The sequence below is a fragment of the Virgibacillus halotolerans genome (assembly GCF_016908515.1).
GTDB lineage: Bacteria > Bacillota > Bacilli > Bacillales > Amphibacillaceae > Virgibacillus_M > Virgibacillus_M halotolerans.
This window is the reverse complement of record NZ_JAFBEA010000002.1, coordinates 346,029-461,371: the sequence shown is the minus strand read 5'-3', so window position 1 is coordinate 461,371 and position 115,343 is coordinate 346,029. Positions and strand designations below refer to the sequence as shown.

The following is a 115,343-nucleotide window of genomic DNA, read 5'->3' as shown; positions in this document are numbered from 1 at the left end:
CCAACTCCTGCTGTATCTGCTTGTGCAGCGCCTGATACTCCAGCAAACATCATAGATACTAATATATTTGTATGCGCTAATCCGCCGCGTATTGGCCCCACAATTGCCATTGCAAGGTCAATCAATTTCGTGGAAATTTTTCCGGCGTTCATTAGATTCGCAGCAAAAATAAATAATGGCACTGCCAATAATACAAAGGAATCCAGGCCATTCACCATTTTCATCGGAACCGTTGCTTCTGGTGTATAAGGGATGTTAAATATACCTATTAGTGCAACAATACCTATTACAAACGCGATTGGTACACCGATAAGCATTAATACAATAAACACTCCAAGTAATAAAAATCCCATTATTCATTTACCTCCTTTGCGCTAAGTAATTTTATATGTTCCATTAGGTGGGAAATAGAATAAATGATCATACTACCTGCCATGATCGGAATCGAAATCCAAACATAACCCATTTTCATTTCCGGTATTGCTGCCCATGTATAATTCCAAAATTCACTAACTACCTGCAAACCAAGTAAAAATATAAACAGATTAAATATAATCAAAACAAGATCACTAATCAGCTGTATCGATGCTTTTTTCTTATGCCTAAATTTCCTTAAAATAAAATCAAAATTAAAATGCTCCCGCCTTTTTACCATTACAGCTGCCCCCATAAATACGGCCCATATAAAAGAATAATTTGCTACCTCTTCAGTCCAAATTACAGATATACCCATATGCCTTGTAATGATTTGAAAAATAATGACTAGGAAAAAGATAGACAAAAATATTACGCCTGCAATCAACTGTACCTTCTCTAGTGCCCGTACAAAACGATCCATAAGTGTACCTCCTCATTTATCATTTATTTAAATGTTACAAAATAGAATTTTGATCCTTTACTCCATGTCTCTAATCTCCTGCAATAACTTCTCAACACCAATGTCTTTTGCAGCTTGATCCTGGATTGGATTCACTAATTCCATAAATGGTTCTTTATCAATTTCATTCACTTCTGCTCCTTCATCAATTGCTTTTTGCTTATATTCTTCATCCTGCTTATCAACTGCTTCACGCTCAGCTTTCACCGAGGCTTCTGCTGCCTTTAAGATTATCTCTTGATGTTCTTTTGAGTAAGCATCAAACTTATCCCCATTAAACAATAAAAATCTTGTTGTATAATCATGTGCAGTTTCTGTAATATATTTGCCATTTTTCGTCGTATGATGGTTTTCCTGCACGAAATACGGATAAGAGTTTTCTGAAGCGTCTACAACGTCCTGTTGCAACCCCTGATACAATTCACCCCATGATATAGATGAGGGAATCGCTCCTGTTTTCTTCCAGAAGTCTCCTACTACTCCAGAAGTTTGGGTCCGGATCGACACTCCTTTTAAATCATCGATGGTTTCGATTGGCTTTTTTCCATAATAATGTCTAACACCGGCAGACCAATAACCGAGTAATTTAAAAGAATTATTAGATTTTTCATTGATTAACTCACTCATTTTTTCTCCAGGATCTCCATCCACGGTAGATTCCCATTGCTCATAACTCGAAAATAAATAGGGAAATGAAAATAGATCAACTTCTTTTATACCCGTTTGTGTCATAAAACCTGGAGATACGAGTACCATATCAGCTGCACCTAATTGCAGTTTTTCTACCAGTTCAGATTCCTCTGTCCCAATTGTTCCCGCATGTACTTCTACTTCAATCGATCCATTTGATTCTTCTTCTGCAATTTTTTTAAATTCCAGCAAACCTACTTGGTAGGGACTATCTGGCGATGTCTGGTTATGTGCGGAGATAATTTTAATGGTTCCTTCATCCTCATCCCCGCCATTCTCACTACATGCAGTTAAGATAGCAAGCGCTATCATAATTAATATTAATGGAACATTTTTAAGTCCTGTCATGTTTTTAAACTCCCTTCTGCTTGTTTTTTATGATTTGTCTTCTAACTTCGCAACATACTGAACAGCTCGTTTCGTTAGTTGTTGATAATCTTCTGCTGTCTGAAGTTGTTTCGCGTTGACGAGATTACTCCCTATCCCAACGGCAACACTGCCTTTTGACAGAAACTCATTCATATTATCAAGCGTAATGCCACCTGTTACCATTGCTTGAACATGTGGAAGTGGTCCTAGTATATTTTTTACGTAGTTCGGTCCAAATGCATCTGCTGGGAAAATCTTAACCATCTTTGCACCGTGCTCATAGGCCGTTACAATTTCCGTTGGCGATAAAACCCCCGGAATGTTTAATATGCCATATCGGTTCGTAAGTTTTAAAGTATTGATATTTAATGTCGGAGATACGATAAACGCTGCACCCGCCATTATTACCGCTCTCGCTGTTTCAGGATCGAGTACCGTCCCCGCACCAATCGCTACTTTATCACCCAAATTTGTTACAGCCTTTTCAATTATACCTGTAACATTTGGCGTTTCCGCAGTAATTTCCACTGCATTTATGCCCCCTTGGGAAAGTGCCTCAAGTATCGGTACAATGTTTTTCTCCTCTGCTTTACGAATAACAGCTATAATTTTGCTTTTCTTAATCGTTTCTATAATTGTCATGATAAGTATCCTCTTTTCTTATTCTAAATTTGCATGCTTTTGATTCAGTGCTGTATGATTATGTCCTTTCGGATGTTGTTCTAAAAGATAAACAACAACAGAATCTAACAGTAAATGTGCAGTTTGGTCAAACTGGCTGCCAAGTGGTTGGATTGTTTCCGGCTCTGATGCAAGACGCTTCTTCGTTGCCGCAGGGATACAAACCGTACAATCGCTTAATTGTCCAATTGCCGCAGTCTTATTTGTAGTAACTAATGCTACTGTTGCACCAACTTCTTTCGCTTTTATCGCATATTGCTGAAGCGATCCTGTAGAACCTGATCCAGAAATGATAAGCAGCAGATCATCAGATTTAATACTAGGTGTAATCGTCTCTCCGACAACATAAATGGGATAATCACTATGCATCATCCTCATGGCAAATACTTTACCAATTAAACCTGATCGTCCGGTACCAGCAACAAAAATTTTTTTTGCGTGATGTAGTTCCTTTGCTAGTTTCATAGATTCTTCTGGATTTATTTGCCCCAATACTTCAGATACCTCGTTCACGATGCTTTTAGTTATTTCTTTCATATAAATCTATACTCCCCTTCTTTAAGTTAATTGCCTTTTAGCAAGATTCCCTCGACATTAACTGTGGTTCAAATCGGTAAATTTCCGGATCTGTGTACTTATTTTTTATTCTATTTAATAGTAGTGTTGCGGCTTTTCTCCCCATTTCAAAAGCGGGCTGGGCAACGGTTGTTAATGCCGGGCTATAAAAACTAGCGAAAGACACATCATCAATACCTATCAGCGCAAGGTCTTCTGAAATGTTTAGCTGCTGCTTTTTTGCGTATTTCAGCACTTCAAACAGTGTTCGATCATTTAATGCCAAAAGCGCGTTTGGCGGATTAGGAAGTCTTAGCATTGCATCCAGGCTTGCTTGAACTTCCGAAATATCAGTACTTGATAGATAGTCTGGATTAAATGGAATATGCTGGCTCTGCAATGCGTTTTTGTAGCCTTGAATCCGCTCTTTTCTCGGTGTTACACCTTCACTAAGTGGTGGAGTAAGTAGGCCGATTCGCTGGTAACCTTTTTCCACAAACCTATCAACCGCAATTTTGGCAGCCCTTTTATTGTCCAACAGCACAGTATCAATAGATATCCCTGGAACAATCCGATCCATAAAAACAATCGGGTAATTACTATCGGTCAATTGGTTATAAAGTTCCACGTTCTCCCCTGTTGGAAAAGCGATAATACCATCTACCTGTTTAGCACGAAGCATATCAATATATCGTTTTTCCTTCGCAGGGTTATCATCGGCATTGCAGACGATGATGTGGAAATTTGATTCATTACAGAAATCTTCAATTGCACGAATAACCTGGGTTGAAAATACGTGCAGGATATTTGCGACGATCACTCCAATGGTCATCGTCGATTTTTGTTTCAAGCTTCTTGCGATGATATTTGGGCTATAACCTAATTCCTTTATTGCTAGTTCTATGCGTTTCTTTGTTTTTTCCCCCATGTAATCATATCGACCATTTAAAAATTGGGAAACAGTACTTTTAGAAACACCAGCTTGCTTTGCCACATCTGCCATTGTAATTGTTTTCATTTTATATTCTCCTAAGTCATTTACAGGTTACTAAACCGGTTTAGTAAATCGATTTAGTAATAGTATAAGATAATTGTAAACGTTTTACAAGAGAGAATTATTATTATCATGGATTCAAGTGTGAATAATATAAAAGAACCCCATTGAGTTAAGCACTCAATGGGGTTGGGTTAATCTTTTTCTTTTGGGGTTAGCAGCAATTTATTTTCTTGGTCGACATTCAATTTTGTTTCGTGATAGGTTCCATCTACCCAATCTTTCATCTGATCATGATACCATTCACTTCTGAAATGGCCTGACTGGCCAGGTCCAACGATATGGAAACCTGTTTCGGAATCATTCATATCTGCTACAAATCGCCAAGAAGCACCATGATTCACTTCACCCGTTTCGTTGTTATAGCTTGCTGCCATCGGCGTAACGCTACTTCCTCCTACAGGTACCGGCTTTTCATGATTAAAAAAGAATGCTAGTACCGGACTAACTGCTGATAACGGATGATGAAATTGTACTTTATGATAACCTCCCCAATTCCATGCGGATAGATCTTTCCCGTATTCATCCGTTAAGTCCGCTAATGTCTTACTCAAGGATGTATGAAGTACTTTTTCCAAACCACCGTTTTCTTCCATCCATATCGAATCATCACCTTGAGCAGCTTTTCGTAAAAGCATATCAGTTGTTTGCGCCTGTCCGCCAAATAGATGCATCACATTATCCGGTATGTCATCTGCATATAAATTGGTTTCTATTTCATCCATCCAACGGTGAAATATTAATGGTTCGGCCGCTTCAACATCATCATCAAAATCCCATTTTCCCAGTAATGCCAAGGCCTCTTTTTCTACTTCATTAAGCTCAGCGTTTTTCAAATGCGTCGCAAATAGCGGCACAAACTCACGGGCCTGTAAATTCACCGTATCCATTTGTAAGTTTTTCATATCTATAGCTGTAAGCTCATCACTTTTTTCCAGTACTTCGGCAATTCGTTCATAACGATAGGGTTGTGCCCACATATTACTTATATGATAGGGATACGTTTCACCAACAACCTTATTATTTGCCGATGCTATGAATCCCTTTTCAGGATTGACAACGCGTGGTAATTCGTCAAATGGAATATAATCTGTCCACTCATGTTTCTTTTCCCAGCCAGGAAGGGGCAATAATGCATCATCACCATCTTCATAGATAGGTATATTTCCATTCGCTTTGTATGCAATTGTACCGTCCTTTGAAGCGAATACAAAGTTTTGTGCCGGTGCAAGGAACTTTTCGAGGCCCTTTTCAAATTCTTTCCAATTGGTCGCTCGATTGATCTCCAAAATCGACTCGAGCTCTGTCGTTGGGTCGAGCGCGGTCCATCTCAATGAAAAAACGGTATCCTTACCACTATCTTCAGCAAACTCGGAAACAATCGGACCATGCCTTGTCTCCTTGACTTGATAGTCCTCGGTTTTGCCATCCTTTACTTTGATTGGCTCATCAATTACTGTGGCTGTTTCCCATTCGTCTTCGAACAAAAACTCCCCCGGTTTTTCCGGATTTTGTTTTTCCATATAAAGCTGTTGCACATCTGGCCCTGTATTGGTTACGCCCCACGCAATTTGTTCATTTTGTCCTAAAATGATACCCGGCACGCCAGCGAATATAACACCACTAACATTAACATCGTCTGTTTTTAAATGCATCTGATACCAAATCGATGGGGTGGCCAATCCTAAATGCGGATCGTCCGCTAATAGAGGCATTCCGGAGGCTGTTTTCTCTCCACTTACTACCCAGTTATTACTGCCATTAAATGAAGGAGGAACAACGGCATGTTCGAAACTGCTTGCAACATCGATCTCATCTTCCCCAATAATTTCTGGCTTGTTTTTCGGATAGGATGGAAATAACTCATAGGCTTTTTCCTCGTCAAACGCATTCAACAAATAATAATTGAACGCCTGTTGTTCCCAGTGTCCTCCAAGGTCAAAAGCCATATATTTTCCAATCGTTAAAGAATCTATTGGTGTCCATGGTTCCGGCTCTGATCCAACAAGTTTAAATTCAACCGGTAAACGACCTGTTTCCTTGGCTTCTGCAATATATGTATTAATCCCTTCCGCAAACCAATCCAGTACCTGTTTTCCTTCATCTGTGTACAGATCATAGGATTTTTCCGCTGCTCGTCGTAATCCAAGCGTTCGGAAATATTTATCATTATCAATGGCTGAATCACCCACCACTTCACTAAGCGTTCCAGATGCCTGCCTACGTGATAACTCCATCTGAAACATCCGGTCCTGTGCTTGAACATAACCTTGCGCCATGTACAAATCATGGTCATTCTCTGCTTGGATGTGGGGTACACCATCTTCATCTGTCATCACCACCACTTCATGTTCCAACATCGGCAGTTCGATCGTACCCTCCAACTGGGCAAGTGATTTTTTCGTATATCCGCTTACAATAAAATAAGCAGCAAGAAGTAATACTACTATTATTCCAACAATCATTAGTAATATCGTTTTCTTGCTTCTTTTTCTCTTTTTAGATGATCGTGGTGGAAATTCGTGTGCTTCCTCCATCCCCATTCCCCCTATTATCTTTATATAACGATATATAAATTATATCATAATTATTTGAATTTTATCTATGCAAATTGGAGACTAATAGTAAAGATAATGGGTCTAATGGGTTCGGTTAATCAAATTTCTCCTGCAGCTTCTTTAAACGTTTAATATCCGACCTTACCCAGATGGACAGGATAAAGGCAATAACAAATACAATGCCAAAAATAAACATTGTTACATTATAACTGCCGGTAGAATCATAGATAAGAGATAGGAAAACAGGTCCAGCGATACCTGCCATGGCCCAAGCTGTTAAGATATATCCATGGATGGCACCAAGCTGCTTTGTTCCAAATAAGTCACCAATATAAGCGGGGATCGATGCGAATCCACCACCGTAGCAACTAACAATGGCAAAAAGCAGAATTTCAAACAAGATCAGATTACTGGCTGACGGAATCATAAAGAACGCGATAATTTGAATAACAAAAAAAGTCGTGTACACATTTGGTCTGCCAATATAATCGGATAACGTTGCCCAGCCGAGTCTGCCTCCACCATTGAATATCCCCATCACACCGACCATTGTCGCAGCAGCACCAGCAGACATTCCTGTTATCTCTTGCCCCATTGGAGAGGCAACAGAAATAACTGCAATCCCACACGTTACATTTAGGAAAAGCATCAGCCAAAGTATCCAAAAGCGTCGTGTTTTAATTGCTTCATTTGCTGTCAGGTAAGAAAGGTCAGCTTTGATCTTCCCTTTACGATGAGACTCCTGTTGCCGTTCTTTAAATCCTTTAGGTACCCAATCCTTAGGAGGTGGTGCCAAATACTGGGAAGAAATCATCATCACGATAAAATAAATGGATCCCAATATAAAGAAGGTCGCTGAGATGCCAACTTGTCCGATTAGTAATGACGCTGCAGGTCCAGTCAATAATGAGGCAAAACCAAAACCCATAATAGCCATCCCAGTCGCAAGTCCACGGTGATCGGGAAACCATTTTACAAGAGTAGACACTGGTGCAATATAGCCAATACCCAAACCGATTCCACCAATTACACCATAGAATAAATAAAGCATATATAATGATTCCATAGATGTAGCAAGCCCTGATCCCGCTACACCGACACCGAAAAACAAGGCAGAAAGCATCCCAGCTTTCCTTGGTCCGTATTTTTCTACAAATTTACCCAAAAAGGCTGCGGAGAATCCTAAAAAGAAAATAGCGATACTAAATGCAAATGATATTTCTGTTGTTTTCCAACCAAACTGATTTGCCATCGGATTAGTGAAAACACTCCAAGCGTACGCGGATCCTATGGATATATGAATCCCAACACCTGAAGCAGCAATAAGCCAGCGATTCTTAACTTTTTGCATCTTTAACTCCTCCCTCTTATAGTAAGATTACATACAATTATCTTCCATTGCCTATTGTCTTGCATACTCTCCCGATTTGGACTGTTGCTCTCCCAATTTTGGAGTGCGCTGCCCCGATTTAGCCACTGCTCACTTCGTAAAAATATCCAGTTCTCCAATTCGCTTTGCCGCCTCTACCAGCCGCTCTTCTGAATCCAATAAACCTACACGCACATAACCTTCTCCCTTTTCCCCAAATCCGTTTCCAGGTGCAACCACTACATGCGCTTTTTCCAGTAGCATGTCCGCAAATTCTTCTGATGCATACCCATCAGGAACAGGTAACCAAGCAAAAAAGGTCCCCTTCGGAGCAGTAACATCCCAACCTATTTTATGTAGTGTCGTAACAAAAGCATCACGCCTTACTACATAGGTATCTACCAATTGCTGTACTGCAGTTTGTTCACCAGTTAGCGCTGCCGCTGCTGCATGCTGTATCGCACCAAACAAACTTACATAAAGATGGTCCTGAATCAAGTTGATACTTTCGATTACAGATGGGTTTCCAACTGCAAAAGCAACCCGCCACCCGGCCATATTATATGTTTTTGATAACGTATAGATCTCCACACCAATGTCCTTTGCTCCTTCAGACTGCAAGAAACTCTGTGGTTTCTCTCCATCTAATCCTATTGCTCCATATGCAAAATCATGCACCACACAATAATTATATTCTTTGGCGAGCGCAACCGTCTCGTCAAAGAAATCCTTCGTTGCTGTTGCTGCGGTGGGGTTGTTTGGATAATTTAAGAACATTAATTTGGCTTTTTCCAGTACGTTACTGGAAATACTGCTGTAATCAGGTAAAAAGTTATTTTTCTCTAAGAGCGGCATAAATGCTGTCTCGGCATCAGCTAAAGCAATGCCTGACAAATAATCCGGGTATCCTGGATCAGGCAACAATGCCAAATCACCAGGATTGAGCAAACATTGACTTAATTCCACAAGCCCTGCTTTCGCGCCAAATAAAATAGCTATTTCCTTGTCCGGATCAATAGTGACATCATACTCTTTTTTATAAAATTCAGCGACCGCTTCCTTTAGATACGAATGTCCCTGAAATGGCGCATATTTATGGTTGATCGGATCCTCTGATGCATGCTGCAATGCCTCAACAATATGACTTGGCGTTGGCAAATCCGGATTACCTTGTCCCAAATTAATAACGTCATGTCCTTGATCCTTCATGTACTGCGCTTTCTTCACAAGCTTTGCAAAAAATTGCTCGGGTAACCTTTTCAATGTTGTCGATTGCTCAAATGTCCGCATAAAATCTACTCCCTTTATGTAATTTCTCTATGTAATTGATATTTATCGCTGGTTAACGGGAAAGTAAAAGTCTGATTCGTTCAACTAACATTCAGAGGAGGAGGCAAACTAAATTCGCGACACCCTTATCGCAACGCCTGCATTTGCACGTCCTGTGCGTCTAAACCTCTTCTGAATGAAGATTTCACTTTATGATAGCTGTCATCCCTTTATTTGTAAAGACTATTTTTGTTGTTTTCTGTTAATCATGATATGATTTAGAGATTGAGAGATTTAAATTTATATTGTTTACACATATGCAATCGAATACATTTTGAGGCATTATGCGTAAAGCTAGGATAGATTTTGAAGGGGGAGATTTTAAATGATGAAATATGCTATCTATCAAGCGGAAATTGTTCCAGGAAATCCGGAAATCAATCGTCGCAATGTCCATAATTGGCTTTTGGAACAGGTCCAACAGGATAAACCGGATACGATTGTACTCCCGGAAATGTGGAATACTGGTTATGCATTAACGGAACTGGAACGAACTTCGGATCGGGACGCTGAGCCTTCTGCATCTTTTTTAAGTGATTTAGCTAGGACGCATCAGATTAATATTATTGGTGGATCCATCGGTAATAAGAAGGCGGATCAATTTTATAATACGAGTCTTGTATTTAATCGTAATGGAGAGCTTGTATATCAATATGATAAAATCCATCTTGTTCCGATGTTGGACGAACATCTCTATCTAACAGGTGGGCAGGAAAAGGCGCAGATCTTTGAACTGGATCATATTAAAATGGGACTCATTATTTGTTATGACTTGCGCTTCCCAGAATTAGCGCGACAACTAGCATTGCAGGGTGCACAAGTGTTACATATCGTTGCGCAGTGGCCTGCCGTGAGAAAAGACCACTGGAAATATTTGCAAATTGCTCGAGCGATAGAAAATCAGCTATTTGTCGTATCCTGTAATACAGTCGGAGAAGACAAGGATACCAAATTCGCTGGGGCCTCTATGATCATTGATCCATGGGGAACGATCATCGCTACTGGTGATCAGAACATGGGAGCGACAATTACGAGTACAATCGATCTGGAAGCTGTCCCTAAAGTAAGAGAAGATGTACCTGTTTTTTCCAGTAGGGTTCCAGCATTGTATGACAATATATAAAAATATTCCTTGAATAAAGTTGCTTCATCGTATGTATCAAAATATGTTATAATTCTATTATTACATAAAATTAGCATTTTTTAACACATCAAAATATTAAATAGAAAAGGAACGATACTATGATCATTGGATTAACAATTATATTAATTCTAGTATTATTTTTGCCGTTTACAATTGGTTTTGTAGAACGGAATTTGGAAATCTTTTTATTTATTATGGGGGTTGCCGCTGCCATTATTAGTGGTGTACTAGATCTTCCGCTTTTTACAAAAGCATTGGTAGATCCGATCAACATTACCATCGCTGTCCTGCTTGCAGGATTATTATTCCGTTGGTTTGAAGATCCTATCACTAAAGGAATTGACGCAACGAGTAAAGCAATGCCATACCGCTTGTTTATCTTCCTACTTGTCGTTATTATGGGATTAATATCCAGTGTTATCACAGCAATTGTTGCCGCTGTGATCCTGGTCTCCGTTGTTAGTGTTCTAAAACTGGAGCGTCAATCAGAAGTCCGCCTTGTTATATTAGCATGTTTTTCTATTGGGATGGGTGCAGCACTGACACCAATTGGTGAACCACTATCAACCATTGCAATCAGCAAATTGGATGAAGATTTCTTTTACTTATTTCGTTTAATTGGTTCTGACGTTATTCCAGCGTTGATTATCTTCGGTATTCTAGCTGCATTTATAATTAAGAAGGGCAATTCCGACAAGTCCTCCACCGAAATGGCTGCTAGTAAAGAACCTGGAGATGATTCTGGGGCGAAAACCAAAACTAAAGATGATAGTGGTAGCGGCATGGAGACGGAATCTTATGGGGAGATCATTTTCCGCAGTCTCAAAATTTACTTATTTGTTATGGCACTGACATTTCTCGGTGCTGGCTTTGAACCATTTATTGAAAAATATCTACTTGGACTAAGTCCACTTATTTTGTACTGGATTAACATGATTTCAGCAGTACTCGACAACGCCACATTAGCTGCTGCAGAAATTAGTCCTTCCATGGACGGCCCGACAATTAAAGCTATTTTACTTGGTCTGCTTATCAGTGGTGGTATGCTCATACCGGGGAATATCCCGAATATTATCGCTGCCGGAAAGCTAAAAATTAAAAGCCTGGAATGGGCGCGCTTCGGTGTTCCCGTTGGCCTAATCGCTATGGTAGTTTATTTCATCGTTATATTATTGTTTGGTTAAAGTGAAACCTCATATGGAGGGAACTACCTTCTCCGAATGTTAGTTGAACAAATGGGGTTTTACTGCCCGTTATCTGCAATAAATCGATCAGACACTTTCCTTCTGGAGGTGTCTTTTTTTGGATGGAAGGGAAAAGAATTGCAGGATAATTAAAGTTCTATTAACATAGAAGAATCGGGTGTTCACGTCACCCCAACAAGGAGGCATTTATAATGAAAGAAGAATATCAAAAACGGTTAACCAAGCTACAGAATGAATTAATCGATAAGCAGATCGATGTTGCAATGATAACAACACCGGCAAACGTTTTTTACTACACAGGCTTCAATAGTGAACCACATGAACGGTTTATGGCACTGGTTGCAGACAATCGCACGAAAAAATTCATCCTTTTTGTACCAGCATTAGATGCGGAAGCGGCTGCGGAAGCTTCAATTGTCAGCAATATTATTCCAATTTCTGATGAAGAAGATCCGTTTGCGATATTGCAAGAAAAGCTAGGCAAAGATATTTCACATTTTGGCATTGAAATGAAAACGGTAAGTGTATTCCAATATAATCAATTACAAACCATTTTCCCGCAAACTGCTTATAATGATATCCAGCCATTTATTAACTTGCAGCGCTTGAAAAAATCGCCAGCAGAAGTTAAATATGTGAAAAAAGCAATTGAGATCATTGAAAAGGTAATGGCTGAAGGAATCAAAAAGGTAAAAGTCGGTATGACAGAGGCAGATTTTACCGCTGAGTTGGAATTTTTAATGCGTAAATTCGGTGCGGACGGCCCATCTTTCTCAACGATTGCATTAGCTGGGGAAAAGGCGGCATTACCGCACGGCACACCTGGGGATCGCGTTATCCAAAAAGGTGACTTTTTATTAATTGATATGGGTGTAATCAAAGATGGCTATTGTTCTGATATTACAAGAACATTTATCGTTGGTGAAGCTTCCGAAAAACAAAAAGAAATATATGACATTGTGCTTCAATCAACAAATGCAGGTATCGATGCTGTTAAAGCGGGAGTACCTGTGAAGACATTTGACATTGCAGCAAGAAATGTCATCAAAGAAAAAGGCTATGATGAATACTTCAACAACCGTGTCGGGCATGGTCTTGGCATCGAAGTACATGAAGAACCGTCTATTCATGAAAACAATGAACAAATCGCTGAAGCCGGATTAATGTTCACGATTGAACCAGGAATCTATATTCCTGATTGGGGCGGCGTACGAATTGAAGATGATGTTTACATCAATGAACAAGGTGAAGTAGAAGTATTAACGACTTTCCCGAAAGAACTGCAAATTATATAAGATGAAACTTCATTCAGTCGGAGTTTTACTGCCCGCCAAACTGCGATAAAGAAAAGTGCAGCAACTAGGCAAAATAGCGAAAAGACACTCCCTGTGTTTCATAAGGGGAGTGCCTTTTCATTTACAAGGCTTTCGGTAAATGTGTTAAGAAGTTCTTGTAAGCAAAACCACTAACCTGCTCCTCTGAATAAAACTTCAGCAGCTCATTGATCAGATTTTGATAAGTTGAAGCATCTTCTAATTTTTCAACAAAAGTGCTGATCCCATCAAAGTCAGATCCAAATCCAATTTGTTTCTCCCCGCCAAGTGCACATAAATGATCGATATGTTTAATCAAATCGGAAATTGTTGCTGTTTCCCGATCTTCATTAATAAACGGCGGATTAAAGACAACATGAATTAAGCCATCTTTAGCAAACATTGCTTTTACCTGGTCATCATAAAGATTTCTTGGGTGATCACAAATCGCTCTTGCATTGGAATGACTTGCAAATGGATAATCGGATAGCTCCAATATATCCCAAAAACCTTTTACAGTGGAATGCGACACATCTGTAAACACATGATGCTCATTATTCAGTTTTACAACTTCTTTCCCAAGCAAAGTTAATCCTCCACCACGCGGTTCCCCTGCCCCATCTGCACAGAGATTCGCATTATTCCAAGTCATGCCGATCGACAATACACCCAGTCGATACAGATGACGCAATTTAACCAGATCATTACCAAAAGCATCCGCGCCCTCTAATGTGAGCAATGCACCAATTTCTCCGTCCTTTAAATGATTCAGTTCCTCCCACTTTTTAATATGTTTTATTTCTGGGTTTTTACCAAGTACTTCTTCATAAAATAAATCAATTTGCTCTAAAGCATGTTGCCATTTCTCATCAGATGGTACATCTGGTTCAATAAATATCGCGTAAAATTGGGTCATTAATTGTCCTTTTTTTAAGCGATTTAAATTGGTATCAAGCTGTGGGTCATCCTGATAACTCAATGGTTTTCCTCCGTTATTTATTGTTCTTTTTCCGAATTGCAATTTTAATAATGCATCACAATGTGTATCAATAATTTTCATATTTTCTTATCCCCCTTGACAAGATTTAATAAAGCCTTGGAAAATTTCAAGTGATGCTGCGTCATTAACAACGATCATACTTTCCGGATGCCATTGCAAACCTAGCGCAAAGCCATGTGTTTTACTTTCAATCGCTTCAATTACGCCATCACTTGCCGTACCACTAATTTGAAAAGAATCGGAAACAGTCCGATTTGCCTGATGATGGCGGCTATTCACCTTCAATCTAGCTGTACCCGTCAGCTCGTGTAACAAGCTATCTTTTACGACATCGACAAAATGGGATGCATGGCTGGCAGGCGCTTTTTGACTATGTTGCAGCAAATCCCGATCGATTTGTGCGTACATATCCTGGTACATGTCTCCACCTACTGCAATATTTAAAATCTGACAACCGCGACAAACTCCCAGCACCGGTTTATCCATCTTGAGCAACTGCTTCATTAAAGCAATTTCAAATGCATCACGTGCGGGTATGATTGTTCCGAGATTCGGATGGGGTTCTTCACCAAACAGCGTCGGATCAATATCATAGCCCCCCGTCGCATATAACCCATCAAGCTGATCAGCAATTTGCGGCACATCTTCTTTCGACAAATAGGGCAGCATAACAGGAATTCCACCTGCCTTCGTGATCGCCATGACGTTATGACGATTTACCATATAACTTGTTTCATCTGTCTCCATGGATGCGGTAATCCCAATAAGTGGCTTCATTAACTTGCCTCCTGACATTTTGTCGTTACACTTTTTAACAGTTCGCCTGGTAACCTATCATTATCAATTTCATGTTATCATTTTCATCTTTAAATGTGTATTGTTATAAAGAAAAATCCAAAAACTTAATTAGAAAGTTTTATGTTATTGTTTTTGTCTGTTATAATTTAAATGAAATACATCAAATAATTTTTATCGATTGAAAATGCATTTTCTATACAATTTTGTTCTAAATCAGCAAGAGCCACATAAGATAAGCAGGGTAACAAAACAAATATGAGATTATCAAGAAGCAAGGAGGATATAAAATGCCGCGTGGTAAACATCAACTTAAGGTAGATATTCCAATTGAACAAGTATGGTCTTTCGTCAGCGATATGAATAAATGGGCACCATTAGTCCCCGGCTATATGGAACATGACATTTTAAATGATAAACAATCAACTTGGAAGTTCAAGGGAGACCTCGGGTTCGTACAAAAAACGGTTAATCTAAAAATCGACATTACCCAGTGGCAGAAGCCTACAAAGGTAACCTTTAATTTAACTGGGCTCGATGACAACTTTAAAGGTGATGGCTATTTTGAAGCAACATCTGTGCACGAAAAGTTGACCAAAGTAACCGGATTCCTTAACATTACAGCAAAAGGTTTAAAGGGACCAATGATCAATACAGTCCTTAAATCGTTCGTTCCCAAAACAACGCAGCAATTAACCGAAGCAATTGCAGAAAAAATGAACCAAATGGAAACAGTGACGAATTAGACTTGTAGCTTCGGATTAAATCATCCTATAAAAAACAAGCACCTGCATCATCGCAGGTACTTGTTTCATACATCACGCCATCCATTTCGGTGGCATATTTTTATCCCAATAAATTTCGCCAATTTGATAGTGTTCTTCAAATCCATCCTCGCTTAAATGATAATGAAAATTAAACCAATAACCCTCACCAGGTCGATTCTCTCGACGCACATCAAATCTGGCAACATCCTTTCGGGCATGATAATCATGAATATTGAAGATTCGCTCCCCATATCCTTTCGATGGCAACTCAGAAATACCGTAGTAATTAATCTGTTCTTTCCCAGCATCCGCTAATATCATTTGCAGTACTACCTCCATATTTGGAAGTATCGTTGCGGCTAAATCAGGATCGACTTGTTCGGTAATTCTTGGTCCCAGTTTTGCAATCGTATGTGCCTTTGCCTGGTCGGTAATCGCATCAAGTATGTAGGCTTCTGAATCGCGTTCATTAATATCACTTATATCTTCTATATCTTCCGCAACATCCAATGTAGGAACAGAGACTTCCTCGCGCTCACTCGATTTCGCAGAAACAAATTCTTCGTTATCAGTATCAGGATTTAAGTTGATCGGTGGGGTGTAAGCCCCCAGTGTAACTAATGTAATAAGAAATACGGATATCTTTTTCATCCAAAGTTTCATAGGATAGAAATCTCCTTTCTATAACACCTACTTAAACTTTACCATAATATTGGGAGAAGTCTATTATAATCTTAACGGTTTCTCCATTAATTGAGTCGATGGAAAGATAATAGCACAGTATTTCAACAAAAAACTCCTGTCCATGCTGTTATTCACAGTATGGACAGGAGTTTTCTATTACGATTTAATATCTGCAATCATATCATGTACCTTCGAAATCTCTTCTTCCGGTACAATAAAATAATAAACGCCATCAATCATTGATCCTTCACCTTGCATCTGATATTCAACGAAATTCTTTCTCGTATCTTTATACCCGGAAAGCAATTTTTTCATATCATCGAAGTCTAAATTGGTTGCCATATTATTTCCTAAAATATCAATCATGCCATCAATCTTTGTGATAGAACCCACGCTTGCGCCCTTATCAACGATCCCTTGGATCACTTGACGCTGTCGTTTGGTTCGTCCAAAGTCACCCTCTGGATCTTGTTTCCTCATGCGAACAAAATGCATCGTTTTGTCCCCGTCCATTTCGGTTGGACCAAATTCAAAATCGTATTTATCATCTTTCCAGGCGATATCATTGCCTACTGTAATACCACCAATTTGATCTACAAGCTCCTGAAGTCCGGACATATTCATGCGCACATAATAATCCATTTCAACGTCCAGAAATTCTTCTACCGTCGCAATGGTCATATCTGATCCCCCAAATGCATAGGAGTGATTAATCTTGTCTTCTTTGCCTTTTCCAACAATTGTTGTCCTGGTATCACGCGGTATACTAATCAACTGCATCGTATCTTTTTTTGGATCTACCGAAAGGACCATCAGCGCATCTGAACGTCCTTTATCACTTTCCTCTGTATCGATCCCCATTAACAAAATATTTAACGGCTCTGTTCCTTTAATTTTTCCCTTTGCCAGTCCAAGATCAATCGATGACACAGGATCATGCATCTTGTCATTAACCGTTTTCTTAACATTATTGTAAACCATGAAAGCATATGTACCAACACCAAGTAAAACAACGATAATTACAATAATTGGTATCTTCAACCACAATTTCTTTGATTTCTTTTTATTTGATCTACTCACATAAACCACCCCACATTATCTTACAATCTAGTACATTATACACTGTATTTCGATCTATTACAAAACTATCTTTCGACAAAAATCAAGTAATGCCACTCAAGAACTCCGTTTAACATATTCAATCATTTTATCTATATGCTTCATAAGATAGTGTGGTGTTGGTTCCATGAGATATATTATCTGTAAATCAACGTTTTACAGATAGCAGCTGACAACAGTCAAACAGACTACAAATCCATGCTCAAATAACGTTCACCTGTATCGGGCGCAATGCATAACACTTGCTTGCCTTTGCCCAGTCGCTTTGCAACTTCAATGGCAGCATATATCGCTGCAGCACCTGATAATCCGGGGAAAATCCCCTCTTGCTTTGGTATCTTTTTAAACATCGCAACCGCGTCATCATCTTTAATTTGCATAATTTCATCATAAATAGCTGTATTTAAAATAGTTGGGATAAATCCTGGACTTGTGCCCACAAGCTTGTGCTTTCCGGGTTTTCCCCCTGACAAAACTGGAGATCCTGCTGGTTCTGCCACTGCAATATATAACCCCGGTATTTTTTCCTTTAATACTTCTCCGGTGCCCGTTATTGTTCCGCCAGTTCCTGCAGTCGCTACAAATGCATCGAGTTTTCCATCCATTTGTTCAAAAATCTCCAGCGCTGTGGTATGCCGGTGGATATCCGGATTGGCTGCATTTTCAAATTGTTGTGGAATAAAGCTACCAGGAATCGTTTCCTGTAATTCCTTCGCCTTTTTGATTGCCCCCGGCATCTTTTCCGCACTTGGCGTTAATACGACTTTAGCCCCAAACGCCTGCAAAATATTAATACGTTCCTTGGTCATGTTATCAGGCATCACCAATATGGATTGATAGCCTTTACTCGCCGCCGTCATCGCAAGTCCGATACCAGTATTCCCACTAGTCGGCTCGATGATCGTATCCCCGGGAGTGATGTATCCCTTTTCCTCTGCGACTTTAATCATATTATAAGCTGCACGATCTTTCACACTTTTACTCGGATTCAACATTTCCAGTTTCACAAATACATCGGCGGCCCCTTCTGGAACCAATTTATTCAATTTCACAATTGGGGTTTTCCCAATTAATTCAGTTATATTATTAGCAATTTTCATAGATGACAGCTTCCTCTCCATATATTTTCCTAAAACATTTTATTCCGATTAACATACTATACATATTAACAATAATCCAGCCGATCAAGCAATAGCTTTGTCTCCATTTAGATTTTTACTATTGGAAAAAAAGGAATAACATGCTACAATACGTTTAATTCATATAAAGTCAATGGGAATAATTAGTATATGTATGTTCAGGAGGAGAATAGCGTGTATCTATCGATCAGTGACATATCCAAAACGTTTCAGCAGGATAAAAATCCGCCATTATCTGTGTTCCATGATATTAATATAGCTATTCAACAAGGTGAATTTGTTTCTTTACTTGGTCCATCCGGATGTGGTAAGTCCACACTTTTATCGATCATCGCTGGTTTGTCCAGACCTTCAACAGGAAAAATACTGTTGGAAAATAAGGCAATCACAGCACCAGGTCCAGATAAGAGCATGGTTTTTCAGGAATCGGCACTATTTCCATGGATGACAGTTAACGAGAATGTCACCTTTCCATTACGGAAAAAAATGAATAAAAAAGAGCGTGCACAGTCCGCAGCAAGTTATTTAAAAATGGTTCATCTCAGCAAATTTGCGGACCACTATCCGCATGAGCTTTCCGGCGGAATGCAGCAGCGTGTTTCCATTGCCAGGGCACTTGCCATGAACGCGAAATTGCTATTAATGGATGAACCATTTGGAGCACTGGATGAACAAACAAGAATTATACTGCAGGAAGAGTTGGAACGTATTTGGCTTGAAACAGAGAAAACGATCATTTTCGTTACGCATAGTATCAGAGAAGCCATTAAACTTTCTGACCGTGTCATTATTATGGGTGCCCGACCTGGAACCGTTATTTCCGATTTCAAAGTTGATTTGCCCCGCCCACGATTGCAGCAGGATATGGCTGAGTTAGAAGAGGAAGTCCTAAAAATATTGAAGGTAGAAATTGATAAAGTGATGAAAGAGGAGTTGCAATATGCCGGTAGCGATTAAACGAATTCTATTTTTCTTTATATTAATTTTGCTCTGGCAAGGGATTGTCATAGCAGGAATCTGGCCAGAATCAATGATACCTGCGCCCCTATCTGTTGCCAAGGAACTCTATTTAGGATTCAAAGATATGACCCTTGTTTGGGATATTTTAGCGAGTTTCCGACATTTGTTTATTGGGCTAGCCTGTTCACTCGTGATTGGAACCATTTTAGGGGTATTACTGGCAAATAATAAAACCCTTGATGAAACATTGGGATCTATGATTTTAGCATTACAAAGCGTGCCAAGCATTGTCTGGGTGCCACTCGCAATAATTTGGTTCGGTTTTGGCGAAGCATCGATCATCTTTGTCGTAATTATTGGTGGTACTTTCGTGATGACAATGAACATGCGAATTGGCATTAAAAATGTGCCCCCCATCTATCTCAAAGCAGCCCGCACGATGGGATCCAATGGGGTGGATTTGTTTTTCAAAGTGATTGTTCCGGCCGCAATTCCTTATGCAGTCACCGGCGTCAAACTTGCCTGGGCATTCAGCTGGCGAGCGTTGATGGCCGCAGAACTCTTGAGCACTGGTCCAGGACTTGGATACACGCTCTCCTATGCGTCCGATTTCAACAACATGAGTCTTGTTATCGGCATTATCATTATCATTGGTGTAATTGGTTCAGTTGTAGATCAGCTGGTGTTCCAACGCATTGAAAAAAGTGTGTTAAAACGTTGGGGATTAGAAGAGGAAGTAGCTTAACTTAATGAAATATCTGTCTAACTATTAGGGGTCACTTGAGAGTTCAAGGTCGATGACAACTGTGACGTCATCGGCACTAGTACCTCCTATAACGTCGGATGCTCACGGGTCACCCGCGGAAAGCAAAGTGTATTCGTGCAGGGGGCTAAATAACAACAATCTTTTATAAAACAGCTAATAATAAAAAGGGGTTAGTAAAATGCGGAAAATTTATCTTATTTTGTTGATTGGGTTACTGGCGGTACTTGGCGCATGCGGTGAAAATAGCTCTACACAAAAAGACGAAAAGGAGAAGATTGTTATTGGCTATTTTCCTAACTTGAACCATGCTCCGGCAATGATTGCAAAAGAAAAACATTTGTATGAAAAACAGCTTGGTGACAATATAGATGTGGAATACCAAACTTTTTCAGATGGTTCTAATTTCATGACGGCTTTAGCAACTGGTGAAATACAAGGTGGATTGGTAGGTCCAGGACCGGCAATGAACCATTACATTAACGGTTTTGAAGTCACTGCCATCGCAGCCGCTTCAACCGGTGGTACTGTCATCATGTCCCGAAAAGATAGTGGTGTGGAAAGTGTTGAAGACATCAATGACATCACATTCATCTCTCCACGAGTCGGATGCACACACGATGTTCAATTCGAAACGTACATGAAGGAACGTGGTATTACTTCAGATCGTATTGGTGGGTCTATTAAACATGTAACCGGAAAACCAGCACAATACACTACCATGTTTGAAAAAGGAAATGTAGACGTTGCAACAGCTCCTGAACCATGGGCATCTGTTTTGGAGGCAGAAGTAGATGCGAATGTCGTCATCGATGCCGATGAAATTTCCTTCGGGCAAACTTTTCCTGCAGCCATATTTGTAACTTCAACAGAATTAGCAGAAGATAGCCCGGAACTCGTCCAAAAGCTTGCTGATGCACATAAAGAATCGATTGATATCATCAATGAAAATCCGGAAGAATCTATCGATATTATGATCAAATCTATTGACGATATAACCGGACAAAAGCTTGAAAAAGCAGTAATGGAAAAAGCACTAACCAGAACGGATTTCCAATACGACATCGATCCGGCAGCTATTCAAGAATTCGGAAGCTCCTCCTTTGAATTACAATTTCTAAAAGAAGAGCCTGATTTCTCCAAGTTTGTTGATAATAGCTTTGTACAGTAAGCAAGGATAAGCATGTGGATCAATCACATATATAAATGCCAAAACGCCTACAAGATTTTCCGCTTGTAGGCGTTTCATCGTTAAATAGATATAACTCCGAGCAACACTGCAACGAACAATAACACGATACTAAGTCCCCACATCCACAAAAGAGAATAACGAATATGACGTCCCATTTCCAGTCCTGCTAAACCTAACGCAAGCCATAACGCTGGTGAAAACGGGCTGACAAACGTACCGACAATATTACCGATAACCATTGCATATGCAGTTGATAAGGAGCCAATTCCAAAACCACTGGCAATTTGATCAACAACAGGCAATAATGCAAAATAATAGGCATCTGTGCTCAGTAATAAATCAAACGGAACACCGAAAAAACCGATGATCAAATGTAGATATGGCGCTACAAATGCTGGTAGAATTTTTACAACATCTGTTGCAATGGAATCCAGCATACCCGTACCCGTTAAGATACCTAAAAATGAACCAGCAGCAAGAATAATGGTTGCCATCATTAATGCGTTCGGCGCATGAACTCGAATCCGTTCCATTTGATCATTTATTTTTGGATAGTTAATTGGCAATGCAACGCTGACGCCAATCATGAACGCAAATCCTGCGGGAATAATTCCCCAAACTAAAATTCCAATCACACCAACCGCTAAAATAACGTTAATCCACAATAATTTGGGACGGGCCAAAGATTTCTTTTTGGCTGCTGTTTCCGAACTTTCTTCACTTGATTCCTCTTCTTCATCCTCTAACCCAACATCCACAGCTGCAGCTGCTTCAGGTGATCCATACTTTTTACTGATACGGCGTTTCTCCATAAGTCCAAAAAAGATAGCGATACCAATCATCAAAACCATACCAATAGCTTGGATAGGTATAAGTGGTCTCCACAATTCAGTAACATCCATTTTTAAAACGGAGGCAGTTCGCCCTAAAGGACCGGCCCACGGTACCATATTCATTACACTTGCGCTTCCACCAATTAATAAAAGTAATAAATAAGGATTCATTTTCAAGCGTTTATATAACGGAAGCAGCGCTGGTATCGTAATCAAAAATGTCGATGCACCAGACCCATCTAGATGTGCAATCGCTGCGATGACAACACTTCCGACACTAATCGCGATAATATTCCCCCGCGATATTTTTATCAATCCGTTAATTAATGGATCAAACAATCCAACATCTTGCATAATGCCAAAGAAAAGGATCGCGAAAATAAACATGATAACTACATTAATAACATCAACAATTCCTTCATCAAAAAATCCGCCAATTTCTCCGATACCAAATCCGGCAATGAAAGCACCAAGTATCGGGATTAATACCAATGCAATAATGGGCGTAACTCTACCACTTATAAGTAGTAATACGATAATTAATATCGTTGCAAAACCAATTAAACTAAGATCCAACATAATCTCTCCTTTCCGCTTTACAAATACGATAAAGGCGCAACCTTTACTGAAAGCGTTAACAAACAGTTAATTAAAATTAACACGGATCTAATGCAGAATAAACCTTTTATTCATAAATCTATTAATTTCTATTTTGATCATTTTGTTCATAAGTTTCACGGAGTATATATTGGCGTTCTGGCCTCCCTACATTTCCGTATAACAATGTCGTTCGAATCTTCTTTACAGATACTAAATATTCTAAATAACGACGGGCGGTTGAGCGACTTGTGCCGATTTTTTTGCTTAATTCCACTGCTGTTATGCCCTGAACATTTTCATGTGCCAATAAATATGTAATCTCCTCTAACGTAATTGGGTCAATCCCTTTAGGAAGACTATCCGACGCACCTCCAGTAACAGGCAATTTATTCACTCCCATTAGTGAATCGATATCTTTCTGATTCATTACTTCCTTCGACATAAAAAATTCGCGCTGTCGCTTATAGCGGGTTAATGTTGATGCAAAGCGGCTGGCATCCGCAGGTTTTACGAGGTAATCAAAAATACCGCCCCTTTTTGTTGCTTCAATTATTGCTACTTCCATTGCAGCGGTCACAATTACGATATCAACTTCATGATATGCTGTACGTAGTTGCCAAAATAAATCTAGGCCTTTCACATCCGGAATATATATATCCAATAGAACCAAATCTGGCTCGGTTTCAGTCGTCCGAAGAAAATCCAACGCTTCCTCAGCTGTTTTCACACGATCCAAAACGAAAAACCCTTCTACTTTTTCAACAAATTGACGATGAATATCTGCTATCCGAAAATCATCCTCAATAATTAGCACACCAAATTGATCATTCATGTTGTTGTCCTCCATTTTTTGGTATTGTCATCACAAAACAAGCTCCACCCAGTTCCCCTTCTTCCAGCATAAGCGCTCCGCCTATTTTGTGAAGCATATGTTGACACAACGCCAAGCCTGTTCCTCTATTTGGATTTTTCTTCGTAGAAAATCCCTGATCAAAAATATAAACGATATGTTCTGAAGAAATACCAGGTCCAGAATCATCAATTTCAATCACAATATCTTCACCAATATCGGTAAAAAAGATCGCAATTTCTGGGTCAACATCCTCTATTCCTTTTACAGCCTCCATCGCATTCTCAAGCAAATTACCAAGACCAGTTAACAGCGCATCCTGTTTGTCTCCAGTAAAACGATAGGAAAGCTGACTCCCCGGATCAAGTGACATGGTAATACCTAGCTCATTCGCCTGGTTAAATTTACCCTGCAATAGGCCTTGAACCATTGGATCCGCAACATGTTCAAGCAAGAATTGTGACCACTCCAGCTGGATATGCTTTTCCTTTTTTATAAATTCAATTGCTTTCTGTCCTTGATTCAGTTGGAGCAATCCAAGGATTGTGTAAAGCTTATTGGAAAATTCATGTGTTTGCGCGCGTTGGGCATTGGCATATTGTTTAATTTGTGAGAGCTCTTTCGTTACATGTTCAATTTCAGTTTTCTTACGGAAAGTAGATACTGCACCAACAATCGATTTTTCCCGAATAATTGGCATCCGATTTACCAATACAATATGGTCTCCAAGAACCATTTCCCTGTTATACTGATTTTCACCATGTGCGAGCACAGCAAAGATATCCGTATGGGGGATTAATTCCGTGATCGACCTCCCAATATAATGACGCTCAACACTCCCCTTACCAAACAGGATTCGTTTTGCCGCGGCATTCATCATCGTAATTAATCCTTGTTTATTAACCGCGATCATTCCTTCGTGTGTGGATTCTAAAATCGCTTCCTTTTGCAGCAATAAATCCGATATTTCCTCTGGCTCCATATTGGATAGCAATCTTTTGATGTAATAAGAAATGATAATCGCGCCCGTAATCCCCAGTAGAACAATGCAAAATAAAGTGAACCACAATGATTTGCTCTGCTCTTTAATAATGCTTTGTATATCTTCATTCAAAAAACCGACAGATACAAGACCGATGATTTCATCATTTCCATCGTATATTGGTACCTTTCCGCGTATCGATAACCCAAGCGATCCAACTTTTTTTGAAATATAGGACTCACCCTTAGTTAATGCTCGTTCATTATCACCACCGACCATTTTCTTTCCTAGGTGATTTGGTTCCGGATGCGAATAGCGAATCCCTTCCCGATTTCCAACGACAATGTATTCCGCCGCTGTATCCTGCTGAATCGGTTTGACAACCTCCTGAATTACCGACGCAGGGTCGTCCAATAGAAAAGCTTCTTTTATTTCCGGCATATTTGCAACTGTTTGTGCTACACTCAAAGCCCGTTTACCCATTTGATCCTCCGTCGTTGTTGAAATAAATGAGCGGAGAAACAGACCAAAAATAATAAATATCCCAACAATCAATAAGCTAATTAAGAAGATCATTTTCATTTTTAAATTAAATTTAATCTTAGGTTTGCTGATTGATTTAATGTCTTTTCTGTGAGCGTTAATCATCATGTGATAGCTCCTTATCTGGAGTTAATAGATTCAACTAACCTGCTGGATGTTTCACTTTATAGACATTATACATGAAACTGGACGTGTATATTAAAAAAGCGTTGACAAAACATAGATGCATCGTATAAAATATGATCGTAAACTAATAAAAAATAAGGTAAACAATGAAACGAGGTTCGCATTATGTCGGCGTCAAGCATTAAATTAAGAATGATGATTGTAACAGCACTGTTCGCAGCAATTATTGGGGTATTAGCACAAATAACCATTCCACTACCACTTGTACCTATTACTGGACAAACACTCGCACTCGGACTTGCCGCAACCATCCTTGGTTCCAAGTACGGAGCATTATCTGTACTACTCTATATAGCTATCGGATCAGTTGGCGTTCCTGTATTCGCACAATTAACAGCTGGATTAGGTATTTTATTTGGTCCAACTGGCGGATTTATCTTTGGCTTTATTCCTGCTGCATTTCTGATCGGTTACTATTTGGAAAAGACGAGCTTCACAATTAAAAACGCGGTTATCGCCAACGTAATTGGAATGCTTATTGCTTTAACCTTTGGTACAACCTGGTTAAAATTCTTTGCAAGTTTATCCTGGACTGCGGCTTTCGCAAGCGGTTTTGCACCATTTGTAATTGTTGGTCTCATCAAAGCTGCGCTGGCAGCTTGGGTTGGTGTTGCAGTAAGAAACAGACTAACATCCGCAAAACTTTTACATGCCAAAGTTTCCTAATACTTTATATAATACGTGATACGCGTGAAAGGTCCGTGCCAACTGGTATTTTGCAGTTAGCACGGAAATAGTTACTTATTTCAAATCTGAGGAATAAATACCTCCACACCTCATGCACATATGATAAATGAATTACCTCATACCGTTTCATCAGGTTTTGGCATATGTAGCGTACGACTTGAGAGATCCACTACATCACAACCGACAACTACTACTTTTTCCAAACGGATAACCTATTTTATCTGTATTTTAACCTGATATATATTATGATATCAGATGTTACCCCCACCATATCTCTCAAAAAAAGCGAGGGGAACTAGTTAATGTCAATTCAATTCTTTGTCCACTCTATAACAATTATGTTATTATATTGCTTAATATTCAGACAGAAAGGTTGAATCACAAATGTCGTTAGAAAATGTGAAGAACCATTTTAAACAATGGGGTCGTGATAAAGATATCATGGAGTTTGATACATCAAGTGGAACCGTTCAACAAGCAGCAGATACAATTGGTGTTATTCCAGCGCGAATTGCGAAAACACTGTCCTTCAGAGGAAAAGACGACAAAGCCATTCTCGTTGTCACTGCGGGAGATACCAAGATCGATAACAAGAAATTCCGTAACACGTTCCACCACAAAGCTCGCATGCTTTCTGCAGATGAAGTAGTCGCACAAACCGGACATGTTATCGGTGGTGTTTGTCCATTCGGATTAGCAAATGAACTTGAAGTTTATCTAGACGTTTCAATGAAGCGCTTTGATACAGTATTCCCAGCCTGTGGAAGTACAAATTCAGCCATTGAATTGAGCCTGGATGAATTATTTGAATATGCGACGGTGAAAGAATGGGTTGATACTTGTAAAGGTTGGGAAAAAGAACAGTTGCAGGAGGCCGTAGCAACAGGTAAAGATGATAGGTCTACCTAATTATGGTAAATTTTAAATCCAAGTTATTTTTTCATAAAGAAACCGAGTGGTATTTTCACCACTCGGTTTCTTTAATCACTTTAAGCTTTCATTATAGTTCAAGATGTGCTTTTAATGCTTCTTTTACTTCAGCTAACGATGCTTCATCCAGCTGCCAGTAGTAGGTATTGGTAGGCTGATAATCCCGACCTTCCAAGGTAAGATTTTCCATATTCAAGTTCTTTCCTTTAGTCCCGTAAGAAATAAAACTTTTTAATTCACTGAAAGTCATATTTGTGGTCATATTATTTCCAACTGCATGGATCATATTATCATATTTAAATACCGAACCAATCGACAGTGCTTTATTAGCAATGGCATTTAGAATTTCCTGCTGTCTCTTACCGCGTTCAACATCGTTATCGAGCTTCCTTGTTCTCGCCAATGCGAGTGCTTCTTCCCCATTCAATTTTTGTTCCCCCGGCATTAAATGGATACTGTCCTTTTTATCCTTTGAATCCATTTCCTTCAATTCATAAGGGACATTAACTTTAACGCCATCTACAGCATCAACGACATCGATAAATGCTTCAAAGTTAACTTTCATATAATAATCAATTGGAATCTCCAGCAAGTTTTCCACTGTTTCAATCGTCGCCATCGTGCCCCCGAATGCATATGCATGATTAATTTTAGTTTCATACCCAACCTCAGGTATATACACATAAGAATCACGTGGAATGCTTAGTAGCTTCACACTTTTGTCCTTTTTATTAAAGGTTGCAACCATGAGTGAATCGGTTCGTGCACTTTCCGCATTATCTCTTGTATCACTAGCATCAACACCCATAATTAAAATAGAAACATTATCCTTTTTAGGATCTACAGCATGTTCCCTCAGATCTGATTTCTCTCTGCCGTCATCCTCATAAGCATCACTAAAGACTGAACTAGCCGTAAAGTACAAATAAGCAAAATAGCCGATAACAGCAACGATTGCTATCAGCAAAGCCAATACAACAAATGCTCTTTTCTTTAGTTTGCGTTTCTTTTTTCTAACGGTAGATCTATTTCTATGTTTATCATTATAAAAAGTCATTTTATCTTTCTCCTCGTAACAAAGCAACAACGTCTATATTGTAATATAAATTAATAAAATGGTATAGGCTTATTCATTTACAATTTGATAACATTTTATAAGGATATTTCCCTGGAAATGAAATAATCATCTAAGAACCGCATAGCTATAAGTGCTGCGCGGTTCTTATAAAAGGGCTTATTTAATCAAAAATTTTGTTTGGCTATGTCCTTCCTTCGTTTTCTTTACTTCAAGTACTGCCGGAAAAATGGTTTTCAATTCCTGAACATGGGAGATAACGCCAATCATTCTTCCAGATTGTTGTAAATCAATCAACGTATCAATTGACTTATTCAGTGATTCCTCGTCTAAGGAACCAAACCCTTCATCAATAAACATCGTTTCGATCGAGATATTGCCTTGAAAGCTTTGAATCACATCGGACATACCTAATGCCAAACAGAGAGAGGCATTAAATTTTTCTCCGCCAGATAAGGTTTTAACATCACGCGTTTGACCAGTATAAGAATCATACACATCAAGCCCAAGTCCACTCTGACGTCCATGTGATTCCTGACGATCACTTCTGATCAACAAAAATTGGCCATTGGATAGGTCTTTTAGCCGATGGTTGGCCGAATCGATGATTTGCTCCAGATATTCAATTTGTAAATAGCGTTCAAAGGAGACCTTTTGGCTATTCTGTCCCCTGAGCACATCATATAAATCACTAATCGTCCCTAATTGTTTTTCAGCTGTTTTCACTTTATCGTTCGTCTCGGCTATATTGGTGATCAGCTTAGCTGCGTCTTGATGATATTCTTTGGATTGATTTCGTTTATTTAAAGCAGATTCATAAGCATCTTTCAGCTCGGCTAACGCCTGTTGAATAACCGATAAATCAACCTTTTCTTTATCCTTTAACGACGCGCTTAAATCCTTTACCTGCTCCGTTATTGTGGATAAGCTTTGCTTAAATTGCTCAATATCCTTTTTCAATGCTTGCCGTTCACTTTCGACCAGCTTCGCTTGCTGGTAAGCATCTTCAGATACAAATTTTTCATGGGTTAACTGTTCGATAAATTGCTGTTCTGCCTGCTCTTTTTTTGTCCTTGATTCAGCTAGTTGCTGCTTTGCATGTTCCAAATTGGAGATTGCTTTTGTTTGTTCTTCTTTAGCTTGTTGCAGTTTTTTCTGTGCGTTCTCAAAGGCCTGTTCTAGCTTTTCTTTGTGCTTTTTCGTTTCCTGGATTTGCCTTTCTAATGCAGCTAATACTTGCACATCCTCAGGAATACTTTGTAACTTGTCCCGATATACAGCACGTGCTGACTCATATTCGGTTCTTAATTTCTGATATGCCTGATCTTGCTTTTTCTCTATTTCTTCCGATTGTCCGATTGTTTCATTTAATTTTTCAAACGTTTCTTTTAACGTAGCAAGTTGTTTTTGATCTGCTTCTAACTGATCTACTTCTTCTTTTAACTTTTTTCCGTCAGTAGATAGTTTTTCTTTACGTGCAGCTGCCTCTTGCAGTGACACACCGTACCCGGCCACCTCTGCTTCCTTTTCTTTTAGTAGGTTGGCATTCATTTGCATGTTGGCGGCAGCACTACGGTAATTGCTATCGGCTTCATCAAAAGTCTTTCTACCAGCATCGAGTTGTTCTTTCGTGACGCTTCCCATCTCGCCAGTAGCGACACGCGGATGCGCCAGACTTCCGCAAACTGGGCATGCTTCACCATCATGTAAATGCGCAGCCAACACGCTTGCTTGATTGTTCATCCAAGTCTGTTCTAGTTTTGTGTAGGATGCTTTTTGTTTTTCGAAAATTTGCTGCTTTTGTTGATGTTCCTTATCAAATGCGGTTTGATTATCTTTACATTTTAGGTAATCGATTAAAACTTTTACCTGTTCTCTCATCTCTGGTAATCGCTTCTGCTTATACGGTAATTGGCTAATTTTTTGTTCGATGGCTTTAATCTGTTCTCGATACGTCTCTGCTTTTTCCTTTTTTTCCTTTATCTCCGATTGAATCGCTATTAAATATTTTTTTGCATCTTTTCCTTTATTCTCCAATTCCTTTAATTGCTGCTTTTTTTCTTCCGTTTCTTTAACGACTGGTATATACCCTTCTAGTCGGTCCAGACTTTTACGGGCATCTTCTCGCTCCGCTTTTTTGCCTTCTTCTTGTTCAAAGATGAATGTCACCTTTTGCAATGTCGTTTCAGCTGCCTGCTTTGCTTCCCCCGCTGCACGTAATTTGCCGTCTTTTTCTTTTTCCTCACGCCGCCAGTCTGTCACTTGCTTTTCGTAAGGTTCCAGCTTACTTGCGCGTTCTGCAGCACCCAGCAGTTCCTCTTTTGCCGCGAAGTCGATTTTTTGATCCTGTAGTTTTTTAAGCGTGGATTCTTTTTGATCCAGTTCTGCAAACCGCTCATTTAATCCTTTAGCCTGATGAAATTCAGTTTGTTTTTTATTATGTGTGTCGTACGCTTTCTCATAATTTACCTGATCAATTGCAATTTGTTGTTGGTAAAATTGTACCTCTTGTTCCAGCCCTTTCAGTACTTGATTGACATTATAATGCGCCTCGGAAAGTACTTGAAATACAGAGGATTCTTCCCGTTTTGGCAGTGTTGCATGGATGTTTTGGATATAGGTGTCCCGTACCTGCCTTTCCTGTTTAAAGCTGTCTTCCACACGATCTTTCTTCAGACGCAACTGTTCTCCAATTTGTTTATACTGCTCCGTTTTAAAAAGCCTTCGCAAAATATCCTCTTTATTCTCTGTTTTCGATGTTAACAATTTACGGAATTCACCTTGTGGTAGCATAACAATTTGTTTAAATTGATCCTGCGTTAAGCCCATTAAATCTTCCACTTTTTGATCAATCTCTGAAACAATTTGTCGATCTACACACGGTATCTCTTTCCCATTAATAATTTCAAAAAACTCATACCGTTCCCCTGTTTTTGTCCGATTTCCCTGTTTCGTATGACCCAACTGACGAAGGATACGAAAGAACCTGCCACTTAGTTCAAATTCTAGCTCGACAGAAGTATGTGTATCATCATTGGCAAAATCGCTACGCAGCATCGCATTGTTTTCCCGGTCTTGACCACTGGCAGTACCATAAAGGGCAAAGCAAATTCCATCAAAAATCGTTGTTTTCCCAGCACCGGTATTTCCGGAAATAACGAATAGTTTATTATCCCGTAATTCATTAAAGTCAATTACCACTTTATCTTTATACGGACCAAATGCCGTCATTGATAATTTTGTTGGTCTCAATCGTATTCACTCCCTTCTATTTTAATTGCGAACATAGTCACGAGGCACAGCGGTTTTTCCGGTCTCATTTTCATCCTGCAAAAGCTCATCGAGTACTTTTTTAAAAATATTTTCAGTTTCCTCTGAAGCCGCTTCCCCTTTTACTTCCTTATAAAAGGCATTAAATAATTCCAATTGGCTCCGCTCACTTCGATCTTTTATTTCCGCATTATCGTTTCCTGTTGGTGCAAGCAAGTAGTTTTTTCGTTCTACATGCATGGCGTTCGGGTACACCGATCGAATCTTTTCCATTGGAGACAGAATTGGTGTCTCGTCCAACAAGCGAACAAATACATAATCCTCATTGATTGGCTGGGTTAATATCTCGTCCATTGTTGCTTCAACTGTTCTCATATCTCTGATTGAATGCAGTTCGCGTTTTTCCACCGAAACTGCTCCATTTTCACCAATCTCTACGACATGAAACCCTTTTTTATGATGTTCTTCAGATATAGAATATTTTAAAATGGAACCGGCATAGCGAATGTTCTCATCCGCTACATAATGTGCCTGGTGTAAATGGCCCAGTGCGGTGTAATGGAAGTTTGAAAAATGATGTGCATCAACATATTCCGCTCCACCGATAGACAGTGGACGCTCAGAATCACTGGTGTTTTCTTCTTCCTCGCCAAAGGGCGTCACAAAGGCATGACCGACATACACATGACGGGCAGATGAATTCATTGTATCTGTAATATGGGAAACGATCTTTTTCGCAGCATCATTATGTGTACGAATCGCATCGTCTTCGAAAATATTTCGAACAATGCTTGGATCCGAGTAGGGGATAAGGTGGAAGTGGATTTCTCCATATTCATCATGAAGAATGATTGGCTGTAAATCTTTCGAAAGGTTACCAACCATATGGAGTCCATTATTTTTCATGATTTTGCTACCAAAATCTAACCGACTCGGACTATCATGGTTGCCCGCAATCGCCAGAACTGGCGTTTTCAACTCTAAAACAATCGTTTCAAATACTTCATTCAATAGATGAACGGCTTCGGTTGGTGGTACTGCCCGGTCGTATAAATCTCCTGCAACGATAACCGCATCCGGTTTTTCCGTTTTCACAGCTTCAATAAACTGCTGTAGTATATAACGCTGATCTTCTGTCATATAAACGCCCTGTACGAGCTTTCCTAAATGCCAATCTGCAGTATGGAAAAATTTCATATGTTTTCGTCCTCCTTCAATATGATGAATCTATCTATTTGCTCGTTATACGAATGCTCACTGTTGCATGACAATATTTTCAACCAATTTTTCATCATGTTTTATTTAATTGGACAAACTTATCACTGCAACACTTGCGTTTGTAGATAGCGTGTCTACATTTTCTTCTAAACGCTTCTCTAAACCCGTAAAACGATCCCCTAAACTATTAAATCGCTTGTCCAAGTCATTAAAACGCTGAACCTAGTTTTCTTCAACCCTTGTTAAACATTCTAGAATCGTAGTTAATATTACATTATTATTCATACGCTTCACGCTCCTCTTTCTATTATAAGACATCTTGAAAATCCTTGCTAGATGGAAAAAAGAAATGACTTAGTTTTGAAGATTACATATTAGTGATTCCTAACGAGGTGGCAATTATTCATCATTTTGGGGATGCTATTTTAATATAAGATATATCGACTAAATGCTAGAGCGAATTTGATTAAATGTCTAAATCACGCAATGCTTCCATCAATCTCTTAGACATTTCTATCTCCTCCCAAGTTGTTTGCCAATCGATCGAAATCTCCTCAACGCTTTCTCCAGCTAGCTTCAGATCAAACCATATACTTATCCTACTACTCGCCGGCAACATGTGCCTTGGCACAGCTATTTCCTCATTTAATTCCTCGATAAGGATGATTGCCATATCATTATCTCCAATTCGATCCAGTACCCCCTTTGTTTGTATATCATGTTCATTAACTGATCCGATCGCTGCTCCATCTACTTGTGACGATTCTTTGTTTTCGTCACTTGCAATTGACCACGAGTCGAAAAAGATAATTACCAACATAACTGCCGCTTTTAAATAAATCGGGTTGGTATTTTTCATTTCTAGGCTCCTTATACGTTTCTCCCATTATGCCAATCATTTTAAAGATATGCATGTTGGTAAAATGACAAAATAACGCCTTGAAAACCATCGAAAATACTTTTTTGAACTGTAGAAAAGAGGAAAATAGTATACCAAAACATCAGGAAATATCAATTTTAGACAAATCATAAAGCATCATTTTTTCTATTATATTCCAATTTTATCTCTATCATATAGCTTTCCAATAACTTTTTTGATAATCTTAAGGAAGAAAATACAACTTGGAGGAAACAACACGTGAACAAAAAGCTCTTATTATCTATGATTCTAGCCATATTACTGGTTGCATGTGGTCAAAGCATTGATCAAAGCGAAACCACTGGAACAAACGTTGAACCTGTAGCGGAGCATAAAACATCTGCACCTGAAAATGATAACAAGGCATCAAAGGAAAAAGAAAACAAGGAAGAGAGAACAGAAGAAAACACGGATGTAACTGCAGCTGACGATGAAAATAAAACGAACCAAAAAACACCTAAAACAACGTCATTATCGGAATTAAAGGTCCACTATATTGACGCAGGTCAAGCGGATGCAACCCTTTTCCAATTTTCGGATCAGGATGATTCCTATACGATTTTGTATGATACGGGGGATTGGAATAAGAACGATGTCGTTAACTACTTGAAAGAACAGGACATATCCTTTATCGACTTGATTGTTGTTAGCCATCCCCATGCAGATCATATTGGACAGATGGCAGAGATTGTAAATACATACGATGTTGGCGAAGTCTGGATGTCGGGAAATGAAACATCTTCCCAAACTTTCCAACGTGCAATTGAAGCAGTACTGGAAAGTGATGCGGAATACCATGAGCCACGAACTGGTGAATCATTCGATGTTGGTCCAATGAATATAGATGTGCTTCACCCGAGCAGTCTTACCGGTAAACTAAATGAGGATTCCCTCTCATTGCTGTTTACCTATGGAGATACGAAATTCATTTTCACAGGGGATGCCGGAAAAGATGAAGAGGTGCAAATGATCAATCGTAACATAGATATCAATGCGGCAATTTTACGACTTGGTCACCATGGATCAAACACATCTACCGATTCAGCTTTTATTGAAGCAGTAAAACCAGAAGTTGCCATCTACAGTGCCGGCGCAAATAACAGCTACGGTCATCCCCATCCAGATGTTGTGACTCGTGTTCAAGATGCAGTTGTCGATCTATATGGGACAGATATCCATGGTACAATTATTGTTACAACCGATGGGAATACATATGATATTTCTACGAATAAAGATGGCACAATCAGTCCGAAAAGTACTGAATCAGCCAAAAGTTCTACCTCTAAACAAAATACGAAAAAGAAAGAAGTAAAGGAAGATAATGAAACGCCTCTAGAAAAAGGGGAAGCAAGTAATCATTGTGTTGATATCAATGCCGCTTCTTTTGAAGAAGTACAGGAAATCATTCATATTGGGCCAGAAAGAGCACAGGATTTAATTGACTTGAGACCGTACCATACAGTTGATGATCTCACTAACATCAAAGGTATTGGTCCTGCAAGGATTGATGATATTAAGCAGCAAAATACAGCTTGTGTAGGAGGTTAACTATGATAGGTATACTCGATCGTTTTACAGATAACAATAAAGCAGTCATACTCATTGAAGAGATAAAGGAAGAACTGATTGTTTCCATTAGCGATCTACCAAAAGGTAGTAAAGAAAACACCCATTTTCAAATAGAAAAAGTGGGGGCGGGATTCAGAATAAATTCCATCGATCATACGAAAACACGTCAAGAGGCACAGAAAACATCTGATCTAATGAAAAAATTACGTGCAAAAAGTACTGGTAGTAAATTGAAGAGAAAATAGAGAAATAATCTTAACATATTTTCGAACTTTACTAGATTATCTACTTTCGAGAAAATTATTGTGTTAAGCTTCTAAGTAAGACTTTAGAAAGCTGAAATCGGAGTGATTAATGATATGAATGACAATAGCAAACCATTTAAAAAACGTAATTATAAACCTTGGATAATCAGTCTATCAATTATCCTTATCGGTGCGGTTGGCGTTTTAGCCGGAATGCCGGGAGCAGAGAACTTTGATGCGTTCGATCTTACTATCTTGCCGCTTCTGAATGCCATATTTAACAGTTTTACGTTTTTGTTTTTAGTCGGCGCATTGATCGCCATTTTAAAGAAAAAATATAAGGTCCATAGCCGTTTTATTTATGCAGCATTTGTGACAACCTTCCTTTTTCTGATAACGTATGTATCCTATCATGCGCTTGCTCCATCCACCTCATTTGGCGGAGAAGGTTTCATTGCAGGATTTTATTACTTTATTTTGATCACACACATCTTCCTTGCCGCAGCAATCGTCCCACTTGCACTTACAAGTGTCGCACGTGCCTGGAATAGAGAATACGAACGGCATAAGAAAATCGTTCATTGGACAATGCCTATTTGGCTGTATGTCAGCGTTACAGGTGTGCTGGTTTATATATTAATATCACCCTATTATTAATAGAATTTGAAAGTAAAGAATCATGGCGAAGTGTCCTATCCGTCATGATTCTTTTGATTCTACAACGAAATGCTTTAGTTGCGTTTATGCAAAAAGAAATAGGCATATACTTTCTTTACAGCGAACAGCATATGCTTCTTTCCATTATAAAAAAGGCTGTCCCAATATTTTTGGAACAACCGTTTTCTCTTATTTCCTACTATGCTTTTTACCACGTTTCTTGTCTGCATTAAATACGGTCTCCTCCGAGAACTCAACCGTGTGACCTTCCTTGTTATGCTGATTCTTATTGTTCTGTCTTCCCTTATCTTTATTTCGGTTCTTATTTTCTTCTGACATGGTGGGCCTCCCATTATCCGGTAGTAAAAGCAATTTCGACATTTAGCTTGCCCATTTTTTAAAAAATCATGCTATCCCAATTTAATGTTGCTTGTACATCGCTGTAATGTACTTAACACACTCAATGCTGCAGCATAACTCGTTTTTGGATTCGTCGCCATAGGTGCGTTATTTATCGAAAATGACGCAGTACCAAACGTTCCGGAAATATTAATCATATGGCTGTTGTTTTCGATAACAGGATCAGCAATTATTTTTACCCTTGTTTTCTGAATTCCAATTCCAGCTAATGATAAGATGATGGAAACATTGATGTTTTTAGGGAATTTTTTAATCGCTTCATTTGCTGTACCATCGAAAATAACGACTTCCTTATCCACTTCTTCTTCATCCAGCAATGATCTAGCAGGCTTTCGTGTTGTTAGAGAAACCTCATGAACACCGCCAAGCGCATGCGCACTTTGTAGTAGATCCAGTCCGCCAATAGCGCCAGACGGCAAATAAACTATCCTTTTATACTTTTCAGCCACTGCATATATATTTTGATATAAGAGTTCTTCAGACAATGCCCCGATACTAATGAGAATAACATCTTTCTTTTTAAGGACGGCAGGAATCAGTTTACGAACAGCTTGAATATTAGCGGCCTCTACAATGATATCAATGTCTGACGCAAGAAATTGAGACAGATCAGAATATAATCCAACACCATAGTTCTTTGTTAATGCGGAATACTTTTCTTCATCCCTGATATAGATACTTTGAACATATAATCCTGGAACCTGATTATGGTTTATTTCTTTCAACAGAAAACTCGCAATGGCTCCCCCGCCGATTATTCCGATATTCACTAGACTTTCCCCTCTCTGTTGTCAACTTTTAAAATGACTACAACGCATCAAGCAATGCCGTCGCTATGGAAAAGTAGATCATCAGTCCGATAATATCATTCAACGTCGTAATGAACGGCCCCGATGCTACTGCCGGATCAATTTTCAATTTATTAATCAGCAAAGGAACAATCGCCCCTATGACCGCAGACACACTTAGTGTGCATAAAATCGAAACACCAACAATCAGTCCCAACATCCAATTGCCATAAAAAATAGCAATCATCAGTGTAATCAATACCATACAAATAGCACCAATCATTGCTCCTGTACTGAATTCACGTCTGACCATCCGCCAGAAACTGTTTTTTTCGATCGTTCCCAATGCCAGACCACGGACTGCCACAGCTAATGACTGTGTTCCAACGTTTCCTCCAGAATCCATAATCATAGGAATAAAAGCAGCAAGCACAACAACCTGTTCAAGTGTATCTTCGAATTGACCAATGACCCCACCGGTTATCAGTCCGAAAAACATCAATGCAATAATCCAGGGCGAGCGTTTCTTTGCAGCTGTAAGAGCACTTAAATTTATATCTGTTGCACCTTTTGTAGCCGAAATTTCGCCAAAATCTTCTGTTGTCTCACTTTCAAGAATATCCATCACATCGTCCACTGTTACAATTCCTAGCAAATGATTGTGTTTAGAAACAACTGGAACAGCAAGAAGATCATACTTCTTAATGACACCCCCGACATCTTCCTGATCCAGATCTTCCGGTACAGATACCACCTTTTTACGCATGATATCACGAATCATTGTTTCCGGTTGAGCGGTAATAAGGTCTCTAAGCGAGACAACTCCTACTAACGAACCATCTTTATCCACAACATAATTATAGTAAATGCTTTCCGCCTCTGTTGCTTTCTCCCTAAGCTGGTCAATAATTTGAGCCGCTGTCTCATTGGGAGAAATACTTATTAATTCCTTCGTCATAATGGAACCCGCTGTTTCCATTGCATAAGAAAGAATAGCCCCTACTTCTTTTGCTTTTTCTTGATCCATTTCATACAAAATCTTCTCGGCAAGCGTTGGATCTAACCCTTTTATAAATTGAACAACATCATCCGTGAACATATAATTAAATATTTCATAGGCATATGGATCTGCTAATTCTTGAAAATAAAGCTTTTGCTTATGAATGTCCAACCTATCAAAAACACGAGCAAACTCCTGGGACTCAAGATAATCATAGGCTTTTACACGGACATCCTTATTCAACGTCACAAAAACATCGGCTTGGTCCGATGGATGTAAAGATAAGAAGTTATTACGAAACTTGGCTTTTTCTTCATCTCGTAATGCTTGTAAAATGAAACTTGTATATTGCTCAAGATCTTTTCGGTCTAATTTAACCACTTTTATTCCTCACTTTACTACGCTCGTTCTATGTATCAATGCTTATCAAAAGTAGCCTTCAGATTTAAATTACCCTTATATCGGATATTTAAACGGAGGGCTACTTTCAATTATTCTATTTGTATCAATACTACAATCCAAATAATGTAGAAATCATCCAACTTGACCCATAAAAAATCATGAACAAGACACCAATACCAACACCTAAAAACCGGTTCAACATACCCCCGATTGCGGCGATAGTAAAGGTAACAAGTGTACCAGCCAATCCGCCTTCATAAAATGACAATAAGACGACGATTCCTATAAACATAGCAACAATTGCTTCCTGGTTAATATGCTTCTTCACAAACACACTTGCCTTGCGCGCATAATTCATCGAAAACGGGTAAGCAATAAAGGAGGCAATCACAATACCAATCAATCCGTATAATAAAAATTCAAGTGGACTCATTAAATTATGTAAATTATTCACTGGCTCACTTGTAAATATCGGTGGTGCATTAAATAATGCGGCAGCAGGTCCTAACGCCACCGGACTTAAAGGAATACCAAACGCAACAAGCGGTATGATCGTTTCCGCAATATAGGTTGATTCTGTCACCCCATTCATCGTTGCCAAGCTACTTGTCGCTTTTTTGTACTGTCCCTTCGTACGCGATCCAACCAGTTCCCCCATTAAAGAGGTCATCCCGACCGGGCTTAAGGCAAAAGTAAAGGAGGATATAAAAGAAGTACCAGCAACTGCCGTGCTTTGCTTTCGTGTTAACACTTTAAAAGGATTCGGAAAATATCCTGACCATGTTTTCTTTTCAGGTGCCAGCCGGTATACGTTCATTTCATCTCGCTTCACCTCGGGTCTAGCACTTTTAGATGAGGCCATCAGTAAGTCCGATAACATCGGCCCAATGGCTATTCCAAGAAAAAAACTAATGGACAGATGTTCTCCTACAACCGTCGAACTGACCATATCCAATCCTTGAAACATCATCGCAATTGGTAAAATTAACAAGATACTTGCCCAACGCCCTTTCGAAAAATACCCAATTAATACCGCCGCAGCTGTAAAAATAATCCCAGCATTTTCCTGAAAAAAGTTTCCAAATTGGCTTAAAAATACTGCAAATAATAATGATAATGGCAGTGCAATAAATGCACCAATAATTCCGCCTGAAATCATTTTCCTTAAAGCAATATGTGGCATCCCAATCCGCCGCATAAAATTAGCATGTTCAAGCATTGGTGCAGCAGTTGTATCTCCAGGTACCCCCATTAAGGCTGTAGGGATGGCATGGGTTAAATGCTTTGATAATACTGCCGCCATAAAGAAAGCAAATACCGCGACTGGTGGTGCACCTAACAAGACTACGATCAACGTAATAGGCACCAAAATTGCCGTTTCATCTGATCCCGAAATTAGACCGATGAGCGTAAATAATACTGCCGCTATCAATGCTAGTATAATTGCAATGACTAATTGACTCATTCCTTCCTATCCTCCTCATCTGAAAAAAACATATCGTAAATCCCCTGTTCCTTCATTTCTTCCATCGTAACAGGATCATTTGTTATACTTTCCCGTTCATCTTCCAAATCCAATTGAAGATCTTTATAGATAATACTTAATTCTTCTGTTGTACCTGAGCTTTCCAACAACTTCCGCTTTGGTTTAAACAATAGCGCATTCACAAGCAGTGCGATCAAACTTCCTGCGATTCCAAGGAGCAGTGAGTAAGACTGCACCATATTTTCGGGAGCAACTTTCGGAAAGATAAACTTCCCCAAATGAAAAAATCCCAAACTAAGGAAGACGCTGATAATGATCGTAGTAATCAAATGTTTGCCAAGCACCGTGTCACCAATTACTTCTACATAGCTCTCCTGTTTTGCAGCAGTTAATTTATCTTTTTGAGCCACGTTCTCCCTCCATTCATGCTTATCATATCTACATTCCAGTATAAACTATAGCATTTAACAAGGACAATACTTTAAATTAGTTGCTCACTGCAATCGCATTAAATATACAAACACTACTTATTCGGATCGTTATTCCGAAGTAGCTCTACAAAATGCTTCATATCATGAAATCCGAATCTTTGCTCTTTCACAGCATGCTCAACAACCTGGTCGATTTGGTCATCGGGGGCACCAGCTACGGAAGCCATGTTCCTGGCATGTAGTTTCATATGGCCTTTTTGAATTCCTTCTCCAGCCAAAGCTTTAATTGCTGCAAAATTCTGCGCTAGTCCTGTAGAAGCAATTATTCCCGCAAGTTGTTGAGCTGTTTTAACATTTAATATTTTCGTAGCAAGCTTTGCTACAGGGTGTGATTGCGTGGCACCTCCGACTAACCCAACAGCAAGCGGAAGTTCAATGGTTCCGACCAATGTATTTTCACCCTTAAGTTCCCATCGTGTTAACGAACTATATTTACCTGATATAGATGCATAAGCGTGAGCTCCAGCTTCTACTGCTCTTGTATCATTTCCCGTTGCAAGTACTACAGCTGATACGCCATTCATGATTCCTTTATTATGTGTTGCAGCACGATAGGGATCAGCAACAGCTAAATGATTTGCACTCATAAATTTCTTCATTGTTGTCTGATTTCCCTGGAAAGGATCTTCAAAAGTTGCTCGAGCACGTACAATTCGTTGATCAGCAAGGTTCGATAAGATACGAACAACAACTTTACCTTCTGTAATTTCTTCAATTAAAGGAGATACTGCTTCAGCCATTGTATTTACAGCATTAGCTCCCATTGCATCCTTTGTATCAATCAATAAATGCACGACAAGCATTTTTTCACTTTCGCCTTGCACAACATGTACATCCAAGTCCTTTGCCCCGCCGCCAAATGCTACTAGTGTCGGATCCTGGGCATTACACAGTTCAATAATTTCCTCCTTGTTTTCATAAATTCTTGCCAAAGCTCCATAGGTATCTACCATGCTAGTTACTTGTATTTGTCCTCTCATAATAGATCCAGAATAAGACGTTGTAAATCCACCTGTGTCATATGTCAGTTTTGCAGCATGACTAGCTGCAGCGACAACTGAAGGTTCCTCAGTCGCCATTGGCACAAAGACATCTTCTCCATCGACCTTAAAGTTTGCTGCTATTCCAAGTGGGATTGGTAAATATCCAATCACATTTTCAATCATTCGATCTGCTTGTTTAACTGTAAAGCCTTCTTCGCCGGTAAAGATTTTCTTTTCTTCTTCTGAAAGTTCTAGTAGTGATGCAATTTTATTCAACCTTTGCTCTGGTAATAATTTATAAAACCCAGAAATACGTGACTTCATAGTAAAACCTCCTTTGTTTTATTGGAAATTACTTCCTAATGTTCTTTAAATCTAGTTTGTTACTACACACAATTGAATGCGATTACATTTTGAACATCAATAAAAAATATTGAAATTCAATAAAGTTTAATTTCATTCAACCATGTTGAATAGAGTTTATTATACGTACCCCAAATTTGTCAATCATTTTAAATCTTAAGTCAATTGTTTTTAAAAGTTTAGCCATTAGGCGACTATATTGTAACAAAATAACATATCTGGTATCATTGTGTATGCGATTACAACGTGAGGAGGTGGAGGTTAAATGCATATTGTCGTGATAGGTGCGGGTGCTTTAGGTGCTTATTTTGGTTCGCGTTTTGAGGAAGCTGGAGCAAATGTTACATTTTTAGTTCGTGAGAAAAGGGCAGAACAAATTCATGCACACGGAATTCATGTGAACAGTACACAAGGTGACTACACGATAAGGAACCCAAAAGTTATTACAAATACAGCAGAAGTCAAAACTGTTGATCTCGTATTTCTCAGTGTAAAGGGATACCATCTACAAGGAACCCTGGAAAGTCTAAACCATTTGACCAAAAAAGGTGCCCATGTATTACCAGTTTTAAATGGAATTGAACATATTCGTACACTACAGGAACAACTTGGGAAAGAACATGTTGTCGGGGGCCTCTGTTCCATATTCGCTACTTTAAATGATAAAGGACATGTGGCGCATTCAAGTGATTTTCATGATCTTATTTTCGGTCCATTGGAACCAACGCAAACAAACATCTGTAACCAATTAAAAGCACTTACTGATCAAGCGAATATCAGTGCAAATTATAGTGATGATATTTTAGTAGATCTTTGGAAAAAGTATATGTTCATCAATGCCTTTTCCGGCATTACGACAGCAGTCAATTTACCTATTGGTCCTGTTACAGATCATCCGGAAACATTTCACATTGCAGAAATGATTTTGCAGGAAATGAAACAATTAGCGAACAAGTATAATGTAGCTCTAACGGAATCACATGTAGAATCAACAAAAAAGATACTCTTGAATTTGAACCGGGATGGGACATCTTCCATGCACCAAGATCGCCGTAAAAAACAAACTTTAGAGGTAGATCATTTACATGGTGGGGCAGTTCGATTAGCGAAAGCAGTAGAGTTAGAGCTTCCGTTTACAGAGGCTGTGCTCGGATTAATAAAGCCATTTGAAAATGCATAGAACTGTGCGTTATTAGGATACTAGTGGAACGTTTCAAAATTTCTTTCCAGGTTTCTAAAAAGTAGCTGGGTGTTCGTCAAAATATTCTCTTCTACTACCGCAACTGGAATACACTCGTTTTCCGCCTGCAGTGGAAATCAACGGTTTTTAGCACATATACGAATCTTTTGGCCTTACATCAGGCTGAATATGGGATGCTCCACTAGTCTCCCTGCGAAAACGATCAAAAAAGTGTATTAAAACGTTTTTATTTTAAATATAAGGGATGAGGAAAATGATAACTTTTCTTGTATCAATCGTTATTTTGGTTATTGCGTATTTTACTTATGGGAAGTTTATTGAAAAACTATTTGATCCAGCAGATGCAAGAAAAACCCCTGCCTATGTAAATAGTGATGGCGTAGATTATGTGCCGATGAATAAGCATAAAAATGCGCTCATCCAATTATTGAACATTGCAGGAACTGGACCTATTTTCGGACCGATTATGGGGGCATTATTTGGTCCTGTCGCATTTTTGTGGATTGTTCTTGGTTCTATTTTTGCCGGGGCTGTGCATGATTATTTAACTGGCATGATTTCGATCCGAAATAAAGGCGCACATATTCCTGAATTAGCGGGAAAATTTCTAGGCAGTTTTTCCAAGCATATCGTAAATATTTTTGCACTTTTATTACTTCTTTTAGTGGGTACCGTATTTGTTACAACTCCAGCATCACTTCTGGCGATACTATTAAATGGTAAAGTGGCTGTAGGGATTTTAATCACCGTTATTTTTATTTACTATTTCTTATCTACGGTTCTTCCAATTGATAAAATCATAGGTAGATTCTATCCTTATTTTGGTGCAATCCTTTTACTTGGGACATTAGGCGTTGGAGTTGCTTTACTATTCTCGAATTATACGATACCGGAATTAAATTTTCATAATATGCATCCGGATAATTTACCTATTTTTCCAATTCTTTTCTTTACCATTACTTGTGGCGCGTTATCTGGTTTTCATGCGACACAATCGCCGATTATTTCCAGAACGACGAAGAAGGAATCGGAAGGTCGTTATGTGTTCTATGGCATGATGATTGCGGAAGCCGTGATCGCAATGATTTGGGCAGCAGCGGCAATGAGCCTGCTTGATGGTCAAACATTGAATGAATTTATTAATACGGGAACACCTTCTGCAGTTGTAAATGAAGTGTCCATGACGCTGTTAGGTGCCTTTGGAGGAACCATTGCGGTATTAGGTGCAATCGTACTTCCAATTACTTCTGGGGATACAGCATTCCGTGCGGCACGTTCCATTATCGCCGATTATTTGAAATTTGATCAGAAGACAATGAAAAGTCGTCTCATGATTGCGCTTCCTTTATTTGTTGTATCAGCATTGTTAACACAGATTGACTTCAACATCTTGTGGAGATACTTTTCTTGGGCAAACCAGGCCACGGCAGCTATTGCACTATGGATTGGGACGATGTATTTATTTATTAAAGGAAAGAACTATTTCGTCTCGCTGGTGCCTGCACTATTTATAACCTACATGGTATTTGTATATATTTTAAATGAGAAAATAGGATTCAATCTGAATTTAAACATTTCATTTATTGTGGGTCTTGTTTTAACTGTTATTCTTACAGTCGTCTTCTTTAACAAAGCAAAGAAAAATAGGGTTGAAGAAATAGAAACAGATATAGATGTTGCGTAATTACAGCGTTTAAACTAATATCCTGGATAATGGCTTGCTATCGTGCCTTATCCAGGATATTTTACATTTTCCTCTTTTCCATTCATTTGACTTTTCGTATAAATAGAATTATCATATTTTCCAAACCTTCGCATTATTTATATACTAATGGTCGCAAAATCCTACAATTCCCCTAAAACAGAAAACGCTATGTTTATCCAAATAAAAGGAGAAGTGATACAGGTATGAGTCAACCTTTAGAAGAACAACAAATAGAGCTTTCACTAAAGGATAAATTGATAAAAAAACTAAAGATATTTGGACCGGGTGCAATCGTAACTGCCTCATTCATTGGGCCTGGTACAGTGACAACAGCAACAAGAGCTGGTGCATCATTTGGTTATGCTATTTTATGGTCTGTCCTCTTTTCAGTTATTACAACTATCGTTTTGCAATTAATGATGTCCCGTCTTGGCATCATTACACAAAAGGGTCTAGGTGAAGCCATACGCGAACAATTTTCACACCCCTTGTTAAAGTATGGTGCAATTTGGCTTGTCACTATTTCCATCAGTGCTGGTTGTGCAGCTTACATATCCGGTGATTTACTCGGTACCTCTCTTGGCCTCTCCTCACTTACCGGTTTTCCTGAACATTTGATTGCGCCTATTATCGGTGTCATTATTTTGTTATTCGGTTTAAGTGGTAGCTACAAATTCATTGAGAAAATCATGATTATACTTGTTTTTGTTATGGGAATTACATTCATTACAACAATGGTCGTCGCTAAACCTGATCTTGGTGAAATGTTTAAAGGCGCTTTTGTTCCTGGTATACCAAAAGGATCGATTATTATGGTCATCGCAATGATCGGTACAACAGTTGTTCCATATAACTTTTTCATTCATGCATCGTCTGCACATGAAAAATGGACCGATCCAGCACATTTAAAAGCGGCTCGATGGGACACAATCATCTCTATTTCTGTTGGCGGATTAATTACAGCGGCCATCTTAATAACCGCTGCTACAATGATTAGAGGTGTTGATGTAAGAAGTGCCGCAGAATTATCTCTGCAATTAGAGCCCTTGTTAGGAAGCTGGGCCAAACAATTTACAGCGATTGGACTATTTGCAGCTGGATTCTCTTCTGCAACTGCATCACCACTTGGAGCAGCAATGACACTTGGTAGTGTTTTTAAATGGGAAGGCGGCTTTAAAGATAAGCGTTTTAAAATTGTTTTTGCAGTGATCATCGTGATCGGAATTATTACTTCAGCACTTGGCTTTGAACCAATGGATGTACTGCTCTTTGCTCAAGCCCTAAATGGTATCCTATTACCAGCCATTGCTATTTTAGTTCTGATTGTGATGAACAATAAAAGCCGACTTGGTAAATATGTAAACTCACTAAAAATGAATATCGTTGGCGGTGTTGTTGCACTTGTTTGTACAGGACTCGGACTTTATAGTTTAATTGACGCATTGCAAGCATTTTTTAGCTAAGTTTCAGCCCATAATAAAGCTCCATTTCCGTTAAATATTTCGGTCATGGAGCTTTATTTTTTACGCCTTGTCAATTGCTCGTGCTGGATCATAAGGAGTTAAATCCAAATCGACTTCCTCATTCTTGATCAACGTCAATCAGCCGTTACTATTTTCGGTAATTAAATATGGCTCAATATATCCATTTTCCTTTAAGTAAGTAATTAATATTTGAACTGATTCTTCCAATGTATGCTTTTCTGTGTCTAGGATAATTTCCGGATCAACAGGTTTTTCATATGGTGCATCAATCCCTGTAAAACCTTTAATTTCACCAGCGCGCGCCTTTTCATACAGCCCTTTTGGATCCCGTACCTCACATGTTTCTACACTACATTTCACATAGACTTCAATAAACTCTTTATCTTCAAGCAACGTACGAACATTATTTCGATCCTGTCGATATGGTGAAATAAATGCGGTTAGGGTTATGATCCCAGCATCCACCATTAGATTGGCAACTTCTCCGATGCGGCGGATATTTTCTGTACGATCCGCTGGACTAAACCCCAAATTCTTATTCAAACCATGCCGCACATTATCTCCATCAAGGCGATATGTATGTATCCCAAGTTGATGTAGTGCTTTCTCCAGTGCGACAGAAGCGGTCGATTTCCCTGATCCTGATAATCCAGTAAACCATAAAACAGCGCTTTTGTGCTTGTTCCGTTTTTGTCTTACTTCTTTCGTCACTTCCGACTCATGCCAAGCAATATTTGTTGACGTACCCATCATTTCCCTCCTAAAACCACCAGTAATAGACAATGGTAACAGTGATAGCCATCACAATTAAACTGAGCGGTGTTCCTATTTTTATATAATCTGTAAATTTATAACCTCCAGGACCATAAACAATTAGGTTGGTTTGATAACCTATTGGCGTCACAAAGCTCGCCGAAGCTGCAATCGTAATTAACACTGCAAACCCCATTGGATCCAGATTCAAGCTTGCAGCCGTTTTTAATCCAATTGGAAGCATTAATATTGCTGCTGCGCTATTTGTAATTAATTCGGTGAAAATATTTGTTAAAAGATATATCAATAAAAGAATCATAAACAATCCCATAGGGTTCCCTATTACTAATAGACCATCTGCAATCCATTGGGCCAAGCCTGTGTTCATCATCGCTAGGCCCACACCAAAGGAACTGGCAATAAGCAATAATACATCGAAGTGAATATACCGTTTAGCCTCTCCAGGAGTAACCGTCTTCGTTACAATTAATAAAGTAACTGCCAGTGCCATCGCCTTAAACATGCTCAGCACACCCAAGGACACAAGCATAATCATTGTCAGCGTTAAAATGATCGAAAACCAAGCCTTGACCGGACTACGTTTTAGTTTTTCCGGTGTATCCAAGCTTGTAAGTACGTAAAAATCACTGGATTGCTGGAACTTTTCTACAAAGTGTTTCCCTGCCAGCAATAACAATGTATCTCCCGGTTTAAGCAGGATGTCGCTTACTTTAGATTGGATGCGTTCATTATTTCGATGAATCGCAATCACTCCGGCATCATAACTGGATCTAAACTGTGTTTGTTTAACAGACTTTGACAGTAATGCAGATTGATGGGATACAACAGCTTCCACTATTTGTGTGTTCCCGTTCTTTAACTCATCCAGATCTAGATGTGTTCCAGTTCTTAATGTTAAACCTTTCATCATTTGTACATCCTCAAGCGTAGACATCAACCCAGTAAAAATTAACCGATCCCCCGCTTGAATAACCGTTGTAGCACGTATAGGGGAAATACGTTCCTCTCGGCGAATGATTTCGACTAGATAGAGACCTTTCAAATCGGTTAATCCAGCCTGCTGTACGCTTTGATTCATATGTGGAAAGCTTTCCTCTACAATTAATTCTGCAATATATTCTTTCGAGTCCGCTTTCACTTGTTGTTTAAAATCCTTATATTCCGGTAGTAATTGATGGCCAATTGTAAATATATAAATCAGGCCAATAATCAAAATAGGGATACCCACAACAGACAATTGAAATAAAGAAAAACCCTCATACCCATTATCAAGCAACATACCATGAACAACCAGATTTGTAGCCGACCCCATTAACGTGACCGTCCCACCTAAAATCGTTGCATAGGATAACGGGATTAAAAACTTGGATGGCGCAATATTGTGCTCCTCACACCACGTCTTCACTAATGGTGTAAGTGCTACGACAATCGGTGTATTATTTAAAAATGCCGAAATAATGGATGTGGGTACAAAAAGACGTACCATCGATCCTACAGTGCTCTTGCTCTTATCCAACCAGTTCTTGATTACCTTTTCAATGACACCACTTTTTTGAATCGCTCCCGCTACAATAAACAAAAGTGCTACAGTAAGCATTCCTTCGTTAGAAAATCCACTTAATGCTTCTTTTGTATTCAATACACCTGTAATCAGGAAAATGATAAGTACTGAAAAAATGATGATTTCAGGACGACCAACTTCCATTAATAACCCTAATAGCATGGCGACAATCATAATTAAAACAAAGATCATTTCAAATGACATGAGGAACATCCCTTAGATTAATTTTGTTTCATGCCTTTAATCAGTACTTCAGCAACTTCCGGGCGGGAAAACTCTTTCGGTAATGCTTCCCCATTACGAAGCTTTTCGCGTACTTTTGTTCCACTGAGATGAACATGATAGGATTTATCATGTGGGCATGTTTTTGTCGTGCCCATGTTCTCACATTTGTTGCAATAAAATGCATGCTCAAATTTGAATATTTGGATACCCAATTCTTCCTCAAACTCTGAAATTAACGTTTGTGCTTCATAGGTGCCATAATAATCCCCAACACCTGCATGATCACGTCCGACAATAAAATGGGTGCAACCGTAATTTTTGCGGACAATCGCATGGAGAATCGCTTCTCTTGGTCCAGCATAACGCATCGCAGCAGGATAGATAACCAGTCGTGTACGATCAGCAGGATAATAGTTTTTCAGTATTACTTGATAACTTTCCATGCGAATTTCTGCAGATATATCATCTGACTTTGTCTCACCAACCAAGGGATTTAACAACAACCCATCAACAGACTCTAGTGCACTCTTCTGAATATATTCATGTGCCCGATGAACTGGATTCCGCGTCTGAAAACCTACAACAGTTTTCCAACCCAAATCAGCAAACATCGCTCTCGTTTCCGATGGATCAAGGTGAAATTCCTGAAATTGACTGTGATTCGGACGTTGGAGTAAATGAATCGGGCCAGCTAAATACACGTTGCCCTTATCGTATACCTTCTTCACACCTGGATGTGCTTTATCTATTGTTCCATAAACGTGTTTCGCTTCTTTTTCCTTATCATAGGTATATACTTCTTCCAATTCCAGCACCCCGTAATTAACACCATCTTCTCCACGGAGTGCTATTTTTTCTCCGATTGCAAATGCATCTGCTTGTGCTGTTGTTACTGGAAGTGTGATCGGGATACTCCAAACCGTCCCATCAGCCAAACGCATCGATTCAACAACTCTTTCATAATCTTGTTGTCCCATAAAACCTTTTAATGGGCTGAATCCACCGATAGCAATCAGTTCCAGGTCAGATATACTCCAAGCATCTATTGTTAATACATTGAACCCTTCTATTTCACTGAGATACGCCTCTTTTGCCGGACCAACTACTTCTCTTTGAACGAGTTCTCCTCCATGCGGTAAGATGGTCGTTTGTTCTCTTTGCTTTGTTACTGTCATTTTAAAACCTCCCCCTTCATAATGATCATTCGAGATGGATCACGACCCTTTTTCCATCAATTTCTTGCTAGATAACGTTCCAGTTCAACAACCATTGCCCCCATCTTCGGTTTACTCGGGTGAAAAGTATTAGATACGCCATAATGCTTCAGTGATTGAGCTGTTACTTTTCCTACTGCAACCGCCAAAACATGACGATTAAAAGCCGTGGTTATATCTTCCGTCGCCTGTTCTGTTTGGAAAAGATTTTTCACCTGTGTCTTACTGGTAAAAATAACTGCGTCCACGGTATGATTACAGATTACTTGCTTTAATTTATTTAACGTATCCTGATTGGGTTCTTTATAACGATATGGTTTTGACAAATAAGTGCGATAGCCAAGCGCTTCAACACCAGTCTTTATCTGGACATCATCTTGATTATATGCTTGTAAAAATAGCGTTTTCCCCTCTCCATCCCCCTCTAATGCCAGTGCAGATAATAAATTTTTCATCGTGCCATCCTTAGCTACCAATGATGCGGATAAAGAATGCTTTTTCAACCACATTAATGTTTTACTACCGCGAATTACCAATCTCGTATCCGCCAATTTCTGAATAAACTCAGGGAGTTTGTTCATTTCTGCTGCTGCCTTTTCCAGTGTTTCAGCACCAATCCCTGTTGTTAAAAGGGCAATATCATAGGGGTTATCAATAAATTCTACAACATCCTGTTCACTTACATTTGTATTTAAAATTTGCTCCCCCTGAATAGAATAGATGCGCGACGCTCCACCATGTTTTTCAATCAATGTAGCAATAACATCTGCTTTACGCGCGGCAGCAATACCAATCTTCTTCCCATTCAAACCGCTCATCCTACACGATCCTTTCCCGAGAGCTTCTCCAGCCACGCTATCGTCTTTGTTTGTTTTTGTTCGTCCATAAAACTTTCAGCCAGTAACTCCTTCAACAGGAGTGATTGCGTACTTTTATCTAACAAAGAATGTTTAATCAACTTTCGACTTTCATTTAAAAAATCTACATAATCCCCATAGTTCTCATCGTAAACCGTATGCAAATTATCCTTTATTTTTGCTGCAAGCATTGGGCTGGCACCATCCGTTGATATACTAATAGATAACTTTCCTTGTTTAAAATGGGCTGGGAAATGAATATTTCCTTTTTCAGCTTGTGCAGCCACGTTTAATAGCGCATCTTGAGGGCTATGATGGACAACCAATTCATTCACTGTTGGATCATTCGTTGCTGCAATGATCAAAAATGCATCAGCAAGATCTACTGCTTCAAAGCGTTTCTTCTTCCATGTTAATTGCGCTGTTTGCCAAAGCTTTTGTATCCCTTCACCAATTGTCGGACTAATCACTGTCAGCAATCCGCCGTTTTCTAACAAAGAACGAATTCTGCGCTCAGCGATACTTCCTCCACCAACAATCACAATGTTTTTCTTATCTAAATCTATCATCAAAGGTGTAACAATCTCACTCACATCCTTACATCGTTATTGCTTCAGCCATTTCAAATGATTCATAGACACGCTCTTTCAGTGCCTGCTTCATCACAGGATGATCTCCCAGTTGCTGACACAAGACTACGCTCCTATTTGGTTTCACCAATTCACTAATTGTTCTATCGATAGAGCGCATCAGAATACCCGTAAACCATAAATAAGGAACAACGATTAGATTGGCGTAATTCGCTTCTAATGATGATTGCAACTTTTCGTCAAAAGAAGGCCCACACGCAGCCAAGTAACACACTTCCACATGCGCCGTTTGCAGTACACGTTGTAATTTGTTCCCAATCATCTCGATATCTTTCTTTGTTTGTGGATTGCGGCTACCCCTTCCAACCAATAGTATCTTCGTTGCAGGGCCAATCGATATCTGCGTTTCCGCGATTCGCTCGGTCAAAACGTCAATAAACCGATCCTGTACACCTAATGGCTGCCCATAGGTAAATGTGATAAATGGATATTGCTTCTCCGCAACTGCAACTTTATCTGGAATATCCTTGTAATAATGGCCGGCAGATAAAAGCAGAACCGGGACAATTGCTATTCTTGATGCACCTTGGCATACAAGTCTCTCAATTCCTTGCTCCACACTGGGGCTGGCCAGTTCAAGAAAACAAATCTCCTGAAGACCAACAGCAACATCCGCTTTCACGGAAGCAATACAACCCATTGCTTCCGCTGCTGCTTCCGAAACCCGACTGCCATGACTAACATATAGTACACCTTGCATTCCCTTATCCCTCCAATCATCCAATGGCGGATGGTACAGCGAAATCTGGTTCTACAGATAGCTGTTCAAACCATTGAATCTGCTCTCTTAATCGTACAACTTCACCAACAATAATCATGGCTGGGTTTTGGATGTGACTTGCCTTCTCCACAATATTCTCCAATGTTCCTGTTACTGTTTCTTGTCTATTCGTTGTACCGGAGTGCACCAATGCAATTGGCGTAGTTGCTTCACGACCATAATGGATAAGCTTTTCACAAATAAATGGCAGATTTTTAACCCCCATATAAATACAAAGTGTATCAATACCTTGCGCAAGGTGTTCCCAATACTTTTCTGTATCTTTGGTGCGTATACTCACTCCCGAAATAAATGTAACAGAAGAGCTATAATCTCGATGGGTCAAAGGTATACCAGCATAGGCCGGGGCAGCAGAGCCGGATGTAATACCTGGGACAATTTCAAAAGTAATGTCATTTGCCCTTAAATAGGCTGCCTCTTCTCCACCTCTTCCAAAAATAAACGGATCCCCGCCTTTTAACCTTGTGATAACTTTCCCTTTGTTTGCATATTGAAATAACAAGCTGTTTATCGCTTCCTGTGTGAGTGAATGATGATTAGGGCGTTTCCCACAATAAATCAATTTCACCTCTTTAGGGGCATATGCCAGTAATTCTTTATTGACTAAACGATCATATAAAACAACGTCTGACTTTTGGAGTGCTTTTATCCCCTTTACAGTAATCAAATCCGGATCGCCTGGACCAGCTCCTACCAAATAAACCTTTCCCATCATGTCACCCCTTTCTTTTATTTAGGCCTTGACCGTGTCCGCTTTGTGAAAATCAAGTCCTGATTTGACCGCTTCCACATAACCTGCGCGAACAACGTAATCACCGAAGTGTTCTCCCTCGTGTCGGTCTTTTGCATATTGAAATAGCATTGGTCGAAGACTTTCTAAAATCTCTGCTTCATCAATATTTTCCCGGTAAAGGCGATTCAATCGGTCTCCAATAAAGCCACCACCAAGATACATATTATATTTTCCAGGTGCTTTGCCTATGAAGGCAATTTCCGCCAATGCAGGGCGTGAACAACCATTTGGACAGCCTGACATACGGATCACAATTTCCTCTTCACGCAGTCCAGCCTCATCCAGAATCCCTTCGATTTTCTCTACAAGTGAAGGAAGATATCTCTCTGACTCAGCCATTGCCAATCCACATGTTGGAAATGCAACACATGCCATGGAATTTCTTTTTAATGCGGAATAATGCTTTCCTTCTGTCAATCCGTATTGTTCTACAAGTGCAATGATCTCTTGTTTCTTTTCAGGGGTCACATTTGAAATCACTAAATTCTGATTGGGGCTGAGACGGAAATCACCTGTATGAATCTTAGCAATCTCTCTTAACCCAGTCTGCAACGGGTAGCCAGCAAAATCTTTTACCCTACCATTTTGGATAAATAATGTCAGATGCCATTTACCGTCCCCTTCTACCCAACCATATCGATCTCCATTATGATCAAAATGGTAATCCCGTGCCGCCGTAAGCTCCCAGCCCAATCTTTCATTTAATTCTGCCTTAAACCAGTCAAGCCCTCTGGCATCAATCGTATATTTAAAACGGGCATTTTTCCGATTGGAACGATTACCATAATCACGTTGAATCGTAATTACTTTTTCAGCAACTTCAATGATTTTATCCGACGTACAGAAGCCAATCACCCGAGAAACCTGCGGGTATGTGGCTGTATCACCATGGGTCATCCCCATGCCGCCACCGACAGCAACATTAAACCCTTTTAGTTTCCCTTTCTCTAAAATGGCGATAAATCCAAGATCCTGCGAAAAAATATCCACATCGTTAGAAGGCGGCACCGCGATACCGATTTTAAACTTACGCGGTAAATAATAACGGCCATACATTGGCTCAATTTCTTCCGGCTTCCGACTGTCCACAACTTTCTCATCATCCAGCCAGATTTCATGGTATGCATTCGTCTGTGGAGATAAGTAGTCACTCAATTTTGCCGACAGGTTATAAACTTCTGAATGAATTTCGGATTGATATGGGTTCGCATTACACATCACATTCCTGTTTACATCACCACAAGCAGCAAGTGTATCCATCAACGAGCCATTAATTTCCCGCATCGTTTTCTTAAGGTCCCACTTCAAGATGCCATGCATTTGAAAAGCTTGGCGGGTTGTTAATTTCAATGTGCCGTTCCCATATTTTTGCGAAAGATCATCCATGGTTAACCATTGCTCCGGTGTAGCTACACCACCAGGCGCACGCACACGTAACATGAATTGGTAAGCCGGCTCCAACTTTTTCCTCCGCCGTTCATCACGTAAATCTCTGTCATCTTGTTGATAGCTCCCATGAAACTTCAATAGCTTCGTATCATCATCACTAATTGCCCCTGTTATCCGATCCGCAAGCCCTTCCTCAATCGTACCGCGTAAGTAATTACTATCTTCTTTAATTCGCTCTAGATCACTTGGCGGTCCATCCTGTTGGAAAGCATCATTTTTCGTCATGATCAAACTCCTTTCTAATTTGTGAACTTAATAAATATCACGCTGATATTGTTTTTGTTTTAGCATATCTTTTAAATGATTCTCAGCTTCTTCCTTACTCATGGAACCCTCTTCCTCCAGAATCTGAAGCAATGTCTGATGGACATCCTTTGCCATGCCTTTTTCATCCCCGCATATATACACATTTGCTCCTTCTTTAATCCATTGATAGAGCTCTTTACGCTTTTCAAGCATCAGATGCTGTACATATACCTTTTCCTCAGCATCGCGGGAAAAAGCGACATCCATTCTTGATAAAACACCTTCCTTAAGCCAATTTTGCCATTCCACTTGATAAAGAAAATCTGTGGAAAAGTGCTGGTCCCCGAAGAATAGCCATGTTTTCCCCTTTAGTTCAAGCTCTTCTCGTTCCTCCATCAGTGCTCTAAACGGGGCAACTCCTGTACCAGGTCCAATCATAATGACTGGTTTGTCAGCATCATTAGGAAATTTAAAATTTGGGTTACGCTGAATATAAATCGGTAATAAATTCCCGGATTGCGCGCGTTCTGCCGATTGGCCAGAACATACCCCTGTTCGATCACGTCCGTGCGCATTATATCTAACTGTTCCAATGGTCAAATGAACCTCATCCGGATTTGCTTTATGACTACTTGTTATTGAATAGAGGCGAGCTGGAATTTTTCTAAGTATCTGTACAAATTCTCCTGGGGTTAGCTCACCTGGAGGATAGTCCTTGACCAAATCAAGTAAATCCCTGCCATCCATATAGGCTTTTAACGCTTCCGCTTGCACTGGATCTACAAGTTCACTTAACGCTTCATTCCCAAAAATATCTGCCGCCTTTTCCATTAAGGGCTTCGTCAACACGGTAATTTCTAAATTGGTAAGCAGTGCATCATTGATGGAACGCATATCACCTTTTTTATTAACTGGAACGGATTCTTCCGGGTCCCAATTCATTTCCTTCATCAATTCCTCAACCAGTTTTGGGTCATTTTCGGGTATGATTCCCACACTGTCCCCTGGTTCGAACGCAAGATTAGATCCTTCCAGTGAAAGTTCAAGATGACGCGTTTCCTTATTTGACCCCGCTCCATTCAAGTTCAGATTCTCCAGAATTTCTGCCTTAAATGGATTGGTTCTTGAATAGGCTGGTAATTCAGCGTTTAATATACCAGTTTGCATTTGCCCATTCCCCGGAATAGCAAGTTGCGCCTCCGGTTGTTCATTTTTGACAATTTCAGCTAATACACCATCCATCCATTCTTCAGCAGATTCATCGAAATCAACATCGCAGTCGACCCTTGGGAATAGCCTTTCTCCACCTAATTCCTCCAGCCGTTTGTCAAAGTCTTTGCCAGTTTGACAGAAGAACTCATAAGACTGATCTCCCAAAGATAATACCGAAAAACGTAGGTCCTTTAATTTCGGTGCCTTCCGTCCATGTAAAAATTCATGGAAAGATATAGCATTATCCGGTGGATCCCCTTCCCCATGAGTAGCTGTTACAATCAGCAAATCTTGGACATTTTTTAATTTGTTCGCCTTGAAATCATCAAGTGCTGAACTCGTTACTTTTAAGCCCCGTGCTTCCAGCTTCTTCACGAGTTCCTCTGCAAGCAGCTGACCATTATTTGTCTCTGATCCAAACAGGACCGTCACTTCTCTTGCAGCAGGCTGCGATGTGTTTTGGGAGATTGCGTCATTATTTAGTGGAACAGCAGTTGACGCTGATTGCGATGCCGTTACCTGGTTCGCTGCCAGATAGCCGCTTAACCATATTTTCTGCGTTTCTGTCAATGTTGGCAGTAAGCGTTGTAAATGCTCTATCTGCGCTTGATTAAAAGGACTATTCATTACTTGTAAATCCAAAAGCTATCCACCTCACAAAGAAAATTTTCAAATTGATAATGATTGTCATGGTTTATTAAGTATATTATTCATAGCTATTTACTATGAATTTAGGTAAAAAAATATAATTAAAAAAAATTAAAGTCTAATTAGCGCTATTACCAGAAGTGTGCAAGCCACATTCTGTTTTATTTACTCCTGCCCATCTGCCTGCACGCAGATCCTCTGAATCTGTTACTTTAGCAGTACATGGAATACAGCCAATACTCGGATAACCTTGATCATGCAATTCATTGTATGGCAAATCCTTTGCATTGATATATGCCCACACATCATCCCAGGTCCAATGGATCAATGGACAAACTTTAATAGATTTAAAACGTTCATCTTTATTAATAAAATCTGTATTTTTTCTGCTAGCTGACTGTTCTCTACGTAGACCAGAAACCCAAGCTGGTACACCATCCAATACTTCTTCAAGTGGTTTTATCTTTCGAATATAACAACATTGATCAGGCTGCCGTTTCCATAGTGCAGAACCATATGCATCAGCCTGTTCTTCCAATGTTAGATCAGGCTTTTTTAACTGAATACGGAGTTTTGGATATTTTGCTTTTACTTTGTCAATCAGATCATAAGTTTCCTGAAAATGAATCTCTGTATCTAAGAAGACAATCGTTGCATCCTCTTTCACTTTGGAAATTAAATCTATTAAAATAATACCTTCCGCTCCGAAGCTACAAGAGTAAACAACAGAATCACCATATGACGCATAAGCCCATTGCAAAATATCCACAGCACCTTTTAGCTCATCAGTTGGATTGAAATCCTTAAAAGGATCTCCAGTAAATTGCTGATAGGTAATGACATCAGTTCCCACATTGATCCCTCCTTGTAAGTTGCACTTATACAGTTAGGAAAGTTTTATACTTTCCTAACTGCAAAAAAATCCCCTTCCAGTTATAAGAAGAGGGTTCACTAAATAAAAGACATAACCGCACGCTCCTTATCTATCGGACTTTTTATCCAGTAGGAATTGGCACAGTGTTGAATTTAACCTGTTGCCGAGGTTTCATAGGGCCTTTCCCTCCACCTCTCTTGATAAGAAAAAAACTATAGTTGACTAACTTGATATGAATTCTATACTATATAATCACTTAGGTCAACACCTTTTCCAGAAAAAGCTAATTATTTTATATTCTTTACAAAATGCGCTTTCTTTAATTTTGTTGTTTTTAATTCTCGCAGTTTATAGAAACTACGATGAAAGAAAGATATCGCTCCGGAAATACACTACGCTTTCCGCGGGCTCGCGATGAGCCTCCTCGATCGCAAAGAACGCTCACTGTGGGGTCTCATCGTCTTCGCTTTCCCGCTGGAGTCTCCTTGTATTTCCTTCGCTGGTATTGTGCTTTAAAACTTCGTAATAATTATTGATTCAAATACATATTAACTATCCACTTTTATGATGGTTGATTGGAGCGAAGGGTAGTCGACTCAGTGGGAAAAGCGCCTGACAAAAAGGATCTGTTATACGCAAAAAATTCACGATAAAAACTGCTGGGATACATACGTCCAGCAGTTTGTTTTCTAATTGCTATGAAGAAAATATTAGTCTTCTTTCCCTTGATATTTTTCTTTCAAATCTTCCACAACAGCGGGGTCTTCGAGTGTGGAGGTATCACCGACGACACGACCCTCTGCAATATCGCGAAGCAGGCGACGCATAATTTTGGCACTACTTGTTTTTGGTAACCCCGCAGTAAAAATAACCTCTTCCGGCCGTGCCATTTTACCGATCTGTTTCACAACTTCCTGCTTCACTTCATCTTTCATTTCTTCCGTTCCTTTGATGCCTTCTTTGAGTGTTACAAATGCCGTAAGCGCCTGACCTTTCACAACATGGGAACGACCAATCACTGCAGCTTCCGCCACGGATTGATGACTAACGATCGCACTTTCCAACTCCATCGTTCCTAATCGATGCCCACTGACATTCACAACGTCATCATCACGACCCAGTACCCAGAAATAACCATCTTCATCTTTATGAGCAACATCCCCGGAAGTATAAACACCTTTATAATCACCGTAATAAGAGTTTTGGAAACGTTCATCATCACCCCAGACGGTCCGGAGCATCGATGGCCATGGACTTTTTATCACAAGGGAACCACCATTACCAGGTGCCACTGAATTACCATTTTTATCAAGAATATCTGCATTGATACCAGGTGTTGGTTTCGTTGCCGATCCTGGTTTTGTTGTGGTAATTCCCGGCAATGGAGCGATTAAAATCGAACCATTCTCCGTTTGCCACCATGTATCAACAATCGGACATTTTTCCTTACCAATATATTTATGGTACCACATCCATGCTTCCGGATTGATCGGCTCACCAACGCTGCCAATCAAACGCAAGCTGCTAAGATCGTGTTTCTCCGTATGTTCCGGTCCCCATTTCATAAACATACGAATCGATGTTGGTGCCGTATAAAAAATGCTGACACCGTATTTCTCCACCACATTCCAGAACTGATCCCGTTCCGGATAATTAGGCACACCTTCATACATCAGTGTTGTTGCTCCTTGCGAAAGTGGGCCATACACGACATAAGAGTGGCCAGTTACCCAACCAATGTCCGCAGTACACCAAAAGACATCTTCCTCTTTTATATCAAAAACACTACGAACCGAATGATTGACGCTTGTTAAATAACCACCGGTCGTATGGACTATCCCCTTCGGCTTTCCAGTTGTTCCGGATGTGTAAAGAATATATAAAATATCCTCGGAATCCATTTCCTCGTTCGGAACTGGATTTGCCGGCATTTTATCCTTTAACGTGCCCCAATCTACGTCAAAATCCGGGTTCCATGATGTATTTGATTCCTTGCCGATATTTCCCACAACAAGCATCTTTTCCACATTTGTATCTTTCACTGCTTTATCAGCGTTATCTTTTAACGGAATAATTTTCCCACCACGTAAACTACCATCTGCTGTAATCAAAAGCTTTGCATCGGTGTCAGACATACGATCATTTAAAGCCTTCGCAGAGTACGCCGCGAATACTACGGTATGAATCGCACCAATCTTAGCACAAGCTAACATAGAAATCGGCAATTCAGGTATCATCGGTAAATAAATCGCTACCCGGTCGCCTCTTTTAATACCAAGTTCCATTAACATATGGGCTGTTTTATCAACTTCACGTCCAAGCATGTCGTACGTATAAATTTTATTATTTCCCTTTTCACCTTCCCAAATAATCGCAGCCTTGTTTTTGCGTGGTCCTTCTCGATGACGATCAACGCAATTATAAGCGGCATTTAGCTTTCCACCTGTAAACCATTTTGCGTGTGGGGGATCCCAATCCAGGACCTTATCATAAGATTTAAACCAGCTTAATTTCTGTGCTTGTTCAGACCAATACCCCTCTGGGTCTGCCTCCGCCCGTTTATAAACATCGGGATCATTAAAGTTTGCTTTGGCTTTAAATTCTTCTGGTGGTGCAAAAGTTCGGTTTTCTTTTAATAATGTATTTAAATTTTCTTCTGCTGACAAATTCAAAACTCCTCTCCAATGATTTGTAAGCGCTTAATATAAGCGTATTACAAAATACGTTCCACATGCAAACAAATCGAACTAATTGAGTCAATATTTCATTTAACGCTAATATTTAGAAGTTCATAACTGTACCCGAAAACAACCTAGTGGAACATACCGGAAGTTCTTTCCAGCACAAATATTTGAGTCAATTTCGTCACTTGAAAATCTGTGTGTAAATCTGAACTATTTGGGTGTGTGCTAAATCGTTGATTTCCACTGCAGCCACCCACAGAAAGCGAGTGTATTCCATTTGCCTTAATCGAAGATAATATTTTATCTTCACACCTTTTACAAACATACATTTTTTCATTTCAAAGGTCTGGAAAAGGTTTGTGAAAAGTTACATTAAATAGAAAAGCGTTCCCCCTCAACCGGAGAACGCTTTTCTTATTTCTCTATTTATTATTTCAAACCTGTTATTTATTTTCCACTTCCACAACCGGCTTCTTCCACAATCCAAGGAAAATTGCCGCCACAACCGTTCCGATTGCAAGCGATAGAAGGAATAATAGCGGATGCACTGCTAATGGAATAACAAAAATACCTCCATGTGGAGCCGGAATCGCACTATTCCAAAACTGGGTTAATCCGCCGGCAATTGCTGCTCCTAAAACGGAAGAACCGATAACTCTTAGCGGATCAGCAGCCGCAAACGGAATCGCACCCTCAGTAATAAATGAAATTCCCATCACATAGTTTGTTATACCTGACTTACGCTCATCTTTATCAAATTTACTTTTGAAGAAGGTTGAAGCCAATGCAATCGCAAGCGGTGGTACCATTCCACCAGCCATCACTGCCGCCATCAGACTTCCATCACCAGTGTCAGTGAAAATACCAATCGAAAAGGCATAGGCTGCTTTATTGAATGGTCCGCCCATATCGATTGCCATCATACCACCAAGCAGTACACCCACAATCACGGCATTTCCTGTTCCAAGCCCTTCTAAAAAGTTAACCATTCCCGCATTGATGCCCGCAAAGATTGGCCCAAAGATAAAGTACATGAGAAGACCTGTCAAAAACAGACCAAGTACAGGATAAAGTAGGATTGGTTTTAACCCATCCAACGATTTAGGCAGACCACGTAAAAGCCGTTTTAATAGGACAACGACATAACCGGCCAGGAAACCGGCAACCAAACCACCGATAAAACCAGCGTCACTATTGACTGCAATTAAACCACCAACCATACCAGGCATTAAACCAGGCCGATCGGCAATGCTCATTGCAATAAAACCAGCAAAAATCGGGATTAGAAAGTAAAATGCGTTTCCTCCAACTTCATTAAGAAAGATAAATATTTCACTGTCCTTACCTAAGAAGCTTTCAATTAGGAACGAAATTGCCATGAGAATCCCGCCACCAATAACAAACGGCAGCATATGAGAGATACCATTCATCAGGTCATTATAAATCGTGTTCCAAACAGATTTCTTTTCTCCATCCTGTTCCTCACTATTACTTTCATTACTTTGTTCCGCATGATAGATCGGCGCATCCCGATTGATTGCTCTTGTAATTAATTCATCCGTCTTTTTAATACCATCGGCAACCGGTCTTTCTAGGACAGATTTTCCATTAAAGCGTGCCATTTCAACTTTTTTACTCGCTGCAACGATGACCCCATCCGCTCTTTTGATTTCATCTGCTGTCAGACGATTTTTGGCTCCATCTGAACCATTGGTCTCCACGCGTATATCGACATTCATTTCCGCTGCCTTTTTCTTTAAGGCGTCTTCTGCCATATAGGTATGCGCAATTCCCGTCGGACAAGCCGTAACTGCTACAACGAATGGTTTTTCTGCCGAGTCAACAGCTTTCGTTTCATCCGATGCTTCTGTTTCCTTTTCTTTTTCCGCATCTTCCACTGTTTGATCAAACAGTGCATGAACTGCTTCAGCTGTATTTGCCTTACCTAATTGCTGAACAAAATCCGGATCAATTAACTTTCTGGATAACGCCGCCAGCGTTTGTAAATGTGTATCATTTCCACCTTCTGGAACTGCAATCATAAAGAAGTAAAAGGCAGGTTGACCATCAAGCGAATCATAGTTCACACCTTGCTTACTCTTTGCGAAAAGAACTGTCGGCTGATTAACAGCCCCCGTTTTCGCATGTGGCATCGCAATCCCATCACCAAGTCCCGTTGATGATTGTGCCTCTCTGTTTAAAATAGCTTCTTTAAATTGTTCCGCATTATTGAGAACACCGTGTTGATTCAGGCTAGCAATCATTTCATCAATCGCAGGCTCTTTTTCCGTTGCCTGCATGTCCAAGATCATTATATCTTGTCTTAAAAGATCCGTTATTTTCAAGGTAATCATCCTTTATTAGAAAATTTGACATACGCCAAGCTTTTGGGCGTATGCTTAGTTGCACATATACAGTAGGAAAGTAATTATGCTTTCTTAACTGCTAACAGTGTGTTGTTAATGTTAAAGGGAAGTAACTTCCACTTCGTCAAGCAATGTAAGGATGGCATCTTTATTAGCTAAATCACTGGAAAAGGCTGTTGCACTACCAGAAGCGAGCCCCATTTTAAAGCTCTGTACAGCATCTTTGGTCCGCATATATTCACCAATGAATCCAGCAATCATTGAATCACCTGCACCTACTGAATTCTTAACCATTCCTTTTGGACTTACGCCCTGATATGTCCCTGTTTCTGTGAACAATAATGCCCCCTCGTCAGCCATCGAAACAATCGCATGAGCAGCACCTAGCTCCAATAATTTAGCTCCATATTGCAGAACCGCTTGTTTACTGTTGATTTCCACACCAAATAATTCCGCTAATTCCGCTTTATTTGGTTTTACGAGTAAAGGCTTGTAGGGTAATGCCGCTTGTAGGTCCTTACCTGTCGTATCAATGACAAACGCTGCATTGGAATCAGCAACCTTTTCAATCAAGCTGTTGTAATAATCAGCGGGAAGAGATGGTGGCTTACTTCCCGATAATACGAGGATATTATCGCCACTTGCAATGTGATCGATTTGCCTCAACAGCGCCTCCGACTCTTTCTTCGATATGGTTGGTCCGAGACCGTTAATTTCTGTTTCTACCTCTGATTTTAATTTAATATTAATTCTTGTATCGTCTTGAATCGGGACAAAGTCGGTATTAATACCATCCTTGTGTAGCCAATTCGCAATAAACTCACCAGTAAAACCACCTAAAAATCCGAGTGCTGTTGTATCAATATTGAGTTCATGCAATATACGCGATACATTAATACCTTTTCCACCTGGCAGTTTCAGATCGTCTTTCATTTTATTCAGGTTGCCAAGTTCCAGTTGCTTCACTTGTACAATGTAATCGATCGATGGGTTTAAGGTAACCGTATAAATCATTGCTTCGCCTCCAAAATTGTCGTATTTTCGATGTTCGATATCAAATTTCCTTCGACTTTATCTGTCACAATCGTTACTTCTTCTATTCCACATACTTTTACAAAATGAACCTGATTCCATTTTGAATGATCTGCTAAAACGTATGCTGTTGCTGCATGTTGCTGTGCGATTTCCTTTAATGCCGCTTCTTCCGGATCCGGCGTAGTACAGCCATATTCCGGATCAATGCCATTCATCCCGATAAAGGACTTATTAAAACGGTAATTCCTTAGTTCGCGCTGACTAGTTGCGCCAACAATCGCTTTTGTGGAAGACTTTACTTTTCCACCAACAAGCACAGTGTGAATGTTTTTATCTGCAAGTAATGAGGCATGTAAAATACCATTTGTTACTACAGTAATATCCATCGCATTTATAAATTCAATCATTGTATATGTCGTTGTTCCCGCATCCAAGTAAATAACATCATTATTGTCAATGAGAGAAGCAGCTAATCTGCCAATTGCATTTTTCTCCTGAACACTTTTGGATGATTTTTCATGAACAGATAACTCGTCATTCAATTGATACATTCTTTTTGCCCCACCATGAATACGCTTTAATTTACCCCCTGCTTCTAATTGCTGCAGATCCCTTCTGATGGTGGATTCAGAACTATTAAGCACTGTAATCAATGCTTGTGTTTTTACGATGTTATGTTGTTTTAATTGATCCAATATGAATGCATGTCTTTCTTCCGTTAACATACTCATCCCCCTAACCAGTATAATACCACCAAAAACAGTCAAAAACAATCAATTAAATGCCACTTTTACATTCTACTTATGCAAAAAAAACGGTTCAATAGCGATTAATTTGTAGTGGTGCTATAATTAATATTTAGCTGATTATCGTTTAACAATAATAGATAGACATACAATATATATGGTTTGATTCCGCTAACTTGAACAGACAGGAGTGCTATTGAAATGAAAGAAGTTAAATCGCCAAAGAAACCACTGATCTACTATGCTTTACTGGCTGTACTAATCTTATTAGTATTAAATGCGCTTATCGTACCAATCTTTGACAAGCAACAAGTAAAAGAAGTTGATTATGGAAAATTCCTGACAATGGTTGAAGATGGGCAAGTTAACGAAGTAGAAATTAAAGAAACACAAATTTCCTTTACCGCAAAAGGAGATGAAAAAACAACCTATGAAACAGGCAGGGTTGAGGATAGTGAACTCGTTGACCGCCTATACAATGCGGATGTGAAGTTTACCCAGGATATACCAAAAGAAAACTCGCCATTATTGAATTTCTTCCTGTTTTGGATCCTCCCTATTCTAATCTTCATCATTATTGGTCAGTTTATCTTCCGTAGCATGCAGAAGAAAATGGGTGGCGGCAATGCAATGAAATTCGGAAAAAGTAAGGCGAAGGTATATGTCGAAGCTGAATCAGGCAAAAGATTTTCTGATGTAGCTGGTCAAGATGAAGCAAAAGCAGCATTGACTGAAATCGTCGACTTTCTTCATAGTCCGGATAAATATAAAGAAATGGGTGCTAAACTACCAAAAGGAGCACTGCTTGTAGGACCACCTGGAACAGGAAAAACCCTGCTTGCCAGAGCCGTTGCCGGCGAAGCAAAGGTACCATTCTTTTCCATATCTGGATCTGAGTTTGTTGAAATGTTTGTTGGTATGGGAGCGGCCCGTGTCCGTGACTTGTTCAAGCAGGCACAAGAAAAAGCACCATGTATCGTCTTTATCGATGAGATTGATGCCATCGGGAAAAAACGTGATAATGGGATGCAAAGCAACGATGAACGTGAACAGACGCTCAATCAATTGTTAACAGAAATGGATGGATTTGACAGTAGTAAAGGGGTTGTCATTCTTGCTGCAACCAACAGACCGGAAATATTAGATAAAGCACTGCTAAGACCTGGTAGGTTAGACCGCCGCATCCCAGCAGAACTGCCTGACATCAGGGGGCGTGAAGAGATTCTTAAAGTGCATTCGAAAGGCCTGAAAGTAGAAGAAGATGTGAACTTCCACACGATTGCCAGATCGACAGCAGGTGCATCAGGTGCCGACATCGCCAATATTGCGAACGAAGCGGCGATCCGCGCGGTTAAATTCGATAGAAAAAAAGTAAATCAATCCGACTATATGGAAGCTGTCGAAACGATTATTGCCGGGTATCAACGTACAAACGCAGTGATATCAACACGAGAGAAATTAATCATTTCCTATCATGAAATCGGTCACGCTTTAGTCGCTGCAAAACAGAAACATTCAGCACCAGTTGAAAAGATAACGATTATCCCCCGAACATCCGGTGCACTTGGCTACACAATGCAAGTCGATGAGGAGGAAAAAGTTTTACTTTCTAAAGAAGAGTTATTTAATAAATTGACCACCCTCTCAGGTGGTAGAGCTGCTGAGGAAGTTATCTTTCAATCGATAACAACTGGCGCCTCCAATGATATTGAACAAATCACTAAAATAGCCAGGTCCATGGTGACCCGTTACGGTATGAACGACACTTTCGGTATGATGGCGCTGGAAACGCAGTCCAATCCATACCTTGGCGGTGACACTTCCTTAACAGCTTCTGCAGAATTTGCGGCCAAGGTCGATGTGGAAGTCAATAAGCTTGTAAAAGCAGCATATGATAAGGCAGAAAATATCCTCACAGAGCATATCGATAAGCTCCATGAGCTGGCCAAGTTCTTATTGGAAGAAGAAACAATTACAGGGGAAGAGTTTATGAAAATCCTAACGAGCAAGGAAATTAAAACATTTGAATCATAAAGTAAACCAGCATGACGTCTACAAAGTCATGCTGGTTTTTTATTGGTTGCTTATGGAAAATATTATCAAAAGAATATTCCCATACTGTATTTTTAGACCTATATTGCTCTTCTTTTGAAAATGCAATTGAACTTCCATTACATTATTTAGATTGTTGATTGGCCCTTTTTTTGTTTCAACAATTTTGCTATTAATGGAAATAAAAGGGATAATATAGTTAATATAGCAAGTATAATCGTTATAGGAGATGCAAATAACATCTCTATTGGAGAACCGTAAATAACCGTTGCGCGTTGGAGATTTTGCTCCATATCTCCTCCAACTATTAATGCTAGAATCATCGGTACTACGGGATAATTTAACACTCGTAATAAAAGACCAAATATGCCCGCAATAATTAATATGTAGAAATCAATCGTGCTATACCCCAGCGTATATGCACCAAGAAATGATAAGATAAGGACAATAGGATAGAGTACATTCGGTGGTGTTTTTAATACTTTTACGAGCATACCAACCATCATAATATTAATAACTACTAGTATAAGGTTTCCTATAAACATACTATTAATCAGCGTCCATACCATATCCGGGCTATTTTCAAACAGTAATGGCCCTGGTGTAACTCCAATCATTACAAGTGCCCCAAGCATAACTGCTGTAGTTCCCGATCCTGGAATCCCCATTGTTAACATCGGGATCATAGAGCCTACTGCTGAAGCACTATTTGCAGATTCTGGGGCAACAAGACCTTCTACAGCCCCTTTGCCAAATTCTTTCTTGTTTTTTGATATCTGCTTTTCTGTACTATAAGCCAATAAAGAGGCGATTGTTCCTCCTGATCCTGGTAATACACCTAGGAAAAATCCGATTGGACCACTACGTAGAATTGGCCCCAGCGACCGTTTCCATTGATCTTTCGTAAACCATTTACTACCAATATTTTTGTTACCTGTATCCATTTGTTTACTCTGATTTATCAGATTATAAAGTACTTCACCAATTGCATAGATCCCAATAATGATAATAATAAAATTAATACCATCTGTTAAGTGGGGTACGTCGAAAGTAAATCGATGAACGCCTGATTGTAAGTCAATCCCAACCGTACTAATACCCAGCCCAAGAAACATGGTCAGAAAACCTTTCACGACATTTCCTTGCGATAAGGTGACAACAGCAGATAATGCAAACAAAAAGAGTAATAGAAATTCTGCTGGGCCAAAATTTAATGCGAATTTAGCCAAAGGCAAGGCTAGAAATATAAATCCAAATATAGCTATTAATCCGCCTATGAGTGAAGCCATCGCAGCAATAGACATCGCCTGACCTGCCTGTCCTTTCTTCGTCATCGGATAACCGTCAAAAGCAGCCGCAATAGAAGAACCATCACCTGGCGTATTAATTAAGATAGAGCTTCTTGAACCACCAAATAAAGCACCATAATAAATCGCTGCCATTAAAATTAGTGCACTCACCGGTTCCATCCCAAAGGTCAACGGAATAAGAACAGCTACCCCAGTTGCCGCCCCCAAACCTGGTAATATACCTACAATTGTACCAAGTGCAGCACCAAACAATAACCACAACAAATTAACGGGCTGAAGCGCTGTCCATAAACCATCAAGTATTACACTTGTATCCATTTGAACCATATCTCCTTTCTACGGTAAGCTAATTTGTAACAGTTGCGTAAAGCCATACCATGTACTGAATGATACAACTAGAGTTACAATCATATTCATGAGCCACTTTTTAAATCCATTTAAATAAAACAGTAGACCTGCTAAGAATAAAACCGTCGCAAGTAAATATCCTAACCATTCAAAAACCATTGTATAGATGATGCAAATCCCAATAATAATGACTATTATTTTGAACGAGTTTCCTTTTGTTAATAACGCTAAATCCTCATTATCCTTCAGATTCTCTTTATGAATATTCATTAAATCTATGACTGCAAAGATAAATATACCAATACAAACAAATAAGGGAAATTGCTTCGGACCAGAAGGCATTCCTAGTGTAGCGGGGGGCAATTGGATAATCAGAACGCCATATATAATACTTGCCACTATAAAAAATATTGGTAATGTGTAACGAACTGTCTTCATGCTCTCCACCTCCTATGGGGCTAAACCAGATTCACTTACAATATCCTTGAAAAATTCATGCTGCTCCTTTAAAAAATCAACTGTTTCGTTACTATTCATATAGAAAGCATCGAGATCATTATTATCCAAATCCGTTTTCCATTCCTCTGTTTCTACCATCTCGCTCAGCATGTCATCCCATTGAGCAATTTCTGTCTCACTCATATCTGGTGGTCCCATAATACCTCGCCAATGTGGAAATTCCACACTTACACCTTGCTCTTGCCAAGTAGGGATATCCGGAAAACTGTCAAGCCGTTCTGGGGATGTTATTGCTAAGATCTCCACTTCGCCCGCTTCATATTGCTCGGAAAGGTCAGACATAGAATTACTTGTCAGATCAATATGCCCTCCCAACAATGCATTCATAATATCACCACCACTACTGTATACTAGAAATTGCAACTCAGTAGGATCTATCCCCGATTCAATCGCAGCTTGTACAAAAGCTAGATGATTCCCACTTCCTAGTGATGGACTAACACCGATAGTTAATGATTTCGGATCCTCACGTAATTGATCCATTAATTCAGTCGCATTTTCAAATCCAGCATCAGCCTTCGTAGCAACAGCTAGCCATTCAGTAGACAGCATCGCAAGCGGGGTAAATTGTTCATAGGTTAACTCACTCTGCCCTAACAATTGTCCAGTTATTAATAAACTAGAATTCAAAGCCGCAAAGTGTCCATCCTGCTGATTTAAATATTGCCAACCTACTTCACCACCGCCACCAGGCTTGTTAATTACAGTAATATCTTCACCGGCTGTCCCATCTGCTTTCAAAGCGCGTTGAGAGGATCGCGCTGCCATATCCCAACCTCCACCTGGACTAGCTGGGGCAATAATTTCAATAGTTTTGTTTGGGAAGGTTTCGCCAACTGCTCCTTTTTGGCTCGCACAGCCCACAAGCAAAGAAATACCTATTGCAATTAGAAATAAACGTCGCATATAAACACCTCAACTTATATAAGTAAACGTTTTCAACGTTGAGATTCATTATGCCAGACAATAAAAGCAGATACAATATTATGACTTTTAGTCGCTTAATATTCTTTTATAACTTTTTATCCTTTATCGCCACTCAATTAACAAGAAAAAAACACCTATACTGCTAAGGTGTTTTTTACGCAATAACATATTTTCTTTCTGGTCGACCAATCACACCATAATTTAATCTAGTTATAGCTTGTCCCTCCGAAACAATATATTCTAAGTATCTTCTTGCCGTTGTTCGAGATATACCGACAAGATCACACATTGCATCAATTGTCACGCCGTCCTTGTTTTCTAATAAAGCATCACGTATTTTCCCAAGCGTAATAGAATCAATTCCAGAGGGTAGATCTGTCCATTTCCCCTCTGATATTTCCCCTTTCTTCTTACTACCTGAGAGTACATGTAATGTATCCTCCGCTTGAAATCCTCCACTCTGTTTAAACCAATGACTATCTTTTATATATTGTTCGATTGTTTGGATAAAATCATCCATTGACAATGGTTTTAATAGATATTGATATACACCATACCGCTTGGCTATCTGCAAGTGCTGGCGATTATCCGAAGCCGTGATTATAATTATGTCTACTTGTGGATAATTCTGGCGTATATATGGAAGTAGTTCAGTACCTAAAATATCCGGAAAGTAGATATCAAGAAGTATCAAGTGAACCTCCTCCCTAGCTAAAAGTCTTTTTAACTCCTCTCCATTCAATGCACGTCCAACCACATTGATAGACGAGAATTTTTTAACATGCTGTTCGTGTAGAAGTGCAACACGATAATCATCTTCAGCAATGACAACATTCATTTATGTTTCTCCTTTCGTTTTCGGTAAGTACAGTGAAAAAACAGTCCCACCCACTTTTAGCATACTAACTTCAACCATTCCGTCGTATTTCTTTGCAGTCTCATAAACATGTGAAAGTCCATATCCACGCTGCTCTCCTTTGCTGGAAAAACCAGTTTGGAAAATTTCCTTCACTGTTTCTGGATTTAACCCCATACCTGTATCTTGCACGTCAATTACAATTTCACTTCCAATATCAGTGATCATAACCTCGATCTTCTTTTGTTTTGCATGAAGGACAGCATCAATAGCGTTATCAAGTAAATTTCCCAACATGATTGCCATGTCAGAGACAGTAATAGATGTTCGCCCTAGGCGACTACCTTCTCCTACAACAAGTGTTACTTTTTTCTCGGCAGCTTTTGCCATTTTCCCAAGTAAGATTGCATGTACTCCCGGGTCTTCTATCATTTGTAACATCGGTATTGCCTGCTTTTCCTCCAACGTCTCTTCTTCAATAAATTGTAAAGCTTCATCATAATGTTCAATCTGAAGCAGTCCCATAAGGACATATAATTTATTTTTATATTCATGTGCCTGAGCACGTAAACCGTCTGAATAACCTTGAATTTGTAAAATCGTTTCCTGTAGCTGTTTGATATCTGTTTTATCACGAAAACTACATATTGCTCCCACAATCTCCTGACCATGATACAAAGGACGCCTATTTGTAATCAATACGCTTCCATCATATAATTGCTCTTTGTCATAGCTACTTTCTCCTTTGCGGAATGTCTCAAGCAACCCAAGCGCTTTTACCAATTCTCTCTGTTCATCCTTTGTTTGCACCAGCTTTTTTGCTGATGGATTAATCATAGAAATATTTTGACTTTTATCAATCACGACGATACCTTCTTTAACTGCATCAAGCATCGCTTCACGTTCTCTAAACAAGCCAGCGATAGTTGCAGGTTCAAACCCTAACGTATCTGATTGAATACTCCGAGCAAGAAATAATGCACTCCCAATACATACAATGATGCCAATAATGGCTACTAAAATTAGCCTAAATATTTTTTTTATAATCGTAGCATTGATATCCTCATTTAAATACTCCACAGTAATCGCACCGACTACTTGCTCTCCCCCATATATCTTTTCATAAATTGGGGCCGTAGTCATCACTGAGGGACCTCCCGCACCTTCCGCTTCCTTTGTTATATAGGAACCGAATAATAGTGATTGAGTAAAGTGGCATTTTTCTCCTGACGTACCGATTTTTGTTTCATCTGGATGAATAATGAAAATCCCGTCACGATCAACAACTGTAACTATAGGATTTTCAGCATGCAATCGAACACGGTCAATAATTCCCTGTATTTCAGAATAATCATTGCTCTTAATGGCCTTTGTTAACGCCGGCATAAAACTGAGCCCATTTGCCGTTTGCCTTGATAACTGTTCAAATCTTTCTTGCGAGTTCTTTACCTCAATATAAGAAAATGCGGCCATCAATATCAATATAAGAAACATAGATGATATCAAAAAAATAAACATGATGCGTTTACGAATTGTCATATTTTTGATGGTAAAAGACATGCACATCACCTCATTAAGAAAACCATTTTTAAAAATGGTTTTGCTTATGATCATACCAAAATTGTTCGATTAATAATATTCATTTTCAAAAGATAAATATCCACACTGTTTCTTACCGCCTTTGTGGACACCAAGAGCGCCTTTTCAACAAGGCGCTCCCATTAAAATAAATAAAGTACTCCCTTTAAATGAATTAATTACGATAAATTTTCTACAATAATACATCTGATTTAATATTTTTTATTTCTTCTTCAATCTAGCAATAATTTCATCCGTTACCTCATCTGTTGCGTGCTTACCACCTATATCCGGTGTCAGGAACCCGTCACCTGTTACATCTTCAATAACTTCAAGCAATGTACGTCCAATCTCTTCCTCCCCAAAATGATCCAACATCATTTTGGCTGTCCAAATTTGTCCGATTGGATTAGCTATTCCTTTACCAGCAATATCAGGAGCAGATCCATGAACAGGCTCAAACATAGATGGATATTTCCCATTCACATTGATGTTTGCAGATGGTGCAATACCAACACTCCCCATAATTGCTGCACCCAAATCAGATAAAATATCGCCAAACAAATTACTCGCTACAATTACATCAAACTTCTCCGGATGGGTAACAAAGAAAGCTGACAATGCATCGATATGCTGGGAATCGATTTGAATATCCTTGTAATCCTTTGCCACTCCCGTAAAAATTTCATCCCAGAATGGCATCGAATATACAATCCCATTCGATTTTGTCGCGCTCGTCACATGCTTATTACGCTTTGAAGCCAATTCAAAACCAAATCTGATTGCGCGTTCACTGCCTTTTCTTGAAAATATGCTGTTCTGGATGGCAATTTCATCTTCATCACGAAATATCCTTCCGCCGACAGAACTGTATTCTCCTTCGCTATTTTCCCGAACGATCGTGATATCAAAATCCTTTGGTGTCGCTAAAGGGGATTTTACACCGTTCATTACCTTTGCAGGACGCAGATTAATGACTTGCTCGAATTCACGGCGTATTTTTATCAAGAGTCCCCACAGCGAAATGTGATCTGGTACAAGTGCTTTATTACCAATCGCCCCTAGAAATATCGCATCGAAGTCTGTTAGTCTATCAAGCCCGTCTGCAGGCATCATTGCGTCATGTTTTAAATAGTAGTCACACCCATATGGGAAATCAGTGAAATCAAATGTTAATCCCCCATGAATATCTGATATCGTTTTCAAAACTTTATTTGCTGCTGGCACTACTTCATTCCCAACGCCATCACCCGGTATATTCGCGACTTTCAGCTTTTTCATCATGCATCCCCTCTCCTTGATTCTTTCGTAAGTTATGCTATACGCTTCCTTTCATTATACCTTAACTTATCATATATTCTAATTATTTCATTTGGAACAGATGGTATGTATGATAGAAAAATCGAATCAGTAATATTTTATCTAAACTTCCTCCCAGTCTTTTTAATGCCTAATCACTCGACACGCCTTCCTCCTTCACTGTACAATTAAAGGAAGAAGTAAGGAGTGTTTTTATGTCTTTCGTTGAAAAAGTACAACCCTATATATTAAGTGATGATAAACATGTTAGCGAATTTGCTTTGAAAGCAATCGAAAAAAGTTATTTAGGAACGGAACAAACCTTTTTAAATGCCTTAAAAGCAGTGGACAAGCTGCCTGCGAAGATCAGAAGCAACCCCATTATTCCTTTTACAAGAAACTTACCTGTAACAGCACGCATACTTGACGAAGTCATCGCACGTATTAAGGTGAAGGATCATAATCTTGCCTGGTACGCATCCATCTTGGAATACACGCCAACCGATCTGCTAGCAAAGTATCAGACGGAACTGGAAAAACTTACAAATGAGAAGGTCCTCCACCAGATGATTCGACTTCGGTCCATGGATAGCGAGGCCTTGTTTACGGAAGCAAATGGAGTGATGAATGCTTTAGAAAAGCGAGAATATAATCATAGCCTGTTTCTTTACGGAAAACGTGCCCTCAGGGAACTCATTAACCGTGGCGAATATGAACCAGATAACTTTTCTAACATTGGTAATGGAATAACATCAGCGTTAAATGAGGAGCTTTTTTCATTAAACGGTATTTACAATGTGTTTCTCGTTGGTGAACAAAAGATTCAATCCCTCGTCCCCACACTAATATCACTGTTAGTGAGGACGGAAGAAGATCTACTAATAGAGGAAGCCATTGATGCCTTAATCAAAATTGGTACAGAAGAAGTATTAGGAGAAGTTGAAAAGTATATTCAAAACGAGGATACTGCATTTGCTGCAATAGAAATAATTGGCAATATCAAGCTTCCGGCCGCAGAAGAAATACTCCTTCGACAATTGGATAATGCATCCGATCAAACAGCAAAGACCCTGATGGCAGAAGCCCTATGTCTTCAACTTTCAACCACTGCAATACCAATGATTGCAGATCTAGTGGAAGATGGTTTTGATGACACAATCCTTGATTTGCGGGAAGTTCTCTATCCAGCTTGCATCATAACTCAAACCAACCACCCGAAATTAGAAGACTGGAAACAACATCTCGACGAAATGGATGCCTACTGGAAGCAGCAACAAAAGCGACTATTTGAAGAAGAAGCAACAAGCAAGGGGATCGGACGAAACGATCCTTGTATCTGTGGTAGCGGGGAAAAATTTAAGAACTGTTGTGGCGCATAATTAAGGGATGAAATTTCCCTGTGATGGGGTGGAAAAAGTGAATAAAACGATTGGTATACTCGCGCATGTTGATGCAGGAAAAACAACCTTCTCGGAACAACTGCTTTATCATATGAAAAGTATTCAAAACAAGGGACGTGTCGATCACAAAAACACTTTTCTCGATAGTCATCAGATAGAAAAAGAGAGAGGTATTACTGTATTTGCAGATCAGGGGAAATTCACTTCTTCCGGCTCAACCTACTATCTGCTCGACACACCTGGTCATGTCGACTTTTCTCCGGAGATGGAGCGTGCCATTCAGGTAATGGATTATGCCATCCTCATTATTAGTGCTGTGAAAGGGATCGAAGGACATACCGAAACCGTCTGGCAACTACTAAAAAAATATGATGTGCCGGTATTCATCTTTTTAAATAAAACAGATCGTGAAGGTGCTGACGTGGATCGTGTTTTAAAAGAGGTGCGCGCTCAATTAACGAAGGATGTATATGACATTACAACCGCTTACGATAATGGAATAATGCAGGAGGACTTGATTGAATTTATCGCAGAACGGGATGAATCACTGTTAAACACTTACTTAGAAAACGGTTATGAAGCGGATTTATGGTTTCATACACTCGTAAAATTGATCAGTGAGAGAAAAATTTTTACCTGTTCCAGTGGTTCGGCATTAAACAATAGTGGCATGGTTGATTTTTTTGAAAAACTGGATCAATTAACAGATACCACCTACATCGACGATGCTGCTTTTGCCGGACAGGTTTACAAAATTCGCTATGATGACAACGGAAACCGGGTTACTTTTATCAAAGCTTTAGCTGGCACATTGCGTGTTCGCGATCTGCTTCGTTGTGGAGATGAAGCGGATAAAATAACACAGGTCCGAGTCTATAATGGCAAAAACTATCAAACAGTGAACGAGGTTCATGCTGGTGAACTGTTTGCCGTAACCGGGTTATCTTCTGCCTCCGTCGGTGATGGCGTTGGTGAATGCCAGAAAAAGGCAAAATATGATTTGGTGCCCACCCTAAAATCCAAGGTCGTGTTCGATCCATCCATATCCGTGAAAGAAGTACTGAAATATTTTAACATGCTTGATGCAGAAGACCCGTCATTACGCATGATCTGGGATGAACAATTCCAGGAAATCTATATCCATGTAATGGGCGTTATTCAGCTGGAAGTATTGAAACAGCTTGTTGAAGAAAGATTCCAGCTGAATGTTTCTTTTGAGGCGCCCAAAATACTTTATAAAGAAACGATAGAAACCACTGTAATTGGGTATGGCCACTTTGAACCCCTGAAACATTATGCCGAAGTACATCTCAAGATAGAACCTGCACCACGAAACAGCGGGATTACCTTTGAAAATATTTGTCACGCCAATGATCTATCCATTGGCAATCAAAACTTAATTCGCCACTATTTATTTGAACGTGATCACCATGGGCTTTTGACTGGTTCTGCACTTACCGATGTCAAGATCACGTTACTTACTGGTAGTGCACATCATAAACATACTTCCGGCGGAGATTTTAGAGAAGCAACCTATCGTGCGTTAAGACAAGGATTGGAAAAGGCAAGCAATGTCCTGCTCGAGCCATATTATGATTTTAAAATAAAAGTGGATCTAGACGAGATCGGAAGAGTACTATCAGATATGCAGCAAGCACATGGTACCTTCGATCCTCCCGAAACAATAGGGGGAAAAATGACTGTTACAGGAAGCGCACCTGTCGCTAATTTGATGCATTACAATACAACATTTACTTCCTTCACACATGGCAAAGGGGTATTAAATCTTCGGTTTAGCGGGTATGACCGTTGTCATAATGAAGCGGGCGTGATCGAACGTATTGCCTATGACAAAGAAGCAGATCCAGCATACACCTCAACATCGATCTTTTGCGCAAAAGGCAAAGGATATAAAGTGCCTTGGAATCAAGCGGAAAATGCGATGCATATGGATCGATCCGTGTGAACAACAAGAAAAATGGGTACAGTATATCATTACAATGCATTCAAAAAAGGAGGTAAATTATGAAACTAGTACTGATCCGTCATGGAGAAAGTGAATGGAATTTAGCTAACCTTTTTACAGGCTGGACAGATGTTGATCTAACAAAACACGGTATCGCTGGGGCTAAAAGGGCTGGACAACTCCTAAAGCAACAGGGTTATCATTTTGATGTGGCGTATACATCGTATTTAAAACGAGCCATTAAGACATTGGATTATGTCCTGGAAGAAATGGATGAAATGTGGATCCCAGTTCATAAATCTTGGAGATTAAATGAACGACATTACGGTGCTTTACAAGGATTAAACAAAGCAGAAACTGCTGAGAAATATGGAAATGAACAAGTGCACATCTGGCGTCGAAGCTTTGATGTTTCTCCTCCTCCACTGGAACAGGATGACAAACGTTTTCCTGGAGCAGAAAGAAAATACAGCAAATTGCTTCCTCAAGAACTCCCGACAGCTGAAAGTCTCAAAGCAACTATCGAGCGCGTGATCCCTTATTGGGAAAAGTATGTGGTGCCTGATCTAAAGAACGGGAAAAAGGTAATCATTACTGCACATGGCAATAGCTTGAGAGCCTTAGTAAAGTATCTCGAAAACATTAGTGACGAAGACATTGCTGGATTTAATATTCCAACAAGCGTTCCGTTAGTGTATGAATTGGATGATCAGCTTCGACCCATAAAGAAATATTATTTAGAGGATGAGGACTAAGATGCAGTGTTGTGATCACAACACTGCATCTTGTTTCGTATGAGGACGATCTGCTCCGCACTAAGTTTGTATTATTTCAAAAAGGGAAGAAATAGAAAAGCATTTACATTCGTCTCTTTGCTTTTTCGAAGATGCAACGTAAAAGGAGGTTAACATTTGGAACAATTGACGATCGGTATTATCCCGGCTCCCGATTTACCTGCTGCAGATGCAGAGGCAATAAAAGATGATCTGCCTAAAGCACTTTCCACAACTATTGACGACGAAATAGAATGGAATGTAGAAATCGAGGTAAGCCCCCTTACAGGTGCAGCAGAAAAAGTAAAAGATATCATGGAGGAAGCCAAAAAGTTATTAGATAAAAATAATTGGGACTACGCGATCTGCCTCACTGATCTACCCATTTTTTCAGGTAAAAACGTCGTCCTGGCCGATGCAAATGTAGCTGATTGTGTGGCACAGATTTCACTACCTGCCTTTGGTGCATTACCAACACCAAAACGAGTGAAAAAAACCGTCGTTCATATGGTGAAGGAATTGCATACACGGCATATGGATAAAGATAATGAGCAACAGATGCTTCAAAAAGGGATCGGCCCGTTAGATAAACGGGAACAGAAGGGGTTTTTCAGTAAATTAAAAGGTGCTTTCCTTTTTTCTCCGATTCGCAGAAAGTCATCTCCACAAGATATTGATGGGATTGGTGTAGGAGTAAGATTTATTATCGCTTCCAGATTAATTGGATTGGTACATGTGTTATTAGGGATGGCAGCTTCAAACCGCCCATGGACGATTATGCCTTCGTTTAAAGGTGTAGTGGCACTTGCCTTTGCTTCTGGTGCATATGGGTTGATTTTCCCGACTTTGTGGCAATTAAGTGTTAACTATGAAATCCCCCGGTTTATTGGTTTGATGATCGCATCCATTTTGGCGATGATTATCTGGATTGTCTTTGCCCATAATTTATGGGAACGTCCGAAAAAGGATAGTAGCAACCACCTAAGGATGTTGTACAATGCAGCCACCATTATTACGTTGACCACCTCTATTTTGATGTATTATTTTGTATTATTTCTACTCTTTCTCGTAGCTGTTTCCATTTTTGTCCCACCTGATCTTTATGGCGCCCAAACAGACCAAAATATAGAAGTTACACATTATATCAAACTCGCGTGGCTTGTTACTTCTGTTGCTACAGTTGCAGGTTCTATTGGATCTGGTCTTGAGAAAACAGAAGAAGTAGGTAAGATCACCTATGGCTATAGACAATATCTTCGCTATGAACAGATGAAACAAATTGAAAAGAAAAAGGAAGAGGAAAAGTATGGTAAAAGTGAGAATGAATAAAACATCCAGAACATAAGAATGCTACACAACTTGAATTCAGTTGGCTTTTTTAATCATGGCCCTTCCCTCACTGATAAGGGTATAGACAGGTACCAGGCTAGATTTATTAGCCTAGTACCGCTTTTCATTGTCCTCCCCAGCTTTTAAATAGAGGGATAATATTCTGTGACACGCCCCCTAAAATGGCCCCCAATTGATCATGACACCAATGGACAAGGTAATAATTGCAATTACCAGCCAAATAACAAATAGTGGCATCACCCATTTTAACCACTTGGTCCATGACAGATCAGCAACGGCTAGGCTCGCCATTAGAATCCCTGAAGTAGGAAAAATAAGATTGGTTAAGCCGTCGCCAAATTGAAATGCCTGTACAGCTACCTGCCTTGTAACACCAACCATATCAGATAAAGGAACTAACATTGGCATCGCAATCATTGCCTGTCCACTTCCAGAGTTGACTAGAAAGTTTAATATCGAGTTTGAAACAAACATGCCAATTGCCGCCGCAACCGGTGATAAGTTTTCCAATGGAACAGATATCCCATAAACGATCGTATCTAATATTTGTCCGTCTTCCAGAACAACAATAACAGATCTTGCTAACCCCACAACCATAGCGCCATATACCATGTTTTTTGTACCTTCAAGGAAAGTAGCAGCAAGCGTATTATAATGCATCCCCGCTATAATACCAGATCCAAGTCCAATAAATACAAAGAAAGCAGACATATGATTAATCGTCCATTCCAATTGGATAGATCCATAGACGAAAAACGCCAAACTTAACGCTACAAATAGCAGCAATATTTTATGTCTGCTTGTAAAAGGTGCGTCTAACTCACCTTCATCATTACCATCCTCATCTCCTGTATAAACACCGATTAAACTCTTAGATGGATCCGCTAATATTTTCTTCGCATAGCGCCACGTGTACCAAATGATGGTCATTAATATAATAATAAATATAATAATCCGGAATAACATACCAGAAAACAATGGAAGATCTGCAATATCCTGCGCGATTCCTAATGTATAAGGATTGATAAACCCAACACTGAATCCAGCAAAATTAGCCCCAAATGTAATTGCAACAGCAACGATTGCATCGAGTTTCAGCGTCCTTGCGATAATAACACCGATCACTACAAACGCAATAACCGCATTGGCAACAGCACCAACCGCTCCCGCTAATGCAAATATAGTGGAAACAATAGCGATCAGCCAAAATTCATTTCCCCGTGTCATATGAACTGCCCGATGGATCACTCCACGTAGTGCGCCGGAACGCTCGATGATTTCAAACATACCCCCGGTAAATAGAACGAGAAAGATAATATCCGCAGACTCTACCATTCCCATTTGGATTGCGTGAAAAAAGTCCAAGAATCCTAATGTTTCATTATCTGTTTCCTGATACGTATTTGGGACAACCCTTTCCACTCCATCGATAATCTCTCTTTCAAACGTGCCTGATGGCAAAATGTATGTTGCAACAAAGCCAAATAATAGCACTAGAAATAAGATAACGTATGTATCTGGCATCTCCCATCTTTTTCTCTGCTTCTGATCAGGATTTGCTAGATTGCTTTCTCCATGCTCACTCATACACTTCCCCCTCCGTACATCATCTCATTGTCGACTGTCGACATATTCTGAAACTACAATAAAATCACCATACCATAATTTGACAATTTGGTAAATACGCCTTTTTATAAATTAATTTACAACTTCTTCAGGAAACATTTAATATATAGACAATCACGATTAAAACTGGTAATGTTTATATTATTCTGTTTTGAGACAATATTTGAGGAGGGGATGTTATGACTAAATTATTTGAAGAATTAGATATAATATACAATGAAATAGTAGCTATTCGTCGCCATTTGCATCAGTATCCCGAGCTTTCGTTTGAAGAAGTTAACACCGCAAAATACATAGCTGATTTCCATGAAAAGTTAGGACATCAAGTACGAACGAATGTTGGCGGCAATGGTGTATTAGCTTACCTTAAAGGGGAAAAACCCGGCCCCACAGTTGCATTACGGGCAGATTTTGATGCACTACCAATTCATGAGCAGACAGATGTTCCGTTCAAATCAAATAATGATGGTGTGATGCACGCATGTGGACATGATGGACATACAGCAACTTTATTAGGATTAGCCAAAGTTTTGAATGGCATGCAGTCAGAAATTAAGGCACAATTGTTTTTCTTCATCAACATGCAGAGGAATTGCCTCCAGGTGGGGCTATTGAAATGATTAACGACGGTTGTCTCGATGGGGTTGATGTTATTTTTGGAACACATTTACAAGCACAGATGCCGCTTGGTGAAATCGGTTATCGCTCTGGTCCACTACAAGCCGCTCCAGATCGTTTCGATATTAAAATTCAAGGAGAGGGTGGGCATGGCGCTTCACCCCACGAAACAAAGGATAGCATATTGATTGCTGGTCAGTTGATTAATAACCTGCAACAAATTGTCAGTAGAAAAGTCGATCCATTGGAATCCGCGGTTGTCTCTATCTGTTCCATTGAAGCAAAAAATCCATATAACGTTATTGCAGATACAGTCAATATGACAGGAACTGTTCGCACATTTAAGGAAGAGATACGCAACATGATTGAAGCAGAAATTGAAAGAATTATCAAGGGAACATGCCTTGTCTCAGACGCATCTTATGAGTATGACTATGTTAGGGGCTACCCAACAACCGTTAATCATCAAGTAGAAACAGCGTTTGTTGCAGCTTTGGCTCCGGATGTTCCTGGTGTTGAAATAGTGAAAGAAACGGAACCTATTATGGGAGGAGAAGATTTCTCTTACTATTTACAACAGGTAAAAGGTACATTCTTTTTTACGGGAGCAAGAAATCCAAAATGGGAGAAGGACTATCCACACCATCATCCAAAATTCGATATTGATGAACAGGCATTATTAATAGCAGCAAAAGTGCTTGGTTCAGCAACACTAACTTATATGGAACAAAATGCAGAAAAATAAATTCCAAGTGCTTATGCAGCTAATTTAGAAAACACTACTGCGTTCGAAGTTCAACAGTACTAAAGCAAAGCGTCTGCCTTCAAGGTGGAAATTTCAATAACACCGATAAGACCTTTTTATAACCCTGTAAACAGACATCATGAAAAGAAAAAGGAGATGAAAAGATGGCACAACAACTGCAGCGCCTATGGAAAGATTGGAGATTGCATACACTCGTTCTTGCAATCGTCTTACTCACTGAAATGATTGGAACCCATGAGGTTTCTATCGGACCGGGACTTATATTGTTATTGCCGATGTTATACGCCGTAATTATAGGAATCGCTCTATTCTTTACTCCGCTTGTAAATGAAAAACAGACTAAACATGCTGAACAGCTCGTTTTTCTGTCAGTTACATTATTAATTGCAAAATTTGGAGTGCAGGCAGGACCAGCCTTGCCAAAGTTAATTGCAGCAGGACCAGCCTTACTACTGCAAGAGTTTGGTAATTTAGGCACCATCTTTTTGGCTCTACCAGTAGCGATACTACTTGGTCTAAAACGAGAGACGATCGGAATGACACATTCCATTGGACGCGAGGCAAATATCGCATTAATTTCTGATAAATACGGATTCGCTTCACCAGAAGGCCGAGGCGTTATGGCAATGTATATTTTTGGTACTGTTTTTGGTGCTATTTTTATGGGACTAATATCCGGATTTCTATCAAGCGTTACACCAATGCATCCCCTATCTTTCGCAATGGCAACTGGCATCGGCAGTGGTAGTATGGCTGCCGCTGGCTTGGGTCCACTTGTAGCGGCGTTTCCAGATATGAGTGAGGAAATTATTGCGTTTTCGGGTGCGAGTAATCTTGCCTCGACCGTTACAGGACTCTATATGAGTATCTTCATTGCTTTGCCACTAACAGAGAAAATGTATGGCTGGTTTAGAGGCAAGAAAGACAAAAATCCAACAAAGATTCCGAGCAGAAATCAAAGGCGGTGTTATAAGTTATGCTAAAAAATATTCAAGAATGGGTCATGGTATTTCTTATAATTGGAGCAATCATTTTAATTGGAAATTGGGTAGGCTACGATATTTTGCCAACTGCGGCGATTCCCGGAATCCTTACATTAATTGCTATTTGTTTACTTGGATTAATCATTCATCGACTGCTTCCATTCAAATTACCAAGTATTGCTTATATTGGCATATTAGGTTTCGTGCTAACCATACCAGGTGTGCCTGGCTCAACCTATATTGTTCAATGGACAAATGAAGTTACCCTTTTAGCTATCACAACTCCTATCTTGGCATACGCTGGTATTTCTATCGGCGGCTCTTGGGCAGACTTTGCTAAATTGGGCTGGAAGACAATTGTGGTCGGAATGTGTGTATTAATTGGTACCTTTATGGGATCAGCGATTATTGCTGAAATCGTACTACGGTTTCAGGGAATTATTTGATGTAGGGGTATGTAATAAAAATGTCCATGCCCTGTGATTTTCGGGACATGGACAACCTAAGTACTTTTTTCTAGTTTCTCAAATACCTTAATCAGTTCGGAAAACCGATGATTTCCTTATTATTTCGCTGGTTCAAGGTCTTCAATAGAATCAATATCCATATATTCTGGAACAACGAGTCCGATTTTAGCTCCTTCTAAATTGGCACCCAAATCATCAAAGTCATCAGAAAACTCGTCATAGAAGTCTTTATGTGTAATAGGCATCCATGCTGCCAATGTCGCATCACCATCTCCATTTGCAATAGATTCAAATACTACCGCGACATCAACTGGAGTCACCGTCACATCAAAACCTTTCTGTTTTAGAGCTTCTGAAACCACTCCTGCTGATGCAAGTTCAGAGTCCCACGGTGTTGCAACTAATTCGAATTTCTCACCATTTCCATCTTCAACACCATCTGTCCATTCAGCAACTTTTTCCGGATTATCCTCTACCCAACGCTTAGCTACTACATCAATATCATCACCAAATTCCTGGGATTCGAACATAATCCCTTCCATATCTTCCACTTCCCAGTGAAACTGTTCAATTAATTTAGCAGCATTTGGCATTTCCTCTTTCAGACCTTTACGCGCTAATGATCTGATTTCCTCATCTTCCCCATATACTCCTTTGGTATCCTCCAAATACTTCATATCCGGATACTTCGTAAACATCCAATGCGGATTCCATCCTGTAATAACAATTGGTTCTTCATTCACCATTGCTGAATCTAATTCTGAAATCATTGCAGCTGTTGAAGATTGCTCAAGCTCCCATCCTTGCAAGCTATCATATTCCTCGATGGCTTTTTCGGTGGTAACAGTGATACCAGCACCTGGTTCAATACCTGTGATCGTGTAATCAACGCTCTCGCTGTATCCTTCTTCACCCTCCGAATTTTTCTCACCTTCATCAGAACTGCATCCTGCAACAAGAATTATCAATAAAATTGCGGTAATAAAAATAATCTTTTTACGTAATGTTTGTTTTATAAACATCCATTCTGCCTCCCACTTTTTTGTTTAGAATAAAAAGAATACTATACGGGTATAACAGCCCTACTTCTCTACGTTGTTTCAGCGTTGGATTATCCTATACACATATAGGTCTTTATATTCAGAAAAACTTATTATTATGTAATTTAAATCTTGTTACCAGCTTATTACAAATACATGATAAATTCAAACCTTAAATAGTGAGCAAACAGTTTATTCTGTAAAAAATGAACAGATTATTTTGATTCTCTAATTCCTACTTCTTAAACCAAATAAAATCCAATACCCATGATAAAATAAGCGGCTAATAAGACCAGTCCGTCAAACCAATTGGAATCCCCATCCGTCGAAAGCATATTCATTAATAAAACCGCTGCTGCCATCGCGATAAGTTCTGGCCAGGTAAACAATAATGGCATCGTTATCGGGAAAAGAAGGGATAGCAAAACAAGCACTGGCGCCACAAACATCGCCACTTGCAGGGTTGAGCCAACAGCAATTTCAACCGCAACATCCATCTTATTTTTATATGCCATGATGACTGCCGACGCATGTTCTGCGGCATTACCAACAATCGCGACAATAATCACCCCAATAAATAATTCTGTCCAGCCAAATTTTTCTCCGACTGCATGAAACGTATCAACTAAACTTTCTGAGATATAGGCTACAATGATCGTCGCGATAGCTAGCACAATAAGTGCTTTTATTTTGCCCCATTCTGGGACCTCTACTTCGTGATTCTTTGGGCCTGTCGCTTCATTTGCATAAACACCGCGATGTGTCACTAATTTAAATAACAGGGCTGCTAGGTATAAAACAATTAAAATAATAGAGACCCCAATACTAAATATCATTATATCTCGTTCACCCATCGTGCTCGTGAACACCTTCGGAATGACAAAAGCAATAATCATAGCAAAAATCATAAGTCCTGCATTATGCTGTGCATCGTGAATATTGAAGGTTTGTCGTTTATACTTCAAGCCACCAACAAAAAAGGAAAGTCCAGCTACAAGTAATAAATTTCCCAAAATGGAACCAGTTAACGAAGCTAATACAATACCGATAAGTCCAGCTTTAAGTGCAAAAATAGATATGATTAGTTCGACTGCATTGCCAAACGTAGCATTCAGTAATCCGCCAATTCTAGGCCCCATGATAATCGCTAGGCTTTCTGTTGCTCTTCCTATAAATCCGGCCAAAGCAATAATTGTTAAACAGTACACAATAAACATCGCCGTTGCTGGCCAGTGAAGTATCGATCCAATCACTGAAATCGGTACACCAATCACAACTAAAACCAAGAATAATTTATTTATCATATTTATTTTCCCGCCTTCCTCCATTTCGCCTGATTATAGCGTTCCCATTCAAGTTGAATTTTATTTGAACCAGATTGGTATATATAACTAGGGAAAAGTAATCCGTAATTCTATTCATACGGGGATTAGGGAAAATTATTAAAAAATATATCGGTTGCTGCTATTTTTTTATAAACCTTTCATCAAAAAACGCCTTAGCTGATTTAAATTCAGCTAAGGCGTTTCATTAAGCGAGTTGTTGTTTGTTCCAATTGAGTTTTGCAATGGTATATACAGAAACAACAAGCAAAGCTACTGTAACATATGACGGGCAATTAAACCCCCGCTAAAATAATATAGATTTAGATGGGGGATAACTGCCCGCAAAAGCCTGATTAGATCAGCTCCCACTACAATGAGATTTAACTTTATTTAAATTCTTTATGCGCTACAGTATGCTTCTTTATTTCCTCACGATTTACATCAAAGCCAATTCCAGGCCCTTCTGGCACATCCAGCAAACCATGGTGAACAACTACTTCAGGCTGTATGATATCCTTTTCCCAATAACGAGACGATGCGGCTGTGTCCCCAGGTAATGTAAAATTTGCTAAAGATGTTATCGCAATATTATGTGCGCGTCCTATTCCTGATTCAAGCATTCCTCCACACCAAACTGGGATATTGGCTTTTTCACACATATCATGAATTCGTTTCGCTTCTGTTAAGCCCCCAACCCTGCCGACCTTCAGATTGATTATCTTTCCACTACCAATCTCGATTGCTTGTCTTGCATTTTCATAAGAATGAATACTTTCATCAAGACAGATTGGCGTTTTTATGCTTTTTTGTAATTTAGCATGATCAATTAAATCCCCCGCAGTTAATGGTTGTTCGATCATCATTAAATGGTATTGGTCCATTTTTTTCAGTGTATCTATATCGCTAAGGGTGTAGGCAGAATTTGCATCGACCATTAACGGGATATCTGGGAAATGCTTGCGTACCTCATCTAATACGTCCAGATCTTTCCCTGGTTTTATTTTTATCTTTATTCGTTTATAACCTTCATCTACTTTCAATTTTATAGACTGCAGTAAATCGTTAATATTTTCTTCAATACCAAGACTAATGCCTACTTCAATTGTTTTCCTCACGCCACCTAAACTGCTAGCAAGAGATTCTCCTCTTGTTTTTGCATATAGATCCCAAATTGCTCCCTCGAGTGCTGACTTGGCCAAATTATTCCTTTTAAAAGGCTTGAATTTATCTTGAAGTTCATCTGGATGTTTAATCTCCTGATTAATAACCAGAGGAATAAGATTTTTCTCCAACATATACCATGCAGATTGTGTAAATTCTTCAATATATAATGGTAGTTCTGAAGTGACACACTCCCCCCAACCAGATAATCCTTCATCACTTTTGGCCTCTACAAGTAAGAATAATCGATCCTGCTGCGTGCCAAAACTAGTTGTAAAGGGATTCTTCATTCGCATATTCATTTTATAGAGATGTATCTCATTTACTTTCATTTAAAATACCTCCTTCTATTTATATTACATTGGTCCCCAGTTCATTAAAACACCAATTACCAAATAAATTGTTCCTATCACATACCAAATTAAAACCAATGGAATAGCAAACTTAATCCATTTTATCCACGGTATACCAGCAATTGCTAGATTCGCCATGAGGACACCAGACAATGGTGTAATGATGTTTGTAAATCCGTCCCCCATGGCGTAAGCTTGTACAGCAACCTGTCTTGGAATTTCCATTATATCGGCAAGCGGTGTCATGATTGGCATGACAATCGCAGCCTGACCACTACCAGAGGAAACAATTAAATTAAACAACCCATTACCGATAAACATTACGATAGCACCTGTTACACTAGAAAATGATCCCATTGCATTTGCCATTCCTTGCACAATCGTATCCAGTACTAAGCCATTTTCTAACACAACAACAATCGATCTTGCCATACCAATAATCAACGCTCCATAAATAACGCTCTTACTTCCATTGATGAATACCTCAACTAGTTTATTTGCACCCATTCTATCAATAATCGCAGTACCAATTGCAATTATGATAAATATGCCTGCCATTTCATTGATTGCCCATTCTAAATTGAAAACACCGTATACATAAATACCAATACCTACAATCAATAGCCCAAGCACTAGTTTATGTTTAGTAGTTAACGTGGATGATACCTCATCCATATCTTTATCATCGTTTTTCGGAAATCTATTACTACCTAATATACTTCGTTCCGGATCTTTCTTTACCCTATTTGCATACCACAAAATATAAGCAATGGTAGAGGCTACAATTGTTATGTAGATAATGATTCGATAACCGATTCCGGAAAACAATGGTAATTGAGCAATTTGCTGAGCAAATCCAGTAGTCATTGGGTCAAGGAAGCCAATAGCAAAACCCGAATATGCGCCAAGATATATAATAGCCACGCCAACAATAGCATCCATTTTCATTGCTCTAGCTAAAATAATACCAATTGGAATGAACGCAATTACTGCATTAGCAATTATCCCCAATCCACCAAAGACAGAAAACAATGCTGCAACAATGATGATAAGTACCCATTCCTTATTTTTCGTTTTAGCTATGGTTCTCATAATCAGACTATCTATTGCCCCTGTTTTTTCTATTACTGCAAATGAACCACCAATGGTCAATACGAGAAAGATTAACCCCGCTCCACCGATCATACCTTCCTGTATAGAAGTAAAGACTTCAATGATACTAGTAGAAGCTTGGTCCACCCTCTCATAGCTATCAGGGATGATTACAGAAATGCCATTTTCAGCAGTTTCTCTTTCAAAAGTACCCGCTGGAATAATATAAGTTAAAATCGCTGCAAGTATTAAAATAGCAAAAATGATTACATACGCATCCGGTAATACCATTTGCTTCTTAACTTTTCGTTCCGATTGCTGTTTCCTGCTCATTTTTTTCCTCCTTTTCAAATAATTCTTTTAGTAGCTGATGTTCGTCAATCCTTAGCCCGGTAGTTCACTAGTATTTTTAAAATCGATAACTTGCAATAAATTATAATGGAGTTTATACTTTAATTCAAGTTTAAATAATGTAAATACTTCAAAAAAGGAGGGATTCAATGGACCCTATCTACTTGAAGAAAACAAAAGAGATATTCCCTACACTTACAAAGGGATTAAAAAAAGTAGCCGATCATCTTCTGTCAGAACCAATGACATTCGCAATTCATCCCGCTAAAAAAGTCGGCGAAATTATTGGTGTTAGTGAAACAATGGTAATTAGATTCTGTAATACACTGGGCTATACTGGATTTTCTGCGCTTCAAAAGGAAGTACGTCAGCAGCTGCTCTATTTAAATGAAAATCCTAATGAAGAATTGATTTCGGAATCCTACGCTAATAGCTTTGCTAAAAACATGAAAAATGATATAAGGAATCTGGAGAAAAACATAGAGGATTTGGAATCTGAAAGTATGGAAACTACTGTAGAGACAATCCTTGATAGTGAAAAGGTAGTTGTTGCTGGATACTATCATTCATTTACCTTCGCCCATTGGTTCTATTTCAATCTAAATTATGCCTTGGGAAATGCTTCTTTATATCGGCCAGAAAATGATGCAGGATTGCTTGACTTACTACCAAAAAAGGCCTGCATTGTCATTTTCTCGTTCTATCGTTATGCCCTCGACACAATCAGGTTAGCGGAAGAAGCAAAAATAAAGGGAATTAAAGTTATTTGTATAACAGATTCCCGTGTATCACCTGTAGCTGAATACGCCGATATCATTATTCCGATAAACATTGGTAAAAAAACATTGTTTAATAAAGGACCAGTCACAATATCTCTCATTAATTCTATTTTATTTGAGATTATGCTACGTGTAGAAAAACGAGGGAAAATTAAATCAACATATAAATATTTCATAAAGGATGGCGAAGAGGAATGAAGCATACAACCCAAGATAAAGTTTTAGATACATTTCATTATTTACATGAACATGCAGAAATTAGCTGGGAAGAAACAGAAACCACTAAATACATTGAAGATCTTCTCATAAAAAGCGGCTGTAGGGTAACAACGTTTGAAGATTGTACTGGCGTTATTGGCGAATTTGGAAATTTCGATAGTAACCTTCCAGTTGTTGCTATCCGCGCTGATATAGATGCGTTGTGGCAAGAGGTGAATGGAACGTTTAAAGCGAATCACTCTTGCGGTCATGATGCACATATGTCAATGGTTCTCGGTGTACTATGGAAACTAGAACAATTCCCAAATCTAAAAGAAAAAGTCGCAATAAAGTTTATTTTCCAGCCCGCGGAAGAAAAGGGAGCTGGGGCTTTAAAAATGGTGGAGAAGCATGTAGTGGATAACGTAGATTATTTGTTTGGCGTTCATTTGAGACCTGTTCAAGAAACCGCTATGGGGCGTGCTACACCAGTTATTGTTCATGGTGCCACACATATGTTTGGTGTAACAATAAAAGGTGAAGATGCGCATGGTGCAAGGCCACATCTTAATCATAATGCAATAGAAATCGGAACCGAAATCGTTAACATGTTAAGTAAAATCCATTTAGACCCTCGTGTCCCTTATTCTGTTAAAATGACCAATTTTCATGCTGGAGGAAAAAGCACAAACATTATTCCTGGAAGTGCATCTTTCGCATTAGATATGAGAGCACAGGACAACGAGACAATGAAAGCACTAGAGACAAGAGTTACCGATGTGTTTAATTCCATTAGAAATTTATATAATGTCGATCTTGAAATTACAGAGGAAAGTGGGATAGCGGCCGCCAAAACAAATGAAGAAGCGATTGATATTATGAAAAGTGCTATTAAAGATACGTTAGGTGAAGATAACGTGGACCCACCATTGGTGACACCTGGAGGAGACGACTTTCATTTTTACACGATAGAAAGACCATCGTTAAAAGCAACAATGCTTGGATTAGGATGCGATCTAAAACCAGGTCTGCATCATCCATACATGACGTTCGATAAAGATGCTTTAAAAAATGGCGTGGACATTTTATTTCAAGCCATATTAACTACGTATCGAATCAAACAATAAATGAATAGATTTCACCAGACTAACAGGCTGCACCTACGACAAGGTGCAGCCTGTTCCTACCAATAAAAATTCATTCGGCATTTTCCATTCCTCAGCATCATTACAGTATTCACACCGAAAATAACCGGGTGTTTGAATAGGGTATTTCTCTCCTTTACTGTTTTCTGAATCGGAATTAGCAACCATCATTATACTTTGCAAATAGCACATTTCCTTTAATAACTTCTTTTCCATCCTGGTTTGTGGCAACCACTTTAAAATCAATGCGCCTTTCATTTATTTCTTCTACCGTCGCTTGCAATGTAATCACATCATTTAAAAAGACCATGCCTCTAAATCGAACCTTGTAATCCTGGATAAAGCCGTCTTCATAATAAGGTGTAAACAACTTTGACAGATTTCCCATTGTCCACATTCCGTGTGCGATAATACCGGGTAATCCCGCTTTCTCAGCTTCTTCATCAATGGTGTGAATAGGGTTAAAATCTCCGGAAGCATCTGCATATTTGATTAAATCGATTCTGGATACGGGCGCCAATGTAATTTTTTCCAGCGTATCACTGTTTTTTAATACGTTTAGTTGCTTCAAGATTTCATCCCCTTTCTTACCGTTTCCGTTATAATAATAATCTGCTCTGAAGTGAAGATCGTTTCTTCTTCTAGCGTTTCTCCATGGCCCTTCATTACGACAAACAACATTCCCTTTTTCTCATAATAATCCGATAACTCCGTGTAACAATAAACCGTTTCACCTATTAGCAGTGGACGACTATAGTGGTAATTCTGCTCTCCATGTATCAACCCTTTTTTAGGTAGTTCCAACCCGGTCAATTCTCCATAATCAAACACCCGTGGGAAAGTTGGTGGGGCAATATTTTGTCCGTATACGGATTGTTTTCCAATATCCTCATCTATAAAAATAGGATTCGGATCCCCAATGGCTTCCGCAAATTTCTTCACCATACCTCTTTCAACTTGATTTTTGACTTTATTGGATCGTTTTCCAATCAATTCTTGCAACATCTATTCACATCTCCCTTCAATTTCTAATCTATTCTAATCTTTCGGTCCCCCGGCAACATAGATTACCTGCCCATTAACAAATGATGATTTCTCATCCGCGAAAAAGGTAACAGCATTTGCAATATCCTCAGGCTTACCACTTCTATTCACAGGGATTTTACTCACACTTGCTTTAACGAGTTCTTCAAAGGTAATGCCTAGCCGTTTAGCAGTCGATTTTGTCATTTCCGTCTCAATAAACCCTGGTGCAACAGCATTTGCCGTAATACCAAACTTGCCGAGTTCAATGGCAAGGGTCTTGGTTAATCCTTGCAATCCTGCTTTAACCGCCGCATAGTTTGCCTGGCCACGATTACCGAGTGCAGACGTGGAGGAAATATTAATGATTCGTCCATATTTATTGTCTACCATATATTTTTGCGCAGCACGTGCTGCATTAAACGAACCTTTTAAATGGACATCGATTACGGTTTGCCAATCACTATCTGTCATTTTGAATAATAAATTATCCCGTAAGACACCTGCATTATTAACTAATATATCGAGCGATCCAAACTTTTCCACCGTTTTTTTCATTGCCGTCTCCACTTCTTCAGCTTGAACAACATTAGCGATTTTCGTGTATACCTCAAACCCTTGATCCTTTAACACCTTTTCTGCTTCACTTAGCGCCTCTTCATTTACATCTATAATGGCTACCTTTGCCCCTTCTTCAGCAAATCGTTGTGTAATGCCTCTACCTATTCCACGACTACCACCTGTTATAAAAGCTACTTTCCCTTCAAATCTGCTTGTCATTATAAATTCCTCCCCTTTTGGATCAATTATGTAAATCATTGAAATGCTTCACTTTTAACTTACTAAAATATCTTTGTATTATTAAAAAAATGACTGTATCATAGTATCTGTATCCTTTTTTTGTCGTTACTACAATTAAAATATATATAAAAGGATACTTTTGTATTAAAAAGGCTGAACGGCGCATTAACACCATTCAACCTGAAACACTATATATAATAACAATATTCACCAGCTTTTTCTTCTCGTCTACACTCCCCTTTGTTCTTTAAATATTCCAGGTGTGCAATCGTCTCACCGATCGCAAATCTTGTCTCGTGGATCGTCAATTCTTTGCGAAAGAGTTTGGCACATGCTTCATATACGGTAACACCACTGCCGATAATCTCTAATGTTTGTGCTAGTCGTTCCTCGTGATGCGCTTGTATCGCAGCAATTCTATCATTCGCCCCGTGGAATGGTGTACCATGTGAGGGAACTACTAAATCAGCATCCAATTTCTTAACTTTTTCCAAAGATCTCAAGTAGCTTGCCAGTGGATCAGGATCACCGCGAAACCAGTAGGAAATATTCGGGGTGATTTTTGGTAAAATATGATCGGTTGAAAGCAGCATATTGTGCGCTTGATTATAAAATGTGACGAGTCCATCTGCATGCCCTGGCGTGAAAATCACTTGGTATTCATTATTCCCAATAGGGACTATTTCCCCCTCCTGAAAATAATGACCAACTTCCGGATAGGGGGTCACACGATCAATAAATTCTGCTGTATTACCCTGCATTTTTCTGCCAATTTCGTCGGGAATGCCAGCCTGTTTGTAATATGCCGTAAGTTTGCTCAGGTAGTTCTTGTTCCAAGTGTTTACTGCTTCATCATAATCCATCTTTGTCATAGAAACATGTGCACCCGTTTTTTCCTGCATTCCACCCGCATAACCAAAATGATCCGGATGGTTATGGGTGATGATGATATCCGAAATCGTTTTTCCAGCAAGTTCTGCTTCCCATCTCTTTACCGTTTCCTGATTGTGCAAGCCAGTATCGATCACCGTCCAGCCGTTCTCTCCTTCAGCGATGAAACAGTTTACATGGTCAAGACGAAAAGGAAGATCGAGGACAATTGGTCTCAAGCCAAATGGCTTTAAAATATCAATAAAGTCCTGTTTATCTGTAATTGTTTGTTTTTCCAAATATGATCTCTCCAATCTATTATGTAGCTGCCTAATAAATTCATTGTTTTATAAGAACAAGCGCCCTCCTTTCGCTAAGTATTATAGCATTTACTGCATCATCTTTTTAACGCACCAGTTGACAGCATATTGCGTTTTTCGGTTTATTCGTTGTTATTAGGCAACGTGATTTCCTTACATCTTCCACTTTTTATCACTTTCTTCATTTTTGAATAAATGTCCGATTTTTATTTGCTACGGTTTCAATTGACTGATTATAACCGTCTTTCAATTCATCTACAATCTCGGCAACGGTTTGAACTTTATGAATTGGACCAATTCCTTGTCCTGCACCCCAGATATCCTTCCAGGCTTTGGCACGCTTATTGTCTAATTCAGAGAAATCTATCGCTTCTTTTCGCTGCAACTTTTCCGGATCTAACCCAGATTCAATAATACTTGGAATCAGATAATTTGCGTTAACACCTGTAAACGTATCAGTGTACATAATATCTTCAATTGATGAGTCAATAATTGTTTGCTTATAACCATCCGATGCAGTACTTTCTTCTGCAGTGATAAATCGCGTACCAATATAAGCAAGGTCTGCTCCCAGTAGCTCCGTTACAAGGATATCTTCACCCTTTGACATACCGCCAGACAATGCAATTGGTCCAGCAAAAAATTCTCTTATCTCATGGACAAAGGAAATCGGATTATACGTTCCAGCATGACCGCCTGCTCCCCCTGCAACCAATACCAGTCCATCTGCACCTTTTTCAATTGCCTTCTTAGCATATTTAAGGTTAATGACATCGGAGAAGACAATACCGCCATAGGCATGCACAATTTCCGCAACCGGACCTGGGTCGCCTAATGAAGTGATAACGACTGATGGCTGATACTTCTCGATTAATTGAAGATCCTCCACATATCGTTTATTGGAGCGGTGAACGATATAATTGATTCCCCATGGACCTATTTTCTTGTCCGGATTCTCCTGTTTTAATGTTTCTAATGCCGTTGTTATTTCCTTCATCCAGTCTTCCAAAATCTCACCCGTTCTGGCATTTAAAGCTGGAAACGTTCCGATAATACCGGAGTGACAAGCATTGATCACCATTTTAGGATTACTAATTAAAAACATTGGTGCCATCATAACGGGAATTTCCAAAGATTGTTTGATGTGCGCCATTTCTTCATTTTGCATATGTGTAGACTCATTTTTCATAATATTATGTATTAAACATATGATAACGCTGTCAATATAAAATGACAACTAACACTTAAAAGTAAATTTAATTTTGACTATTCATTTTAAAAATCTGCCATTCTTTAATACCTATGAATGGCAGATTGATGTGTTTCAGTGTTTAAATTACACGTTGAGCATAGATTAGAATAATTCGTTCATTTTTTTCCTAATTTCACAGTCCATTCGTAATCTGACTAAGACCTTCATTGATTTCAAATATTTTTGCGTTCATTTTTGCCACGCCAAATTCTTTCATTCTTTTGCTATGCTTGTCTAAATATTTTTCCGCATCTTGTTTCTGTTCAAAAACATAGATTCCGCCCGCTTCTTCCGTCTCTTTATTTTCCGTCCAAATCTTCCATTTAAACCCTGGTTCATTGTTGATGCTTTTTGCCAAATCCGTAAATGCTTCTGCCATTTCATCACCAAAAGGTCCTTCATGTCTAAAATCGACCTGCAATACATATGCCATATTCACCATCCCTTTACTTATTTATTTACCATTCATTCTTTTTATATTTTATACCTTTTAGCATCTTGTTAATAAAATCCTTATCATATTCCCTATACAGCTGCTCCTCGGCCCATGCTCTGACATTTTCATACTCTGGATGACTTTTGTTGTGATATGATTTCAAAAACTCATCATACCCGGGAAGTCCACCAACATCTTCTGTTGGCGCAGCTTCAGCACCATCAATCAAAATCGGATGACCATGTTTATAGTCATCTACAATTATTTCCAACGTAACAAGAAACAACTAATCATTACCAAAATCGTACGTATAGTTAATTTCACCATACTTTTCGATATACGTATCGATTTTAATTCCAGCAGGCTTGCGAATGATCGTATTCAAGTTTTTAAGTCGTGCCTCCACAAAATGTGCAATATTTGGTGAAACATCACGCTTCATTTTTTCTTCAATCACTTTGCGGTTTTTCATAAAGTGATTGTGTTCCTGTTAGGCTCCTTCATCATTGGAAAACCTTATATTGTCCCACATTAAATCAAATTATTTAAAAAGCCGTTAGTTTCAAGTGCACATGTATAGCGTACACGAAACCAACGACCCATCCAAGCATCACACATTACATCCTATATCATTCCTTACTTCATCATAGCCAAAGAACCCATCGGATCCCAAGGTTTAAGCACGATAGGTTCCTGCCCCCATGCCTTTTTCAATTCATCCGAGAGATATTTTTTATGGACGACCACTTGATACGTATAGTCATTCATCCATTCATCACTCATCACAAAATAGCCTTTATTTCCAACCTTTTCGCCCCAGCTATTTTCAACCTTCCATCTGTTCGGCTTATCATTTACGATGTTCACACCGGTTAGCACCATCGCATGTGTCAGCATGCCATCGTTATAATCCAGACGCTCTGCTTTTGACATATGAATTGGAAACCCAAATGCTTTTTCAAAATCATAAAGCGCTGAATCCATGATCCCCTCTTTTCGATTGGAATCTTGCCCTACATCACAGCCGAACCAGACACTTTCATTATCCTTGATCTGCTTGGCGGCGAGTCCTTTTAACGTTTCCATGTCCACATTTAAATACTTGATGGGCGTGCCTCCAATCACATTGCCAAGGTGTTGTACTGTATAGGTTTTTCCATAGGGTTTATCTGTGGTAGGCGCATTGATGATACTTACATAATCGTGCAAATCGATTCCCACATATTTTTCATAAAATGCTTGTGGAGTCAATCCTGTTTCTCGGTGGAAGATTTTATCTTTATCCCGATATTCGAAATCAAACGTTTTTGGCGGTTCACCTAGAGAATATGCCAGCAGTGTATAGATCTCGGACAACATCTCTCCTTTGACCTCTTGCAAATCTTCATCCGATTCATCTTCCTGATGCAGTTTTCGTAGTTTAATAGCATCCGCACGCAATTTAGCGTTTAAAAGCCCATTTAATTCACCAGATTTACGGCTATGGAACGTTTCCGGCATCACTTGTTTTGGCACAATGCCGTACTTTTCAATCAAGGAAACGAGCATATCCCATTGTCCCCCGTCCTGCTGTGGTGTCGATAAAATCCATGATACCAATCGCCCATCCAATGGTTCATCAGCGGTTTCTAAGATATTCTCATAAAAGTAATTCGCTTTTTCTAATTTATCCCAGAAGTTAATATGATTTTGCGATAGCTCAAAATCCTGTAAATTAAACAAATCATTTAACCGATGGGTAAACGTATTTAATGCAGCAAACATCCAGCAACGTCCACTTTGTTCCTGGTTGGTTACTTTACCTGTTGCTATTTCCTCAGAAAATACATGGTTCATTGCAACCTGTGATACACCATTTTCGATAGACCCCTGTATGCCATTTTTCATCATTGCATGTTTAATTACTTCATTTTGCGGATGTTCGTGTACTTTTTCAGAAAAATTATCTACCATTTTTCCAACTATTTCTTTTGCCATTTATATTCACTCCTTTTTGATGATTCTACTTTTATTGTATGCCTTTTCTTTTGGAATAACAAAAAACTGTCATTCATGAAATACTGTAAAACTTTACGTTAGGCTACCGAAATGTACAGCTTGGCAATATAAAACACAAAAAAGCTTGTAAAGAAATATACTTTCCTTACAAGCCGTCTTTTAAAATACTCTTTTAAATAGTCTATTCTATGCCTTCTGTCCACTCAGAAACTTTATTCTTATTTTCCTCTATCCATGATGCAGCAGCATCTTCGGGATCTGTTCCTTCAGAGATATCAAGCATTACTGCTTCCATATCTTCTGGAGTCCAATAAAACGAATCCAGTACTTGATACACTTCTGGCATATCCTCTTCTAATCCTTTACGAACCATTGTGCTAATATGTTCTTCTTCTCCAAAGGAGTTTTGTGGATCCTCTAAATATTTTAGATCGTATGATGCAAATTTCCAGTGTGGAGACCAGCCTGTTACGATAATTGGTTCCTCTTTTGCATAAGCTTGTTCTAATGCTGAAACCATTGCACCGCTAGATGATGTTTGTACTTCCCATCCATCTAAGTTACTATAGTCGCTAACAGCATCCTCTGCCGCTGTAACAACTCCTGCTCCTGGATCAATCCCAACAATCGTTTGATCTGCTTGATCCTTTAATTCTTCAATCGAATCGATATCCATATACTCCGGAACTACTAATCCAGTTTTTGCCCCTTCTAAGTTTTCACCCAGATCGACTAACTGATCTCCATATGCTTCGTACTGCTCCGCCTGATCCAGTGGTAACCATGCTGCGAGCATAGCATCCGATTCTCCTGTCGCTACAGATTCCCACATCAGCGACATATCCAACGGTGTAATCGTAACCTCATAACCTAAATCCTCTAAAACTTTTCCTACTACATTTGTGGAAGCAATTTCCGAATCCCAATCTACCAATGTCAATTCTACTTCTTTGCTCTGTGATGTGGATGCTTCATCTGAACCGCAACCAGCAGCAAACAATGTCAATGACAGACCAAATATGAGAGAAAAGCGTTTCCAGTTCATTCTAAACATGATGATATAATCCTCCTGCATAAATATGTATCATTTGGAGATCGATGTAAGTTAATTCGCTTGCACCGATCCCAATAATAACGTGCACTAATATTTAGGCTCATTTTTTTCTTCCATCTTCTAATGTTTTATTGAAACCAGTTGATCGGTTCCGGCTTTAAGTTATGAAAAATATGTTTTGTTTCTGTGTATTCTTCTAGACCTGCTTTCCCTAGTTCACGGCCAATACCGGATTGTTTAAATCCACCCCAAGGTGCATGTGGGAAGTATAAGTTAAAGTCATTAATCCAAACCGTTCCCATACGCATTTTCGCGACACAACGTTCTGCTTTTGCAATATCAGCTGTCCAAACTCCACCGGATAATCCATAAATAGAATCATTGGCTAGTTTAATCGCTTCCGCTTCTGTCGAGAATTTCTCTACCGTGATTACCGGACCGAAGCCTTCATTTTGAACAACATCCATATCCGTTGTACAGTTTGTAAGAATCGTAGGTAAATAGAAAAATCCGTTTTGTAGTTCCGGATCTGTTGGGCGCTTCCCTCCAGTTGCTACTGTCGCACCTTCTTTGATGCCGTTTTCCACATAACGCATTACTTTGTTTAAATGTTGTTCAGAAATCAGTGGTCCCATTTGCGTATCCTCATCAAATCCACTTCCGAGTTTAATATTTTTCACTTTATCTGTAAGTGATTTGACAAACGCATCATGGATAGATTCCTCTACTAAAATTCTCGTTCCGGCAGAGCAAATTTGTCCAGCATGGAAAAACACCGCATTCATCGCTTGGTCTACAGCCGTATCAAAATCAGCATCCGCGAAAATGATGTTAGGGTTTTTACCACCAAGCTCTAGTGCCAGTTTCTTCACATTGCCACTTGCTGCTTGCATGATCTTTTTCCCAGTTTGGATTCCACCGGTAAACGAGATTAAATCAACATCATCATGAACCGATAATTCCGCCCCAACTGTACCTCCTGCACCAAGTACAAGATTCGCTACGCCAGCAGGAACACCCGCTTCTTCCATCAGTTCAAACACTTTAATAGAAGTAAGTGGTGTGATTTCACTTGGTTTCATAATCAATGTATTTCCCGCAACAAGTGCTGGAGCCAATTTCCAAGATGCCTGCAACAGTGGATAATTCCAGGGTGTAATTTGACCGCATACACCTACAGGCTCCCGGACAACTTTACTCACTGAATTGGCTACAGGAGAATCAATGATTTCCCCACCATCTTTGTCAGCTAATTGTGCATAATAACGAAAGACACCAGCAATATCATCCATATCGCCACGGCTCTCTTCCATTGTTTTACCTGTATCCAGTGACTCTAACTCAGCTAATTCTTCTTTATCTCTTTCAATTAAATCAGCGATTTTGTTTACGACATGTCCGCGTTCTGTTGCAGGAGTCGTCGGCCATTCGCCATGATCAAAGGCATACCGTGCTACCTTAATTGCTGCCCTTGCATCTGTTTCATCACTTTCCGTGACACGTGCAATTACTTCTTGATTAAAAGGATTAATAATATCTCTTGTTTCATTTGATTTGGAATTTACCCATTTCCCGTCAATAAATTGTTGTTTAATGATCAATTAAATCCCTCCCATTATTATTTGTTAAGTTTGTTAAATTATTACTTAACAAATCGAACAAACTAAAACGTATCACGTCCAACTTTTTTTGTCAAAAGAAGTATGCAAAAGATAAATAACGATTTGACATTTTTATTTAAGACGTTAAGATTAAGTTTGTAAATTAATAATTTAATAAACCGAATAAAGTTAACGTGAGGTGAAGTGAGGTGAAATAATGAAAAATGCCAAGGACGATCAGGCAGTAGAGAAATTGGAATATGCGAAAGATCAAGTAATTGGCGCTATTTCAGAAACCATGGACCTTTATGGCGTCACGCCATCTGCTGGAACGCTATATGCAACCATGTATTTTGCAGATCAAATGAACCTTGACGAAATGCGAGAAGAACTTGGGATGAGTAAACCAAGCATGAGTACAAGCGTACGTAAATTACAGGAAAACGGCATGGTTAAAAAGACGTATCAACGTGGTTCCAGAAAACATACGTATATGGCTGAGAAAGACTTCTTCCGTTCCTTCATGTCTTTCTATTGTCAAATGTGGGAACGGGAAGTAAAAATGAACTTAGAAGCTATTCATGAAGCCGAGATTTATTTATCAGAAATATCGAAAGATGAAACTGTATCAACTGAAATCAGAGCGGAAGCAAAAGATCATTACGATATGATTGAAAGCTCAAAAATCTACTACAAATGGTTAGATAGATTGGCACAGAGTATACAAAATGGTAAGATATTTGAGTTTTTACCAAAAGATCCTTTCGATGAACAGTAAACAAGTGACATGTACTAAAATACAAAAAGGGTGCGGATAGTTTAATGAAATTTAACAGGGGTAAACAATATATTTTATTAATCATAATTTCACTTCTGGTACTAGCCGGTTGTGGTGATTCAAGTAGTAAATCGACAGACGCTTCAGATGATAAAGATAGTAAAGAAGATATCATTATGGGACAAATTAGCTGGGCAGAAAATATTGCGGTAACGAACATGTGGAAGGTCATCCTTGAAGAAGAGGGCTATGATGTTGAATTTAATTTACTTGATATGGGTACGACGATGGCAGCATTAGAGAGTGGCGATTTAGATTTAACACTTGAAGTATGGTTACCTGTTCAAGATGCAAACTACTTAAAGCAGTATCAGGATTCGGTTGATTTTGCCGAAGAACCTTGGTATGACAATGCTAAGGTAGGCCTAGTTGTTCCGGAATACATGGAAGATGTAAATAGCATTGAGGATTTAAAAAAGTATCAAGATGAATTTGAAGGTGAGATTACAGGATTTGATCCTGGTGCGGGAACAATGGAAGTTACAGAAGATGTAATTGAAGACTATGATCTTGATTATGAACTCATCACAAGTTCTGAACCAGCCATGATCACTGAAATTGCTGAAACAATTAAAGAAAACGGAAGTATTGTTGCGCCATTATGGAGCCCACATCGTGTATTCTCTGAAATGGACTTGAAGTTTTTGGATGATCCGAAAGAAACTTACGGTGGTGTCGAAGAAATCTTCACCGCAAGTCGCCAAGGATTCGATGAAGACTTTGCAGAAGTGGATCAATGGATGAAAAACTGGGAAATGGATGACGATGCCATTGGCGAACTCATGCAATATGTTGGTGACGAAGAAGAAAATCCAATTAAAGGTGCAGAAAAGTGGGTAGAAGAAAATCGGGATCTAGTTGATGAATGGATTAAATAAGTTATAAGAAATTTATCGCTTAAGTAAACAAATGACTCCAGCATGGTGCTGGAGTCATTTGTCTTTATGCGTCTTTTAAAAAATACAAACTAAAACGTAAGTAATGTTATACCGACTAATCAGCATTCATCTCGGCTCTAAAAACTTTGAAGGATTTGCGGTAAATTTCCACATAAAAAAGGAGATGGAAAACCCCCATCTCCTTTACTTACCTATTCATATATTTCTTGTGAATATACTACTTCTTGTTGAACGATCTAAATATGAGGCTAAGAATAAACACTAAAATGATTGCCCCTATGATAGCCGGGATTAGAGAAAAACCTGCAACTTCGGGACCCCAATGTCCAAGTATAAGTGTTCCTAACCATGAACCAACAAGTCCGGCAATAATATTACCAATAATTCCACCCGGTATATTGCGACCAGCGATGATTCCACCTATCCAACCAATAATACCACCTATGATAAGCATCCAAATAAAGCCCATGTTATAATTCCTCCTAATATTGTCTAGATTTGTTTCTGCTTCATTGTTTATTATTCCCTTGTACTTTCAAACTAAACAAATAGAATGCTTTTAAGGAAAAAATTGGCACTAGGACGTCATTACCTCGTCGCATAGGCTATTAAAAGATACACAATAAGCCTTTGGTATAATATGATTCGTTTCCGCACAATATGCACAGACGGTAAGCTTATAATCCTCATCGATCCGATACTGTTTACAAACGAACTCTTTTATCCGCTTTTTTGCATGTATATCAAAGAGTTCAATCTCATTCCTATTCGTTTTCCTCACTTGAAAGGAATTTAATGGAATGGCTAATCCTTTTCCGAGTGCTTTTACATAGCTCTCTTTGATCGTCCATATATCATAACAAGCATGACTTCTGTTTTCCGCACATAATATATCGCCATATTCCCTTGTTGTGAAAAGTTGCTTGGCTAATTGCAAATCAAATGGTTGTACTTTTTCCACATCAATGCCGACTGGGTGCTCATGCACCACACATACGACATAGTCACCAGAATGAGAAATGTTATATTGGATAAAAGGATATTCTGGAAAAAAGGGTTTGCCATATGCATTCTTTTTAATCGCTACATCTTTCATATGTATCCCCGTCCGTTTGTAAAAAATGCTGCCGATTAACAAGTCTCCAATCAAGGTTCGGTAGGCGTCGTCAAGATGATAAAATTGCTGGATGCGTTTTTGCTTCTCGTCGCTCACGTTCACAAGTAATGCATTTAATGCTACTCGGCTCCTGTTCGTTGGTAAAGCACAGACAAAGACATCAACCAATTTTATTTCCACCCGCTTTCCATACAACTTATTCAAACAATATACTCTACTCTACTTTCTCCATGTTTTGTAATGACACTTCGGCCTGGTGATCCGTATCCGCTGTTTTTTCTTTAAATCTTAAAGCTATAATGAATGCAACAAGTAAAAACATTGCAGCGCCCATGAGCGCATATTGATAAATGAGAAGGTTAACTTGTTCGTTTCCCTTGGCGCTTGAAGTGCCGAGGAAACTAGCCAGGATTGCTACTCCTAGCATGGATCCAAGCCTATTTTGCATGTTGAATAATGTTGTCGCACGACTCATGGATGGTGAATCAATGTGCTTAAATGCAGTAATTTGAACGACGCCAACAGCATGTCCTAAGAAAAAACCGACACTGAACATCAATCCCCTTAGTAACCACGGGTTGGACGCAACGAACAGCGCAATAAGCACAAATGTAATTATTGAACCGAGTAGCGCAAAAATAATCAAGCAGCGCAAACCAAGTTTTTTCAAAGACCAGGGCATCATTTGCGAAGCAAGCATTAATCCAAGCGCTTCCAGGAAAGTAGTTAACCCTGTTTGTAATGCGGTTTCGTTTAATGCATGCTGATACATGAGTGGAAATACAAATAGCATACCAAGCAAACCACCAGCAGCACACAGGCCAATCAAGCTCATCGTACGAAAAACGGGATCTTCAAACAAACGTAAATCAATCATTGGTTTATCTACACGTAACTCTACGATGACAAGCGATACCATCAGCACGAGACCAACAATGCCAGTAAATAAAATTTCTGGCGTTTCCCACCCTTTTACAGGTCCTTGTGTCAGTGCATAAATCGTCATCGAAAACCCTGCCAAAGAAAGCACAAATCCTTTGAGATCGAAACGGCCCACTGATGGTTCAACATGTTCACTTAAATATGCCTTTCCTATAAGCAAAGCCAATATTCCAAAAGGGATATTGATATAAAACACCCAGCGCCAAGATAATTGATCAACGAAAAATCCGCCAATCACGGGTCCCATCGCAGGTGCAAGTGCAATCGGGACTACGAGCAAACGTGATATTTCCGGGCGTTCCTCATGGGTAAAAGTGCGAAATAGGATCGCCATCGCTACTGGTGTGATCAATCCGGCTCCAATGCCTTGTAGCACGCGAAATACATTCAATGCTGCAATGTTTGTTGCGATGCCACACAAGGCTGATGCAACGGTAAATAAGCCAAGTGCGAATAGAAATACCCGTTTCGTCCCCCACCGATCTCCCAGCCATCCTGCGACTGGAAGAAACATAGCTAAGCTAACAAGATAACCAATGTTAATAGCACCTGTGGCAGCAGGAGGAATCTGAAACTCCTCCCCTATTGTTGGTAAAGCTACATTAATGATGGTCCCGTCAAGCGCGGACATGAACATAGCCAGCACATAAACAATACCTACAGCCATCTTATGATTCATACGTAAGGGCATCGCTACTTCCCATTGCCGATGCTTTCAACAGTTTTAAGGCTGTTTGGCATCATATCATTCCAATGTTTTTTTATATAATCCACACATTGTGTACGATCTGCTTTCCCGTAAACAAGGTTCCACCCAGCAGGTACATCAAGAAAGGCTGGCCATAAAGAATGCTGGCCTTCCTCATTGATTAGTACAAAATAGCTTCCGTCTTTATCTTCAAATGGATTGGTCATTACGTATCTCTCCTCCCATTATTCTATTGAAACACGATCATTCAATGCCGTTAACTTATTGGCTATCACTTCGCCAATTTCCGCTAGTGGTTCCGGCTGACACATATCTTTATGGCGGCAATTGATATCATATACCTCGATTTGTCCGTTAATATACGGTTCCCATGAGTTGGTAGAAATAGGGTCGAACCATTCAGGAATAATCGTCGAACGGAAAAAGAGAATGTCTCCATGAAAACTTTTAGGTTCATATTCACTTAAATTTTGCACAGAATTGACATACGTCTCTTTTAGACTTCTAATTGTCTCGTCCTCAAGACTTGCTAAAGCACTGCCATCTTCACGAAGTAGTTCGAGTGCATGTTCAAAATCCAATGGTTTGTCGCCTAGACTATCCGGATCGTATCCACCTAATGCAAGTAACGCAACAAGGGCCTCTTCATCATCAGGTGCCTGTTTAATCGGAAGGAAATGGCTCGGATATGCATCCAGCATAATAATAAGTGCAATTTCTTCCCCCTGTTTTTGCAGTTGGGTCGCCATCGCCTGGATAACGTTCCCGCCTAACGACCAGCCAAGCAAATGATATGGACCATGAGGCTGAACTTTTTGCATTTGTTCAATATAATCAGCAGCCATTTCATCGATTGATTTTGGCAATTTTCCCCGTTCTGAAATGCCTCGCGCCTGTAGTCCATAAATCGGATAATCTTTACCTAATGCAGTCATCAGACCTGCGTAACACCAACTGAGTCCTCCAGCTGGATGCACACAAAACATCGGCAGTTGGTTACCGCTTTTTCTAAGTGGTAGAAGGACGTCAAGTGCACTTTGATTATCACCAACTTCAAGCCGCTTGGCCAAACCTGCAACGGTTGGAGATTCAAATAAATTACCGATACTTAACTCCACACCAAGCGCTTCCCTAATCCGTGTCATCAATTTTACAGCTAGTAGTGAATGGCCACCTAGATGAAAGAATTCATCATCTATTCCTACACGCGGTAAATCAAGTACTTCCATAAATAAGTCACATAGCATTTCTTCCTGTGGTGTTCTTGGTCCACGACTATCCGACTCGATGATATAATCAGGTTTCGGCAATGCCTTATGATCCAACTTTCCATTCGCCGTTAATGGCAAGCTGTTAAGCTCTACAAAAGCTGATGGTACCATGTAATCCGGTAAACATTTCGCAGCGTAACTTCGCAAATCTGTACCATCAACGTTTTCTCCCGTATTTAAAACAATATAACCAACCAAACGTTGATCCCCTGGCTGATCTTCGCGAGCCACGACAGTCACTTGCCCAATCGCAGTATGCTGCGCAAGCACAAATTCAATTTCACCTAATTCAATCCGAAAACCTCGTATTTTAATTTGCTGATCAGCACGCCCCATGTAATCTAATGTTCCATATTCCTTCCAACGAGCCAAATCGCCAGTGCGATACATCCTCGTCCCACTCGGACCATACGGATTTGCCACGAATCGATCTGCTGTTAAATCGGGACGTCCTAAGTATCCACGTGCCAAACCAGCTCCAGATACATACAATTCTCCCACCACGCCTGTCGGAACCGGCTGCAGTGAATCATCAAGCACATACACATCGAGATCGGGGATGCCTTGACCAATAATGCTATTTGCTCTTAAGCCAACACTTTTTTCATCCAATTCAATGTAGGTAACGTGAACTGTCGTTTCCGTGATTCCATACATATTAATAAGCTTTGGTGCATCGTCCGCGTGACGACTATACCAGTCCTCTAAACGGCTTTGTTCCAGTGCTTCTCCTCCGAAAATCACATACCTTAATGAAAGCTGCTGACCAATTGCTGCATGCTCCCGATCTGCCTGCATCAATTGGTAGAATGCAGATGGTGTCTGATTTAGCACCGTTACACTTTCTTGAACGAGTAATTTCAAGAAATCCACAGGCGATCTGGTCATCTCGTGCGGAACAATTACGAGTCTTCCGCCATATAGTAAAGGCCCCCACATTTCCCAGACTGAAAAGTCAAAAGCATACGAATGAAACAACGTCCATACATCATTTGCATCGAATTGGAACCAATGTGCAGTTGCGCCAAGTAAACGAATGACGTTTTGATGAGGTATGATGACGCCTTTTGGTACACCAGTCGATCCGGAAGTATAAATAATGTATGCCGGATGTAGCGGTGACAATGGTTGAACTCGCTCTGAATCCATTGGATTCGTTACGCTCATTGTGTTTAAGGCATCCTTCGTGACCTTCCCATCCAAAACAATACATGGTGTTAAGTCCATATCAGGTAACTTATCCGCATTCGCTTCATTGGTGATCACAAATACCGGATGTGAATCCTTCATCATAAATGCGATTCGATCACTTGGATAATTCGGATCAAGCGGCACATATCCGGCTCCCGCCTTCAATATCCCGAGCAACCCTACAACCATTTCTAATGATCGTGGTAGCGCAAGTGCCACGAAATCTTCAGGTCCGACACCTTTTTGAATAAGTAAATGTGCGAGCTGATTCGCACGTTCATTCAACGCCCCATAACTCAACTGCTTATTTTCAAACACAAGGGCCGTATCTTTCGGTCGAAGCGCCGCTTGCTCTTCAAACATTACTGGTAAGCAAGTTGCTGGCACGTCTTTCGTATATTTACTCCCACTGGTAAGGAGCTTTTGCTGCTCTCCATATGCCAGTATTTCTAAGCGACCAATTGGTTTATCCTGATCTGTAACAGCGTCCTCTAATAGCCGGCTGAAACGCGCCATCATGATTTCGATCGTATTTCGCTTAAATAGATCGGTACTATATTCCAGAAAACCATCCAGGCCATCCGGTTTACCGCCTTTATCTACATTTTCACGAAACTCTAATGTTAGATCAAACTTTGCCGATCCTACACTACGAATGGATAAATCGCTCTCCATACCAGCTAAGTCAAGATTTGGATCAGGTGTATTTTGCAATGCGAGCATGATTTGGAATAATGGATGTTTCGATCTGGACCGGACTGGGTTAAGTACTTCAACTAATCGCTCAAAAGGTAAGTCCTGGTTTTCATAAGCATTGATGTTCACCTTTCTAACACGATCCACCAACTCACGGAAGCTTGGATCGCCAGAAGTGTCGGTTCGTAGCACCAACGTATTAATAAACAGGCCGATAAGCTCACCTAATGCATCATCATTTCTCCCAGCAACAGGACTTCCTAATGGAATATCATCGCCTGCACCCAGTCTCGTTAACAGTGCTGTCAATCCTGCTTGCAGAACCATAAATAAGCTAGCACCGTTTTTTCTGGCCAGTTCCGTCAAGTTACGGTGAAGTGCTGGATTAATCGTGAAATGGTAGGTATCTCCTTGATAACTCGATTCCGCTGGTCGTGGAAAGTCCGTTGGTAATGCTAGATGATCAGGCAAATTAGCCAGTTCCTTTTTCCAGTATTCCAACTGCTCCCTAACTAAGCTTTGCTGATCCTGTTCATTTCCTAATAATTCATCCTGCCACAATGCATAGTCAGCATATTGCACTGGCAACGTTGCCCATTTTGGAATATTGCCATGAAAACGTTCTTTATATGCCAGTTTTAAATCACTTGTTAATGGCGTCAACGACCATCCATCACCGACAATATGGTGCACCAATAATAACAACACGTATTTATTTACACCTAATTTAAACAGTTCAACGCGAAATGCTGGTTCCGCATCAAGATGGAAACGATACCTGACAGCTTTATTCAGGTTATCCGCTAATGCTGATGTACCTATTTTATGAACATGCAATGTAGGTACAGCCTGGTCTGTATCCAAAATCAGTTGCTTCGCAGTCCCCTCTTTTTCCGGAAATATCGTTCGTAATGATTCATGACGTGCCACCACATCAATTAAAGCGGCTTGTAGTGCATCCTGGTTTAACTTTCCAGACAGCTGAACGACAACTGGAATATTATATGTTGGGCTTGGTCCTTCTAAACGATAGAGGAACCACAGTCGCCGTTGGGCAAATGATAATGGGATTTCATCCGGTTTCTCTACTTGCTTCACTGGCGGACGAACTTGTTTACCATGATCAAGTTGTTCCACAAGTCCAGCAACAGTCGGTGTATCAAACAGTTTTCCAATCCCGAGTTCAACATCAAATACATCACGAATTCGATTCATTAAATGTGCAGCAAGCAGAGAATGTCCTCCTAAATCGAAGAAACTATCATCAATTCCGACCCGAGGTAAATCAAGTACTTGCATAAATAAATCACATAAAATTTCCTCCTGTGGTGTTCTTGGATCCCGCCCAGAAACACTCCCTTGAAGGTCAGGTGCAGGTAATGCCTTCCGATCAATCTTCTTATTTGGTGTTAACGGTAACGTATCAATTACTACAAAGGCTGAAGGTACCATGTAATCTGGTAGATAATGCTTCGCAAGCAGGCGAAGTTCCCCAACATCAAGACGCTTATTGTGTTGCGGTACAATATAGGCAACAACACGTTTGTCCCCTGGTTGGTCTTCACGAACAATGACTGCAACCTGACTAACTTCCGTGTAACCGGACAATACGGCTTCAATTTCACCTGGTTCTATTCTAAAACCACGAACTTTCAGTTGGTGATCGGATCGGCTCACATATTCTAAAGTACCGTTAGCACGCCAACGGGCAATATCACCTGTTTGATACATCCGCTCTCCAAAAGCTCCGAATGGATTGGCGACGAAACGGGCAGCCGTCAAATCAGGACGACCTAGATAACCTCGAGCTAATCCTGTTCCAGCAATATACAGATCTCCAGCTACTCCTGTCGGCAATGGTTGTAGCCCCGCATCAAGAATATACAGTTGTGTATTTTCAATCGGTTGGCCAATACTAGGTGTCCCCTCTTGCCTCGGATTTAGCTCGATTGCTGTAGACCATATCGTTGTTTCCGTTGGTCCATAAAGGTTCGTTATTTCGCAATCAAGTTGATGTAGCGCTTCCGTTAGACTACTTGAAAGTGCCTCACCACCAACAAGCACGCGAAGCCCCCGTAAAGCATTGGGACAGCTGGATACAAGCGCATGCCAATGTGTCGGTGTTGCTTGCATGATCGTAATCCCATTTGCATCAATCATGCCCGCCAATGCGTTTGGATCTTGCGTTGTTACCTTCTCAGCAATCACACAAGTAGCACCACTAATAAGTGGAAGAAATACCTCCAACGCTGATATATCAAATGCAATTGTTGTGACAGCTAAAAGACTATCCTGTTCTCCAAGGGAGATTTTGTTTTTCATGGATAGCAGAAAATTAACCAGACCTTCCGTCGTCACAACAACACCCTTCGGCTTCCCAGTAGACCCTGATGTGTAAATCATATATGCCGGATGTTGTCCTGATACCGACTGTGCGCGAAATCCAATGTGCACATAACGCGACAATTCCGCTTGAATGGCTAAATCATCAAGAATCAGCTGCGGGACTTGGCTTTCAGCTAATAACTCCTTCATTGCCTTGTTGGTAATGACATATGCTGGCTTCGCATCTTCCAACATATATGTAATCCGATCTATGGGGTAATCAGGGTCTATTGGCAGATATGCAGCGCCTGTTTTAAGAACAGCTAACATCGCAATAACCATATCTTCTGAACGAGGTAACGCTATTGCTACAAATTGTTCGGGACCAAGACCTCGCGCTTGCAGCAGATGCGCAAGCCGATTGACCTTCTCATCCAGCACTGCATAGTGCAGCGTGTTGCCATTAAACTTCAACGCTTCCCCCATCGGGCTCCTTAAGACCTGTTTTTCAAACAGTTCCTGCGCACTAGTATTTGCGAGCTTTTGTGATGTATCATTCCAGGTCCCCAGCACCTGAAGGCGTTCTTCTGGCAAAAGCAAATCCACCCTTGCGATGGCGAGATTTTCGTCTAACTTTGAAACATTTTCAATCACATGTAGTAATCGACGCAGATGGCGTGCGACGGCTTGATCACTATAGACGTCAGGATTTGCGTCTAGATCAACCCTTACTCCATTTCCATCATGCTGGTCATAAATGTTAAGCGACAAATCATCTACCGGTCCAGTCGAAAGTTTGTGTGTGATACCTCGATTCCCCGCAAAATTAAGTGCATAATCGAATGGCATCATATTAATTTGTGGCCCGAACAGCCGTTGGTTATCACCTAATAATTTAAGATCCCGCCTTAATGTTTCGTATCGGTAATATTGATGCTTTCGTACTTCCCGCATTTCTTGCTTCACTTGTTCAAATAGTTCAACAAATGTCATGTCCGGACGTAAGGAAAGATGCAATGGCAACAAATTCATAACCATTGCTGGCACTCTTACAGCGGATGTTCCCATACGACACATCATTGGCAAACTAAGGACAACATCGTTTGTACCTGTTAAGCGATGCATGTAAATTGCCATCGATGCGATAATCATTTCATACCAGCTTCCTCTATGTTGGCGCGCTGTTTGCTTCAGCCTATCCAATGCATCAATCGATAAATAATCCGTATGTTGTGTGAAGCGATTTGACATTTTTGGTGCAGGTTCGCCTAAACTGACCACCTCCGGATGATCGCTGAAACGATTCATCCAGAATTGACGGTCAAGTTCGTATTGCTTTGATTCATGATACGATTGATTTTCATCTAAAACAGGTTGCAATGCATCCAATGCTTCCTCAGTGAGCGGTTGTTCCGTTACGAGTGATGTATATATTTTAGCCACACGCTGTGCAATCAAAGAAAATCCATACGCATCTGCTGCAATGTGGTGAATCCTTTGATACCAGAAATACCGATCTTGACTAATCTTAAATAGGGCTTGATTAAACAAGAGATCCCGTTTCAAATCAAGCGGCTTCTTAAAGTCAGCTCTCATCCAACTTTCAGCAACTCCACGTGGATCTGATTCGGCACTGACATCAATGAAATGAAGCTGAAACTCTCTCTTTGTACCAATCATCTGCCATGGTCCATCTATATCCTCTCCAAATCGAACATGTAGAGACTCAGATTCCTCTACTGCCTGTCTCAATGCTTTTTCAAAACACACAAAATCCAGTGGGGCCGTAATTTCTATATATTCGCCAGTATTGTATATTGGATTTTCGGGATCCATTTGTTGCCCGTACCAGATACCAGACTGGGCACCGGTTAATGGCTGGTGTTTTGTTACAGAATTTGACATATCCATGAACTCCTCCATTGATTAATTCCCATCATATCTCTTGTTTAGATTTCGATATCAAGCTCCACCAGTCAGATAGTGTCCTTTTCTTCACTATTTCCATGAAATTAACATCCACTCCAACTTGCCTCCATTCTTCAACCAAACTCATCAGTCGAATAGAGTCGAGTCCCATCATCATCAAATCATCTGTATCGGACAGTTCTGACGCCGGTATATCAAGCAGTTCTGCAGCTTGCTCACGCACGCCTTCAAATGTAAGCGCGTGTGCCACTCCACCTGCAGACATGTCTTTTGCATTTTGCAAGTCATCCATTAATGAGGCTGTAGATATAGTTACACCACAGCGTTTAGCTACGTAATTCATCGCCATCTTATGTTCGTCCAATGAAAAATCAGCTACCGCATCCGCTACGAAAAAGGATTGCACATCGTTCATAAATGCCTCGTTTGCTGTTATGAGACACCCAATATGCGCATAAACACCGCAAATAATCAGCTGGTCACGCCCTTGTTCCTGTAAAATTTCCAGCAAATTTGATTTCTTGAACGCACTATACCGCCATTTTGTAAGTACAAGATCATTGTCCTCTGGCATTAGTTCGTCCACCATCTTCGTCACATTCTGATCATCTGCAAGGCCGTCACCCCAAAAGTCTGTAAGTAATGCCCGGTCTGATGGATCCTGATCTCCAGGCTGTGCTGTATAAACAACTGGAATACCAAGTGCTTTGCATTGGCGCTTCAGTGATACGATATGTTGTACAAGTTCTGTGATCGGTGATTGATCTGCATGGTAAAAATCGATAAAATACTGTTGCATATCATGAATCAGCAACACAGCTCGATCAGGCTCCACCTGCCATGACACTTTATTTTCTGGTAAATCCGGCGCAGTTGGCATCGGATATGATTTGATTGTAGGGATACCCATCCAATCACTTCCTTTCAATTTTTATGGTAAATAACTCAGCTTTCATACAAATAAAATACGTTCCAAGAGTTAGACGAAAAGCTGCGACATAAATGCTATCTATGTTAGATCTGTAATGCTGAAATCAATAGGTGCGTTATTCCACCGTCGGGTATCGATCCGGGCTTGTAATGCTATTTACAGGAAGGTACTTTATCATTTTATCCATCTAAAGCATGCTTTTATTGGCAAAGACCATACTCAGCAGCCTGTATACACGAAGACTCCAGCGGGAGGTCGGCTAATAACCGTCACGTCCTGTGACCAACGCCAACACTAGAACATCGTGTTCGTCGAAAAGGCATCGGTGAGACCCCACAGTGCGTAAGAGGCCACTGAAAAAATGGTAGATTTTAAAAAATCTTGCTTTTCACCTTAATCTAGCATCTCGAATATACGGAGACTCCTGCGGGAAGTAAGAGATCGGCGAGACCCCGCAGGACGTTAGTCCGAGGAGGCTCGACACTCGCCCGCGGAAAGCGCAGTATATTCGAAGATGCGATGGTAGATCCACATATTTTAGTGCTTTATTTACTTTTCAGTGGCCTCACGCATAAGCACAAGGAGGCTCAGGCAACCGCCTTAGGATGCGCGTAGTGTATACGGGCTGCGGCCAACTAAGAATCTTGTTTGGAAATCAACCTGCTCTTATGTCGCAGTTTATATAAATACGATAATAATAAGCGACAAATTAACGAATAGGCTCTATCAAAAATTAATAGTTAAACGCTTGCTAGCTTTTTTGTAATGATCTCACGCAATGCTTTTTTACTGATTTTTCCTAATGCGGTCTCTGGGAATGTATCTACAAACTCCACTCGATCAGGAATTTTAAATGCCGCAATCCCTCGTTCTTCCAGGAATACTTTAAGCTCCGCTTTATTTGGTGTTTGTTGGTGCGGTATAATGAAAGCGCAAGATCGTTCCCCAAGAAACTTATCAGGCATGGATACAATCGCTACCTCCAAAACATTGGGATGGGCGATGAGGTGATCCTCTACTTCTTCCGCAGCAATCTTTTCACCACCACGATTAATTTGATCTTTAGCACGCCCTTCAACGACAATGCAGCCCGCTTCATTCATCCTGACCAGATCCCCCGTACGGTAAAATCCATCGGAAGTAAATGCTTTCTCGTTGTGCTTTTCTGCTTTATAATAGCCGCGAATCGTATAGGGCCCTCTCGTTAATAGTTCACCCACCTGTCCTTGTTCCACTTCGCGATCCTCTTGGTCAACAATCCGGATCTCATCATAAGGAGACATTGGCCGCCCCTGTGTATGGATGATGACGTCATCTGGATCATCCAATCTCGTATAGTTTACTAATCCCTCTGCCATGCCATATACTTGCTGCAATTTACAACCAAAAGCCGGTTGTATACGTCTTGCTATCTCTGCACTAAAATTCGCTCCCCCAACTTGGATAAGCTGAAGACTTGAAAAATCATAGGAGCGCGTTTTAACTGCCTCGAGCCAAATAATTGCCATCGGTGGTACAAGTGCTGCTATCGTGACTTTTTCCTGTTCAATTAGCGGGAATGCCTCATCTGGACTTCCCCCCGATGCGAGAACTACTCTTCCTCCAGCGTAAAGTGTGCCAAGTACACCAGGCGAACTGAGCGGAAAATTATGTGCAGCAGGAAGCACGGCCAAATATACACTGTCCTCATTCAGCTCGACGATTTCATTACTCCGGCGTAAGCTATAAATATACTCGTCATGTGTTCGCGGAATAAGTTTAGAAAGACCCGTACTTCCACCCGATAGTTGAAGAAAAGCGATATCATCCGGCTTTACTTCAGGTGCTGTGAATTCCGCTTCACTGTATAGGTCAGCTAATGCAAGATATTCCTCCGAATCCCCAGCCACAATAACATGCTGTAAAGTAGGGGTATTTTGTTGAACCTTTCTTGCCATCGGAAGATAATCATATTCCGCAAAGCGATCTGGCACGACATAAGCTTTGGCCTCTGAAAACGCACAAAAATGGCTTATTTCGCTATATCGATGTGATGGCAAAGCAAAAACAGGTAGTGCTCCGAGTCTAAATAGGGCAAAGCAAACCTCAAAGAATTCAATCCGATTTGGCAGTTGCACAACGACACGGTCTTCCTTTTCAATGCCTATCTGCTGGAACCCTGCAGCCAATTGATCAACCTTTCGATCCAGCGCTGCATAACTTACTTGTTTATCACCACTTGTTAACGCAATATGTTCTCCCAATTCTCTCGCTCGATCGCGAAGCATTTCTCCAAAGGTTTCCCCCCGCCAGC

The 115,343-nt window shown here is 39.7% G+C and carries 96 protein-coding genes, 1 pseudogene and 1 riboswitch (2 of these 98 cut by a window edge); of the genes and pseudogenes, 27 read left to right on the top strand and 70 right to left on the bottom strand.

Annotated features, from left to right (window positions below; all coding sequences use genetic code 11):
• From JOC34_RS08415 to JOC34_RS08375, 9 genes are all read right to left on the bottom strand, one after another.
• A protein-coding gene (locus JOC34_RS08415) for a TRAP transporter large permease (protein WP_205136303.1) crosses the window boundary here: on the bottom strand, positions 1-353 show its 5' portion. Its footprint begins 934 nt before the window's first position; 353 of the gene's 1,287 nt are visible here — the first part of the coding sequence; its start codon is at positions 351-353; its stop codon lies off the left edge, out of view.
• Entirely contained in the window at positions 353-838 is a 486-nt protein-coding gene (locus JOC34_RS08410) for a TRAP transporter small permease (protein ID WP_205136302.1), read from the bottom strand. Before JOC34_RS08410 ends, JOC34_RS08415 begins: the two co-directional genes overlap by 1 nt.
• A 57-nt stretch (positions 839-895) precedes the next feature.
• Entirely contained in the window at positions 896-1,915 is a 1,020-nt protein-coding gene (locus JOC34_RS08405; RefSeq protein ID WP_205136301.1) for a TRAP transporter substrate-binding protein, read from the bottom strand.
• Positions 1,916-1,942: 27 nt separating this feature from the next.
• The gene (locus JOC34_RS08400; RefSeq protein ID WP_205136300.1) at positions 1,943-2,578 is read right to left on the bottom strand and encodes a bifunctional 4-hydroxy-2-oxoglutarate aldolase/2-dehydro-3-deoxy-phosphogluconate aldolase; all 636 of its coding nucleotides are present in this window, start codon (positions 2,576-2,578) and stop codon (positions 1,943-1,945) included.
• A gap of 18 nt (positions 2,579-2,596) precedes the next feature.
• Positions 2,597-3,154 carry a 6-phospho-3-hexuloisomerase gene (gene hxlB, locus JOC34_RS08395; protein WP_205136299.1) on the bottom strand — a complete coding sequence of 186 codons (558 nt, stop codon included), beginning with the start codon at positions 3,152-3,154 and terminating at the stop codon, positions 2,597-2,599.
• A gap of 37 nt (positions 3,155-3,191) precedes the next feature.
• Positions 3,192-4,190 carry a LacI family DNA-binding transcriptional regulator gene (locus tag JOC34_RS08390; protein WP_205136298.1) on the bottom strand — a complete coding sequence of 333 codons (999 nt, stop codon included), beginning with the start codon at positions 4,188-4,190 and terminating at the stop codon, positions 3,192-3,194.
• Between the two features lie 170 nt (positions 4,191-4,360).
• Complete coding sequence (locus tag JOC34_RS08385; protein WP_205136297.1) at positions 4,361-6,769, bottom strand: penicillin acylase family protein; 2,409 nt, start codon at positions 6,767-6,769, stop codon at positions 4,361-4,363.
• Positions 6,770-6,878: 109 nt separating this feature from the next.
• Positions 6,879-8,135 (bottom strand): L-lactate MFS transporter, encoded by a 1,257-nt coding sequence (locus tag JOC34_RS08380; protein ID WP_205136296.1) that lies wholly within the window; start codon positions 8,133-8,135, stop codon positions 6,879-6,881.
• Between the two features lie 129 nt (positions 8,136-8,264).
• On the bottom strand, positions 8,265-9,443 hold the full coding sequence (locus JOC34_RS08375; protein WP_205136295.1) for a pyridoxal phosphate-dependent aminotransferase: 1,179 nt from the start codon (positions 9,441-9,443) through the stop codon (positions 8,265-8,267).
• 364 nt (positions 9,444-9,807) lie between these two features.
• Here JOC34_RS08375 and JOC34_RS08370 point away from each other — a divergent pair, with 364 nt between their 5' ends.
• From JOC34_RS08370 to JOC34_RS08360, 3 genes are all read left to right on the top strand, one after another.
• Positions 9,808-10,605, top strand: coding sequence for a carbon-nitrogen family hydrolase (locus JOC34_RS08370; protein WP_338062652.1), 798 nt, complete (start codon positions 9,808-9,810; stop codon positions 10,603-10,605).
• Between the two features lie 119 nt (positions 10,606-10,724).
• Positions 10,725-11,810 (top strand): DUF1646 family protein, encoded by a 1,086-nt coding sequence (locus JOC34_RS08365; RefSeq protein ID WP_205136294.1) that lies wholly within the window; start codon positions 10,725-10,727, stop codon positions 11,808-11,810.
• Positions 11,811-12,022: 212 nt separating this feature from the next.
• Positions 12,023-13,126 carry a M24 family metallopeptidase gene (locus JOC34_RS08360; RefSeq protein ID WP_205136293.1) on the top strand — a complete coding sequence of 368 codons (1,104 nt, stop codon included), beginning with the start codon at positions 12,023-12,025 and terminating at the stop codon, positions 13,124-13,126.
• Positions 13,127-13,247: 121 nt separating this feature from the next.
• On the opposite strand, the gene JOC34_RS08355 is transcribed toward JOC34_RS08360, so the two are convergent.
• Positions 13,248-14,204: a dipeptidase gene (locus JOC34_RS08355; RefSeq protein ID WP_205136292.1), complete on the bottom strand. Its 957-nt coding sequence runs from the start codon at positions 14,202-14,204 to the stop codon at positions 13,248-13,250.
• A gap of 6 nt (positions 14,205-14,210) precedes the next feature.
• The gene (locus JOC34_RS08350) at positions 14,211-14,921 is read right to left on the bottom strand and encodes a gamma-glutamyl-gamma-aminobutyrate hydrolase family protein (protein ID WP_205136291.1); all 711 of its coding nucleotides are present in this window, start codon (positions 14,919-14,921) and stop codon (positions 14,211-14,213) included.
• A gap of 308 nt (positions 14,922-15,229) precedes the next feature.
• Between JOC34_RS08350 and JOC34_RS08345 the strand changes: the two genes are divergently transcribed.
• Positions 15,230-15,685, top strand: a complete 456-nt coding sequence (locus tag JOC34_RS08345; protein ID WP_205136290.1) for an SRPBCC family protein — start codon at positions 15,230-15,232, stop codon at positions 15,683-15,685.
• A gap of 72 nt (positions 15,686-15,757) precedes the next feature.
• On the opposite strand, the gene JOC34_RS08340 is transcribed toward JOC34_RS08345, so the two are convergent.
• The 3 genes from JOC34_RS08340 to cysK form a co-directional block, all read right to left on the bottom strand.
• Entirely contained in the window at positions 15,758-16,369 is a 612-nt protein-coding gene (locus JOC34_RS08340; protein WP_205136289.1) for a YpjP family protein, read from the bottom strand.
• A gap of 177 nt (positions 16,370-16,546) precedes the next feature.
• Positions 16,547-17,470, bottom strand: coding sequence for an LCP family glycopolymer transferase (locus JOC34_RS08335; RefSeq protein ID WP_205136288.1), 924 nt, complete (start codon positions 17,468-17,470; stop codon positions 16,547-16,549).
• A 227-nt stretch (positions 17,471-17,697) separates the two neighbouring features.
• Positions 17,698-18,609, bottom strand: a complete 912-nt coding sequence (gene cysK, locus JOC34_RS08330) for a cysteine synthase A (RefSeq protein WP_205136287.1) — start codon at positions 18,607-18,609, stop codon at positions 17,698-17,700.
• Positions 18,610-18,822: 213 nt separating this feature from the next.
• Here cysK and JOC34_RS08325 point away from each other — a divergent pair, with 213 nt between their 5' ends.
• The 3 genes from JOC34_RS08325 to JOC34_RS08315 all read left to right on the top strand — a co-directional run bounded on the left by JOC34_RS08325 (position 18,823) and on the right by JOC34_RS08315 (position 21,542).
• Positions 18,823-19,605 (top strand): ATP-binding cassette domain-containing protein, encoded by a 783-nt coding sequence (locus JOC34_RS08325; RefSeq protein ID WP_205136286.1) that lies wholly within the window; start codon positions 18,823-18,825, stop codon positions 19,603-19,605.
• Positions 19,589-20,353 carry an ABC transporter permease gene (locus tag JOC34_RS08320; RefSeq protein WP_205136285.1) on the top strand — a complete coding sequence of 255 codons (765 nt, stop codon included), beginning with the start codon at positions 19,589-19,591 and terminating at the stop codon, positions 20,351-20,353. Before JOC34_RS08325 ends, JOC34_RS08320 begins: the two co-directional genes overlap by 17 nt.
• A 199-nt stretch (positions 20,354-20,552) precedes the next feature.
• Positions 20,553-21,542, top strand: coding sequence for an ABC transporter substrate-binding protein (locus tag JOC34_RS08315; RefSeq protein ID WP_205136284.1), 990 nt, complete (start codon positions 20,553-20,555; stop codon positions 21,540-21,542).
• An 80-nt stretch (positions 21,543-21,622) separates the two neighbouring features.
• On the opposite strand, the gene JOC34_RS08310 is transcribed toward JOC34_RS08315, so the two are convergent.
• From JOC34_RS08310 to JOC34_RS08300, 3 genes are all read right to left on the bottom strand, one after another.
• Positions 21,623-22,975, bottom strand: coding sequence for a CitMHS family transporter (locus JOC34_RS08310; RefSeq protein WP_205136283.1), 1,353 nt, complete (start codon positions 22,973-22,975; stop codon positions 21,623-21,625).
• 121 nt (positions 22,976-23,096) lie between these two features.
• A complete protein-coding gene (locus JOC34_RS08305) occupies positions 23,097-23,828 on the bottom strand; it encodes a response regulator (RefSeq protein WP_205136282.1) in 732 nt (243 codons plus the stop codon).
• Positions 23,821-25,479, bottom strand: a complete 1,659-nt coding sequence (locus JOC34_RS08300; protein ID WP_239544186.1) for an ATP-binding protein — start codon at positions 25,477-25,479, stop codon at positions 23,821-23,823. Before JOC34_RS08300 ends, JOC34_RS08305 begins: the two co-directional genes overlap by 8 nt.
• A gap of 183 nt (positions 25,480-25,662) precedes the next feature.
• Here JOC34_RS08300 and JOC34_RS08295 point away from each other — a divergent pair, with 183 nt between their 5' ends.
• Positions 25,663-26,223, top strand: a complete 561-nt coding sequence (locus tag JOC34_RS08295) for a biotin transporter BioY (RefSeq protein ID WP_205136281.1) — start codon at positions 25,663-25,665, stop codon at positions 26,221-26,223.
• A gap of 405 nt (positions 26,224-26,628) precedes the next feature.
• Positions 26,629-27,153, top strand: a complete 525-nt coding sequence (locus JOC34_RS08290; protein WP_205136280.1) for a YbaK/EbsC family protein — start codon at positions 26,629-26,631, stop codon at positions 27,151-27,153.
• 91 nt (positions 27,154-27,244) lie between these two features.
• Here JOC34_RS08290 and JOC34_RS08285 read toward each other — a convergent pair whose 3' ends face one another.
• The 4 genes from JOC34_RS08285 to JOC34_RS22300 form a co-directional block, all read right to left on the bottom strand.
• Complete coding sequence (locus JOC34_RS08285; RefSeq protein WP_205136279.1) at positions 27,245-28,231, bottom strand: LCP family protein; 987 nt, start codon at positions 28,229-28,231, stop codon at positions 27,245-27,247.
• Between the two features lie 177 nt (positions 28,232-28,408).
• Positions 28,409-31,501: an AAA family ATPase gene (locus JOC34_RS08280; protein ID WP_205136278.1), complete on the bottom strand. Its 3,093-nt coding sequence runs from the start codon at positions 31,499-31,501 to the stop codon at positions 28,409-28,411.
• A 21-nt stretch (positions 31,502-31,522) separates the two neighbouring features.
• On the bottom strand, positions 31,523-32,716 hold the full coding sequence (locus tag JOC34_RS08275) for an exonuclease SbcCD subunit D (RefSeq protein ID WP_205136277.1): 1,194 nt from the start codon (positions 32,714-32,716) through the stop codon (positions 31,523-31,525).
• 487 nt (positions 32,717-33,203) lie between these two features.
• Entirely contained in the window at positions 33,204-33,596 is a 393-nt protein-coding gene (locus JOC34_RS22300) for a hypothetical protein (protein WP_239544185.1), read from the bottom strand.
• A gap of 279 nt (positions 33,597-33,875) precedes the next feature.
• Between JOC34_RS22300 and JOC34_RS08265 the strand changes: the two genes are divergently transcribed.
• The 3 genes from JOC34_RS08265 (at position 33,876) to JOC34_RS08255 (ending at position 36,127) form a co-directional block, all read left to right on the top strand.
• A complete protein-coding gene (locus JOC34_RS08265) occupies positions 33,876-35,204 on the top strand; it encodes an MBL fold metallo-hydrolase (RefSeq protein WP_205136276.1) in 1,329 nt (442 codons plus the stop codon).
• Between the two features lie 2 nt (positions 35,205-35,206).
• The gene (locus JOC34_RS08260) at positions 35,207-35,470 is read left to right on the top strand and encodes a DUF3006 domain-containing protein (protein ID WP_205136275.1); all 264 of its coding nucleotides are present in this window, start codon (positions 35,207-35,209) and stop codon (positions 35,468-35,470) included.
• A 114-nt stretch (positions 35,471-35,584) separates the two neighbouring features.
• Positions 35,585-36,127, top strand: a complete 543-nt coding sequence (locus JOC34_RS08255; protein WP_205136274.1) for a DUF420 domain-containing protein — start codon at positions 35,585-35,587, stop codon at positions 36,125-36,127.
• Positions 36,128-36,316: 189 nt separating this feature from the next.
• On the opposite strand, the gene JOC34_RS08250 is transcribed toward JOC34_RS08255, so the two are convergent.
• From JOC34_RS08250 to JOC34_RS08225, 6 genes are all read right to left on the bottom strand, one after another.
• Positions 36,317-36,466 carry a hypothetical protein gene (locus JOC34_RS08250; RefSeq protein WP_205136273.1) on the bottom strand — a complete coding sequence of 50 codons (150 nt, stop codon included), beginning with the start codon at positions 36,464-36,466 and terminating at the stop codon, positions 36,317-36,319.
• Between the two features lie 71 nt (positions 36,467-36,537).
• Entirely contained in the window at positions 36,538-37,317 is a 780-nt protein-coding gene (nadX, locus tag JOC34_RS08245; protein WP_205136272.1) for an aspartate dehydrogenase, read from the bottom strand.
• A gap of 37 nt (positions 37,318-37,354) precedes the next feature.
• Positions 37,355-38,716 (bottom strand): magnesium transporter, encoded by a 1,362-nt coding sequence (gene mgtE / locus JOC34_RS08240; RefSeq protein WP_205136271.1) that lies wholly within the window; start codon positions 38,714-38,716, stop codon positions 37,355-37,357.
• 130 nt (positions 38,717-38,846) lie between these two features.
• Positions 38,847-40,202, bottom strand: coding sequence for a tripartite tricarboxylate transporter permease (locus JOC34_RS08235; RefSeq protein ID WP_205136270.1), 1,356 nt, complete (start codon positions 40,200-40,202; stop codon positions 38,847-38,849).
• Entirely contained in the window at positions 40,199-40,633 is a 435-nt protein-coding gene (locus JOC34_RS08230; RefSeq protein ID WP_205136269.1) for a hypothetical protein, read from the bottom strand. Before JOC34_RS08230 ends, JOC34_RS08235 begins: the two co-directional genes overlap by 4 nt.
• A 113-nt stretch (positions 40,634-40,746) precedes the next feature.
• A complete protein-coding gene (locus JOC34_RS08225) occupies positions 40,747-42,021 on the bottom strand; it encodes a hydroxymethylglutaryl-CoA reductase, degradative (RefSeq protein ID WP_205136268.1) in 1,275 nt (424 codons plus the stop codon).
• Between the two features lie 304 nt (positions 42,022-42,325).
• On the opposite strand from JOC34_RS08225, the gene JOC34_RS08220 reads away from it, so the two are divergent.
• The 3 genes from JOC34_RS08220 to JOC34_RS08210 all read left to right on the top strand — a co-directional run bounded on the left by JOC34_RS08220 (position 42,326) and on the right by JOC34_RS08210 (position 46,429).
• On the top strand, positions 42,326-43,240 hold the full coding sequence (locus JOC34_RS08220; protein ID WP_205136267.1) for a ketopantoate reductase family protein: 915 nt from the start codon (positions 42,326-42,328) through the stop codon (positions 43,238-43,240).
• 274 nt (positions 43,241-43,514) lie between these two features.
• Positions 43,515-44,945, top strand: coding sequence for a carbon starvation CstA family protein (locus JOC34_RS08215; protein WP_205136266.1), 1,431 nt, complete (start codon positions 43,515-43,517; stop codon positions 44,943-44,945).
• 224 nt (positions 44,946-45,169) lie between these two features.
• Positions 45,170-46,429, top strand: a complete 1,260-nt coding sequence (locus JOC34_RS08210) for an Nramp family divalent metal transporter (RefSeq protein WP_205136265.1) — start codon at positions 45,170-45,172, stop codon at positions 46,427-46,429.
• A gap of 138 nt (positions 46,430-46,567) precedes the next feature.
• Here JOC34_RS08210 and cysC read toward each other — a convergent pair whose 3' ends face one another.
• The 14 genes from cysC to JOC34_RS08140 form a co-directional block, all read right to left on the bottom strand.
• Positions 46,568-47,200 carry an adenylyl-sulfate kinase gene (cysC, locus tag JOC34_RS08205; protein ID WP_205136264.1) on the bottom strand — a complete coding sequence of 211 codons (633 nt, stop codon included), beginning with the start codon at positions 47,198-47,200 and terminating at the stop codon, positions 46,568-46,570.
• Positions 47,201-47,210: 10 nt separating this feature from the next.
• The gene (locus tag JOC34_RS08200; protein WP_205136263.1) at positions 47,211-48,989 is read right to left on the bottom strand and encodes an SLC13 family permease; all 1,779 of its coding nucleotides are present in this window, start codon (positions 48,987-48,989) and stop codon (positions 47,211-47,213) included.
• A gap of 17 nt (positions 48,990-49,006) precedes the next feature.
• Positions 49,007-50,185 (bottom strand): sulfate adenylyltransferase, encoded by a 1,179-nt coding sequence (gene sat, locus JOC34_RS08195; RefSeq protein ID WP_205136262.1) that lies wholly within the window; start codon positions 50,183-50,185, stop codon positions 49,007-49,009.
• A gap of 56 nt (positions 50,186-50,241) precedes the next feature.
• The gene (locus JOC34_RS08190; protein ID WP_205136261.1) at positions 50,242-51,042 is read right to left on the bottom strand and encodes a uroporphyrinogen-III synthase; all 801 of its coding nucleotides are present in this window, start codon (positions 51,040-51,042) and stop codon (positions 50,242-50,244) included.
• A complete protein-coding gene (locus JOC34_RS08185; protein ID WP_338062651.1) occupies positions 51,039-51,674 on the bottom strand; it encodes an NAD(P)-binding protein in 636 nt (211 codons plus the stop codon). The genes JOC34_RS08190 and JOC34_RS08185 overlap by 4 nt, the downstream gene beginning before the upstream one ends.
• A gap of 4 nt (positions 51,675-51,678) precedes the next feature.
• Positions 51,679-52,431 carry a sirohydrochlorin chelatase gene (locus JOC34_RS08180; RefSeq protein ID WP_205136260.1) on the bottom strand — a complete coding sequence of 251 codons (753 nt, stop codon included), beginning with the start codon at positions 52,429-52,431 and terminating at the stop codon, positions 51,679-51,681.
• Positions 52,432-52,447: 16 nt separating this feature from the next.
• Positions 52,448-53,224: a uroporphyrinogen-III C-methyltransferase gene (gene cobA / locus JOC34_RS08175; protein ID WP_205136259.1), complete on the bottom strand. Its 777-nt coding sequence runs from the start codon at positions 53,222-53,224 to the stop codon at positions 52,448-52,450.
• Between the two features lie 21 nt (positions 53,225-53,245).
• The gene (gene cysI, locus JOC34_RS08170) at positions 53,246-54,979 is read right to left on the bottom strand and encodes an assimilatory sulfite reductase (NADPH) hemoprotein subunit (RefSeq protein WP_205136258.1); all 1,734 of its coding nucleotides are present in this window, start codon (positions 54,977-54,979) and stop codon (positions 53,246-53,248) included.
• Positions 54,980-55,006: 27 nt separating this feature from the next.
• Positions 55,007-56,854 (bottom strand): assimilatory sulfite reductase (NADPH) flavoprotein subunit, encoded by a 1,848-nt coding sequence (locus JOC34_RS08165; RefSeq protein WP_205136257.1) that lies wholly within the window; start codon positions 56,852-56,854, stop codon positions 55,007-55,009.
• A gap of 124 nt (positions 56,855-56,978) precedes the next feature.
• A complete protein-coding gene (locus JOC34_RS08160) occupies positions 56,979-57,713 on the bottom strand; it encodes a phosphoadenylyl-sulfate reductase (protein ID WP_205136256.1) in 735 nt (244 codons plus the stop codon).
• A 123-nt stretch (positions 57,714-57,836) separates the two neighbouring features.
• A riboswitch (SAM riboswitch) is annotated at positions 57,837-57,941 on the bottom strand.
• A 503-nt stretch (positions 57,942-58,444) separates the two neighbouring features.
• Positions 58,445-60,400 carry an acetate--CoA ligase gene (gene acs / locus JOC34_RS08155; protein ID WP_205136255.1) on the bottom strand — a complete coding sequence of 652 codons (1,956 nt, stop codon included), beginning with the start codon at positions 60,398-60,400 and terminating at the stop codon, positions 58,445-58,447.
• A 461-nt stretch (positions 60,401-60,861) separates the two neighbouring features.
• The gene (locus JOC34_RS08150; protein ID WP_205136254.1) at positions 60,862-62,763 is read right to left on the bottom strand and encodes a PTS fructose transporter subunit IIABC; all 1,902 of its coding nucleotides are present in this window, start codon (positions 62,761-62,763) and stop codon (positions 60,862-60,864) included.
• A gap of 120 nt (positions 62,764-62,883) precedes the next feature.
• Positions 62,884-63,798 carry a 1-phosphofructokinase gene (gene pfkB, locus JOC34_RS08145; protein WP_205136253.1) on the bottom strand — a complete coding sequence of 305 codons (915 nt, stop codon included), beginning with the start codon at positions 63,796-63,798 and terminating at the stop codon, positions 62,884-62,886.
• Positions 63,795-64,544, bottom strand: coding sequence for a DeoR/GlpR family DNA-binding transcription regulator (locus JOC34_RS08140; protein WP_205136252.1), 750 nt, complete (start codon positions 64,542-64,544; stop codon positions 63,795-63,797). Before JOC34_RS08140 ends, pfkB begins: the two co-directional genes overlap by 4 nt.
• 222 nt (positions 64,545-64,766) lie before the next feature.
• Here JOC34_RS08140 and ftsH point away from each other — a divergent pair, with 222 nt between their 5' ends.
• Positions 64,767-66,599 (top strand): ATP-dependent zinc metalloprotease FtsH, encoded by a 1,833-nt coding sequence (gene ftsH, locus JOC34_RS08135; protein WP_205136251.1) that lies wholly within the window; start codon positions 64,767-64,769, stop codon positions 66,597-66,599.
• Between the two features lie 146 nt (positions 66,600-66,745).
• On the opposite strand, the gene JOC34_RS08130 is transcribed toward ftsH, so the two are convergent.
• From JOC34_RS08130 to JOC34_RS08105, 6 genes are all read right to left on the bottom strand, one after another.
• Entirely contained in the window at positions 66,746-68,245 is a 1,500-nt protein-coding gene (locus JOC34_RS08130; RefSeq protein ID WP_205136250.1) for a tripartite tricarboxylate transporter permease, read from the bottom strand.
• A gap of 18 nt (positions 68,246-68,263) precedes the next feature.
• The gene (locus tag JOC34_RS08125; protein WP_205136249.1) at positions 68,264-68,713 is read right to left on the bottom strand and encodes a tripartite tricarboxylate transporter TctB family protein; all 450 of its coding nucleotides are present in this window, start codon (positions 68,711-68,713) and stop codon (positions 68,264-68,266) included.
• 12 nt (positions 68,714-68,725) lie between these two features.
• Entirely contained in the window at positions 68,726-69,700 is a 975-nt protein-coding gene (locus JOC34_RS08120; protein ID WP_205136248.1) for a tripartite tricarboxylate transporter substrate binding protein, read from the bottom strand.
• A gap of 175 nt (positions 69,701-69,875) precedes the next feature.
• On the bottom strand, positions 69,876-70,559 hold the full coding sequence (locus JOC34_RS08115) for a response regulator (protein WP_205136247.1): 684 nt from the start codon (positions 70,557-70,559) through the stop codon (positions 69,876-69,878).
• Positions 70,560-72,137 carry a sensor histidine kinase gene (locus JOC34_RS08110; protein ID WP_205136246.1) on the bottom strand — a complete coding sequence of 526 codons (1,578 nt, stop codon included), beginning with the start codon at positions 72,135-72,137 and terminating at the stop codon, positions 70,560-70,562.
• A gap of 240 nt (positions 72,138-72,377) precedes the next feature.
• The gene (locus tag JOC34_RS08105) at positions 72,378-73,436 is read right to left on the bottom strand and encodes a tartrate dehydrogenase (RefSeq protein ID WP_205136374.1); all 1,059 of its coding nucleotides are present in this window, start codon (positions 73,434-73,436) and stop codon (positions 72,378-72,380) included.
• A gap of 233 nt (positions 73,437-73,669) precedes the next feature.
• Here JOC34_RS08105 and JOC34_RS08100 point away from each other — a divergent pair, with 233 nt between their 5' ends.
• From JOC34_RS08100 to JOC34_RS08085, 4 genes are all read left to right on the top strand, one after another.
• Positions 73,670-74,833, top strand: coding sequence for a HEAT repeat domain-containing protein (locus JOC34_RS08100; protein WP_205136245.1), 1,164 nt, complete (start codon positions 73,670-73,672; stop codon positions 74,831-74,833).
• A 37-nt stretch (positions 74,834-74,870) separates the two neighbouring features.
• Complete coding sequence (locus JOC34_RS08095; RefSeq protein WP_205136244.1) at positions 74,871-76,820, top strand: GTP-binding protein; 1,950 nt, start codon at positions 74,871-74,873, stop codon at positions 76,818-76,820.
• A gap of 59 nt (positions 76,821-76,879) precedes the next feature.
• Complete coding sequence (gene gpmA, locus JOC34_RS08090) at positions 76,880-77,575, top strand: 2,3-diphosphoglycerate-dependent phosphoglycerate mutase (RefSeq protein WP_239544182.1); 696 nt, start codon at positions 76,880-76,882, stop codon at positions 77,573-77,575.
• 156 nt (positions 77,576-77,731) lie between these two features.
• Positions 77,732-78,922, top strand: coding sequence for a hypothetical protein (locus JOC34_RS08085; RefSeq protein ID WP_205136243.1), 1,191 nt, complete (start codon positions 77,732-77,734; stop codon positions 78,920-78,922).
• 177 nt (positions 78,923-79,099) lie between these two features.
• Here the strand turns inward: JOC34_RS08085 and JOC34_RS08080 are convergent, their stop codons facing one another.
• The gene (locus JOC34_RS08080; protein ID WP_239544180.1) at positions 79,100-80,530 is read right to left on the bottom strand and encodes a YfcC family protein; all 1,431 of its coding nucleotides are present in this window, start codon (positions 80,528-80,530) and stop codon (positions 79,100-79,102) included.
• Positions 80,531-80,748: 218 nt separating this feature from the next.
• Here JOC34_RS08080 and JOC34_RS08075 point away from each other — a divergent pair.
• The 3 genes and pseudogenes from JOC34_RS08075 (at position 80,749) to JOC34_RS08065 (ending at position 83,382) form a co-directional block, all read left to right on the top strand.
• Positions 80,749-81,932, top strand: a pseudogene (locus JOC34_RS08075) (M20 family metallopeptidase).
• A gap of 164 nt (positions 81,933-82,096) precedes the next feature.
• Positions 82,097-82,936 (top strand): DUF3100 domain-containing protein, encoded by an 840-nt coding sequence (locus JOC34_RS08070; protein ID WP_205136242.1) that lies wholly within the window; start codon positions 82,097-82,099, stop codon positions 82,934-82,936.
• Positions 82,930-83,382, top strand: coding sequence for a hypothetical protein (locus tag JOC34_RS08065; protein WP_205136241.1), 453 nt, complete (start codon positions 82,930-82,932; stop codon positions 83,380-83,382). The genes JOC34_RS08070 and JOC34_RS08065 overlap by 7 nt, the downstream gene beginning before the upstream one ends.
• Positions 83,383-83,501: 119 nt before the next feature.
• On the opposite strand, the gene JOC34_RS08060 is transcribed toward JOC34_RS08065, so the two are convergent.
• The 4 genes from JOC34_RS08060 to JOC34_RS08045 all read right to left on the bottom strand — a co-directional run bounded on the left by JOC34_RS08060 (position 83,502) and on the right by JOC34_RS08045 (position 88,707).
• Positions 83,502-84,425: a glycine betaine ABC transporter substrate-binding protein gene (locus JOC34_RS08060; protein ID WP_205136240.1), complete on the bottom strand. Its 924-nt coding sequence runs from the start codon at positions 84,423-84,425 to the stop codon at positions 83,502-83,504.
• A 260-nt stretch (positions 84,426-84,685) separates the two neighbouring features.
• Positions 84,686-85,747 (bottom strand): calcium/proton exchanger, encoded by a 1,062-nt coding sequence (gene cax / locus JOC34_RS08055; RefSeq protein WP_205136239.1) that lies wholly within the window; start codon positions 85,745-85,747, stop codon positions 84,686-84,688.
• A gap of 407 nt (positions 85,748-86,154) precedes the next feature.
• Complete coding sequence (gene menC / locus JOC34_RS08050) at positions 86,155-87,261, bottom strand: o-succinylbenzoate synthase (RefSeq protein ID WP_205136238.1); 1,107 nt, start codon at positions 87,259-87,261, stop codon at positions 86,155-86,157.
• A gap of 24 nt (positions 87,262-87,285) precedes the next feature.
• Complete coding sequence (locus JOC34_RS08045) at positions 87,286-88,707, bottom strand: YfcC family protein (RefSeq protein ID WP_205136237.1); 1,422 nt, start codon at positions 88,705-88,707, stop codon at positions 87,286-87,288.
• Positions 88,708-88,874: 167 nt separating this feature from the next.
• On the opposite strand from JOC34_RS08045, the gene JOC34_RS08040 reads away from it, so the two are divergent.
• Together JOC34_RS08040 and JOC34_RS08035 are read left to right on the top strand one after the other, a co-directional pair.
• Positions 88,875-89,702, top strand: a complete 828-nt coding sequence (locus JOC34_RS08040) for a MurR/RpiR family transcriptional regulator (RefSeq protein WP_205136236.1) — start codon at positions 88,875-88,877, stop codon at positions 89,700-89,702.
• Complete coding sequence (locus JOC34_RS08035; protein ID WP_205136235.1) at positions 89,699-90,829, top strand: M20 peptidase aminoacylase family protein; 1,131 nt, start codon at positions 89,699-89,701, stop codon at positions 90,827-90,829. Before JOC34_RS08040 ends, JOC34_RS08035 begins: the two co-directional genes overlap by 4 nt.
• Before the next feature lie 175 nt (positions 90,830-91,004).
• On the opposite strand, the gene JOC34_RS08030 is transcribed toward JOC34_RS08035, so the two are convergent.
• From JOC34_RS08030 to betB, 11 genes are all read right to left on the bottom strand, one after another.
• Positions 91,005-91,418, bottom strand: coding sequence for a MaoC/PaaZ C-terminal domain-containing protein (locus JOC34_RS08030; RefSeq protein WP_205136234.1), 414 nt, complete (start codon positions 91,416-91,418; stop codon positions 91,005-91,007).
• Positions 91,415-91,852 carry a MaoC family dehydratase N-terminal domain-containing protein gene (locus tag JOC34_RS08025; RefSeq protein WP_205136233.1) on the bottom strand — a complete coding sequence of 146 codons (438 nt, stop codon included), beginning with the start codon at positions 91,850-91,852 and terminating at the stop codon, positions 91,415-91,417. Before JOC34_RS08025 ends, JOC34_RS08030 begins: the two co-directional genes overlap by 4 nt.
• 33 nt (positions 91,853-91,885) lie before the next feature.
• Entirely contained in the window at positions 91,886-92,650 is a 765-nt protein-coding gene (fabG, locus tag JOC34_RS08020) for a 3-oxoacyl-ACP reductase FabG (protein WP_205136232.1), read from the bottom strand.
• Between the two features lie 209 nt (positions 92,651-92,859).
• Entirely contained in the window at positions 92,860-93,840 is a 981-nt protein-coding gene (locus JOC34_RS08015) for an MBL fold metallo-hydrolase (RefSeq protein WP_239544179.1), read from the bottom strand.
• A 202-nt stretch (positions 93,841-94,042) separates the two neighbouring features.
• The gene (locus JOC34_RS08010; protein WP_205136231.1) at positions 94,043-95,029 is read right to left on the bottom strand and encodes an NAD(P)H-dependent flavin oxidoreductase; all 987 of its coding nucleotides are present in this window, start codon (positions 95,027-95,029) and stop codon (positions 94,043-94,045) included.
• Between the two features lie 217 nt (positions 95,030-95,246).
• Positions 95,247-95,546, bottom strand: coding sequence for a monooxygenase (locus JOC34_RS08005; RefSeq protein WP_205136230.1), 300 nt, complete (start codon positions 95,544-95,546; stop codon positions 95,247-95,249).
• 25 nt (positions 95,547-95,571) lie between these two features.
• The gene (locus JOC34_RS08000) at positions 95,572-95,835 is read right to left on the bottom strand and encodes an IS1096 element passenger TnpR family protein (RefSeq protein WP_205136229.1); all 264 of its coding nucleotides are present in this window, start codon (positions 95,833-95,835) and stop codon (positions 95,572-95,574) included.
• Positions 95,836-96,021: a hypothetical protein gene (locus JOC34_RS07995; protein WP_205136228.1), complete on the bottom strand. Its 186-nt coding sequence runs from the start codon at positions 96,019-96,021 to the stop codon at positions 95,836-95,838.
• A gap of 164 nt (positions 96,022-96,185) precedes the next feature.
• Complete coding sequence (locus JOC34_RS07990; RefSeq protein WP_205136227.1) at positions 96,186-97,526, bottom strand: C1 family peptidase; 1,341 nt, start codon at positions 97,524-97,526, stop codon at positions 96,186-96,188.
• 202 nt (positions 97,527-97,728) lie between these two features.
• Entirely contained in the window at positions 97,729-98,601 is an 873-nt protein-coding gene (locus tag JOC34_RS07985; protein ID WP_205136226.1) for a glycine betaine ABC transporter substrate-binding protein, read from the bottom strand.
• A 128-nt stretch (positions 98,602-98,729) separates the two neighbouring features.
• A complete protein-coding gene (gene betB, locus JOC34_RS07980; RefSeq protein ID WP_205136225.1) occupies positions 98,730-100,202 on the bottom strand; it encodes a betaine-aldehyde dehydrogenase in 1,473 nt (490 codons plus the stop codon).
• A 217-nt stretch (positions 100,203-100,419) separates the two neighbouring features.
• On the opposite strand from betB, the gene cudC reads away from it, so the two are divergent.
• Positions 100,420-100,980, top strand: coding sequence for a choline uptake/conversion transcriptional regulator CudC (cudC, locus tag JOC34_RS07975; protein ID WP_205136224.1), 561 nt, complete (start codon positions 100,420-100,422; stop codon positions 100,978-100,980).
• Between the two features lie 44 nt (positions 100,981-101,024).
• Positions 101,025-101,918, top strand: coding sequence for a glycine betaine ABC transporter substrate-binding protein (locus tag JOC34_RS07970; protein WP_205136223.1), 894 nt, complete (start codon positions 101,025-101,027; stop codon positions 101,916-101,918).
• A 238-nt stretch (positions 101,919-102,156) separates the two neighbouring features.
• Here the strand turns inward: JOC34_RS07970 and JOC34_RS07965 are convergent, their stop codons facing one another.
• From JOC34_RS07965 to JOC34_RS07935, 7 genes are all read right to left on the bottom strand, one after another.
• Positions 102,157-102,408, bottom strand: a complete 252-nt coding sequence (locus JOC34_RS07965) for a GlsB/YeaQ/YmgE family stress response membrane protein (RefSeq protein WP_205136222.1) — start codon at positions 102,406-102,408, stop codon at positions 102,157-102,159.
• A 108-nt stretch (positions 102,409-102,516) separates the two neighbouring features.
• Positions 102,517-103,224 carry a 4'-phosphopantetheinyl transferase family protein gene (locus JOC34_RS07960; protein ID WP_205136221.1) on the bottom strand — a complete coding sequence of 236 codons (708 nt, stop codon included), beginning with the start codon at positions 103,222-103,224 and terminating at the stop codon, positions 102,517-102,519.
• A 46-nt stretch (positions 103,225-103,270) separates the two neighbouring features.
• Positions 103,271-104,689 (bottom strand): DHA2 family efflux MFS transporter permease subunit, encoded by a 1,419-nt coding sequence (locus JOC34_RS07955; RefSeq protein ID WP_205136220.1) that lies wholly within the window; start codon positions 104,687-104,689, stop codon positions 103,271-103,273.
• 2 nt (positions 104,690-104,691) lie between these two features.
• Entirely contained in the window at positions 104,692-104,913 is a 222-nt protein-coding gene (locus JOC34_RS07950) for an MbtH family protein (protein ID WP_205136219.1), read from the bottom strand.
• An 18-nt stretch (positions 104,914-104,931) separates the two neighbouring features.
• On the bottom strand, positions 104,932-112,095 hold the full coding sequence (locus JOC34_RS07945) for an amino acid adenylation domain-containing protein (protein ID WP_205136218.1): 7,164 nt from the start codon (positions 112,093-112,095) through the stop codon (positions 104,932-104,934).
• Positions 112,096-112,126: 31 nt separating this feature from the next.
• Entirely contained in the window at positions 112,127-113,029 is a 903-nt protein-coding gene (locus JOC34_RS07940; protein WP_205136217.1) for an isochorismatase, read from the bottom strand.
• 761 nt (positions 113,030-113,790) lie between these two features.
• Positions 113,791-115,343, bottom strand: the 3' portion of a protein-coding gene (locus JOC34_RS07935; protein WP_205136216.1) for a (2,3-dihydroxybenzoyl)adenylate synthase. The gene runs 61 nt beyond the window's last position; 1,553 of the gene's 1,614 nt are visible here — the last part of the coding sequence; its start codon lies off the right edge, out of view — the gene reads right to left on this strand; the stop codon is at positions 113,791-113,793.

Coding starts and splice junctions, on each gene's coding strand:
- JOC34_RS08370 (WP_338062652.1), top strand. CDS start 9,808: ATGATGAAATATGCTATCTATCAAGCGGAAATTGTTCCAGGAAATCCG.
- JOC34_RS07970 (WP_205136223.1), top strand. CDS start 101,025: ATGAAATTTAACAGGGGTAAACAATATATTTTATTAATCATAATTTCA.
- JOC34_RS08350 (WP_205136291.1), bottom strand. CDS start 14,921: ATGAAGCCACTTATTGGGATTACCGCATCCATGGAGACAGATGAAACA.
- JOC34_RS08225 (WP_205136268.1), bottom strand. CDS start 42,021: ATGAAGTCACGTATTTCTGGGTTTTATAAATTATTACCAGAGCAAAGG.
- JOC34_RS08400 (WP_205136300.1), bottom strand. CDS start 2,578: ATGACAATTATAGAAACGATTAAGAAAAGCAAAATTATAGCTGTTATT.
- JOC34_RS08250 (WP_205136273.1), bottom strand. CDS start 36,466: ATGTCAGAAGAAAATAAGAACCGAAATAAAGATAAGGGAAGACAGAAC.
- cysK (WP_205136287.1), bottom strand. CDS start 18,609: ATGAAAATTGCTAATAATATAACTGAATTAATTGGGAAAACCCCAATT.
- JOC34_RS08220 (WP_205136267.1), top strand. CDS start 42,326: ATGCATATTGTCGTGATAGGTGCGGGTGCTTTAGGTGCTTATTTTGGT.
- JOC34_RS08215 (WP_205136266.1), top strand. CDS start 43,515: ATGATAACTTTTCTTGTATCAATCGTTATTTTGGTTATTGCGTATTTT.
- JOC34_RS08260 (WP_205136275.1), top strand. CDS start 35,207: ATGATAGGTATACTCGATCGTTTTACAGATAACAATAAAGCAGTCATA.
- JOC34_RS08340 (WP_205136289.1), bottom strand. CDS start 16,369: ATGAAACTTTGGATGAAAAAGATATCCGTATTTCTTATTACATTAGTT.
- JOC34_RS08385 (WP_205136297.1), bottom strand. CDS start 6,769: ATGGGGATGGAGGAAGCACACGAATTTCCACCACGATCATCTAAAAAG.
- JOC34_RS08115 (WP_205136247.1), bottom strand. CDS start 70,559: ATGAATGTTGTCATTGCTGAAGATGATTATCGTGTTGCACTTCTACAC.
- JOC34_RS08310 (WP_205136283.1), bottom strand. CDS start 22,975: ATGTTGGATCTTAGTTTAATTGGTTTTGCAACGATATTAATTATCGTA.
- JOC34_RS07985 (WP_205136226.1), bottom strand. CDS start 98,601: ATGTTTAGAATGAACTGGAAACGCTTTTCTCTCATATTTGGTCTGTCA.
- cudC (WP_205136224.1), top strand. CDS start 100,420: ATGAAAAATGCCAAGGACGATCAGGCAGTAGAGAAATTGGAATATGCG.
- JOC34_RS08300 (WP_239544186.1), bottom strand. CDS start 25,479: ATGATGATTAACGCTCACAGAAAAGACATTAAATCAATCAGCAAACCT.
- JOC34_RS07940 (WP_205136217.1), bottom strand. CDS start 113,029: ATGGGTATCCCTACAATCAAATCATATCCGATGCCAACTGCGCCGGAT.
- menC (WP_205136238.1), bottom strand. CDS start 87,261: ATGAAAGTAAATGAGATACATCTCTATAAAATGAATATGCGAATGAAG.
- JOC34_RS08355 (WP_205136292.1), bottom strand. CDS start 14,204: ATGAAAATTATTGATACACATTGTGATGCATTATTAAAATTGCAATTC.
- JOC34_RS08190 (WP_205136261.1), bottom strand. CDS start 51,042: ATGAGCGGTTTGAATGGGAAGAAGATTGGTATTGCTGCCGCGCGTAAA.
- JOC34_RS08360 (WP_205136293.1), top strand. CDS start 12,023: ATGAAAGAAGAATATCAAAAACGGTTAACCAAGCTACAGAATGAATTA.
- JOC34_RS08110 (WP_205136246.1), bottom strand. CDS start 72,137: ATGTCTTTTACCATCAAAAATATGACAATTCGTAAACGCATCATGTTT.
- JOC34_RS07950 (WP_205136219.1), bottom strand. CDS start 104,913: ATGACCAATCCATTTGAAGATAAAGACGGAAGCTATTTTGTACTAATC.
- JOC34_RS08035 (WP_205136235.1), top strand. CDS start 89,699: ATGAAGCATACAACCCAAGATAAAGTTTTAGATACATTTCATTATTTA.
- JOC34_RS08200 (WP_205136263.1), bottom strand. CDS start 48,989: ATGTCATTTGAAATGATCTTTGTTTTAATTATGATTGTCGCCATGCTA.
- ftsH (WP_205136251.1), top strand. CDS start 64,767: ATGAAAGAAGTTAAATCGCCAAAGAAACCACTGATCTACTATGCTTTA.
- JOC34_RS08295 (WP_205136281.1), top strand. CDS start 25,663: ATGTCGGCGTCAAGCATTAAATTAAGAATGATGATTGTAACAGCACTG.
- JOC34_RS08100 (WP_205136245.1), top strand. CDS start 73,670: ATGTCTTTCGTTGAAAAAGTACAACCCTATATATTAAGTGATGATAAA.
- cysI (WP_205136258.1), bottom strand. CDS start 54,979: ATGACGAAAAATGATGCTTTCCAACAGGATGGACCGCCAAGTGATCTA.
- JOC34_RS08005 (WP_205136230.1), bottom strand. CDS start 95,546: ATGGCATATGTATTGCAGGTCGATTTTAGACATGAAGGACCTTTTGGT.
- cysC (WP_205136264.1), bottom strand. CDS start 47,200: ATGGGTACGTCAACAAATATTGCTTGGCATGAGTCGGAAGTGACGAAA.
- JOC34_RS08025 (WP_205136233.1), bottom strand. CDS start 91,852: ATGTTGCAAGAATTGATTGGAAAACGATCCAATAAAGTCAAAAATCAA.
- JOC34_RS07990 (WP_205136227.1), bottom strand. CDS start 97,526: ATGGCAAAAGAAATAGTTGGAAAAATGGTAGATAATTTTTCTGAAAAA.
- fabG (WP_205136232.1), bottom strand. CDS start 92,650: ATGACAAGCAGATTTGAAGGGAAAGTAGCTTTTATAACAGGTGGTAGT.
- JOC34_RS08120 (WP_205136248.1), bottom strand. CDS start 69,700: ATGCGACGTTTATTTCTAATTGCAATAGGTATTTCTTTGCTTGTGGGC.
- JOC34_RS07955 (WP_205136220.1), bottom strand. CDS start 104,689: ATGCCCTTACGTATGAATCATAAGATGGCTGTAGGTATTGTTTATGTG.
- JOC34_RS08345 (WP_205136290.1), top strand. CDS start 15,230: ATGCCGCGTGGTAAACATCAACTTAAGGTAGATATTCCAATTGAACAA.
- JOC34_RS08010 (WP_205136231.1), bottom strand. CDS start 95,029: ATGCAAAATGAAGAAATGGCGCACATCAAACAATCTTTGGAAATTCCC.
- JOC34_RS08410 (WP_205136302.1), bottom strand. CDS start 838: ATGGATCGTTTTGTACGGGCACTAGAGAAGGTACAGTTGATTGCAGGC.
- JOC34_RS08315 (WP_205136284.1), top strand. CDS start 20,553: ATGCGGAAAATTTATCTTATTTTGTTGATTGGGTTACTGGCGGTACTT.
- JOC34_RS08320 (WP_205136285.1), top strand. CDS start 19,589: ATGCCGGTAGCGATTAAACGAATTCTATTTTTCTTTATATTAATTTTG.
- JOC34_RS08290 (WP_205136280.1), top strand. CDS start 26,629: ATGTCGTTAGAAAATGTGAAGAACCATTTTAAACAATGGGGTCGTGAT.
- JOC34_RS08275 (WP_205136277.1), bottom strand. CDS start 32,716: ATGAAATTTTTCCATACTGCAGATTGGCATTTAGGAAAGCTCGTACAG.
- JOC34_RS08125 (WP_205136249.1), bottom strand. CDS start 68,713: ATGAAGACAGTTCGTTACACATTACCAATATTTTTTATAGTGGCAAGT.
- JOC34_RS08070 (WP_205136242.1), top strand. CDS start 82,097: ATGGCACAACAACTGCAGCGCCTATGGAAAGATTGGAGATTGCATACA.
- JOC34_RS07945 (WP_205136218.1), bottom strand. CDS start 112,095: ATGTCAAATTCTGTAACAAAACACCAGCCATTAACCGGTGCCCAGTCT.
- JOC34_RS08105 (WP_205136374.1), bottom strand. CDS start 73,436: ATGAAAAAGCTGAAAGTCGCGAATATACCGGGTGATGGCGTTGGGAAT.
- JOC34_RS08305 (WP_205136282.1), bottom strand. CDS start 23,828: ATGAATGATCAATTTGGTGTGCTAATTATTGAGGATGATTTTCGGATA.
- JOC34_RS08060 (WP_205136240.1), bottom strand. CDS start 84,425: ATGTTTATAAAACAAACATTACGTAAAAAGATTATTTTTATTACCGCA.
- JOC34_RS07965 (WP_205136222.1), bottom strand. CDS start 102,408: ATGGGCTTTATTTGGATGCTTATCATAGGTGGTATTATTGGTTGGATA.
- JOC34_RS08080 (WP_239544180.1), bottom strand. CDS start 80,530: ATGAGTGAGCATGGAGAAAGCAATCTAGCAAATCCTGATCAGAAGCAG.
- cax (WP_205136239.1), bottom strand. CDS start 85,747: ATGATAAATAAATTATTCTTGGTTTTAGTTGTGATTGGTGTACCGATT.
- cobA (WP_205136259.1), bottom strand. CDS start 53,224: ATGGGAAAGGTTTATTTGGTAGGAGCTGGTCCAGGCGATCCGGATTTG.
- sat (WP_205136262.1), bottom strand. CDS start 50,185: ATGACAGTAACAAAGCAAAGAGAACAAACGACCATCTTACCGCATGGA.
- JOC34_RS22300 (WP_239544185.1), bottom strand. CDS start 33,596: ATGAAAAATACCAACCCGATTTATTTAAAAGCGGCAGTTATGTTGGTA.
- JOC34_RS08040 (WP_205136236.1), top strand. CDS start 88,875: ATGGACCCTATCTACTTGAAGAAAACAAAAGAGATATTCCCTACACTT.
- JOC34_RS08375 (WP_205136295.1), bottom strand. CDS start 9,443: ATGCGGACATTTGAGCAATCGACAACATTGAAAAGGTTACCCGAGCAA.
- JOC34_RS08405 (WP_205136301.1), bottom strand. CDS start 1,915: ATGACAGGACTTAAAAATGTTCCATTAATATTAATTATGATAGCGCTT.
- JOC34_RS08180 (WP_205136260.1), bottom strand. CDS start 52,431: ATGCAAGGTGTACTATATGTTAGTCATGGCAGTCGGGTTTCGGAAGCA.
- JOC34_RS08045 (WP_205136237.1), bottom strand. CDS start 88,707: ATGAGCAGGAAACAGCAATCGGAACGAAAAGTTAAGAAGCAAATGGTA.
- JOC34_RS08140 (WP_205136252.1), bottom strand. CDS start 64,544: ATGTTAACGGAAGAAAGACATGCATTCATATTGGATCAATTAAAACAA.
- JOC34_RS08390 (WP_205136298.1), bottom strand. CDS start 4,190: ATGAAAACAATTACAATGGCAGATGTGGCAAAGCAAGCTGGTGTTTCT.
- gpmA (WP_239544182.1), top strand. CDS start 76,880: ATGAAACTAGTACTGATCCGTCATGGAGAAAGTGAATGGAATTTAGCT.
- JOC34_RS07995 (WP_205136228.1), bottom strand. CDS start 96,021: ATGAAAAACCGCAAAGTGATTGAAGAAAAAATGAAGCGTGATGTTTCA.
- JOC34_RS08285 (WP_205136279.1), bottom strand. CDS start 28,231: ATGACTTTTTATAATGATAAACATAGAAATAGATCTACCGTTAGAAAA.
- pfkB (WP_205136253.1), bottom strand. CDS start 63,798: ATGATTTATACGGTTACCTTAAACCCATCGATCGATTACATTGTACAA.
- JOC34_RS08235 (WP_205136270.1), bottom strand. CDS start 40,202: ATGAGTCAATTAGTCATTGCAATTATACTAGCATTGATAGCGGCAGTA.
- JOC34_RS08365 (WP_205136294.1), top strand. CDS start 10,725: ATGATCATTGGATTAACAATTATATTAATTCTAGTATTATTTTTGCCG.
- JOC34_RS08065 (WP_205136241.1), top strand. CDS start 82,930: ATGCTAAAAAATATTCAAGAATGGGTCATGGTATTTCTTATAATTGGA.
- JOC34_RS08130 (WP_205136250.1), bottom strand. CDS start 68,245: ATGGATACAAGTGTAATACTTGATGGTTTATGGACAGCGCTTCAGCCC.
- JOC34_RS08210 (WP_205136265.1), top strand. CDS start 45,170: ATGAGTCAACCTTTAGAAGAACAACAAATAGAGCTTTCACTAAAGGAT.
- JOC34_RS08255 (WP_205136274.1), top strand. CDS start 35,585: ATGAATGACAATAGCAAACCATTTAAAAAACGTAATTATAAACCTTGG.
- hxlB (WP_205136299.1), bottom strand. CDS start 3,154: ATGAAAGAAATAACTAAAAGCATCGTGAACGAGGTATCTGAAGTATTG.
- JOC34_RS08380 (WP_205136296.1), bottom strand. CDS start 8,135: ATGCAAAAAGTTAAGAATCGCTGGCTTATTGCTGCTTCAGGTGTTGGG.